This window comes from Paracoccus sp. J56 (assembly GCF_019633685.1).
GTDB lineage: Bacteria > Pseudomonadota > Alphaproteobacteria > Rhodobacterales > Rhodobacteraceae > Paracoccus > Paracoccus kondratievae.
The window spans coordinates 55992-168757 of record NZ_JAFL01000008.1; the positions used below are offsets into that span (position 1 = coordinate 55992).

Annotated in this window: 109 protein-coding genes and 6 tRNA genes (1 of these 115 only partly in view); 56 read left to right on the plus strand and 59 right to left on the minus strand. The window is 62.7% G+C overall.

Features of this window, described 5'->3' with window-relative positions:
- Positions 1-459: the 5' portion of a MarR family winged helix-turn-helix transcriptional regulator gene (locus M511_RS07660; protein WP_240547564.1), read on the minus strand. 54 nt of this gene lie to the left of the window's left edge; the window shows 459 of its 513 coding nt (coding positions 1-459); its start codon is at positions 457-459; the stop codon falls past the left edge of the window.
- Between the two features lie 91 nt (positions 460-550).
- Positions 551-796: an FAD assembly factor SdhE gene (locus tag M511_RS07665; protein WP_010395989.1), complete on the minus strand. Its 246-nt coding sequence runs from the start codon at positions 794-796 to the stop codon at positions 551-553.
- A 106-nt stretch (positions 797-902) separates the two neighbouring features.
- Here M511_RS07665 and M511_RS07670 point away from each other — a divergent pair, with 106 nt between their 5' ends.
- Positions 903-2105 carry a pyridoxal phosphate-dependent aminotransferase gene (locus M511_RS07670; protein ID WP_085501843.1) on the plus strand — a complete coding sequence of 401 codons (1203 nt, stop codon included), beginning with the start codon at positions 903-905 and terminating at the stop codon, positions 2103-2105.
- Positions 2106-2150: 45 nt separating this feature from the next.
- On the opposite strand, the gene aspA is transcribed toward M511_RS07670, so the two are convergent.
- The 3 genes from aspA to M511_RS07685 form a co-directional block, all read right to left on the minus strand.
- Positions 2151-3557, minus strand: a complete 1407-nt coding sequence (gene aspA / locus M511_RS07675) for an aspartate ammonia-lyase (RefSeq protein WP_085501899.1) — start codon at positions 3555-3557, stop codon at positions 2151-2153.
- A 155-nt stretch (positions 3558-3712) separates the two neighbouring features.
- Entirely contained in the window at positions 3713-4609 is an 897-nt protein-coding gene (locus M511_RS07680; RefSeq protein ID WP_085501844.1) for a LysR family transcriptional regulator, read from the minus strand.
- 75 nt (positions 4610-4684) lie between these two features.
- On the minus strand, positions 4685-5149 hold the full coding sequence (locus tag M511_RS07685) for an Lrp/AsnC family transcriptional regulator (RefSeq protein ID WP_010395998.1): 465 nt from the start codon (positions 5147-5149) through the stop codon (positions 4685-4687).
- Between the two features lie 110 nt (positions 5150-5259).
- Between M511_RS07685 and putA the strand changes: the two genes are divergently transcribed.
- Positions 5260-8685: a bifunctional proline dehydrogenase/L-glutamate gamma-semialdehyde dehydrogenase PutA gene (gene putA, locus M511_RS07690; protein ID WP_176224525.1), complete on the plus strand. Its 3426-nt coding sequence runs from the start codon at positions 5260-5262 to the stop codon at positions 8683-8685.
- A 35-nt stretch (positions 8686-8720) separates the two neighbouring features.
- On the opposite strand, the gene M511_RS07695 is transcribed toward putA, so the two are convergent.
- The 5 genes from M511_RS07695 to pdxR (M511_RS07715) all read right to left on the minus strand — a co-directional run bounded on the left by M511_RS07695 (position 8721) and on the right by pdxR (M511_RS07715) (position 13838).
- Positions 8721-9554 carry an alpha/beta fold hydrolase gene (locus M511_RS07695; RefSeq protein ID WP_085501845.1) on the minus strand — a complete coding sequence of 278 codons (834 nt, stop codon included), beginning with the start codon at positions 9552-9554 and terminating at the stop codon, positions 8721-8723.
- Positions 9554-10342, minus strand: coding sequence for an enoyl-ACP reductase FabI (locus M511_RS07700; RefSeq protein ID WP_085501846.1), 789 nt, complete (start codon positions 10340-10342; stop codon positions 9554-9556). The genes M511_RS07695 and M511_RS07700 overlap by 1 nt, the downstream gene beginning before the upstream one ends.
- A 19-nt stretch (positions 10343-10361) precedes the next feature.
- On the minus strand, positions 10362-11591 hold the full coding sequence (fabB, locus tag M511_RS07705; protein WP_010396005.1) for a beta-ketoacyl-ACP synthase I: 1230 nt from the start codon (positions 11589-11591) through the stop codon (positions 10362-10364).
- A gap of 21 nt (positions 11592-11612) precedes the next feature.
- Positions 11613-12122, minus strand: a complete 510-nt coding sequence (gene fabA, locus M511_RS07710) for a bifunctional 3-hydroxydecanoyl-ACP dehydratase/trans-2-decenoyl-ACP isomerase (protein ID WP_010396008.1) — start codon at positions 12120-12122, stop codon at positions 11613-11615.
- Positions 12123-12353: 231 nt separating this feature from the next.
- Positions 12354-13838: a MocR-like pyridoxine biosynthesis transcription factor PdxR gene (gene pdxR, locus M511_RS07715; RefSeq protein WP_085501847.1), complete on the minus strand. Its 1485-nt coding sequence runs from the start codon at positions 13836-13838 to the stop codon at positions 12354-12356.
- 167 nt (positions 13839-14005) lie between these two features.
- Here pdxR (M511_RS07715) and tauA point away from each other — a divergent pair, with 167 nt between their 5' ends.
- From tauA to pta, 8 genes are all read left to right on the plus strand, one after another.
- A complete protein-coding gene (gene tauA, locus M511_RS07720; RefSeq protein ID WP_085501901.1) occupies positions 14006-15025 on the plus strand; it encodes a taurine ABC transporter substrate-binding protein in 1020 nt (339 codons plus the stop codon).
- Positions 15026-15088: 63 nt separating this feature from the next.
- Positions 15089-15898, plus strand: coding sequence for a taurine ABC transporter ATP-binding protein (locus M511_RS07725; protein ID WP_085501848.1), 810 nt, complete (start codon positions 15089-15091; stop codon positions 15896-15898).
- On the plus strand, positions 15891-16718 hold the full coding sequence (locus tag M511_RS07730) for an ABC transporter permease subunit (protein ID WP_010396016.1): 828 nt from the start codon (positions 15891-15893) through the stop codon (positions 16716-16718). Before M511_RS07725 ends, M511_RS07730 begins: the two co-directional genes overlap by 8 nt.
- Before the next feature lie 88 nt (positions 16719-16806).
- Entirely contained in the window at positions 16807-17217 is a 411-nt protein-coding gene (locus M511_RS07735) for a nuclear transport factor 2 family protein (protein WP_010396017.1), read from the plus strand.
- An 8-nt stretch (positions 17218-17225) separates the two neighbouring features.
- On the plus strand, positions 17226-18617 hold the full coding sequence (locus M511_RS07740; RefSeq protein ID WP_085501849.1) for an NAD(P)/FAD-dependent oxidoreductase: 1392 nt from the start codon (positions 17226-17228) through the stop codon (positions 18615-18617).
- 12 nt (positions 18618-18629) lie between these two features.
- The gene (gene xsc / locus M511_RS07745) at positions 18630-20411 is read left to right on the plus strand and encodes a sulfoacetaldehyde acetyltransferase (protein WP_085501850.1); all 1782 of its coding nucleotides are present in this window, start codon (positions 18630-18632) and stop codon (positions 20409-20411) included.
- Between the two features lie 120 nt (positions 20412-20531).
- A complete protein-coding gene (locus M511_RS07750; RefSeq protein ID WP_029371998.1) occupies positions 20532-21548 on the plus strand; it encodes a YeiH family protein in 1017 nt (338 codons plus the stop codon).
- Positions 21549-21552: 4 nt separating this feature from the next.
- Complete coding sequence (gene pta / locus M511_RS07755) at positions 21553-22530, plus strand: phosphate acetyltransferase (RefSeq protein WP_085501851.1); 978 nt, start codon at positions 21553-21555, stop codon at positions 22528-22530.
- On the opposite strand, the gene pdxR (M511_RS07760) is transcribed toward pta, so the two are convergent.
- Together pdxR (M511_RS07760) and tpa are read right to left on the minus strand one after the other, a co-directional pair.
- Complete coding sequence (gene pdxR / locus M511_RS07760; protein ID WP_010396024.1) at positions 22527-23993, minus strand: MocR-like pyridoxine biosynthesis transcription factor PdxR; 1467 nt, start codon at positions 23991-23993, stop codon at positions 22527-22529. The genes pta and pdxR (M511_RS07760) overlap by 4 nt on opposite strands.
- Before the next feature lie 63 nt (positions 23994-24056).
- A complete protein-coding gene (gene tpa, locus M511_RS07765; protein ID WP_010396025.1) occupies positions 24057-25436 on the minus strand; it encodes a hypotaurine--pyruvate aminotransferase Tpa in 1380 nt (459 codons plus the stop codon).
- Between the two features lie 331 nt (positions 25437-25767).
- Here tpa and M511_RS07770 point away from each other — a divergent pair, with 331 nt between their 5' ends.
- The 8 genes from M511_RS07770 to M511_RS07805 all read left to right on the plus strand — a co-directional run bounded on the left by M511_RS07770 (position 25768) and on the right by M511_RS07805 (position 33878).
- A complete protein-coding gene (locus M511_RS07770) occupies positions 25768-26979 on the plus strand; it encodes an ABC transporter substrate-binding protein (protein WP_139824556.1) in 1212 nt (403 codons plus the stop codon).
- 64 nt (positions 26980-27043) lie between these two features.
- On the plus strand, positions 27044-27898 hold the full coding sequence (locus M511_RS07775; protein ID WP_085501852.1) for a branched-chain amino acid ABC transporter permease: 855 nt from the start codon (positions 27044-27046) through the stop codon (positions 27896-27898).
- Between the two features lie 2 nt (positions 27899-27900).
- On the plus strand, positions 27901-28878 hold the full coding sequence (locus M511_RS07780; RefSeq protein WP_085501853.1) for a branched-chain amino acid ABC transporter permease: 978 nt from the start codon (positions 27901-27903) through the stop codon (positions 28876-28878).
- Between the two features lies 1 nt (position 28879).
- Entirely contained in the window at positions 28880-29647 is a 768-nt protein-coding gene (locus tag M511_RS07785; RefSeq protein ID WP_085501854.1) for an ABC transporter ATP-binding protein, read from the plus strand.
- On the plus strand, positions 29644-30348 hold the full coding sequence (locus tag M511_RS07790) for an ABC transporter ATP-binding protein (protein ID WP_085501855.1): 705 nt from the start codon (positions 29644-29646) through the stop codon (positions 30346-30348). The genes M511_RS07785 and M511_RS07790 overlap by 4 nt, the downstream gene beginning before the upstream one ends.
- Before the next feature lie 10 nt (positions 30349-30358).
- On the plus strand, positions 30359-31618 hold the full coding sequence (locus M511_RS07795; RefSeq protein ID WP_085501856.1) for a Zn-dependent hydrolase: 1260 nt from the start codon (positions 30359-30361) through the stop codon (positions 31616-31618).
- Positions 31615-33099 (plus strand): M81 family metallopeptidase, encoded by a 1485-nt coding sequence (locus M511_RS07800; protein WP_085501857.1) that lies wholly within the window; start codon positions 31615-31617, stop codon positions 33097-33099. The genes M511_RS07795 and M511_RS07800 overlap by 4 nt, the downstream gene beginning before the upstream one ends.
- A gap of 8 nt (positions 33100-33107) precedes the next feature.
- Positions 33108-33878, plus strand: a complete 771-nt coding sequence (locus tag M511_RS07805; protein ID WP_010396040.1) for a FadR/GntR family transcriptional regulator — start codon at positions 33108-33110, stop codon at positions 33876-33878.
- Between the two features lie 36 nt (positions 33879-33914).
- On the opposite strand, the gene ssb is transcribed toward M511_RS07805, so the two are convergent.
- Positions 33915-34406, minus strand: coding sequence for a single-stranded DNA-binding protein (ssb, locus tag M511_RS07810; protein WP_010396041.1), 492 nt, complete (start codon positions 34404-34406; stop codon positions 33915-33917).
- A gap of 211 nt (positions 34407-34617) precedes the next feature.
- Between ssb and M511_RS07815 the strand changes: the two genes are divergently transcribed.
- Positions 34618-35265, plus strand: a complete 648-nt coding sequence (locus M511_RS07815; protein ID WP_010396043.1) for a lytic transglycosylase domain-containing protein — start codon at positions 34618-34620, stop codon at positions 35263-35265.
- Between the two features lie 56 nt (positions 35266-35321).
- Here M511_RS07815 and M511_RS07820 read toward each other — a convergent pair whose 3' ends face one another.
- Positions 35322-35876 carry a lipid-binding SYLF domain-containing protein gene (locus M511_RS07820; protein WP_010396045.1) on the minus strand — a complete coding sequence of 185 codons (555 nt, stop codon included), beginning with the start codon at positions 35874-35876 and terminating at the stop codon, positions 35322-35324.
- An 89-nt stretch (positions 35877-35965) separates the two neighbouring features.
- Positions 35966-36964 (minus strand): porphobilinogen synthase, encoded by a 999-nt coding sequence (gene hemB, locus M511_RS07825; RefSeq protein WP_010396047.1) that lies wholly within the window; start codon positions 36962-36964, stop codon positions 35966-35968.
- 154 nt (positions 36965-37118) lie between these two features.
- Here hemB and M511_RS07830 point away from each other — a divergent pair, with 154 nt between their 5' ends.
- Together M511_RS07830 and mfd are read left to right on the plus strand one after the other, a co-directional pair.
- Positions 37119-37685, plus strand: coding sequence for a hypothetical protein (locus M511_RS07830; protein ID WP_085501858.1), 567 nt, complete (start codon positions 37119-37121; stop codon positions 37683-37685).
- Positions 37686-37727: 42 nt separating this feature from the next.
- On the plus strand, positions 37728-41192 hold the full coding sequence (gene mfd / locus M511_RS07835; protein ID WP_085501859.1) for a transcription-repair coupling factor: 3465 nt from the start codon (positions 37728-37730) through the stop codon (positions 41190-41192).
- Between the two features lie 413 nt (positions 41193-41605).
- Here the strand turns inward: mfd and clpA are convergent, their stop codons facing one another.
- Both clpA and gloB read right to left on the minus strand, forming a co-directional pair.
- Positions 41606-43927 (minus strand): ATP-dependent Clp protease ATP-binding subunit ClpA, encoded by a 2322-nt coding sequence (gene clpA / locus M511_RS07840; RefSeq protein ID WP_010396055.1) that lies wholly within the window; start codon positions 43925-43927, stop codon positions 41606-41608.
- Between the two features lie 261 nt (positions 43928-44188).
- Complete coding sequence (gloB, locus tag M511_RS07845; RefSeq protein WP_085501860.1) at positions 44189-44935, minus strand: hydroxyacylglutathione hydrolase; 747 nt, start codon at positions 44933-44935, stop codon at positions 44189-44191.
- Between the two features lie 51 nt (positions 44936-44986).
- Between gloB and M511_RS07850 the strand changes: the two genes are divergently transcribed.
- From M511_RS07850 to M511_RS07880, 7 genes are all read left to right on the plus strand, one after another.
- Entirely contained in the window at positions 44987-45775 is a 789-nt protein-coding gene (locus tag M511_RS07850) for a methyltransferase domain-containing protein (RefSeq protein WP_010396058.1), read from the plus strand.
- Positions 45776-46100: 325 nt separating this feature from the next.
- Positions 46101-46661 carry a F0F1 ATP synthase subunit delta gene (locus M511_RS07855; protein ID WP_176224526.1) on the plus strand — a complete coding sequence of 187 codons (561 nt, stop codon included), beginning with the start codon at positions 46101-46103 and terminating at the stop codon, positions 46659-46661.
- Positions 46661-48196: a F0F1 ATP synthase subunit alpha gene (gene atpA / locus M511_RS07860; RefSeq protein ID WP_085501861.1), complete on the plus strand. Its 1536-nt coding sequence runs from the start codon at positions 46661-46663 to the stop codon at positions 48194-48196. The genes M511_RS07855 and atpA overlap by 1 nt, the downstream gene beginning before the upstream one ends.
- 12 nt (positions 48197-48208) lie before the next feature.
- The gene (locus M511_RS07865; RefSeq protein WP_010396064.1) at positions 48209-49081 is read left to right on the plus strand and encodes a F0F1 ATP synthase subunit gamma; all 873 of its coding nucleotides are present in this window, start codon (positions 48209-48211) and stop codon (positions 49079-49081) included.
- Positions 49082-49099: 18 nt separating this feature from the next.
- Positions 49100-50524, plus strand: a complete 1425-nt coding sequence (atpD, locus tag M511_RS07870) for a F0F1 ATP synthase subunit beta (RefSeq protein ID WP_010396066.1) — start codon at positions 49100-49102, stop codon at positions 50522-50524.
- A gap of 9 nt (positions 50525-50533) precedes the next feature.
- Positions 50534-50980, plus strand: coding sequence for a F0F1 ATP synthase subunit epsilon (locus tag M511_RS07875; protein ID WP_010396070.1), 447 nt, complete (start codon positions 50534-50536; stop codon positions 50978-50980).
- A gap of 154 nt (positions 50981-51134) precedes the next feature.
- Entirely contained in the window at positions 51135-51434 is a 300-nt protein-coding gene (locus tag M511_RS07880) for an H-type lectin domain-containing protein (protein WP_050804186.1), read from the plus strand.
- A gap of 9 nt (positions 51435-51443) precedes the next feature.
- On the opposite strand, the gene M511_RS07885 is transcribed toward M511_RS07880, so the two are convergent.
- Both M511_RS07885 and M511_RS07890 read right to left on the minus strand, forming a co-directional pair.
- A complete protein-coding gene (locus M511_RS07885) occupies positions 51444-52148 on the minus strand; it encodes an alpha/beta fold hydrolase (RefSeq protein WP_240547566.1) in 705 nt (234 codons plus the stop codon).
- Between the two features lie 62 nt (positions 52149-52210).
- Entirely contained in the window at positions 52211-52810 is a 600-nt protein-coding gene (locus M511_RS07890; RefSeq protein WP_010396074.1) for a 2-hydroxychromene-2-carboxylate isomerase, read from the minus strand.
- 81 nt (positions 52811-52891) lie between these two features.
- Between M511_RS07890 and M511_RS07895 the strand changes: the two genes are divergently transcribed.
- The gene (locus tag M511_RS07895) at positions 52892-53911 is read left to right on the plus strand and encodes a ribose-phosphate pyrophosphokinase (RefSeq protein ID WP_010396076.1); all 1020 of its coding nucleotides are present in this window, start codon (positions 52892-52894) and stop codon (positions 53909-53911) included.
- Positions 53912-53980: 69 nt separating this feature from the next.
- Here M511_RS07895 and M511_RS07900 read toward each other — a convergent pair whose 3' ends face one another.
- From M511_RS07900 to rlmB, 3 genes are all read right to left on the minus strand, one after another.
- A complete protein-coding gene (locus tag M511_RS07900) occupies positions 53981-54433 on the minus strand; it encodes a CoA-binding protein (RefSeq protein ID WP_085501862.1) in 453 nt (150 codons plus the stop codon).
- Positions 54434-54620: 187 nt separating this feature from the next.
- Positions 54621-55034: a YHS domain-containing (seleno)protein gene (locus M511_RS07905; protein WP_085501863.1), complete on the minus strand. Its 414-nt coding sequence runs from the start codon at positions 55032-55034 to the stop codon at positions 54621-54623.
- Positions 55035-55132: 98 nt separating this feature from the next.
- Positions 55133-55930, minus strand: a complete 798-nt coding sequence (gene rlmB, locus M511_RS07910) for a 23S rRNA (guanosine(2251)-2'-O)-methyltransferase RlmB (protein WP_085501864.1) — start codon at positions 55928-55930, stop codon at positions 55133-55135.
- A gap of 167 nt (positions 55931-56097) precedes the next feature.
- On the opposite strand from rlmB, the gene M511_RS07915 reads away from it, so the two are divergent.
- The 4 genes from M511_RS07915 to M511_RS07930 all read left to right on the plus strand — a co-directional run bounded on the left by M511_RS07915 (position 56098) and on the right by M511_RS07930 (position 57317).
- Positions 56098-56181 (plus strand) — tRNA-Tyr (locus M511_RS07915).
- Positions 56182-56483: 302 nt separating this feature from the next.
- A complete protein-coding gene (locus tag M511_RS19150) occupies positions 56484-56912 on the plus strand; it encodes a hypothetical protein (RefSeq protein ID WP_240547567.1) in 429 nt (142 codons plus the stop codon).
- Positions 56875-57096, plus strand: a complete 222-nt coding sequence (locus M511_RS07925; RefSeq protein ID WP_085501865.1) for a hypothetical protein — start codon at positions 56875-56877, stop codon at positions 57094-57096. Before M511_RS19150 ends, M511_RS07925 begins: the two co-directional genes overlap by 38 nt.
- The gene (locus M511_RS07930; RefSeq protein ID WP_085501866.1) at positions 57096-57317 is read left to right on the plus strand and encodes a hypothetical protein; all 222 of its coding nucleotides are present in this window, start codon (positions 57096-57098) and stop codon (positions 57315-57317) included. Before M511_RS07925 ends, M511_RS07930 begins: the two co-directional genes overlap by 1 nt.
- A 556-nt stretch (positions 57318-57873) precedes the next feature.
- Here the strand turns inward: M511_RS07930 and M511_RS07935 are convergent.
- The 14 genes from M511_RS07935 to M511_RS08000 form a co-directional block, all read right to left on the minus strand.
- Positions 57874-57949: transfer RNA gene (locus M511_RS07935), tRNA-Phe, on the minus strand.
- A 77-nt stretch (positions 57950-58026) separates the two neighbouring features.
- Positions 58027-58176: a DNA gyrase inhibitor YacG gene (locus M511_RS07940; protein ID WP_010397450.1), complete on the minus strand. Its 150-nt coding sequence runs from the start codon at positions 58174-58176 to the stop codon at positions 58027-58029.
- On the minus strand, positions 58173-59234 hold the full coding sequence (locus tag M511_RS07945) for a ribonuclease E/G (protein WP_085501867.1): 1062 nt from the start codon (positions 59232-59234) through the stop codon (positions 58173-58175). The genes M511_RS07940 and M511_RS07945 overlap by 4 nt, the downstream gene beginning before the upstream one ends.
- Positions 59231-59818 (minus strand): Maf family protein, encoded by a 588-nt coding sequence (locus tag M511_RS07950; protein WP_085501903.1) that lies wholly within the window; start codon positions 59816-59818, stop codon positions 59231-59233. Before M511_RS07950 ends, M511_RS07945 begins: the two co-directional genes overlap by 4 nt.
- A 97-nt stretch (positions 59819-59915) precedes the next feature.
- The gene (gene infA / locus M511_RS07955) at positions 59916-60134 is read right to left on the minus strand and encodes a translation initiation factor IF-1 (RefSeq protein WP_010397442.1); all 219 of its coding nucleotides are present in this window, start codon (positions 60132-60134) and stop codon (positions 59916-59918) included.
- Positions 60135-60315: 181 nt separating this feature from the next.
- Positions 60316-61422, minus strand: coding sequence for a FliM/FliN family flagellar motor switch protein (locus tag M511_RS07960; RefSeq protein ID WP_085501868.1), 1107 nt, complete (start codon positions 61420-61422; stop codon positions 60316-60318).
- 128 nt (positions 61423-61550) lie between these two features.
- Complete coding sequence (locus M511_RS07965) at positions 61551-64208, minus strand: ATP-binding protein (protein ID WP_085501869.1); 2658 nt, start codon at positions 64206-64208, stop codon at positions 61551-61553.
- A complete protein-coding gene (locus tag M511_RS07970; protein WP_010397428.1) occupies positions 64198-64440 on the minus strand; it encodes a hypothetical protein in 243 nt (80 codons plus the stop codon). The genes M511_RS07965 and M511_RS07970 overlap by 11 nt, the downstream gene beginning before the upstream one ends.
- A gap of 8 nt (positions 64441-64448) precedes the next feature.
- Complete coding sequence (locus M511_RS07975) at positions 64449-64805, minus strand: response regulator transcription factor (protein WP_010397426.1); 357 nt, start codon at positions 64803-64805, stop codon at positions 64449-64451.
- A 58-nt stretch (positions 64806-64863) separates the two neighbouring features.
- Entirely contained in the window at positions 64864-66150 is a 1287-nt protein-coding gene (locus M511_RS07980) for a helix-turn-helix transcriptional regulator (protein ID WP_010397424.1), read from the minus strand.
- A 3-nt stretch (positions 66151-66153) separates the two neighbouring features.
- The gene (locus M511_RS07985) at positions 66154-66834 is read right to left on the minus strand and encodes a response regulator transcription factor (protein WP_010397422.1); all 681 of its coding nucleotides are present in this window, start codon (positions 66832-66834) and stop codon (positions 66154-66156) included.
- Positions 66834-68240: a LapD/MoxY N-terminal periplasmic domain-containing protein gene (locus M511_RS07990; RefSeq protein WP_085501870.1), complete on the minus strand. Its 1407-nt coding sequence runs from the start codon at positions 68238-68240 to the stop codon at positions 66834-66836. Before M511_RS07990 ends, M511_RS07985 begins: the two co-directional genes overlap by 1 nt.
- A gap of 121 nt (positions 68241-68361) precedes the next feature.
- On the minus strand, positions 68362-71484 hold the full coding sequence (locus tag M511_RS07995) for an efflux RND transporter permease subunit (protein WP_085501871.1): 3123 nt from the start codon (positions 71482-71484) through the stop codon (positions 68362-68364).
- A gap of 37 nt (positions 71485-71521) precedes the next feature.
- Positions 71522-72811: an efflux RND transporter periplasmic adaptor subunit gene (locus tag M511_RS08000; RefSeq protein WP_085501872.1), complete on the minus strand. Its 1290-nt coding sequence runs from the start codon at positions 72809-72811 to the stop codon at positions 71522-71524.
- Positions 72812-73063: 252 nt separating this feature from the next.
- On the opposite strand from M511_RS08000, the gene M511_RS08005 reads away from it, so the two are divergent.
- Positions 73064-73137: transfer RNA gene (locus M511_RS08005), tRNA-Gly, on the plus strand.
- Between the two features lie 29 nt (positions 73138-73166).
- Here the strand turns inward: M511_RS08005 and M511_RS08010 are convergent.
- Complete coding sequence (locus M511_RS08010) at positions 73167-73589, minus strand: DUF1489 family protein (RefSeq protein ID WP_085501873.1); 423 nt, start codon at positions 73587-73589, stop codon at positions 73167-73169.
- 106 nt (positions 73590-73695) lie between these two features.
- On the opposite strand from M511_RS08010, the gene M511_RS08015 reads away from it, so the two are divergent.
- Both M511_RS08015 and M511_RS08020 read left to right on the plus strand, forming a co-directional pair.
- The gene (locus M511_RS08015; protein ID WP_085501874.1) at positions 73696-74910 is read left to right on the plus strand and encodes a multidrug effflux MFS transporter; all 1215 of its coding nucleotides are present in this window, start codon (positions 73696-73698) and stop codon (positions 74908-74910) included.
- A gap of 80 nt (positions 74911-74990) precedes the next feature.
- Positions 74991-75065 (plus strand) — tRNA-Glu (locus M511_RS08020).
- Between the two features lie 362 nt (positions 75066-75427).
- Here the strand turns inward: M511_RS08020 and M511_RS19645 are convergent.
- The 3 genes from M511_RS19645 to M511_RS08030 all read right to left on the minus strand — a co-directional run bounded on the left by M511_RS19645 (position 75428) and on the right by M511_RS08030 (position 76871).
- Positions 75428-75709 (minus strand): DUF6538 domain-containing protein, encoded by a 282-nt coding sequence (locus M511_RS19645; protein WP_369596700.1) that lies wholly within the window; start codon positions 75707-75709, stop codon positions 75428-75430.
- Between the two features lie 119 nt (positions 75710-75828).
- Positions 75829-75903 (minus strand) — tRNA-Asn (locus M511_RS08025).
- A gap of 101 nt (positions 75904-76004) precedes the next feature.
- The gene (locus tag M511_RS08030) at positions 76005-76871 is read right to left on the minus strand and encodes an MBL fold metallo-hydrolase (RefSeq protein WP_085501876.1); all 867 of its coding nucleotides are present in this window, start codon (positions 76869-76871) and stop codon (positions 76005-76007) included.
- A gap of 58 nt (positions 76872-76929) precedes the next feature.
- Here M511_RS08030 and M511_RS08035 point away from each other — a divergent pair, with 58 nt between their 5' ends.
- The 4 genes from M511_RS08035 (at position 76930) to M511_RS08050 (ending at position 80468) form a co-directional block, all read left to right on the plus strand.
- Complete coding sequence (locus M511_RS08035; protein WP_085501877.1) at positions 76930-78267, plus strand: ATP-binding protein; 1338 nt, start codon at positions 76930-76932, stop codon at positions 78265-78267.
- Between the two features lie 72 nt (positions 78268-78339).
- Positions 78340-79266 (plus strand): ACP S-malonyltransferase, encoded by a 927-nt coding sequence (gene fabD, locus M511_RS08040; RefSeq protein ID WP_085501878.1) that lies wholly within the window; start codon positions 78340-78342, stop codon positions 79264-79266.
- Positions 79267-79360: 94 nt separating this feature from the next.
- Positions 79361-80098 carry a 3-oxoacyl-ACP reductase FabG gene (fabG, locus tag M511_RS08045; protein WP_010397401.1) on the plus strand — a complete coding sequence of 246 codons (738 nt, stop codon included), beginning with the start codon at positions 79361-79363 and terminating at the stop codon, positions 80096-80098.
- A 136-nt stretch (positions 80099-80234) separates the two neighbouring features.
- Complete coding sequence (locus tag M511_RS08050) at positions 80235-80468, plus strand: acyl carrier protein (protein WP_010397399.1); 234 nt, start codon at positions 80235-80237, stop codon at positions 80466-80468.
- A 142-nt stretch (positions 80469-80610) separates the two neighbouring features.
- Here the strand turns inward: M511_RS08050 and M511_RS08055 are convergent, their stop codons facing one another.
- From M511_RS08055 to M511_RS08070, 4 genes are read right to left on the minus strand one after another with little or no spacing between them, the layout of a single operon-like run.
- Positions 80611-81687 carry a BMP family ABC transporter substrate-binding protein gene (locus M511_RS08055; RefSeq protein WP_085501879.1) on the minus strand — a complete coding sequence of 359 codons (1077 nt, stop codon included), beginning with the start codon at positions 81685-81687 and terminating at the stop codon, positions 80611-80613.
- 24 nt (positions 81688-81711) lie between these two features.
- A complete protein-coding gene (locus M511_RS08060; protein WP_029372235.1) occupies positions 81712-82602 on the minus strand; it encodes an ABC transporter permease in 891 nt (296 codons plus the stop codon).
- Positions 82599-83669 carry an ABC transporter permease gene (locus M511_RS08065; protein ID WP_010397392.1) on the minus strand — a complete coding sequence of 357 codons (1071 nt, stop codon included), beginning with the start codon at positions 83667-83669 and terminating at the stop codon, positions 82599-82601. Before M511_RS08065 ends, M511_RS08060 begins: the two co-directional genes overlap by 4 nt.
- Complete coding sequence (locus tag M511_RS08070; RefSeq protein WP_085501880.1) at positions 83656-85170, minus strand: ABC transporter ATP-binding protein; 1515 nt, start codon at positions 85168-85170, stop codon at positions 83656-83658. The genes M511_RS08065 and M511_RS08070 overlap by 14 nt, the downstream gene beginning before the upstream one ends.
- 93 nt (positions 85171-85263) lie before the next feature.
- On the opposite strand from M511_RS08070, the gene dnaE reads away from it, so the two are divergent.
- The 3 genes from dnaE (at position 85264) to M511_RS08080 (ending at position 89857) form a co-directional block, all read left to right on the plus strand.
- Positions 85264-88734, plus strand: coding sequence for a DNA polymerase III subunit alpha (dnaE, locus tag M511_RS08075; protein ID WP_085501881.1), 3471 nt, complete (start codon positions 85264-85266; stop codon positions 88732-88734).
- 62 nt (positions 88735-88796) lie between these two features.
- Positions 88797-89066 carry a hypothetical protein gene (locus M511_RS19155; RefSeq protein ID WP_240547568.1) on the plus strand — a complete coding sequence of 90 codons (270 nt, stop codon included), beginning with the start codon at positions 88797-88799 and terminating at the stop codon, positions 89064-89066.
- A complete protein-coding gene (locus M511_RS08080; protein WP_240547569.1) occupies positions 89063-89857 on the plus strand; it encodes a hypothetical protein in 795 nt (264 codons plus the stop codon). The genes M511_RS19155 and M511_RS08080 overlap by 4 nt, the downstream gene beginning before the upstream one ends.
- Positions 89858-89914: 57 nt before the next feature.
- Here M511_RS08080 and ilvC read toward each other — a convergent pair whose 3' ends face one another.
- Positions 89915-90937 (minus strand): ketol-acid reductoisomerase, encoded by a 1023-nt coding sequence (gene ilvC / locus M511_RS08085; protein ID WP_085501882.1) that lies wholly within the window; start codon positions 90935-90937, stop codon positions 89915-89917.
- Between the two features lie 126 nt (positions 90938-91063).
- Here ilvC and M511_RS08090 point away from each other — a divergent pair, with 126 nt between their 5' ends.
- The gene (locus M511_RS08090) at positions 91064-91519 is read left to right on the plus strand and encodes an Lrp/AsnC family transcriptional regulator (RefSeq protein ID WP_010397381.1); all 456 of its coding nucleotides are present in this window, start codon (positions 91064-91066) and stop codon (positions 91517-91519) included.
- Positions 91516-91974: an Lrp/AsnC family transcriptional regulator gene (locus M511_RS08095; protein ID WP_085501883.1), complete on the plus strand. Its 459-nt coding sequence runs from the start codon at positions 91516-91518 to the stop codon at positions 91972-91974. The genes M511_RS08090 and M511_RS08095 overlap by 4 nt, the downstream gene beginning before the upstream one ends.
- A 206-nt stretch (positions 91975-92180) precedes the next feature.
- On the opposite strand, the gene M511_RS08100 is transcribed toward M511_RS08095, so the two are convergent.
- Positions 92181-93758 (minus strand): D-alanyl-D-alanine carboxypeptidase family protein, encoded by a 1578-nt coding sequence (locus M511_RS08100; RefSeq protein ID WP_085501884.1) that lies wholly within the window; start codon positions 93756-93758, stop codon positions 92181-92183.
- 346 nt (positions 93759-94104) lie between these two features.
- Here M511_RS08100 and clpS point away from each other — a divergent pair, with 346 nt between their 5' ends.
- From clpS to M511_RS08115, 3 genes are all read left to right on the plus strand, one after another.
- Positions 94105-94422: an ATP-dependent Clp protease adapter ClpS gene (clpS, locus tag M511_RS08105; RefSeq protein WP_028712279.1), complete on the plus strand. Its 318-nt coding sequence runs from the start codon at positions 94105-94107 to the stop codon at positions 94420-94422.
- 61 nt (positions 94423-94483) lie between these two features.
- Positions 94484-95446, plus strand: coding sequence for a class I SAM-dependent methyltransferase (locus M511_RS08110; protein ID WP_227493496.1), 963 nt, complete (start codon positions 94484-94486; stop codon positions 95444-95446).
- Complete coding sequence (locus M511_RS08115) at positions 95443-96252, plus strand: SDR family NAD(P)-dependent oxidoreductase (protein ID WP_010397371.1); 810 nt, start codon at positions 95443-95445, stop codon at positions 96250-96252. The genes M511_RS08110 and M511_RS08115 overlap by 4 nt, the downstream gene beginning before the upstream one ends.
- Here the strand turns inward: M511_RS08115 and M511_RS08120 are convergent.
- Positions 96249-96665 carry a hypothetical protein gene (locus M511_RS08120; protein WP_010397369.1) on the minus strand — a complete coding sequence of 139 codons (417 nt, stop codon included), beginning with the start codon at positions 96663-96665 and terminating at the stop codon, positions 96249-96251. The two genes, M511_RS08115 and M511_RS08120, sit on opposite strands and share 4 nt — an antisense overlap.
- A gap of 81 nt (positions 96666-96746) precedes the next feature.
- Here M511_RS08120 and hemF point away from each other — a divergent pair, with 81 nt between their 5' ends.
- Together hemF and M511_RS08130 are read left to right on the plus strand one after the other, a co-directional pair.
- The gene (gene hemF, locus M511_RS08125) at positions 96747-97607 is read left to right on the plus strand and encodes an oxygen-dependent coproporphyrinogen oxidase (protein ID WP_010397367.1); all 861 of its coding nucleotides are present in this window, start codon (positions 96747-96749) and stop codon (positions 97605-97607) included.
- Positions 97607-98167: a histidine phosphatase family protein gene (locus M511_RS08130; protein WP_176224527.1), complete on the plus strand. Its 561-nt coding sequence runs from the start codon at positions 97607-97609 to the stop codon at positions 98165-98167. Before hemF ends, M511_RS08130 begins: the two co-directional genes overlap by 1 nt.
- A gap of 10 nt (positions 98168-98177) precedes the next feature.
- Here the strand turns inward: M511_RS08130 and M511_RS08135 are convergent, their stop codons facing one another.
- The 4 genes from M511_RS08135 to M511_RS08150 form a co-directional block, all read right to left on the minus strand.
- Complete coding sequence (locus tag M511_RS08135) at positions 98178-98726, minus strand: sugar O-acetyltransferase (RefSeq protein WP_010397363.1); 549 nt, start codon at positions 98724-98726, stop codon at positions 98178-98180.
- Positions 98723-99082: an SUF system Fe-S cluster assembly protein gene (locus M511_RS08140; RefSeq protein ID WP_010397361.1), complete on the minus strand. Its 360-nt coding sequence runs from the start codon at positions 99080-99082 to the stop codon at positions 98723-98725. The genes M511_RS08135 and M511_RS08140 overlap by 4 nt, the downstream gene beginning before the upstream one ends.
- A 64-nt stretch (positions 99083-99146) precedes the next feature.
- Complete coding sequence (locus M511_RS08145; protein ID WP_010397359.1) at positions 99147-99884, minus strand: MipA/OmpV family protein; 738 nt, start codon at positions 99882-99884, stop codon at positions 99147-99149.
- Between the two features lie 99 nt (positions 99885-99983).
- Positions 99984-101831: an ABC-F family ATP-binding cassette domain-containing protein gene (locus M511_RS08150; RefSeq protein ID WP_085501886.1), complete on the minus strand. Its 1848-nt coding sequence runs from the start codon at positions 101829-101831 to the stop codon at positions 99984-99986.
- Positions 101832-101961: 130 nt separating this feature from the next.
- Here M511_RS08150 and ndk point away from each other — a divergent pair, with 130 nt between their 5' ends.
- Positions 101962-102384: a nucleoside-diphosphate kinase gene (gene ndk, locus M511_RS08155; RefSeq protein WP_085501887.1), complete on the plus strand. Its 423-nt coding sequence runs from the start codon at positions 101962-101964 to the stop codon at positions 102382-102384.
- Positions 102385-102444: 60 nt separating this feature from the next.
- Here the strand turns inward: ndk and M511_RS08160 are convergent, their stop codons facing one another.
- From M511_RS08160 to M511_RS08180, 5 genes are all read right to left on the minus strand, one after another.
- Entirely contained in the window at positions 102445-103653 is a 1209-nt protein-coding gene (locus M511_RS08160; protein ID WP_085501888.1) for a cytochrome b/b6 domain-containing protein, read from the minus strand.
- Positions 103653-104228, minus strand: coding sequence for a thymidine kinase (locus M511_RS08165; protein ID WP_085501889.1), 576 nt, complete (start codon positions 104226-104228; stop codon positions 103653-103655). Before M511_RS08165 ends, M511_RS08160 begins: the two co-directional genes overlap by 1 nt.
- A gap of 73 nt (positions 104229-104301) precedes the next feature.
- Entirely contained in the window at positions 104302-105747 is a 1446-nt protein-coding gene (locus M511_RS08170) for a DEAD/DEAH box helicase (protein WP_085501890.1), read from the minus strand.
- Positions 105748-105930: 183 nt separating this feature from the next.
- Positions 105931-106380 carry a D-aminoacyl-tRNA deacylase gene (gene dtd / locus M511_RS08175; protein WP_085501891.1) on the minus strand — a complete coding sequence of 150 codons (450 nt, stop codon included), beginning with the start codon at positions 106378-106380 and terminating at the stop codon, positions 105931-105933.
- Position 106381: 1 nt separating this feature from the next.
- Entirely contained in the window at positions 106382-106609 is a 228-nt protein-coding gene (locus M511_RS08180; RefSeq protein ID WP_010397343.1) for a hypothetical protein, read from the minus strand.
- Between the two features lie 93 nt (positions 106610-106702).
- On the opposite strand from M511_RS08180, the gene M511_RS08185 reads away from it, so the two are divergent.
- Positions 106703-106954: a DUF2312 domain-containing protein gene (locus M511_RS08185; protein WP_010397340.1), complete on the plus strand. Its 252-nt coding sequence runs from the start codon at positions 106703-106705 to the stop codon at positions 106952-106954.
- A gap of 40 nt (positions 106955-106994) precedes the next feature.
- Here M511_RS08185 and M511_RS08190 read toward each other — a convergent pair whose 3' ends face one another.
- On the minus strand, positions 106995-107870 hold the full coding sequence (locus tag M511_RS08190) for a hypothetical protein (protein WP_085501892.1): 876 nt from the start codon (positions 107868-107870) through the stop codon (positions 106995-106997).
- Positions 107871-108164: 294 nt separating this feature from the next.
- Here M511_RS08190 and M511_RS08195 point away from each other — a divergent pair, with 294 nt between their 5' ends.
- Positions 108165-109049 (plus strand): helix-turn-helix transcriptional regulator, encoded by an 885-nt coding sequence (locus tag M511_RS08195; RefSeq protein WP_085501893.1) that lies wholly within the window; start codon positions 108165-108167, stop codon positions 109047-109049.
- 79 nt (positions 109050-109128) lie between these two features.
- On the opposite strand, the gene tsf is transcribed toward M511_RS08195, so the two are convergent.
- Together tsf and rpsB are read right to left on the minus strand one after the other, a co-directional pair.
- Positions 109129-110019 carry a translation elongation factor Ts gene (tsf, locus tag M511_RS08200; RefSeq protein ID WP_085501894.1) on the minus strand — a complete coding sequence of 297 codons (891 nt, stop codon included), beginning with the start codon at positions 110017-110019 and terminating at the stop codon, positions 109129-109131.
- Positions 110020-110130: 111 nt separating this feature from the next.
- Entirely contained in the window at positions 110131-110916 is a 786-nt protein-coding gene (gene rpsB / locus M511_RS08205) for a 30S ribosomal protein S2 (protein ID WP_085501895.1), read from the minus strand.
- Positions 110917-111375: 459 nt separating this feature from the next.
- Between rpsB and M511_RS08210 the strand changes: the two genes are divergently transcribed.
- The 3 genes from M511_RS08210 to M511_RS08220 all read left to right on the plus strand — a co-directional run.
- Positions 111376-111451, plus strand: a tRNA-Thr gene (locus M511_RS08210).
- 476 nt (positions 111452-111927) lie between these two features.
- Entirely contained in the window at positions 111928-112206 is a 279-nt protein-coding gene (locus M511_RS08215) for a hypothetical protein (protein WP_139824559.1), read from the plus strand.
- A 270-nt stretch (positions 112207-112476) separates the two neighbouring features.
- The coding region (locus M511_RS08220; RefSeq protein ID WP_139824560.1) for a transposase at positions 112477-112766 on the plus strand (290 nt) is incomplete at its 3' end.

A 112766-nucleotide genomic window follows, 5' to 3' on the forward strand; every position in this document is an offset into this window, starting at 1 on the left:
CAGGTTCACCGCCTCAAGCGGCGGGTCATCAAGCACGCCGGACATCTCCAGTCCCTCAGCGTGGCGCATAAAGAGCTGTGCCACGCAATCGTGCACCTCTTGCCCCGCCGGGGTCAGGCGGATCCGGACTGATCGGCGGTCCATCTCACAACGCTCGTGGTGCAGATACCCCAGCTCGACCAGCTTCTTGAGATTATAGGATACGTTTGAGCCCTGATACATGCCGCGCGACCGCAACTCGCCCGCCGTCACCTCGGCCGTACCAAGATTATAGATCAGCAATGCCTGCACCGGCGTCAGTTCTGACCGGCCCAACCGCTCGAACTCATCCTTGATGAGGTCGAGCAAAAGCCGGTGCAGTCGTTCCAGCACCTGCAGGCTTTCCAGATAAGCCTCGATCCGGCCATTCCGCGGCGGGGCCTGCGGGGCGGGGACCATTCGGGCAGATCTGTGTTGCATGGGCGATTTCCGTTCATGGCCTTGTTTGGGCCAAGATGGCGCAGATTTGCCAATCTTCGGTTAACCGCCGGCAGGTTCGCTAAAATTGCCGCTATTTCTTTACCAGCCGCTCTGCGGCAAAGCGCGCCACGCGGTTCAGCATCGGCACCAGCGCCTCGGGCCCGGCCTGCCGGCCCGAGAGTCGCGCCGTGATCCAGGGGTAAAGATCCTGGTCATTTTCATCGAGCAGCGTTTCGTAGAGATCAAGCTCGGGGTCGTTCATCCCCTCAAGCTCGCTGTCCGAAAAGGGGCCAAGGATCAGATCCATCTCTTTGGTGCCCCGCCGCCAGCTGCGCATCCGCAGCCTTTTCAGCCTTGTCTGTCTGTCGTCCACGCTCGCCCCCGGCTTGCCTGTCTGCGGGGGCGGGCCTATGACAGGACAGCCCAGCCGCAGGATGAGTTCGATGAGCCTTTTGTCCCAGACGCTTGCCCGCGTCAAACCCTCGCCCACTATTGCCATCACGGGCCGCGCGCGCGAACTTGCCGCCGAAGGCCGTGATATCATCAGCCTCTCTGCAGGCGAACCTGATTTCGACACCCCGGCCCATATTCGCGAGGCAGCCAAGGCCGCGATCGACGCCGGCCACACTCGCTATACCGCAGTCGATGGTATCCCCGAACTGAAGCGTGCGATCTGTGACAAGTTCGCGCGGGAAAACGGGCTTGATTACAAGCCCTCGCAGGTCACCGTTGGCACCGGCGGCAAGCAGATCCTATATAACGCCCTGATGGCGACGCTGAACCCGGGGGATGAGGTTATCATCCCCGCGCCCTATTGGGTCAGCTATCCAGATATGGTGCTGTTGGCCGGGGGGACGCCGGTCGTTATCGAGGGGGCGATGCAGAACGGCTATCGCATCACCCCCGAGCAGCTTGAGGCGGCGATCACACCGCGGACGAAATGGGTGATTCTGAATTCGCCTTCGAACCCGACCGGTGCGGGCTATGGCAAAGATCACCTGCGCGGCCTTGCCGATGTCCTGATGCGCCACCCGCATGTCTGGATACTGTCGGACGATATTTATGAGCATCTGGTCTTTGACGACTTCCGCTTTGTCACGCCTGCACAGGTCGAGCCGGGGCTGAAGTCGCGCACGTTGACCATGAACGGCGTTTCAAAAGCCTATGCGATGACCGGCTGGCGCATCGGTTATGGTGCGGGACCCGAAGAGCTGATCCGCGCCATGGCCAAGCTGCAGTCGCAATCGACGTCGAACCCCTGTTCGATCAGCCAGTATGCGGCACTGGCCGCGTTGGAGGGGCCACAGGATTACATCAACGAAAGTCGCGCCGTCTTTCAGCGCCGCCGCGATCTGGTCGTCGCGGGGCTGAATGCCTGCCCCGGCATTGATTGCCCGGTGCCGCAGGGGGCATTCTATGTCTACCCCTCGATTGCGGCATTGATCGGCAAGACCTCGGCCGCTGGTACGGTGATCGTGGATGATGAGGCTTTTGCCACGGCGCTGCTGGATGAGACCGGGGTTGCGGTCGTCTTTGGCGCGGCCTTTGGGCTGTCGCCGCATTTCCGTATCTCTTACGCGACCTCGGATGAGTTGCTGGCAGACGCCTGCGCGCGTATCAAGCGTTTCTGCGAAGGCTTGCGCTGAAAACGGCGGCGGGGCAGGAACCCCGCCGCCCTGTCACAAGACCGGTCAGGCCACGAAAAGCTGGGGTTTCGTCAGGCTTTCGGGGCGCAGGATCGCGTCCAGTCGCTCTTTGGGCAACAGACCCTTTTCCAATACCAGCTCATAAACGCCGCGGCCGGTCAGATGCGCCTCGGTTGCGACCTCGGTTGCGGCGGCATAGCCGATATAGGGGTTCAGTGCCGTGACAATCCCGATCGAGCGGCGCACGGTTTCCTTGAGCACGTCGCGATTGGCGGTGATGCCGCGGACGCAGTTATGTTCCAGCGTCTGACAGGCCGCGATCAGATGGCTGACCGAACGGAACATGCTGTAGGCGATCACCGGCTCAAAGGCATTCAGCTGCAATTGCCCGCCCTCGGCCGCCATGGTGATGGTCATGTCATTGCCGATCACCTCGAAACAGACCTGATTGACGACCTCGGGGATGACCGGGTTCACCTTGCCGGGCATGATCGATGAGCCGGCCTGTTTCGCAGGCAGGTTGATTTCGTTGAACCCGGCGCGCGGCCCGGATGAGAGCAGCCGCAGGTCGTTGCAGATCTTGCTGAGCTTGACCGCCACGCGTTTCAGCACACCGGATACCTGTACAAAAGCGCCGCAATCCTGCGTTGCCTCGACCAGATCGGGGGCGGTGACCACTGGGATCACGGTGATTTCCGCCAGCCGTGCCCTTACCCGTTCGGCATATTCGGGGTGAGTGGTGATGCCGGTTCCGATGGCCGTAGCGCCAAGGTTGATCTCGCAAACGAGGCTTGCTGCTTCGGCAAGGCGGGCCTCATCCTCTCCGATGGTGATGGCAAAGGCGTTGAATTCCTGCCCCAGTGTCATTGGCACCGCCTCTTGTAGCTGGGTGCGGCCCATCTTGAGGATATCAGAGAACTCGGCGCCTTTTTCGGCAAAGGCCCCACGCAACGAGGCCAAAGCCGCGATTACATTTTGCAACCCACGCCACGAGGCCAGCCGCAATGCCGTCGGATAGACGTCATTGGTGGACTGGCTCATGTTCACATGTTCGTTCGGGTGCAGATATTGGTATTCGCCCTTGGCATGGCCCATGATTTCAAGGGCGCGGTTGGCGATCACTTCATTGGCATTCATATTGGTCGAGGTCCCGGCCCCGCCCTGAATCTGATCGACCACGAACTGATCGTGCAGCTTGCCGGCGCGGATTTCTTCGCAGGCTGCGACGATGGCGTCGCGGCGCTCGGGCGAAAGCAGACCCAGATCGGCATTGGCCAGCGCCGCCGCTTGCTTGATCGCGGCAAGGGCCCGGATCAGCTCGGGAATTTCACCGATCGGCCTGCCCGAGATCGGGAAGTTCTCGACGGCGCGCAAGGTGTGGACGCCCCAATAGGCCTCGGCAGGCACCTCGCGATCGCCAAGCAGGTCGTGTTCGATGCGGGTTTTTTTCATGTTCACCTCGGGCGCAGGCACCCGGCCCGCCAAGGCGGTTCCGGCGCGATGCGCATTTCTGTCGGATATGTTGCTATGACAGGGCGTGACGCGCCCCTGTGTGTTCAAGATTTAGGCAGGATCAACAGCGTTTTCCAATGCCAAGTCGCGCTGGGTTATTCTGTTTCTGCATAACCCTCGCCAAGCTCACGCGCGGCCTGCCACACCCGGCCGGTAATCCCGCGCCCGCGGGCGGCATTGCGGTAAAGGCGGATCTCCATCGGCAGTTCGGGGGCGACGACTTCCAGGCGGCTGGTCTCGATTTCGCTTTCGACCAGCCGGCGGGGCAGCCAGACCACGCCGTGACCAGCGACGGCCATGCTTTTCATCGCCTCGGCCATGCTCGCTTCATCGGTATGGGCGACATAGACTTTGGGCGCGCCGGGTTGGGTCAGCGCGATCCGGGCCATGGCGTTCAGAAACGAGCCGCGCGAATATTTCAGCATCGGCATGCCCTCGGTCAGCCATTCCTCGGGCCAGCCGGGGCGGGCGACGGCGACAAGGCTGTCCTGACCGACGACCAGATGCGGAAAGCCCTCTGGGTCCAGCGGGATGTTCACCTGTGGGTGGGCATAGGTCAGGAAAAAATCATAACCGCCCTCGGTCAGGGCCTCGATGCAGCGGTCAAAGTTTTCGGGCTTGACGCGGCTGGTCATCTGGCCGGCCGCTGCCTTTAGCCGCATCAGCCAGCTGGGCAGAAAGGTCACGGTCAGACTGTGCAGCGCCACAAATGAAATCTCTCTGCCATGACTGCGGGTGTGATCCCGAAACTCGGCGCGGCGGGCGTTGATCATGCGCACGGCCTCTTCGGCGGTTTCGCGAAACAGCACACCTTCCGGGGTCAGGGTCACCGGATAGCTTTCGCGTGACAAAAGGTCCGTTCCCAGCCATTCCTCAAGTGCACGGATGCGGCGGCTAAAGGCGCTTTGCGTCACCCCGCGCAACTCGGCCGAGCGCGAGAAGCTGTGCGTTTCGGCCAGAACCAGAAAATCCTCAAGCCATTTGAAATCCATGCGCCCCCCTTTTGCCCGCTTTAGCCGAGCCCTCGCCAGCGCGCCACGACAAAGGCGGCTGCGGGTGCTGCGGGGTCAGATCTCGGTCCAGTTCTGCTCGACCACCGCCTCCATCGAAACATAGCTGTTCGTTGCGTGCAGATGCGGCAGGGTCGAGATGTGCTGGGCAAGGATCCGGCGATAATCGGTCATATCGCGCGAACGGACCTTGATCAGATAATCAAAGCCTCCGGCGATCATGTAGCACTCTTCGACCTCAGGGATGGCGCGGACGGCGGCGTTGAAGCGCTCCAGCGCCGGCTGCCGGGTATCGGACAACCGTACCTCGACATAGGTGACGTGCGTGAGGCCCAGCTTGAGCGGAGAGAGGATGGCGCGATAGCCCGTGATCAGCCCCATTTCCTCAAGCTGGCGGATGCGCAGCGCCACCGGTGTCTTGCTAAGCCCGACCTTGCGCGCCAGCTCGGTGATGGGAATACGGGCATTTGCCACCAGCTCTTGCAGGATCTTGCGATTGGTGGCGTCGAGCGCTTCTTCCATGGTCCAGATATGGCCTGATCTTCGTGACGATTGGCTATGAAGATGGCATAATATGGTCACATGGTCTAGCTCATTGCCGCTATCAGGGCCTTGTCTTGCAGGAGAATGCCATGCCCGTTCCGTCCCGTTCCGCTGATCTGCCCCTTTCTGCCCTAGACCTTGAGGCAAAGTTCCAGCCCGAGGCCGCGCTTTTGCAGCGCCTCAGTGCCGAGGCGGCGCTTTCGGATGCTCAACGTGCCGCGATCACGGCCCGGGCTGCTGATCTGGTGCGCCGGATCCGGTCCGAGGCGAAACCGACTCTGATGGAGCATTTTCTGGCCGAATACGGCCTTTCGACGCGTGAAGGCGTGGCGCTGATGTGTCTGGCCGAGGCGATGCTGCGCGTCCCGGACCGCCAGACCATCGACGCGCTGATCGAGGACAAGATCGCGCCCTCGGACTGGGGCAAACATCTGGGCGAGGCGTCCTCATCGCTGGTCAATGCCTCGACCTGGGCGCTGATGCTGACGGGCAAGGTGCTGGACGACGATCAGGGCGGCATCGCTGGCACTTTGCGTGGGGCCATCCGCAGGCTGGGCGAACCGGTGATCCGCGCCGCCGTCGGCCGGGCGATGAAAGAGATGGGGCGGCAGTTCGTGCTGGGTCAGACCATCGAGGCGGCGCTTGAACGTGCCGCGCAGCGCGAGGCGCAGGGCTTTACCTACAGCTATGACATGCTGGGCGAGGCGGCGATGACCGGTGCGGATGCGGCGCGCTATGCCCGGGACTATTCCGATGCCATCGCGGCGATTGCCAAGGCCTGCACCAAAGGGTCGGTGCAGATGAACCCCGGCATCTCGATCAAGCTGTCGGCGCTGCATCCACGTTACGAGGTTGCGCAAGAGGCCCGGGTCATGGCCGAACTGGTGCCGGTGGTGCTGTCACTTGCCCGGCAGGCCAAGGCTGCTGGCATGGGCATGAACATCGACGCCGAAGAGCAGGACCGGCTGGTCCTGTCCCTGAAAGTGATCGAGGCGGTGCTGTCCGACCCCTCGCTTGCCGGCTGGGACGGGTTCGGCGTCGTGGTTCAGGCCTATGGCAAACGCGCCGGTCAGGTGATCGACTGGCTGCATGCTTTGGCTGAAAGGCTGGATCGCCGCATCATGGTCCGGCTGGTCAAGGGCGCATACTGGGACAGCGAGATCAAGCGCGCTCAGGTCGAGGGGCTGCCGGGCTTTCCGCTGTTCACCACCAAGGTTGCAACCGATGTCAGCTATATCGCCAATGCCCGTAAGCTGATCGGCTATGCCGACCGCATCTATCCGCAATTCGCCACCCATAACGCCCATACCGTGGCCGCGATCCTTGAAATGGTCGGCGATATCGAATTTGAGTTCCAGCGCCTGCATGGCATGGGTGAACGTCTGCATGACATTGTTTTGCGCGATCACAACGGTCGTTGCCGTATCTATGCGCCGGTCGGGGCGCATCGCGACCTGTTGGCCTATCTGGTCCGCCGCCTGCTGGAGAATGGCGCCAACAGCAGCTTTGTGCATCAGATCGTGGATGAGGCGGTTACGCCCGAAGAGGTCGCGCGTGATCCGCTTGAGGCATTGGCCTCGGCGCAGCCTCCTGCCGGGCTGGTGGCACCTGATGCACTGTTTGGCGCGACGCGTCCCAACTCGCAGGGGTTTGACCTTAGCGATGAAACAACGCTCGCCCGGATCGAGGCCGCTCGGCAGGGCTCGCTGCCTGACGCTGCGCCGCTGACCGTCTCGCCCTCCTCGGGGCAGCGGGCAGAGGTCCTGAACCCCGCAAGTGGTGAGGTCGTTGGCCATGTGACCGAGGCGGATGCCGAAACCGTTGCGCGCGCCATCGAGGATGCCCGGATCTGGGACGCATCCGCCCCTTTCCGTGCTGAGGCTCTGCGCCGTGCCGCTGATCTTTACGAAGCGAATTTCGGCCCGATCTTTGCGGTTCTTGCGCGCGAGGCGGGCAAGACCCTGCCCGATTGTGTGGGTGAACTGCGCGAGGCGGTGGATTTCCTGCGATATTATGCCGCCGAGGGCGAGGCCCAGACCGGACGTCCGCGCGGCGTGATCGCGGCGATCAGCCCGTGGAACTTTCCGCTGGCCATTTTTACCGGCCAGATCGCGGCGGCTTTGATGGCTGGCAATGCAGTGCTGGCGAAACCGGCCGAGCAGACGCCGCTGATCGCTGCCATTGCCGTGCGCCTGCTGCATGAGGCAGGGGTGCCCAAATCTGCGCTGCAACTTCTGCCCGGTCAGGGCGGGACGGTCGGTGCGGCGCTGACCTCGGACCAGCGTATCAATGGCGTGGTCTTTACCGGCTCGACCGAGACGGCGCAGATCATCGCGCGCGCCATGGCCGAGCATATGGCCCCCGGCACACCATTGATTGCCGAGACCGGGGGACTGAACGCGATGATCGTCGATTCGACTGCCCTGCCTGAACAGGCGGTGCGCGATATCGTCGCCTCAAGCTTCCGTTCGGCGGGGCAACGTTGCTCGGCGCTGCGCTGCCTTTACGTGCAAGAGGATATCGCACCGCATCTGATCGCCATGATCAAAGGCGCCATGGATGAGCTGCGCATCGGCGATCCGTGGCGGCTTGCGACCGATGTCGGGCCGGTGATCGACGCCGAGGCACAGGCAAATATCGAGCAATATCTTGAAAGCCGCGCGAATCTCGTCCTGCATCGGGTCTGGGCGCCGAAACAGGGGCATTTTGTGGCGCCGGTGCTGCTTGGTGTCAAAGGTATCGACGATCTTGACCGTGAAATCTTTGGTCCCGTCCTGCATGTCGCAACCTTCCGCGCGGGAGAGCTGGATCAGGTGATCGCGGATATCAACCGGCGTGGTTTTGGCCTGACCTTTGGCCTGCACACCCGGATCGATTCGCGGGTGCAGGAGGTATCGGACGCGATCCATGCCGGCAATATTTACGTCAACCGTAACCAGATCGGCGCGGTGGTCGGCAGTCAGCCCTTTGGGGGCGAGGGGCTGTCGGGCACCGGCCCGAAGGCGGGCGGGCCGCTTTATCTGGGACGCTTCTTTGCGCCCGAGACCGTGAGCGCCACAGATGCGGGGCAGGGCGGAACGGCGGATCTTGGTACGCTAAGCGCCGCTTTGCGTACGGCCGGCGCAGCCCGGATCGACGAGCGGCTGATGCCCGGCCCGACCGGAGAGCTGAACCGTCTCGTTCTTCATGCCCGTGCGCCGCTGATCTGCCTTGGGCCGGGGCGCGAGGCGGTCGCGGCGCAGGTGGCGGCGGTCAGTGCACTTGGCGGTCATGCCGTGCCGGTCCATGGACATCTGCCCCCCGAGGCGCTGGAGGCGCTGCAAGGTTTCTCGGCGGTACTGTGGTGGGGCGATGCCGCCCAGGGGCGCGCCTATGCCCGTGTGCTGGCAGCGCGTAAAGGACCGATCCTGCCGTTGATTACCTCTGCACCTGATCTGGCCCATGTCGCGCATGAGCGTCATCTGTGCGTCGATACCACTGCTGCGGGCGGTAATGCCGCATTGCTGGCGGGTTAAACACGCATAGCTCCGGCCCGCGTCGGGCGGGCCGGTCAGTCCCTGCGCATTGCCTCAAGCCAGGCATGGATCGCGGTCAAAGCCTCGGGTTCATCAAGAAAGGGGATATGCGCGCGGTCGGGGACCTCGGCCCGGATCATGTCCGGACGGCGACGCTGCATTTCGTTGGCAGTATCTCTTGCCAAAAGGTCCGAATTCGCCCCCCGGATCAGTGCCAGAGGCAACCCCTGCGCCGTGTCGAACATCGGCCAAAGATCGACCTCGGGTCCCTCAAAGGCTGCCATGAACGCCTGCCGCAGTGCGGGATCGTAGTTGATGCGCAGGCCAGCGGGCGTTTCAAGATAATGGCGCTGTGCCTCTTCCAGCCAGCGGCTTGCGGGGACATTGGCAAAGCCGGGCATATTCGCGGGCAGACGCTGCGCCAGATCCTCCAGGGTTTTGGCGGCAGGGTTGCGGCCCAGATAGTCGAAAATACGGACCAGCCCTTCACGTTGCAGGACCGGACCGACATCGTTCAGACACAGGCCCAACAGCCGGTCATGCGCGGTCGCGGCCAGAAACATGCCGATGATCCCGCCCCGCGAGGTGCCGAGCACCGCCGCCCGCTCAATCCCCAGGTGATCCAGAAGGGCCAGCGCATCCCGTGCCTCTTGCAGGACGGTATAGCTGTCGCCGCCGGTCCAGTCGGAATCGCCTCGGCCCCGGTAGTCGGGCCGGATCAGCCGTACCCCGGACAGATGCGGGGCAAGATAGTCAAAGTCGCGCCCCGTCCGGGTCAGACCGGCCAGTGCCAGAACCGGCAGCCCTTCGCCTTCATCGCGATAGGCAAGCTTTGCGCCGTCCTCGGCCCGGAAAAAGCGCGGGCTCATTACAGGTTTTCCGATTGCGGCATTCCCAGAACGTGATAGCCGCCATCGACCAGCACGATTTCCCCTGTGGTGCAGGCACCCCAGTCCGAACACAGCCAGACCGCCGTGCCGCCGATCGCCTCAAGCGTCGCATTGGCGCGCAGTGGGGCGTTGGCCTCGGTGTGGCGATAGGTCTTGCGCGCGCCGCCGATCGCTGCGCCGGCCAGCGTTTTCATCGGGCCGGGGCTGATCGCGTTGACGCGGATCCCCTCGGGGCCAAGGTCATTGGCCAGATAGCGGACCGAGGATTCCAGCGCCGCCTTGGCCACCCCCATGACGTTATAGAACGGCGTGACCCGGTTCGAGCCGGCATAGGTCAGCGTGATGATCGAACCGCCGTCCTTCATCAGCGGCTGCGCGCGGCGGGCCAGATCAATCAGCGAATAACAGGAAATCGTCAGCGAGTTCTTAAAGTTGTCGCGGGTCGTATTGATAAAACGGCCAGTCAGTTCAGTCTTGTCGGAGTAGGCGATGGCGTGGATCAGAAAGTCGAGCCCACCCCAGCGCGTCTCGATCTGTCCAAAAGCGCAGTCGAGCGATTCGTCATCCAGCACGTCCACATCCATCAGGAAATCAGAACCAAGCGACTGCGCCAGCGGCTCGACCCGCTTGCCAAAGGCTTCGCCCTGATAGGTAAAGGCCAGTCCGGCACCCTCGTCAGCCAGAGCTCGCGCAATCCCCCAAGCGATAGAACGGTCATTCGCGACCCCCATGACAAGGCCGCGTTTCCCTTTCATCAATTCGCCCATGGTTTAACCTTTTCCTGATTCATTCACGATATTTGGACAACACCAGCGTGGCGTTGGTGCCGCCAAAGCCGAAACTGTTGGAAAGGACGCTGTCAAAATCGACATTGTCCATCCGTTCACGCACGACCTCGGCGGGTTGGATTTCGGGGTCGAGTTCGGTGATATTGGCCGAGGCGGCGATAAAGCCGTTCTGCATCATCAGCAGCGAATAAATCGCCTCATGCGCGCCGGTCGCGCCCAGCGAATGCCCGGTCAGGGATTTGGTAGATGAGATGGGCGGTACAGCGCCCTCGCCAAAGACGCGGCGCAGCGCCTTGACCTCGCCGACATCACCCACCGGGGTCGAGGTGCCATGCGCATTGACATAGCTGACCTGCCGCCCCTCGGGCAGGGTAGACAGTGCCAGCCGCATCGACCGCTCTCCGCCCTCGCCAGAGGGGGCAACCATGTCATAGCCGTCGCTGGTCGCGCCATAGCCCGTGACTTCGGCATAGATCTTGGCACCGCGCGCCAGCGCGTGACCCAGTTCCTCAAGCACGACGACGCCGGCGCCACCGGCAATGACAAAACCGTCGCGGGTAACGTCAAAGGGCCGGGATGCGCTTTGTGGCGTGTCGTTATATTTCGACGACATCGCCCCCATGGCGTCAAAAAGGCAGGACAGCGTCCAGTCCAGCTCTTCGCCACCACCCGCAAAGACGATGTCCTGCTTACCCATCTGGATCAACTCGGTACCATTGCCGATGCAATGGGCCGAGGTCGAGCAGGCCGAGGTGATCGAATAGTTCACACCCTTGATGCGGAACGGCGTCGCCAGACAGGCCGAATTGGTCGAGGACATGCAGCGCGTGACCATAAAGGGTCCCATACGCTTGGGCGCACCCTTTTCCAGCACGATGCGATGCGCGTCGAACAGATTCGCGGTCGACGGCCCGCCAGACCCCATGACCAGGCCGGTGCGTTCGTTCGAGACATCCTCGGGCGCAAGGCCCGCGTCCTCGATCGCCTGTTCCATGGCGATGAAGTTATAGGCGGCACCCATGCCCATAAAGCGCAGGTTGCGCTTGTCGATGTAATCCTCGACCGCGATTTGTGGCATGCCGTGGACCTGGCTGCGAAAGCCGTGCTCGGCATATTCCGGGGCAAAGACGATCCCCGACCGGCCGGTCCGCAAGCTTTCGGTGACTTCGGCGGCATTATTGCCGATGGGAGAGACGATGCCCAACCCGGTGATGACGACACGGCGCATGGCGTGCTCCTGGTTCCTGGGTCAGGCGGCCGACAGGGCCACCTTCATATCCTTGACCTCGTAGATCGTTTCACCGTCGGCCTCGACGCGGCCGTCGGCAACGCCCATGGTCAGTCGGCGGGTCTGGATCGCCTTGGTAAAGTCGACGAAATAACGCAAAAGCTTGCGGTCGGGGCGTACCATGCCGGTCAGCTTGACCTCGCCCACACCCAGCGCATAGCCGCGCCCCTGCCAGCCGCGCCAGCCAAGGTTAAAGCCGGTCAGCTGCCACAGCCCGTCAAGACCCAGACAGCCGGGCATGATGGGGTTGCCGGGGAAATGGCACGGAAAGAACCAAAGCTCGGGGTGAATATCGAATTCGGCGACAACATGGCCTTTGCCGTGCAGGCCACCCTCGGCCGAGATATCGGTAATGCGGTCCATCATCAGCATCGGCGGTTCGGGCAATTGGGCATTTCCGGGGCCGAACAGCTCGCCACGGGCGCAGGCCAGCAAATCTTCCTTGTCAAAGCTGGTCCGTGTCATCGTCATGCGCGTCTGTTCTCCTCGATCCGGCATTGCGTTGCTCATGCTGTCCGTGCTGCTGTCGCCGGGCAACGCCCTGCACGAAACCTGACCTTCGATCTATCATTCCGTCGCGGCAAGGCGCAAGGGCGCAGGGGGTGTTGATGATCGGGCCCTCTGTCGCACCCACCTGTATATTGGAAAGCCCCCGCCGGTTTCTTCTTTCGTGTAAAAATATCCATTAATAACAGTGCATCGTCAGGCCGCGTGTTCTGCCAATTCACCGGCTCGCCGCGCGATCAGGCCGATCCCAGCCGCAATATCACCGTCGCGGATCGAGGAATAACCCAGACGAAAGAACGGGCAGGGGACCGGCGGGGTCTCGAAAAATACCTCTCCCGGCTCGATCAGAACGCTGTCGTCAAGCAGCCGCGCGGCCAATGCGCCGCTATCGATCCCCACTGGTCCTTCAATCCACAGGCTTGAGCCGCCCGAACGTGCTGCCCCGGCAATGCGCAGGGGTGTGGCAGCCAATGCGTCTTCCATCAACGCGCGACGACGCTTCAGCGCGCCGCGCAGCCGCACGATATGGGCGTCGTAATGCCCTAGCGCGAGAAAATAGGCAGTGATCCGTTGCAGGTGGTTCGGAGGGTGACGCAACATGATCGCCCGTAGCGCCCGCGCCCGCGCAATGAATGGCTTGGGGGCAACCATGTAGCCGATGCGCAGTCCCGGAAACAGCGACTTTGAGAAGCTGCCGATATAGATCACCCGCCCGCTGTGATCGAGCGATTTCAGCGCCGGGGCCGGTGGGGCAAGATAGGACATCTCGAAATCGTAATCATCCTCGATGATCAGAAAATCCTGCGTGGCGGCGCGGGCCAGCAGGTCGCGGCGGCGCGGCAGCGGCATGGTCGCGCCGGTAGGGATATTGTGACTGGGGGTGACGATCACCAGCCGCGTGTCCTGGGGCAAAAGCTCGGGGTTCAGCCCGCCCTCATCGACGGTCAGAAAGGTCGTGGGACTGTTCGCGCGGCGCAACGTTTCGGCGAAATCGGGGTAGCCGGGATCCTCGGTCACCGCCAGCCGGTCACCCCGGGCAAGCAGTTCAATGGCAATGAAAAGCGCGTTTTGCGCCCCAAGCGTCACCAATACCTCATCTGGCTCGGCCTGAATCCCGCGCCGGGGCAGTGAGTGCGAGCAGATATAGTCGATCAACATCGGATCGTCGGCGCCGTAAAGATCCGAAGCAAGTTCGCCAAAGTCCCGCGTCCCCCAGGCCCGTCGTGCGCAGTCGCGCCAGGCGTTGTGGTCAAACAGCGCCGCATCGCTTTGCCCATAGATGAAGGGATAGCGAAAATCCTGCCAGTTTGAGGGCTTGCGGATCACCCGCTGACGCGGCACCTCGCCTGCAAGCCAGCGGTCCCAGTCAAGAGCGGTCTGGCCGGGCAAGGATCTGGCGGCCCTCAGCCGGCGATGGGGGACGGTTGCGGCGACCATGACGCCGGAACGCGGCCGGGTCTCCAGATAACCCTGGCTGATCAGCTCCTGATAGACCAGCGTGACGGTCATCCGTGACAGGCCCAGCGATTCGGCCAGCCCCCGGGTTGAGGGCAGCCGTGTGCCCGGCCGCGCCCGTGTCTCAAGGATCGCCCGTACGATGGCGGCTGCCAGCCGCGCCTGCAACGTCCCTGCCTCGCTGTCGCGCAGGAAGTACATCTCGACGGGGATTCGGTCGCTCATCTGGACTTATCTTTCCTTTTAACTGGACATATCGTTACGCTCCGTCACCTGCAACATTTTGCCGCATAAGCAGCCGCTGAGAGCTGTCCCGTGTCAGGGAGATTTGTCCGGGCGAAAAGCCCGGTCACGTCGCAGGACCAACAACGCAAAGACAGGGAGTCATGACAATGACCAGCATGGACCGGGCCGGAACGTTTCTGGCCGCGATCGCGCTTGCCGCAGGGCTGGGCCTTGCAGGGCCGGCCGGGGCCGAAACCACGGTGGTGGTGGGCTATCAGCAGATCGTCGGCCCCTTTATCGCCGCCATTGCCGATGGGCGGCTGGACGCCGCTGCCGAAAAGGCGGGCTACAAGATCGACTGGCGGCAGTTCTCATCGGGCGGGGATATCTCGACCGCGCTTGCCTCGGGCAATGTGCCGGTGGGGGTGCTGGGCTCGACCGGGATCGCCGCTGCCACCACGCGCGGGGTTGAGTTCGAGCTGTTCTGGATCCTAGACAATATCGGCAAGGCCGAGGCGCTGGTCGCCCGCAAAGGCTCGGGCATCGAAAGCACTGCCGACCTGACTGGCAAGAATGTCGCGGTGCCTTTTGTCTCGACCTCGCATTTCCATCTGCTGGTCGGCATGGACCAGGTGTGGAAGATCGACCCGCGCGGTGTGAACATCCTGAACATGAAACCGCCGCAGATCCTTGCGGCCTGGCAGCGCGGCGATATCGACGCGGCCTATGTCTGGCCTCCGGTGCTGACCGAACTGATGAAAGAGGGCAAGGTCATCGCCGATAGTGAGGTGATCGGCGCGGCAAGTGTCCCGATCTTTGACGGGCTGGTCGCGGATAAGGATTTTGCCGCCAGGAACCCTGCATTCATGGAGGCGTTCACCAGCACGCTGGCCGAGGCTTATGCCGATTACAACGCCAATAAAGCGGCATGGACGGCGGATTCCCCGCAGGTCGCGGGTATCGTCAAGATGATCGGCGGCGACCCCGCCGGCACAGTCGAGGCGCTGAATATGCTGACCTTTCCCGACGCGGCCGAACAAGCATCTGAAAGATGGCTGACCGGCGGTGCGGAACGGGCACTGGGCGAAAGCGCGCGATTCCTTGCTGAGCAAAAGCAGATCGACCGCTCGCTCGACGATTATGCCCCCTTTGTGAACGCAAGCTACGCCAGTGCCGCTGCGCAATAGCCGTCCCGATCCCATCCGCAGAAAATTCCGCGCTGCAAACCCTCGTTCTGAAGGATCGCCGAGATGCAGACACTGAAAGTTTCAAACGTCAGCCTGATCTATCCGGGCCATCACCAGGGCGCGCCGATCACCGCGCTCAAGGGTGTCGACCTTGAAGTCAAAAGCGGCGATTTCGTCGTCGCCCTGGGGGCTTCGGGTTGTGGCAAGACCACGCTGCTGAACCTGATGGCGGGGTTCATGGCCCCCTCGTCGGGACAGATCACGCTGGGCGACCGCCCTGTCACCGGGCCCGGCGCTGACCGGGGTGTCGTGTTCCAGAAACATGCGCTGCTGCCCTGGCTGAACGTGATCGACAATGTGGAATTCGGTCTCAAGCTGCAGGGCGTGGACGCCAGGACCCGGCGAGAGCGTGCGGTCAGGAACCTTGCTTTGGTTGGCTTGCAGGATTTCCACAACCAGATGATCTATCACCTGTCGGGCGGCATGCAGCAGCGTGTCGGCATCGCCCGCGCGCTGACCTGCGATCCGGCCATGCTGCTGATGGACGAGCCGATGGCGGCGCTGGACGCGCTGACCCGCGAGACGGTGCAAGAGCTGTTGCTGCAGATCTGGCAACAGACCGACAAGATGTATTTCTTTATCACCCACAGTGTCGAAGAGGCGCTGTTTCTCGGCTCGCGGCTGATCGTCATGTCACCGCGTCCGGGGCGCATCACCCATACCTATGAGCTGGACTTCAACCGCCGCTTTCTGGCCGGGGGCAATGCCCGCGCCATCAAGTCCAGCCCTGACTTCATCGAAATGAGGGAGCAGATCCTTGGCATCATCTATGGTGACGAACGTGCCGCCGCGCGGGAGAAGGTCCATGCTTGAGCGGTTGACAAGGGCGCGCCCGGCCCGGCCCGGTGTCTCTTACGGGGCGCCCGGGGATGGCTCCAGCGCGATTATCAGCCTGGCCACGGCGCTGGTACTGATTGCGCTGTGGTTTCTGATCACCGGCATGGGCTGGGTCCGGCCGCTGTTTCTGCCCTCACCCGGGGCGGTCTGGGACAAATTTGTGCTGGCCGTGACCGAGGGCGTATCGAACTCGACCCTTGTACAGCATACTCTGGCCAGCCTTGGCCGGGTGCTGGGGGCCTTTTTCCTGGCGCTTGTCATCGCGGTGCCGGTTGGCATTCTGATGGGGGTGAACCGGGTGGTGCGGGGTCTGCTTGACCCGGTGATCGAGTTCTATCGCCCGCTGCCGCCGCTGGCCTATCTGCCCCTTATCATCATCTGGTTGGGCATCGGCGAGTTTCCCAAGATATTCCTGATCTTCCTTGCCATCTTTGCACCCATGGCGATTGCTGCGCGTTCGGGCGTGCGCTCTGTCTCGACCGAGCAGATCCACGCCGCCTATGCGATGGGGGCCAGCAGGCTGCAGGTGATCCGGCATGTGATCCTCAAGGCTGCGCTGCCTGAAATCTTTACCGGCATGCGTATCGGTATCGGGGTCGGCTGGACCACGCTGGTCGCGGCCGAGATGGTGGCAGCGCATCGAGGCCTGGGCTTCATGGTTCTGAACTCGGCCGAATATCTGGCAAGCGATGCTGTGATCATGGGGATCATCGTCATCGGCGTGCTGGCCTTTGCCTTTGACCTGCTTATCCGCCGCATCGAACGGGCACTGATCCCGTGGAAGGGCAAGATCTGACCGTCCCGACCTGAGAACCGGAAATTTTTACCAGAACTGTCCCGGAGGTGCGCCCGCGTGCCGCCGACCGGGGAAGGAGTATCCAGAAATGACCCGTAAGCTGACTGCTGATGATCTGAAGGCCACTTTCGACGCCTTTAACCGCCATGACATCGACGGGGTGATGACCCATTTTGCCCCGGACTGCGTGTTCTACACCGTGGGTGGTGAGTACGAATACGGCAACCGGATCGAGGGTAAGGCGGCCATCGCCAGTGCTTTTCAGGCGGTCTGGACGACAATGCCGGACGTGCAATGGGCCGATCACACGCATTTTCTGTCCGGGGATGGAACGCGCGGGGTCAGTCAGTGGACCTTTCGCGCCACCAACCCCGACGGCACCCGGATCGAGGTGCAGGGCGTGGATCTGTTCCGCATCCGCGACGGGCTGATCGTTGAAAAACAGGCGCTGCGCAAGCAACGCCCGGCGATCCCGGCCATGGTCTCTGCCACGAAATGAGGGCCGCCATGCAGGCTATCGAAAAACGTGCGGGCTCGGTCCCATTCGACCCGTTCTATGACCCGATGACGACGCGGGGGTTGGGACCGCGCAGTGACTACGCGCCGACCTACTGGATCGGAACCGCAGGTCCTCCGCCCGCAGATGACGGGCCGGTCACGCGTGACATGGATGTCGATGTGGCGGTGATCGGTTCGGGCTATACGGGCCTTTCCTGCGCCATTCATCTGGCACGGATGCATGGCATCAAGGCCACCGTGCTTGAGGCGAACGGCGTTGCCTATGGCTGCTCGACCCGCAACGGCGGGCAGGCGCAGATCAGTGCCGGCCGGCTTAAGCGCAGCCAGTGGATCGAACGCTGGGGCCTTGATACAGCCCGCCGCCTTCATGCCGAAATCTGCGAGGCTTTTGCCCTGTTCCGGAACCTGATCAGCGATCCGCTGATCGACTGCGACCCACAGGATGGAGGGCATTATTATATCGCCCACAAGGCCTCGGCCATTCCGGCGCTGGAACGCGAGGCCGCTCTTTTGCGCGATACCTTCGGCTATGACGCCCGGATGATCTCACGCGATGAGCTGCACCGCTCGGTCGTGCGCGACATGGAGGCGCATGGCGCCATGTGGGAGGCAGACGGCGTCGGCATCCATGCCGCGAAACTGGCCTTTGGCTATCTGCGGCTGGCGCGCGAACTGGGTGCAACCGTGCATACCGACAGCCCGGTTCAGGGGTGGGAATACAAGGGCGGCGTGCATTACCTGCGCACCCCTGGCGGGGTGGTGCGGGCGCGTCGGGTGGCGGTGGCGACGGCGGCCTATGCGCCGCGCGGTCTGCATCTGCGGCTTAAGGACCGGCTGATGCCGATCATGTCGAACAGCATCGTCACCCGGGTCCTGACCGGGGATGAGTTGCAGGTGGCCGGCATCCGCAAACTGTCGCCGCTGACCGATACGCGCACGCTGCGCCATTATTACCGGCTTTTGCCTGACAACCGGCTGCAAATCGGATCGCGTGCTGCAATCACGGGGCGCGATGCGGCGAATCCCGCCCATCTGCATGCACTGCAAGAGGGGATGTATCGCAAGTTCCCCGCCCTGCGCGGGATCGAGCTTGATTACAGCTGGTGGGGCTGGGTGGACGTCAGCCACGACATGATGCCGCGCATTACCGGCATGCCCGATCTGCCGGGGGCGTTCTATGCGCTCGGCTATGGCGGTAATGGCGTGATGTATTCGGCCATGGCCGGGCGGCGCATGGCGCAGCTCGTGGCCGGAGAAAGCCTGCCCGACCTGCCCATCTTTAACAGCGAGTTGCCGCATGAGGGCTGGAGGACGCCGTTCCGGCGCCTCGGCCAATGGGGCCTCTACAAGATCTATCACTTCCGCGACGAGCGTAGATAAGGAGCCATCGCCATGCGCATGACGACAGAGGAATCGTTTATCAAGGTTTTGCAACTTCACGGGATCGAGCATGCCTTCGGGATCATTGGTTCGGCGATGATGCCCGTCTCGGACCTGTTCCCGCGCGCCGGGATCCAGTTCTGGGACTGCGCGCATGAAACGAACGCCGGGATGATGGCGGATGGGTTCACGCGCTCGACCGGCAAGATGTCGATGGCGATCGCGCAGAACGGCCCCGGCGTGACGGGCTTTGTGACCGCGGTCAAGACTGCCTACTGGAACCACACGCCGCTGTTGCTGGTGACGCCGCAGGCTGCGAACCGCACCATAGGGCAGGGCGGTTTCCAGGAGATGGAGCAGATGCGTCTGTTTGCCGATTGCGTCTGTTATCAGGAAGAGGTCCGCGACCCCGCCCGTATCCCCGAGGTGCTGAACCGGGTGATCATGCGTGCCTGGCGCAGCTCGGCCCCGGCACAGATCAACATCCCGCGCGATTTCTGGACGCAGGTGATCGACGTTGAACTGCCTCAGGTGGTTGAGTTCGAGCGTCCGGCGGGCGGCGAACAAGCAGTGGCCGAGGCGGCGCAGCTGCTTTCCGAGGCGCGCTTTCCGGTGATCCTGTCGGGCGCGGGTGTGGTTCTGTCGGGGGCGATCCCTGATCTTGTGCGGCTGGCTGAGCGTCTGGATGCGCCGGTCTGCTCGAACTACCAGCACAATGACAGCTTCCCGGGCAGCCATCCACTGGCCATGGGGCCTTTGGGCTACAATGGCTCAAAGGCGGCGATGGAGACCATTGCCCGCGCCGATGTGGTGCTGGCGCTTGGCACCCGGCTTAACCCGTTTTCGACGCTGCCGGGCTATGGCATCGACTACTGGCCGAAAGGGGCCCGGGTGATCCAGGTCGATATCAATGCCGACCGCATCGGGTTGACGCGTCCGGTTTCGGTCGGGATCCAGGGCGATGCGGCCAAGGTGGCGCGCGGCATCCTTGACCGGCTTGCCCCCGGGGCGGGCGATGCCGGACGGGCCGAGCGGCGGGCGCTGGTTGCTCAGACCCGCTCTCGCTGGGCGCAGGAACTGTCGAGCCTTGATCACGAAGAGGACGATCCGGGCACCGAATGGAACGCGCAGGCGCGTCAGCGCGATGCCGGACTGATGAGCCCGCGTCAGGCGTGGCGGGCGATCATGCAGGCGGTGCCGAAGGATGCGATCATCAGCTCGGACATTGGCAATAACTGCGCAATTGGCAACGCTTACCCCAGTTTCGAGGCGGGCCGGAAATATCTTGCTCCGGGCCTGTTCGGACCTTGCGGCTATGGTTTCCCGGCGATCCTCGGGGCCAAGATCGGCAATCCCGATGTGCCGGTCATCGGCTTTGCCGGGGACGGCGCCTTTGGGATCTCGATGAACGAGATGACGGCCTGTGGGCGCGAGGACTGGCCCGCGATCACCATGGTCATCTTTCGCAACTACCAATGGGGTGCGGAAAAACGCAACACGACCCTGTGGTATGACAACAACTTTGTCGGGACCGAGCTGAACCGCGAGGCCTCCTATGCGCGCATCGCCGAGGCCTGCGGGCTGGTCGGTGTTCAGGTCACCGGCACCGAGGCGCTGACAGCCGCGCTGCACGAAGCGATAGAGCGGCAGATGCAAAAGGGCGAAACGACCTTCATCGAGGTGCTGCTTAACCAGGAACTGGGCGAGCCTTTCCGCCGCGATGCGATGAAAAAGCCGGTGGTCGTGGCGGGCATAGATCCTGCCGACATGCGGCCCCAGCAGGGCGCTGTCTAAGGCGCCCGGACGCGCCCGGGCCCGAATGCGGCAGGCGCCGCCGGGCCCGGTTTCCCCATATCAAACTTTCCGGCGCGACACGCTTCGCGCGGGTCCCGGCCCTGCATTGTGGTGATGACGATGATGACCTCCATGTTCCCTTCGCGCAGCCTTCTGGCTGAGGTTTTTCCGGGCTTTGCGGTCTCGGCGCTGGTCGCTGCCACAGCGCAGTTTCTGTCGGATCATTACGGAGCGCCAGCGATGCTGCTCGCGCTGCTTTTGGGTCTGGCGCTGAACTTTCTGGCCGAAGATGGCACCCGCACCGCACCCGGCATTGCCTTTACCGCCCGCACGGTGCTGCGGCTGGGGGTGGCGCTGCTTGGGGCGCGGATCTCGGTCGATATGCTGACGGCACTTGGGCCGCGCTCGATCGCGCTGGTGGTGGCCGGGGTGGTGCTGACGATCCTGTTTGCGCTGGTGGTCGGCCGCCTTGCCGGGCGTGGCTGGCGCTTTGCGCTATTGACCGGTGGTTCGGTCGCGATCTGCGGGGCCTCGGCCGCTATGGCCATTGCCGCCGTCCTGCCGCGCCATGAAAAATCTGAACGTGACCTGGTCTTTACAGTCCTGTCCGTCACCGTCCTTTCGACCGTGGCAATGGTGATCTATCCGATGCTTTCGAACGCCTTTGGTTTCACCGCGCGCGATTCTGGCGTGTTTCTGGGTGGGACCATCCATGACGTTGCGCAGGTGGTCGGTGCTGGTTTTTCAATCGGTCCCGAGACCGGAGAGACCGCGACGCTTGTCAAGTTGATCCGAGTCTCGATGCTTGCGCCGGTGGTGCTGTGCATATCACTGGCGATCCGGGCACGCGGGCTGGCCGCGCGCGATGAGGGCAAGGCGCCACCGCTGCTGCCCGGCTTTGTCATTGGTTTTCTGGCGCTCGCAGCGATGAACAGCGTGGGGATGATCCCGCAGACGGTATCTCAGGCGGCGGGGCAGCTGTCGCGCTGGGCGCTGCTGATTTCCATTGCGGCGGTCGGGATCAAGACCTCGCTTGGCAGGATGCTGGAGGTCGGGACGGGCGCCATCGCGCTGATCGTGGCCGAGACCGTTTTTCTGGGCGCTTTCGTGGTCGCCGGCCTGCATTTTCTGGGATGATAAGATGAAACCGCTTGATCGTATCCGTGAAACCGCCCGTGCCCAGAACCGGCATATCATCCTGTCCGAAGGCGATGATCCCCGCGTGGCCGAGGCCGCCCTCCAACTGACAGATCAGGGGCTGGCCCGCGTTACCCTGATGGGCGGGCCTGATATCCCCGGCCTGCACCGCATCGACCCGGTCTCGGCGCCGGATCTGGCCGAACTGGCCGATCATTGGCATCGGTTGCGTGCGCCCAAGGGCATGACCGCCGCCCGGGCGCTGGATGAGATGCGCGACCCGGTCCGCCAAGCAGCCATGCGTGTGCGGCTGGGGCAGGCTGACGGGACAGTTGGTGGCGCGGTCGCGACCACCGCCGATACGGTGCGCGCTGCCTTGCAGATCATCGGCCGGGCCCCCGACGCGGGTATCGTGTCGAGCTTTTTCCTGATGCTCTCATGCGGCCCGGGCGCACCGATCAAGGGCGGCATGATCTTTGCCGATTGCGGTCTGGTTATTCAGCCCGACGCCGAAGAGCTGGCCTCGATCACGTTATCCGCCGCGGCCAGTTGCCGGCAATTGCTGAAGGAAGAGCCCAGAGTCGCGCTTTTGTCCTTTTCCACCGCTGGTTCCGCCGACCATCCCAGCCTTGAGCGCCTGCGTGAGGCTTTGGCGCTGATCCGCGGCAAAGCCCCAGGTCTTGAGGTCGATGGCGAGATGCAGTTTGACGCCGCGCTTGACGATGCGATCCGGGCGAGAAAGGCGCCGGGATCCCGGCTGACCGGACGGCCGAATGTCTTTATCTTTCCAGATCTTGCCTCGGGGAATATCGGCTACAAGATCGCCCAGAGACTGGGTGGGCTGACGGCTATCGGTCCGATCCTGCAAGGTCTTGCCCGACCGGCAAATGACCTTTCGCGCGGTTGTTCGGTTCAGGACATCGTTGACGCCTGCGCTGTGACCGCCGTGCAGGCCGGGGCGGCAGCAAAGGTGCCTGCCTAGCCGGTCAGTTCACGCAGGGTATCGGCGATGCGGCGCATCCCTTCGGGAATGCGCTCGGACGAGATCGAAGAATAAGCCAGACGGAAAAAGCCCCGCCCTTGGCCCGGGACAGCAAAGAAAGGCGCCCCCGGTTCGATCAGCACCTCGCGCTTTTTAAGGAGCCCGGCAAGTGCGGCGGAATCGACGCCTTCGGGCGTGGCCAGCCAAAAGCTTGACCCGCCCGTCGCCTCGGGCGAGGCAAGGCGCAGCCCCTCTTGCGCGATGGCCGCCAGCATCACCTCGCGCCGCCGGGCAAAGGCGCGGCGCATCCGGTTCGCCTGTGCGTCGTAATGCCCAAGCGACAGGAAATGCGCCAGCGTACGCTGCATATGGCCGGGTGGGTGGCGCAGCATCATGCCGCGCAGCGCCCGCGCCTCGGCGATGAAGCGCGGGTCGGCGACCAGATAGCCCAGCCGCACACCCGGAAAGACTGATTTCGAGAATGAGCCGATATAGATCACCGCGCCCGCCCGGTCGATGGCCTTCAGCGCGGGCGAGGGGGCGCCGGCAAAGGACATCTCGAATTCGTAATCATCCTCGACCACCGCAAAACCCTGTGCCTGCGCCCGTGCAAGCAGCGCCTTGCGACGGGACAGGGGCATGGTCGAATTGGTCGGGCATTGATGGCTGGCGGTGGTAAAGACCGCCGCCACTCCGGGCGGGATCGCATCGGGCGGCAGGCCGTGGCGGTCAACGGGCACTGGCAGGATACGGGCGCGGCTGGCAAGCAGGATCTCGCGCTGGCCGGGGTAGGATGGGTCTTCGATCGCGCAAGAGGCCCCGGGTCGCAAAAGCACCTGCGTGACCAGCCACAGCGCGTTCTGCGCTCCCATGGTCAGCAAGATCTCGTCACGCCCGGCACTGATGCCGCGCCGGGGCAGGATCTGGCGGGCGATGTGGTCGATCAGTTCGGGGTCATCGGCGTCATAAAGGTCGCCGGTCAGGCTGTCGAATTCGCGCCGGCCAAGCGCTCGCATGGCGCAGTCCCGCCAGGCGGCATGATCAACCAGCGCCGGATCGGCCTGACCATAGACAAAGGGAAAGGCGTAGCGGTGCCATTCCCGTTCACGGTCACGGCGGGCAGCGCGGGCAAAGCGCCCTTCCAGCTTGTCGTCCCAGTCAAAGCGCGGTGTTGATGCGGCCAGAGGTTCGGCCTCAATCCGCCGCTCGATACTGTCCGAGATGTAATGCCCCGAACGGTCGCGGCTGGTCAGGTAATCGGTTGAAACCAGCTCGGCGAATGCCTGCGCCACCGTCACCCGTGCAACGCCCAGATGACGGGCCAGTGCGCGGGTCGAGGGCAGTTTCTCGCCAGCGCGGAAATGTCCGGCTGTCACGGCGGCGATGATCTGGCGGCGCAGCTGGACCTGCAGGGGCAGGCCAGCGGCGTGGTCCAGAAAAAAAGCGTCGGGAGGAATCGTCATGGGGTGATCCGCGGCGGCTGACGGGGTCCATCAGTTCCCCGAATGCCGTCGCGGATCAAGTGCTCAGCCAAGGACCTTGGTCAGCGCGTGGTCGATGGTGTCAGTAATGCGGTCGATGTCATCGGCGGTGGCGATCAGCGCAGGCGACAGGCACAGGGTATTGTTCAGCCCGGGCAGTGAGCGGTTGGTCGCGCCGATGATGACGCCCTGCGCCAGACATTCGGCGACCACGGCCTGCACGCGTTTTTCGTCCATCGGCTCTTTCGAGGCGCGGTCCGAGACCAGCTCGGCCCCGCAGAACAGCCCCTTGCCGCGCACATCGCCGATCACGGCATGTTTTTCCATCAGCCCATGCAGATTGGTCATCACCCGCTCACCCATACGGGTGCAGTTGTCGAGCAGCCCTTCGTCCTCGATGATGCGCATATTCTCGATCGCGGCCACAGGCCCGGCGGTGCAGCCGCCGAAGGTCGAGATGTCACGGAAATAGCTCATCCCGTCCTCGGGCGCGTCTTTGAACATCTCAAAAACGCGCTCGGTCGTGACGGTGCAGGAAATCGCCGCATAGCCCGAGGCGACGCCCTTGGCCATGGTGACGAAATCGGGTTCGATCCCGTATTGCTGATAGCCGAACCAGGTGCCGGTCCGCCCGAGCCCGCAGACCACCTCATCAATATGCAGCAGGATGTCGTATTTGCGGCAAATCTCTTGCACGCGCTGCCAATAGCCTTCGGGCGGGGTGATGACGCCGCCACCTGCGGTCACCGGTTCAAGCACGATGGCGCCGACGGTGTCCGGACCTTCGCGCAGGATCACCTCTTCGATGGCATCGGCGGCGCGCTCACCATAATTCTCGACGTCCCACTGCTTGCGGTATTCAAGGCAATGGGGCACGCGCACGAAACCGTCGGGGTAGGGGCCGTATTGCATTGCCCGCTGATCCTGACCCGAGGTCGCCAGCGTCCCGATGGTCGTGCCGTGATAGTCGCGGTCACGGTAAAGGATCTTCCACTTTCTGCCGCCATGATGACGCGCTGCGATCTGGCGCACCATCTTGTAGACCTTTTCATTCGCCTCGGACCCCGAGTTCGAATAATAGACCCGGCTCATTCCCGGCATCTTTTCGATCAGTTTCCGGGCAAAGACGGCGCCCGGTACCGTGCCTGCCGCGCCCGCGTAATAGTTCAGCTTGATCAACTGGTCGCGGATCGCATTCGCGATGCTTTCACGGCCATAACCGACGTTCACCGTCCAGACGCCGCCCGACACCGCGTCAAGGAATTCACGGCCGGTCGCATCCCACAGCCGCATGCCCTTGCCTTCGACAAAGACGCGCGGGTCGATGGTCTCATACTGCTTGTGCTGGCTTAGGTGGTGCCAGACATGGCTGCGGTCGGCGGCGACCACGTGGGACATGTCATTGGGGTTCAGATCAAGCGTCATGGCCGGATTCCTGCGATGAAGGGTTTATTCCTGACTGCGCCCGAATGCGGCAAAGAGATAGAGCCAGTTTAGGGCGATGTATGGGGCCAGTTTGCTGCGACGGGGGTCGAATCAGATGACATCCTCTGCGTCAGACGTGGATTTCACGACTGCTGTTTCTGCGGGCGCAAAGGGTCACGCTGCGCCGCAAAAGCAGTCAGACAATTGTTTTTCATGGAAAATTTATGCTGCTCCGGGTCAAACCATTTATAGACAGATAATCCTATCTATACGTATAGTTTTGAAAGTTGCCTCCCCAAGAACCAATGCAACGCCAACAACAGGGTATCCCATGATTAACCGTCGTCGTTTCCTGACCACGTCCACTCTGGCCGCGGCCTCGCTGGCTGCGCCGGGTCTTGTCTCCCGCGCCCTTGCCCAAAGCGAGGCATTGAAGATCGGCGTGCCGGTGCCGATTTCGGGCGCTTTTGCCGCCAATGGAAAGTTTGCCACGATCGGTGCGGTTCTTGCTGCCGAAGAGGTGGCGGCCGCCCATGGTATCGAGGTCTCGACCCTTGATCTTGACACCGAGGGGAAACCCGCAACCGCCGTGCGCAAGGTTCAGGACGCGCTGGCGCAAGACGGGGTCAAGCTGTTCGCCGGTGGCATCCTGTCCTCGGAATCGCTGGCCATGGGCAAGGAGGTCGAGCGCGGTGGCGGGGCCTTTATGACCACTGCCGGCGCGGATGAGATTACCGGCGTCGATTGCAACAAGGCCACCTTCCGCTGGTCGGTGCCGACCTATGGTGCGATCAACGAAACCGTGCGCCCGATTATCGACGCGCTGCCCGATGCCAGGAAGTGGTACACGATCACGCCGCAATATGTCTTTGGTGACGGGCTGTTGAATGCCGCCAAGGCGGTGTTTGAGGAAAAGGGCATCGAACATGTCGGCAACAGCTATCACTCGCTGACGGACAAGGAATTCTCGGGCTATCTGACCAATGCGATTGCCGCGCAGCCGGATGTGCTGCTGGTGCTGAACTTTGGCGCGCAAAGTTCGGACACGCTGCGGCAAGCGGTCAGCTTTGGCCTTAAGCAGCGTATGACCATCGTGGTGGCATGGGCCTCGGGGCTTGAGCAGTTCGAGGCGCTGGGGCCTGATATCTGCGAGGGCGTCTATTTCGGTGCGCAATACTGGCATGGCGCCGACACCGAGCTGAACCGCCAGCTGGTGGCCAAAGTCCAGGAAAAGCACGGCTTCAATCCCAACTACTCATTTGCCGGCAGCTACATCCTCAGCAAGCTGCTGCTTGAGGCAGCGGTCAAGGCGGGCTCGCCCGACGGGGCAGGGGTCGCCGAGGTGCTGAGGGGGCTGAAATACCAAGGCCTGACTGGCGAAGAGGAAATCCGCGCTGCCGATCATCAGGTGATCAAGGATTACTACCTGCTCAAGGGCAAGGCCAGGGCCGATATGGCCGACAAAGACGACTATGCCGAGATCATCAGCTCTGGCAAATCCTTCCTCTCGCCCGAGGAAGCCGGCTGCAAGATGCCCGCCTGAACCCCCGCCTGCCCGCGCGATCCTGGTCGCGCGGGGCCTTTCCGCCCGGTTTCAGGAGAAGCCCGTGATCTACCTTTTTCAGGTTCTGAACGGCATCGGTCTGGGGATGCTGTACTTCCTGCTCGCCGTTGGTCTCAGCGTCATCTTCGGCCTGCTGCAATTCGTGAACTTTGCCCATGGCGCTTTTTACCTGCTTGGCGCCTATCTGACCTATGATCTGACCATGCGTGGTTTCAGTTTCTGGCTGGCCATGCCGCTGGCCACGCTGGCTGTCGCCGGTATCGCCGCGCTGATCGAGGCGGTGCTTTTGCATCGCATCTACAAGCTGCCGCATACTTTCCACATTCTGGTGACCGTGGGCCTTGCGCTGATCGTGCAGGAGCTGGTCATCATCGCCTGGGGGCCCTTGGGCGGCTCGGTCCCGGCGCCTGCCGGGTTGCAGGGCGTCTTTATCATGGGCGATTTCATCTATCCGCAATACCGGCTGTTCACCATCGCCTTTACCGCCGTTCTGGCCGGGCTTTTGTGGTGGCTGCTTGAGGGGACGCGGCTTGGGGCCATCGTGCGGGGCGGCTCCGAGTCGCCCGCGAATATGGCGCTGCTTGGCTATAACACGCTGCGTATCAACACCGCCGTCTTTGGCTTTGGTGCCGGGCTTGCCGGGCTGGCCGGGGCGCTTGCCGCGCCGATCCGGGGGGTTGAGCCGTTCATGGGCGTCGAGGCGCTGTCGGTCGCTTTCGTCGTCGTCGTGATCGGGGGCATGGGCAGCTATACCGGTGCGCTGGTCGCGGGCCTGCTGGTCGGCGTCGTGCAAAGCGTCATGACCACGCTGTGGCCCGAAGGGGCACGGCTGATGATCTATGTCGGCATGGCACTGGTCATTGCGCTGATGCCGCGCGGCCTGCTGGGGAGGGCATGAGCATGAACCCGCTCGATAAACCTCCTGTTCAGCTGGGGCTGGCGCTGCTGACCGTGCTGGTCCTGCCGCTGGTGCTGAAATCCGGCATCCTTGCGACCGAGATCCTGATCTTTGCCATGGTCGTCGCGGCGTGCAACCTGCTGCTGGGCTATACCGGTCTTCTGTCCTTTGGTCAGGGCATCTTTTTCGGAATCGGGACCTATGCGGCGGGGATCTGTCTGACGCGCTGGTCGATCCCGGTGCCTGTGGTGCTGGGCGGCGCGGCGCTGCTCGGTGCGCTGACGGCCACGCTGGTCGGCTGGCTGTCGATCCGCCGGCAGGGCGTATATTTCGTCATGCTGACGCTGGCTTTTTCGCAGCTGTTCTATTTCGTCGCCTATACCTTCAGCGACCTGACCGGCGGCGATAACGGCCTTTTGGGCGTCCCTCGTCCCTCGGTCGGGGGCACGGCGCTGAATACACCTTGGGCCTATTACACCTTTGTCGCGGTCTGCTTTGTCGCGGTCTTTGCCTTGCTGGTGATGGTCACTCAATCGACCTTTGGCCGCACTCTGATCGCCATTCGTGAGAATGAGGGCCGCGCCGCCGCCATCGGCTTTCCGACCCGGCTGTTCAAGATCGAGGCCTTTGCTATCTCGGGTGCGGTCACCGCCTTTAGCGGCGCGTTGCATGCCATGCTGATCGGCGTCGCACCCCTGTCGAACATTGAATATCACACGAGTGAGCTGATCCTGATCATGACCATCATCGGCGGCAGTTCCAGCCTGTTTGGCTCGGTTCTTGGGGCGGGGTTCTATCTGCTGCTGGCGGATGCGCTTTCGACCGTCTGGCCGCGCTGGCTGCTGCTGCTGGGTCTGGTGCTGGTTACCGTGGCGCTGTTCTTGCAACGCGGGCTCTGGGGTCTGGTCGAGCGCGGCTACGACCTGATCTTCCGCCGCGGCCGCAGCATCGACAGCGAAACCCCGGCCAAGGAGCATTGAGATGACCGGCATCGCCTTGCAAACCCATGGTCTTGGGGTCAAATACGGGACCTTTCATGCGCTGGCGGATGTGGATTTGCGGATCCGCCGCAACTCGGTCCATTCGATCATCGGTCCGAACGGAGCGGGCAAGACCACGCTGTTTCATGCCCTGACCGGGCGGGTGCGCGCCTCATCGGGCCGGATCGAACTGGACGGCCGCGACATCACCAATACTTCGGATGATGACCGGGTGCGGCTGGGGATCGCGCGTTCCTTTCAGGTCACGAGCCTGTTTCCGAACCTTTCCCTGCGCGAGAACCTGCGCCTTGCCGCACAGGGGCGCACGCCGTGGCAGGCGCTTGCCCCATGGCGGCGGGCCGAAAGCAACCGCGAGGCGCTGGCGACCGCAGATGAGGTCATCGGCCGGCTGGCCCTTGGCGCGGTTGCCAACCGGCTTGCGGGCGAGCTGTCGCATGGTCAGCAGCGCCGGCTGGAGGTCGGCATGGCCATGGCATCGCGCCCCCGGGTCATCCTGCTTGATGAGCCGACATCGGGTATGGGCATCGACGATATCGAGGCGATGAAGCAGCTGATCCGCGACCTTGGCCGCGATCATACCGTGCTGTTCATCGAACATAACATGGGCATCGTCATGAACATCTCGGACATGGTCACGGTGATGCGGCTGGGACGCAAGCTGGTCGAGGGCACTCCGGCCGAGGTTCGCGAAGACCCCGAGGTGCAGCGCGCCTATCTGGGCAATATGATCACGGGGGATATCGCATGAGCGCCGCGCTGCGACTGACCGATCTGCACAGTTATTACGGTAAAAGCCACATCCTGCAGGGTGTCTCGCTGGAGGTGGGACAGGGCGAGATCGTGACCCTGCTTGGCCGCAACGGCGCGGGCAAAAGCACGACGCTGAAATCGGCTGTCGGCCTTATTACCCCACGTCAGGGCCGGATCGAGCTGGATGGCCGCGACATCACCGGCCAGCCCGCCCATCGCATTGCCGCCGCTGGCCTGTCGCTTGTCCCCGAAGATCGCGGCATCTTTCAGCTGCTGACGGTGGAAGAGAACCTGCGCATCGCCGAAAGGCGTGGCTCGCCCTGGTCTCTGGCCGATATCTATCGCATCTTTCCCCGCCTGCATGAACGGCGCCGGAATGGCGGTGGCCAGTTGTCGGGGGGTGAGCAGCAGATGCTTTCCATCGCGCGGGCACTGCTCAACGGTCCCAAGGTGCTGATGCTTGACGAGCCGGTCGAGGGGCTGGCCCCGATCATCGTCGAAGAGATTGTCGCCCAGATCCGGCTGATCCGTGAGGCGGGGGTGCCGATCCTGCTGGTCGAGCAGAACCTTGCTGTTTGCAGCCAACTGGCCGACCGGCACTACATTCTGGAGCTTGGCCGTATCGTGCATTGTGCCAATGCCAACGAGTTCCGCAACGATCCCGATACGATTGATCGCTATCTGGGCGTGAAGGCATAAGGAAAACACCATGTCCAACCTGACAATCGATGCCGAAAGGCTGTGGGGCAGCCTGATGGAGACTGCACAGATCGGGGGTACCCCCGATGGTGGCATCGCCCGGCTGACGCTGTCCGACGAGGATCGCCGCGTGCGCGACTGGCTGCGTGCGGAATGTGATGCGCTGGGGTTAAGCCTGACCGTGGACGAGGTGGGCAATATGTTCGCCACCCGTGCCGGTACCCGCACCGATCTGCCCGCCATCGCCATGGGCAGCCATCTGGACACTCAGCCGACCGGGGGCAAGTTCGACGGTGTGCTGGGCGTGCTGGCGGGGCTTGAGGTGCTGCGCACGCTTGATGCGGCGGGTTATCAGACCGAAGCGCCGCTGATGCTGGTCAACTGGACGAACGAAGAGGGCTCGCGCTTTTCTCCGGCCATGCTTGGCTCGGGCATCTGGGCGGGGGTCTATAGCCGTGAATATGGTGACGGCCGCACCGATCCGACCGGCGACAGCTTTGGCGCAAGCCTTGACCGCATCGGTTATCGTGGCAAGGCCAGGGCCGGCTCGGTCAGCTTTGGCGCGATGTTTGAACTGCATATCGAACAGGGCCCGATCCTGGAGGCCGAAGGGGTCAGGATCGGCGTGGTGCAGGGCATTCAGGGTATGCGCTGGTTTGACCTGACACTGACCGGGACGGCGGCACATACCGGCTCGACCCCGATGAACATGCGCCGAAACGCATTACTTGGCATGGCGCAGGTGATCGAGGGGATCGACCGTATTGCCAAAGCGCATGAGAACGCTGTCGGCACCATCGGCTTTCTGGACATCATCCCCAATTCGCACAACGTCATTCCCGGAGAGGTGCGGGCAACCATCGACCTGCGCCACCCCTCTGATGAAGTGTTGGACCGCATGCAGGCAGAGGTCGAGGTGCTGGTGCGCAAAGCCGCCCAAGCGGTTGGGCTGGAGTACCGGTTTGAACAGATCTCGCGCACCGCACCGGTGATCTTTGATCCGGAATGCATCGCCTCGGTGCGGGCAGGGGCAAAGGCTGCGGGATATGACACGCGCGACCTGATCTCGGGCGCGGGTCATGACGCGGCCCATGCAGCGGCCAAGGTCCCGACGACGATGATCTTTGTGCCCTGCAAAGGCGGGCTTAGCCATAACCCCGCCGAGTCCACCTTGCCCGGGGAATGCGCCGCCGGTGCTCAGGTCCTGCTGGAGGCGGTGCTGGATTATGACCGCCGCATGGCCGAGGCCCGCAAGGAGGTGGCTGCATGACCCGCCTCGTGCTTGCCCGACTGAACCACGAAACGAACAGCTTTTCCCCCGTCAGGACGCCGCTTGCGGCCTTTGCCCCGAAATGGGGTGCTGAGGCGCTGGCGGCGGCGGACGGCTATTCCGCCGCCATCGGTGCCTTTCACGCCTTTGCCCGCCGCATCGGAGCCGATATCGAGGTGCCCCTGGTCGCCCATGCCATGCCCTCGGGCCCGGTCGAGGATGACGCTTTCGAGGCCATGGCCCAGGCGATCCTGACTGCGGTCGAAAAGGGCTGCGACGGTATCTTGCTGGATCTGCATGGCGCCATGGTCACGCGCAGCCATGATGATGGCGAGGGTGAGCTGTTGCGCCGTGTCCGTGCCGCCGCGCCCAAGGTGCCGATCGGCGTGGCGCTGGACCTGCATGGCAATATCACGCCAGCAATGCTTGAACATTGCGACGTGATCGTCGGTTTCAAGACCTATCCCCATGTCGATATGGTCGAGACCGGCGAACACGTCGTGCGTCTGTTCGAGCCTTTGCTTGCCGGTGCGCCGCGTCCGGCGATGGCGCTGTGTCATCCGCCGATGCTGGCCGCGACCCTGTGCATGAACACCGCCACCGACTGCGCCATGACCGATCTGGTCGCCTTGGCGCGGCAGGCCGAAACGCGCCCCGGTGTGCAGGCGGTGACGGTTTTTGGCGGTTTCCCCATCGCTGACCTGGCTGAAACCGGGCTGTCCATCGTTGCTGTGGCTGACAGCCCCGGACTTGCCCATCAAGTCGCGCAAGAGCTTGGCCGCGAAGCATGGCGGCGGCGCGCGGAATATGTCTATTCCGAAGAGCCCTTGCCCCAATCTGTCGCCCGCGCCGCTGCGCTGGCAGATGGCTTGGCGCCGGTGCTGCTGCTGGATCATGGCGACAATTGCATGTCGGGCGGCAGTTGCGACGTGATGGACGTGCTTGAGGAACTGCTGGCGGCCGGACAACAGGGTATCTTGGTCGGCCCTGTCGCTGATCCGGAAACCGTGGCCAAACTGTTTGAGGCGGGGGAAGGGGCCGAGGTAGAGATTGCGCTTGGTAACAAGACCCCGGCCGAGGGGCTGCCCGCGCCGCGTCCTCCCCTGCGGCTAAGTGGTCGGGTGCTGGCGCTTTCTGACGGGCGCTACCGGGTCAGCGGCCCGATCTATCATGGCCAGGTGCTGTCGATGGGGCGCACCGCCGCCTTTGACACCGGCAAGGCACGCATTATCATCTGCGAAGACCCGCATGAACCGCTGGATCTGGGCTGTTTTGCCTGCGTCGGTCTTGATGTGTCCGGCGCGCGCTTCCTGCATCTGAAATCGCGCATGTATTGCCGCCCGGTGTTTGAGCCGCTGGCAAGCGCGGTGGTAGAATGCGCGAGTTCCGGGGTAACTGCTTCGGATTACGATCTCTTTGCTTTCAAAAAGCTCAGCCGGCCCATATATCCGCTGGACCCTGAGACAAACTGGTTAGGTTAAGAGGTCGCATGGATCAGGACGCGCCGGCAGGCAGGGAACGCAGGCTGACCCGCATCAAACTGTCGGATCAGGTGGCCGAGGATATCCGCCGCCGCATCGCCCGCGACGGATTGCGTCCCGGAGACCGCCTGCCGCATGAGCGCGCGCTGATGGAGCATTACGGCTGCTCGAAAGGCACCATTCGTGAGGCGCTGAAGGCACTTGAGGTCGAGGGGCTGGTGCGCATGCTCTCGGGTCCGAATGGCGGGCCCGAAATCCAGCCCGCCTCGATCGACATCGTGACCCAGCAACTGCGGCAATATCTGCATTTCCAAAAGATCGACTTTGCACAGGTCTACGAGCTGCGCCGCTCACTTGAGGTCAGCCTTGCGCGCAATGTCATCGGCAAGCTGAGCGAGGCGCAGTTTCGCCAGCTGGAAGAGAACGTCCGCATCTGCGAAGAGGCGAATGCTGCGCAAGACCGCGCCGTCGTCCGTCGCGCCGAGACCGAGTTTCACGATATTCTGTGCGAGGCCTCGGATAACGTCATTCTGGTTTTCATGTGCCGGTTTCTGAACAGCATGCTGCGCGATCTGGTCAGCTATCGCAGTGAGAGCATGCATGAGCATGAAATCTTTGGCGAGGCGAATATCGACAGCCATAAACAGTTGCTTGTCGCCCTGCGCGCCGAGGATGGCGATGCCGCCGCGCGGATCATGCACGAACATATGTGCTGCGCGGAAAGCTATATGCGGCGGCTGGATGCCTCGTTCCGCTCGGACCTGCTCAGCCGGTTCTGAAAGGAAAATCCCGGCCGCGAGGGGCCGGGATCGGGATCAGAACGGGATGTCGTCGTCGAAATCGGGCTTGCTTTGAGGGGGCTGGCCGCCGCCTGACGAGGCTCCGCCACCGTAGCTGCCACCCCCGCCATAGCTGCCGCCACCATAGCCGCCCTCATCGCGGCCACCACCGGCGCCGCGGCTGTCGAGCATATGCAGCTCACTGCGGAAGGGGCGCAGGGCGACTTCGGTCGAATAGCGGTCATTGCCGCTTTGATCCTGCCATTTGCGGGTCTCAAGCTGGCCTTCCACATAGACCTTGGCCCCTTTTTTCAGGAACTGCTCGACGACACGGATCAGCGGTTCGGAATAGATCACCACGGTGTGCCATTCGGTGCGCTCGCGCCGTTCGCCGGTATTGCGGTCTTTCCAGCTTTCCGAGGTCGCGATCCGCAGGTTGGCGACCTTGCCGCCGTTCTGGAAGCTGCGGATTTCCGGGTCCTGACCCAGATTGCCGACCAGGATCACCTTGTTCACGCTGCCAGCCATTTGCGGGTCCTTTTCCTTGGGTGTTGTTCTGCGCGGGTGTAGCGCGGCGGTCCTTGTTACGGTAGCACAGCGATACGGGAAAGAGGATATAGGCAAAAATCCGCCGAAGAATCGATGGATGCACGGATAACGAAATCCTCTTGCGGCGCTTGGCTGGCTTTGCGCTATAGTGCAGCCCAAAAAAGAGCATGTTGTGCATGAGGGACCAGTGATGCTTTCAGGCGATCGGGCAATGCTGCGTCAGCTGGGACGGGCTGCGCTTGCCCTGACGATCTCGGTCGGGCTGGCTGTGCCCGCGGCGGCAGATGGTCTGCGGCTGCAGGTGAAAAGCGGCAAATCTCGTCTGGCGCAGTTCGAACGTCAGACCCGGCTGATGGATACGCGGCTGGCGACACAATATCAGCGTTCGGCGCGGCTGCGGCCTGGCGGCACCTCGACCAAGAGCGTCGTCGATCTGGACCTGCCTACCGCCATTCCCACGTATAAAGGCAGCCGGCGCAGCCAATATCTGCCACATGCCCGGGCGATGGCACGCAAACATGGCGTACCTGAGGATCTGTTCCTGCGCCTGGTGCAGCAGGAATCGGGCTGGAACCCCTCGGCGCGTTCGCACAAGGGTGCGCGGGGGCTGGCGCAGCTTATGCCCGGGACCGCTGCCAAACTTGGTGTAGACCCGAACGATCCGATCCAGAATCTTGAAGGTGGCGCGCGGTATCTGCGCATGATGTACAACACCTTTGGCAGCTGGCGGCTGGCGCTTGCAGCCTATAATGCCGGGCCGGCGGCAGTGGCGAAATACGGCGGCGTGCCGCCCTATCGTGAGACGCGTAACTACGTACGCATCATTCACGGCGGCTGAAACGAAAAAGGCCGGGTTGAACGCCCGGCCTTTTCGATTCTGTTCCCGAAAGAGTGTCAGAACGCCGAGGGGATAACCCGGGTGTATTTCGTCCCGGCGATCGAGGCCCCGGCCATCAGCCCGGATTGGCCAAAGATCATCGCCACCACCGGCTGTTGTGCGGTGATCGTGTCGGTGCCCATGGCAACCCCACCGGCGGGCAGGGCGTAATAGGCCCCGGCCTCGGCCACCCAGCCCGGAGCCCGGCGGAAGTCGGCAAGCGCGGCATCGGTCTGGAAGATCAGCACATGGGCATATTGCTGGGCGCCGATCTGAAAGCCGACACTGGCCTGTGCGGCCGAATAGTAATCGACCGTCACGTCGTTGATGCGCAGCGCACCTTGGCCATAGGCGCCGCCGACGCCAAAGCCCGCCTCGGTCATCAGCGGCATATAAAGCACGCCCTTGGCGTTTTGCACCATGGGTGCGACGCTGGGATAGGTGCGCAGCAAAAAGTCCCGCGTAGCATCGACGCGCGCGTCGAGCCGTGCAGAAGCGTTCTGTCCGACCGCGTTCGAGCAGCCTGCAAGCCCCAGGGCCGCCCCGCCCAGCAGCACAAGGCGCCGGCTCATCCGCTTGGAATCCGTCATTTTTCGCCCTCGTTCCGTGATCGGCGGCTGGCCCGCCTGTCAGGGCCGCGATGATAGATGAGCCTGCGGCCTCATGCCAGCCTTTCGGCTACCTGCGGCGCATAATAGGTCAAAATGCCGTCACAACCCGCCCTGCGAAAGGCGATGAGGCTTTCCAGAACCACGTCGCGCGACAGCCAGCCATTGCGGATCGCGCCCTCGATCATCGCGTATTCACCGCTGACCTGATAGGCAAAGGTCGGGGCGGCGAACTGGTCTTTTACCATGCGGCAGATATCCAGATAGGGCATCCCCGGCTTGACCATGACCATATCTGCGCCTTCGGCCAGATCGCGGGCGACGCAGCGCATCGCCTCTTCGCGGTTGGCAGGGTTGACCTGATAGGTCTTTTTATCGCCGACGAGCCGGCCCGACGCGCCCACCGCGTCGCGGAAAGGTCCATAAAAGCCGCTGGCGAATTTCGCCGCATAGGACAGGATCGCCACATCCTTGTGGCCATTCGTCTCAAGCAGGGTGCGCAGCGCACCGATACGCCCGTCCATCATGTCCGATGGACCAAGGATATCCGCCCCGGCCTCGGCCTGTGCGAGTGCCATCCGGCCAAGCGCCTCGACCGTCTCGTCATTCAGGATGATCCCGTCACGCACCAGCCCGTCGTGGCCGTTGGCGTTATAGGGGTCCAGCGCGATATCGGTCATCACCGCCAGATCCGGGGCCACCTCTTTGATGGCGCGGATGGCACGGTTGCCGATATTGTCGGGGTCCCAGGCGCGTTCGCAGGTCTCGGTCTTCAGGTCGGGATCAGAGTGGGGAAAGATGCAGATCGCCGGAATGCCAAGCTGCATGGCGGTTTCGGCGGCGCGGCGCGCACCGTCCAGTGTCAGCCGCTCGACGCCGGGCATCGAGGGGATCTCGCCCGCGCCGCCCTCGATCTCGGTCACAAAGACCGGCCAGATCAGATTGGCGGGGGTCAGGTTCACCTCTGTCACCATTGCGCGCAAGGCGGGGGTGCGGCGCAGCCGGCGCAGGCGGGCAGCGGGGAAGGGGGCGAGGATCGGGGTCGGGGACATGGCGGGCCTGTGACTTGCGGTGGCGGGTGCGTCCCTGAAACTGCACCCCGGACGCGCAGGGTGCAACCCCCAGGCATCGGGAAGGGATTTTCCCGGTTTTCCTTTGCAGCAGGCGCGGTTAGTTTGCATGTCGCAACCGACGCAAGGAGAAGACGTGCCCCGACCTGAGGGAATCCTCGCCCTGCTGGACAGCCGGTCCTTCAGCTCGATCTGGTTCTGGGTGATCCTGACTTTGGCCTGGACCATGGCAGGGCGGCGCGTCCTTGGCGTGCCGTGGGATGTGGTCGCCGGCGCAGGCCGCATCACGTCCGGTCCAAAGGACGATCCGGCCGCGATCAACCTGCTTGACTGGCTGTCCCTGACCCTGCCGCGCTGGCGCATAGATTCGCGTGAGGGGGCGATATTGCTTGGCATGGGGTCGTTTCTGCTGACCACGCTTGCCACCCTTGGCTTTGTCTACGGGCTTGAGATGGCACAGGCGCTGGTCCTGCTGATCCTGCCCTTTGCATTGCTCTTCGCGCTGGATCTGCGGCTTGCGCGCCGCCTGCGGCAGGTCCTGGCGCAGGCAGAGGTGGGCCAGCCCGTGAATGAGGCGGGGGCCGAGGCCGCGCGCCTGATGCGCCGCCATCGGGTGCTGATCCTTGGGCTGTCGATCTTTTCGGTTGCGGTCGCGGCGTTTTATGGCGCGATCTGGATGATCACGCATCCCTTTGGCTTTTGAACCGGCCTTGACTTCGGCTGTACCGGGTTTACCTCACCGTCCATGTCCGCTCATCCCGAACACCTGATCCTTTCCGGCGCGCCCGAAGGCATGGATGCCGCGCTGCTCGCGCGCGAGCTGGCCCGTGGCAACCCGGTCATCCATATCGCCCGCGACGACCGGCGCATGGCCGCGATGCGCGCGGCGCTGGCCTTTTTCGCCCCCGGCGCGGTGGTGCTTGAGTTTCCTGCCTGGGACACGACCCCCTATGACCGGGTCTCACCCGCGCCCGGCGTGATGGCTGCGCGGATGGCGGTGCTGACGGCGCTGGCTCATGGTGCGCTGAAAGGCCCGTTGATCCTGCTGACGACGCTGTCCGCCGCCATGCAGCGCGTACCTGCGCGCGAGGTGCTGCGCGATGCGGGCTTTTCTGCCGCGGTGGGTGACCGGATGGATGAGGCGGGCCTGCGCGCCTTTTTGTCGCGCATGGGCTTTTCGCAGGCCCCGACCGTGACTGAGCCCGGCGATTTTGCCGTTCGGGGCGGGATCATCGACATCTATCCTCCGGGCGAATCGGGGCCGATCCGGCTGGATATGTTCGGCGATGTGCTGGATGGCGCGCGGCGTTTCGACCCCGAGACGCAACGCTCGATCGAAAAGCTGGACCGGATCGAGCTTGCGCCCATGTCCGAGGTGATTCTGGATGAGGCTGCAATTACCCGTTTTCGCCAGAACTACCGTGCCGAATATGGCGGCGGGGCGAATGATCCGCTGTATGAGGGGATAAGCGCCGGCCGCAAGATGGCGGGGATGGAACATTGGTTGCCCTGGTTCCATGCGCGGCTGGAAAGTCTGTTTGACTATCTGCCCGGCGCCTCGGTGATGACGGACGATCATCTTGATCAGGTCCGCGATGCGCGCTGGCATACGATTACCGAGCAATTCGAGGCCCGGCGCGAGGCGCTGGCTCGCAAGGGCGGCTCGGACACGGTCTATCGCCCGGTCCCCCCTGCCGAGATGTTCCCCGATGAGGCCGAATGGTCGCGCTGGCTGGCGGCGCATCGCGTGCTGCGCCTTTCGGTCCTGCCGCAGCCGCCCGGTCCGGGCATTCTGGACGCAGGGGGTCGGATCGGGCGTAACTTCGCACCCGAGCGTCAGGCCGAAAAGGGTAATCTTTTTACCGCACTGGCCGACCATCTGCGCAAGCTGCAATCGACGCATAGGGTGGTGATCGCCAGCTTTTCCGAAGGCGCGCGCGAGCGGCTGGCCGGCCTGATCGCCGATGAAGGCGTGCAGGGTGCAAAACCCATCACCGATCTGCGCGACCTGCCCGAGCAACCCGGCGCGCTGGGGTTGGCGGTCTGGCCACTGGAAGAAGGCTTTGTCTCGGATGGTTCGGCCACCGGGCGGCTGGCCGTAATCTCGGAACAGGATGTGCTGGGCGACCGGCTGATCCGGGGCGCGAAAAAGCGTCGCAAGGCCGAAAATTTCCTGCGCGATACCACTACGCTTTCCCCCGGCGATCTGGTCGTTCATGTCGAACATGGCATCGGGCGCTATACCGGGCTTGAGACCGTCATGGCTCTTGGCGTGCCGCATGACTGCGTGGCGCTGGAGTATGCGGGCGGAGACCGGCTGTATCTGCCGGTCGAGAATATCGAACTGCTGAGCCGTTACGGGCATGAAGAAGGGCTGCTCGATAAGCTGGGCGGCGGCGCATGGCAGGCCCGCAAGGCCCGGCTGAAAGAGCGGATCAAGCTGATCGCCGACCGGCTGATGCGGGTGGCCGCCGAACGTCTGCTGCGTCCTGCGCCCGTGCTTGAGCCCGAACATCATGAGATGGAAAGCTTTGCTGCACGCTTTCCCTATGCCGAAACCGAGGATCAGGCGGCCGCCATCGTTGACGTGACCGAGGATCTGGCCGCCGGGCGGCCAATGGATCGGCTGGTGGTCGGCGATGTCGGTTTTGGCAAAACCGAGGTCGCCATGCGCGCGGCCTTCATTGCTGCCTCACAGGGTGGGCAGGTTGCGGTGGTTGCGCCGACGACGCTGCTTGCGCGGCAACATTTCCGCACCTTTGCCGAACGTTTCCGCGGCACCGCGATCAATGTCCGGCCGCTGTCGCGCTTTGTCTCGGCCAAGGATGCGGCCGAAACCCGCAAGGGGCTGGCCGAGGGTACGGTTGATATCGTCGTCGGCACCCATGCGGTGCTGTCGAAACAGGTGCGCTTCAAGAACCTGACCCTGCTGATCGTGGACGAAGAACAGCATTTTGGTGTCGCCCATAAAGAGCGGCTGAAAGAGCTGCGCAGCGACATCCATGTTCTGACCCTGACTGCGACGCCAATCCCTCGCACGCTGCAACTGTCGTTGACCGGGGTGCGTGATCTGTCGATCATCGGCACTCCGCCGGTCGATCGGCTGTCGATCCGTACTTATGTCAGCGAATTCGACGGGGTAACCATCCGTGAGGCGCTGCTGCGAGAGAAATACCGTGGTGGACAGAGCTTCTTTGTCGTGCCGCGCCTGGCCGATCTGCCCGAGGTCGAGGAGTGGCTCAAGGAGCATGTGCCCGAGGTCAACTATATCGTCGCCCATGGCCAGTTGGCGGCAGGCGATCTGGATCAGCGGATGAACGCCTTTTACGACCGTGGGGCGGATGTGCTTCTGGCAACCACTATTGTCGAATCGGGACTGGATATCCCGACCGCCAATACCATGGTGGTCTGGCGTGCCGATATGTTCGGCCTTGCTCAGCTCTACCAGATCCGTGGGCGGGTCGGCCGCTCGAAAACCCGGGCTTACTGCTATCTGACAACCAAGCCGCGTGTGCCGCTGACGCCGCAAGCGATCCGGCGGCTCAAGTTCCTGGGCGCCATCGACAGTCTTGGGGCGGGCTTCAACCTTGCCTCGCAGGACCTTGATCTGCGCGGCGCAGGCAACCTTTTGGGTGAGGAGCAGTCTGGCCATATCAAGGAGGTGGGCTTTGAGCTGTACCAGCAGATGCTGGAAGAGACGATCGCCAAGCTGAAATCCGGCGAAATCGAAGGCACGCCCGAGGACGAATGGGCCCCGCAACTGAACCTTGGGGTGCCGGTTACGATCCCCGAAAGCTATGTGCCGGATCTGGATGTACGGTTGGGCCTTTATCGCCGGTTGGCCGAGCTGACCACCAAGGTCGAGCTTGAGGGTTTTGCGGCCGAGCTTATTGACCGGTTTGGCCCCCTGCCGCGTGAGGTGAACACGCTGCTGCTGGTCATTCGCATCAAGGCAATGGCCAAGCGTGCCAATATTGCCAAGCTGGATGCTGGTCCGAAAGGGGCGACCATTCAGTTCCACGGCGACAAGTTTCCGAACCCTGCCGGGCTGGTGGAGTTCATTCACGACCAGCGCGGGCAGGCAAAGATCACTGATAACCGGATCGTGCTTTTGCGCGATTGGGCGACGGAAGCCGACCGTATCAAGGGCAGCTTTGCCATCGCCAAGGAACTGGCGGCCAGGATCAAGGAAGGCAAAACCAAAGCATAACCAGAATGACGGTTATGATGTTTGCACCTCCGGAGGCAAAGCCGCCGGAGGTGTGATGGATATTTAGACACGAAAGAAGCCGAGGTGGCGGTTGAGGTGTCATCGGAGGTTTGATTGGGTGGCGGTTTTTCTTGCCGAGGCGATGGTTGCGCGGGGGCGCCGGGCTTAGCTGTTTCCAGCGTGCCTCGTGCCTTGGGGGTGGGCCGCGTGTGGTGTCCTCAGAAATCTGCGACGTCTGCGGCACCCGTTCAGACATTGGCGTAGCGCGGCCTCTCAGCGTCACAGGGATTTTCCGGGACCTGTGCCCAACGGTCTCGCAAGGCCAGCCAGATTTCGCTTTGAAACTCTGGTTGGTGATCCGATCCCAGAATAGGTGAAGGGCGGCACGATTGTGCCGCCCTTTTGAGTTTCGGTTAGTCAGCTGTCAGAAGGGGTGGCCGGGTATTGCTGATCCGGGGCGTTTCGGGACCAGTGATGTCGAAGACAGGTTTGTCGTCTTCGATCCGGACCCGGACCACGCCGCCTTTGGTCAGGCGGCCGAACAGCAGTTCTTCGGCCAGGGGCTTTTTAATCCATTCCTGAATCACCCGGCCAAGAGGGCGGGCGCCCATCTGTTCGTCATATCCACGCTCGGCCAGCCAGTCGGCCGCCTCTGAGCTGAGTTCGATATGGACGCCGCGGTCGATGAGCTGGGCTTCAAGCTGCAGCACGAATTTCTCGACCACTTGTACGATGATTTCGCGCGCGAGCGGCGCGAAGCTGATGACGGCATCCAGCCGGTTGCGGAATTCTGGCGTGAAGGTCCGTTCGATGGCGGCGGTATCCTCGCCCTCGCGGCGTTCGCGCCCGAAACCGAAAGCAGCCTTGGCCTGATCGGCGGCGCCCGCGTTCGAGGTCATGATCAGGATCACGTTGCGGAAGTCCACCTGACGACCATTGTGATCGGTCAGTTTGCCGTGGTCCATGACCTGAAGCAGGATGTTGTAGACATCAGGATGGGCCTTTTCGATCTCGTCGAGCAGCAGCACGCAATGCGGATGCTGGTCCACACCATCGGTCAGAAGCCCGCCCTGATCGAAGCCGACATAGCCCGGAGGCGCGCCGATCAACCGGCTGACGGCATGTTTCTCCATATACTCGGACATGTCAAAGCGCAGCAGTTCGACCCCGAGGGTCGAGGCGAGCTGCTTGGCGACCTCTGTCTTACCGACGCCAGTGGGGCCGGCAAAGAGATAGTTACCGATCGGTTTTTCCGGCTCACGCAGGCCAGCCCGTGCCAGTTTGATCGAAGAGGCCAGTGCCTCGATCGCTGCATCCTGACCAAAGACCAGACGTTTCAGCGTCGCCTCGAGATCCTTCAGCACTGCCGCATCGTCCTTGGAGACGTTCTTGGGCGGGATGCGGGCAATTTTGGCCACGACTGCCTCGATCTCTTTCGGGCCAATCGTCTTACGGCGCTTGCTTTCCGCGACCAGATGCTGGGCCGCTCCGGCCTCGTCGATCACATCGATGGCCTTGTCGGGCAGCTTACGGTCGTGGATGTAGCGAGCCGAAAGCTCGACAGCGGTGCGGATCGCGTCATTGGTGTAACGCAGATCGTGGTGCTTTTCGAAGCTCGGTTTCAGCCCCATGAGGATCTTGATCGTGTCGGGCACGGTCGGCTCGTTCACGTCAATCTTTTGGAAGCGCCGCGACAAGGCGCGGTCCTTTTCGAAATGCTGGCGGAACTCTTTGTAGGTGGTCGAGCCCATGCAGCGCAGCTTGCCGCCGGCGAGCGCCGGCTTGAGCAGGTTCGAGGCATCCATTGCACCACCTGAGGTTGCGCCCGCGCCGATCACGGTATGGATCTCATCGATGAAGAGGATGGCGTCAGGATGCTCTTCCAGTTCCTTGACCACGGCTTTCAGCCGTTCCTCGAAGTCGCCGCGATAGCGGGTACCGGCCAGAAGGGCGCCCATATCGAGCGAGAAAATGGTCGAGCCCGCCAGCACCTCGGGCGTTTCGCCACGAGTGATCTTGAGCGCCAGCCCCTCGGCGATCGCAGTCTTGCCGACACCGGGATCGCCCACCAAAAGCGGGTTGTTCTTGCGGCGGCGGCAGAGGACCTGAATGCAACGCTCAACCTCGTCGGCGCGGCCGATCAGCGGATCAACATCGCCTTTGGAGGCTTTCTTGTTCAGGTTGACACAGTATTTTGCCAGCGCGGATTCGTCCTTACCCTGCCCCTGTTCGGTCTGGGCTTGCTCGGCTTGCTGTTCAGCGCCCTGAATCGTGCGGTTTTCCGAGAAGGACGGGTTTTTTGCCACGCCATGGGCGATGAAATTCACCGCGTCATAGCGCGTCATATCCAGCTCTTGCAGGAAGAAGGCGGCGTTCGATTCCCGCTCGGCGAAGATGGCGACAAGGACGTTCGCCCCGGTCACCTCGGTCCGGCCCGAGCTTTGGACATGAATCGCGGCGCGCTGGATTACGCGCTGGAAAGCGGCGGTGGGGACGGCCTCGGAACCCTCTACATCGGTGATAAGGGTCGAGAGATCATCTTCGATGAACTCGACCAGCATGCGGCGCAGCTCGTCCAGATCGACATTGCATGCCCGCATTACCTTTACGGCGTCGGGTTCCTCCGTCAGCGCGAGCAACAGATGCTCTAGCGTGGCAAGCTCATGGCGATGTTCGTTGGCCAGCGCGAGCGCAGCATGGATGGCCTGTTCCAGGGAGGTCGAAAAGGACGGCACTTCAAGCTCCTGTCAGTCGGCTGGCGGTTTGGGCCGCCAGATTTAGCGGTCCACCTGACCAGACTGTCACGATACAGTTAAGAATTGGTGGATTTTCGCGCAATTCAAGCGGTATTTGCTTCCGCTCATGCGGATTTTTCCGCCGTTGAGGCAGATGTGATATCCGGCTGGCCGGATTTCAAGCATCTGGCCGGTGGGAAATCCGGTTAACGGAATATCTGCGGGGCGGAGGCGAATTTTCTTGCCGTGTCACAAATAGGGTCAGAATCGGTCCTTCATCGCCCGCAGCTCGGCAAAGACTTTGGCGTCCGCGGCACCGGCAAGGCCCAGCGAGGCCGCCAGTTCGCGTACGCGCAGGAAGGGATTTGTTGCCCGTTCCTCGGCCAGGGTCGAGGGGGCGCAAGGGCGTGCGCCTGTCGTGGTTTCGGTCAGCCGCTGTTGCAGCGCGGCGTTATCAGGATCGACCGACAGGGCAAAGGCGCCGTTGCCGCGGCAGTAGTCGTGCCCCGAGCAGACCAGTGTTTCGGCGGGCAGCGCGTTCAGGCGTGAGAGCGAGGCCCACATCGTGTCGGCATCGCCTTCGAACAGGCGGCCGCAGCCAAGCGCCATCAGGCTGTCGGCGGTAAAAACCATCGCCGATCCGGGCAGGTGAAAGGCGACATGACCGATGGTGTGGCCGGGAACGTCAATGACCCCGGCCGTTTCTCCGCAAAGATCAAATTTCTCACCGGGCCGCACGGCCTGATCTAACGCTGGCAGACGCGTGGCATCGTCGGCATTGCCGATTACTACGGCGCCGGTTGCGGCTACAAGTTCAGGCACCGCCTGAATATGATCGTCATGGTGATGGGTCAGCGCGATCTGGCTCAATGACCAGCCACGTGCACGAAGTTCGTGTAGAATCGGCTCTGCTTCCGGGGCGTCTATCAATGCGGTCTGTCCGTTGCCGTGCACAAGCCAGGCATAGTTGTCGGTCAGACAGCGGACAGGGACGAGTTCCAGCGGCATTGGCAAATTCCTTTCTTTGCCGCACTCTGGCGCTGCGAAGCCGGAGGCGCAATGCATCACGATGTATTCGAGCTACGTAAGTTCTACTATACCCGTGCGCTGGGGCGGGTGGTGCAGCGCATATTGCGCGACCGTCTGACAGACCTGTGGCCCCCCGATCAGGCGCAGGGCATGACCGTGGCGGGATATGGCTTTGCTGCACCGCTGATGCGGCCTTATCTGGGGCGTGCGCGGCGGGTGATCTCGTTGATGCCGGGTCCGCAGGGGGTGATGGCCTGGCCGGTCGGCCTGCCCAATTGCTCGGTCCTGTGCGAAGAAACAGCCTGGCCGCTGGATACCGGCAGTGTGGATCGGCTGGTGCTTTTGCATGCGCTAGAGACCGCCGATCATCCGTCGGTGGTGATGGACGAGGCGTGGCGGGTCCTGGGCCCCGGCGGTCGGCTGATGGTGATGGTGCCCAACCGGGCCGGGCTGTGGGCGCGTTCCGAGACGACGCCGTTCGGCTTTGGGCGCAGCTATACTGCCGGTCAGCTTGAGGTGCAGGCGCGGGCGGCGGGTTTCGTCACCGAGCGCACCGGAGCCGCGCTTTATATCCCGCCCTCGGATCGGCGGTTCTGGCTTAAAAGCGCCCAGATGTGGGAGCGGGCAGGCCTGCGTATCAGTCAGGTGCTGGTCGCGGGACTGGTTCTGACCGAGTTCAGCAAGCAGGTGCCTGCTCCGGTCGGGCGGGGCAGGGGGGTCAGCGTTCCGAGCCCGCTTGACGTGCTGGAGGGGATCGCACGACCCCGGCCCGCCGGGCAGGGCGCCGGTCGCATCGCCCGCGATCCGGGACCGGGCTGAACGCCCCCCTTGCGAAGGCGAATCCTCACGCCGGTCGCCGGTCGCTTTGGGCGAATCTTTGCCAGTGGGCGTTGGGGTAACAGGGCCACAGTGACGGACTGTTTGCGCAATCGGTCGTAGCGGCGCTCCACCAAGGGTCGCAAACCCTCATATTTCCGTGTTCAAGGCGGTTGCGGCAGCGAAAATCACCTGCTAGAGACGCCGCAGATTTTCGGGAAGGCTCCAGCCGGATTGTGCCAGAGCCGCCCCTTGGACCCGCGCTCCGCGACAGACCGGCCCTTCAGCCGGCCCGCCTGCGGAGCTTGCGCTAACCGGAAGGATGACCGTGGCCAATTCCGCTTCGATTTCCGCTGATATCGCCGGGCGTTATGCGCAGGCCCTGTTCGATCTGGTCAGGGATGCGGGCGGTATCGACGCCCTGTCTGCCCAGATCGACGATCTGGCCTCGGCCTATGACGCCAGCAAGGACCTGCGCGATCTGACCCTCTCGCCCATTTATGACCGGCAGCAGCAGGAGGTTGCGGTTACGGCTTTGGCCGGGCGCATGGGCCTGTCGGCTGAACTGGCCAATACGCTGCGGCTGATGGCCCGCAACCGCCGGCTGTTTGCACTGCCGCAATTCGTTGCCCGGCTGCGCACGCTGATCGCCGACGCCAAGGGCGAGGTGACGGCTGATGTGGTCAGCGCCCAGGCGCTGAGCGACGAACAGAGGACCCGTCTGGCGGAAACACTGGCCGCCAAATCGGGCAAGAAGGTGAAACTGAACGCGCGCGTCGATGAAAGCCTCATCGGCGGCATGATCGTCAAACTGGGCTCGCAGATGATCGACAGCTCGATCCGCTCGAAGCTCGCCTCCCTCCAGAATGCTATGAAAGAGGTCGGATAATGGGAATCCAGGCAGCCGAAATCTCGGCCATCCTCAAGGATCAGATCAAGAATTTCGGTCAGGACGCCGAGGTGGCCGAGGTCGGGCAGGTGCTGTCCGTCGGTGACGGTATCGCCCGCGTCTATGGCCTGGACAAGGTTCAGGCCGGTGAGATGGTCGAATTCCCGGGCGGCATCCGCGGGATGACCCTGAACCTTGAAGCCGACAACGTCGGTATCGTGATTTTCGGCGATGACCGCGACATCAAGGAAGGTGACACCGTCAAACGGACCGGCACCATCGTGGAAGTCCCGGCCGGCAAAGAACTGCTTGGCCGCGTCGTTGACGCGCTTGGTAACCCGATCGACGGCAAAGGCCCGCTGAACGCCTCGGAGCGCCGCATCGCCGACGTCAAGGCGCCGGGCATCATGCCGCGCAAATCGGTGCACGAGCCGATGGCCACCGGCCTCAAGTCGGTCGACGCCATGATCCCGATCGGCCGCGGCCAGCGCGAGCTGATCATCGGCGACCGTCAGACCGGCAAAACCGCCATCGCTCTGGACACCATCCTGAACCAGGCGAACTACAACGGCCGCGAAGCTGACGGCATGAAGACCCTGCACTGCATCTATGTCGCAGTGGGTCAAAAGCGTTCGACCGTCGCCCAGCTGGTAAAAAAGCTCGAAGAAACGGGCGCCATGGCCTACACGACCGTCGTGGCCGCGACCGCTTCGGACCCCGCACCGATGCAGTATCTGGCGCCCTATTCGGCGACCGCCATGGGCGAATATTTCCGCGACAATGGCATGGATGCGCTGATCATCTATGACGACCTGTCGAAACAGGCTGTCGCCTATCGCCAGATGTCGCTGCTGCTGCGCCGTCCGCCGGGGCGTGAAGCCTATCCGGGTGACGTTTTCTACCTGCATTCGCGTCTGCTTGAGCGTTCGGCCAAGCTGAACGACGCCAATGGCGCCGGCTCGCTGACCGCGCTGCCGATCATCGAAACCCAGGCGGGCGACGTGTCGGCCTATATCCCGACCAACGTGATCTCGATCACTGACGGCCAGATCTTCCTGGAAACCGAGTTGTTCTTCCAGGGTATCCGCCCGGCCGTGAACACCGGTCTGTCGGTGTCGCGCGTTGGTTCGGCCGCCCAGACCAAAGCGATGAAATCGGTCGCCGGCCCGGTGAAGCTGGAACTGGCGCAGTACCGCGAAATGGCTGCCTTTGCCCAGTTTGGTTCGGACCTCGACGCGGCGACGCAAAAGCTGCTGAACCGTGGTGCGCGCCTGACCGAGCTGATGAAACAGCCGCAGTACTCGCCGCTGACCAACGCCGAAATCGTGATCGTCATCTATGCCGGCACGAAAGGCTATCTGGACAGCATCCCGGTCAGGGACGTGACCAAGTGGGAGCGCGGCCTGATCCAGTACCTGCGCAACCAGAAGGCTGATCTGCTTGAGGACATGACCAAGAACGACCGCAAGGTTGCGGGCGAGCTTGAGGATGCGATCAAGGCAGCGCTGGACGGCTACGCCAAGACCTACGCCTGAGAGGAGGGATAGATGCCCAGCCTCAAGGACCTCAAGAACCGGATCGGCAGCGTCAAGAACACGCGCAAGATCACCAAGGCGATGCAGATGGTCGCCGCCGCGAAACTGCGCCGTGCGCAGGAAGCGGCCGAGGCCGCGCGCCCCTATGCCGACCGGATGTCGGCGGTGATCGCTGGCCTGACCGCCGCTGCGGCTGGTTCGGCCGCGGCACCGCGCCTGCTGGCCGGCACCGGCGAAGATCGTCGCCACCTTCTGGTCGTGATGACCTCCGAGCGCGGGCTTGCGGGCGGATTCAACTCGTCCATCGTCAAGCTCGCCCGGCTGCGCCTGCAAGAGCTGCAGGCGCAGGGCAAGCAGGTGTCGATCCTGACCGTCGGCAAAAAGGGCCGCGAACAGCTCAAGCGCGAATACGGCGCCCTCTTTGTCCATCACGTCGACATGAGCGAGGTCAAACGTATCGGCTATGAGAATGCGCGCGACATTGCGGACGAAATCCTCGCCCGCTTTGACGCTGGCGAGTTCGACGTGGCGACGCTGTTCTTCAACCGCTTCGAATCGGTGATCAGCCAGGTGCCGACGGCCCTGCAGGTCATCCCGGCGGTAGTCGAGGAAGGCGAGGCCGCGGCCTCGGCGCTTTACGACTATGAACCGGACGAAGGCGCGATCCTGAACGACCTGCTGCCGCGTGCGGTGGCCACGCAGGTCTTTGCCGCGCTGCTGGAAAACGCGGCTTCGGAACAGGGTGCGCGGATGACCGCCATGGACAACGCGACCCGCAACGCCGGTGACATGATCGACAGGCTGACGACGGAATATAACCGCTCGCGTCAGGCCGCGATCACCAAAGAACTGATTGAAATCATCTCGGGCGCAGAGGCGCTCTGACACGTAGGGGTTAAACACATGGCAGAGGCCAAGGGAAAAATCACGCAGGTGATCGGCGCCGTCGTCGATGTGCAGTTCGACGGCCCGCTTCCGGCGATTCTGAACGCACTCGAGACTGAAAACAACGGCAAGCGTCTGGTGCTGGAAGTGGCTCAGCACCTGGGTGAGAACACCGTCCGCACCATCGCGATGGACGCGACCGAAGGTCTGGTCCGTGGTCTGGCCGTGCGCGACACCGGCGGCCCGATCACCGTGCCGGTTGGTGACGCGACTCTGGGCCGGATCCTGAACGTGGTTGGTGAGCCGGTGGACGAAGGCGGTCCGGTTGACGCAAGCCAGACCCGCGCCATCCACCAGCCGGCTCCGGACTTCGCCGCTCAGGCGACCGCGTCCGAGATCCTGGTTACCGGTATCAAGGTTATCGACCTGCTCGCGCCCTACTCCAAGGGTGGTAAGATCGGCCTGTTCGGCGGCGCCGGCGTTGGTAAGACGGTTCTGATCATGGAACTGATCAACAACATCGCCAAAGTGCACTCGGGCTACTCGGTGTTCGCCGGTGTGGGCGAGCGTACCCGCGAAGGTAACGACCTGTACCATGAGATGGTGGAATCGGGCGTTATCAAGCCTGACAACCTGTCGGAATCGCAGGTGGCTCTGGTCTATGGCCAGATGAACGAGCCTCCGGGTGCGCGTATGCGCGTGGCGCTGACCGGTCTGACCCTGGCCGAGCAGTTCCGCGACCAGTCGGGCACCGACGTTCTGTTCTTTGTCGACAACATCTTCCGCTTTACGCAGGCGGGTTCCGAGGTGTCGGCGCTTCTGGGCCGTATTCCCTCGGCCGTGGGTTATCAGCCGACGCTGGCGACCGACATGGGCGCCCTGCAAGAGCGGATCACCTCGACCAAGAGCGGCTCGATCACCTCGGTGCAGGCCATCTACGTTCCGGCCGACGACCTTACCGACCCGGCTCCGGCGACCTCGTTTGCCCACCTCGACGCCACCACGGTTCTGTCGCGCGCCATCTCCGAGCTTGGTATCTACCCGGCTGTGGACCCGCTCGACTCGACCTCGCGGATCCTTGATCCGGCGATCGTTGGCGAAGAGCACTATCAGGTTGCGCGCGACGTTCAGGGTATCCTGCAGAAATACAAGTCGCTGCAGGACATCATCGCCATTCTCGGCATGGACGAACTGTCGGAAGAGGACAAGCTGACCGTGGCCCGCGCCCGGAAGATCCAGCGCTTCCTGTCGCAGCCCTTCGACGTGGCGAAAGTCTTCACCGGCTCGGACGGTGTGCAGGTGCCGCTTGAGGACACGATCAAGTCTTTCAAAGCGGTGGTTGCCGGCGAATACGACCACCTGCCGGAAGCGGCCTTCTACATGGTCGGCGGCATCGAGGACGTGAAAGCCAAGGCGCAGCGCCTCGCCGCTGACGCGGCGTAAGGGGGCGATATGGCCGATACGATGCAGTTCGACCTCGTCTCGCCGGAACGGAACCTGCTTTCCGTTGCGGCGCGCGAGGTGCGCCTGCCCGGCGCCGAAGGCGATCTGACGGCGATGCCCGGCCATGCTCCGGCCATCGTCAATCTGCGCCCCGGTCTGGTGACTGTGGTTGCGGCCGACGGGACCGAGACGGAATTTGCTGTGACCGGCGGTTTCGCCGAGATCAACGGTGAATCCGTCAGCCTGCTGGCCGAACGCGGACATCCGCGCGCCGAGATGACGCAAGAGGTCTTTAACGAAATGATGGCTCAGGCCCGTCGTCGCGTTGAGACCGCCAAGGAACGCGAATCCGCCGGAGAAGAGCTGGTCGCCGCCGCGGTCAAGCTGCTGGCCGATATGGAGGCGCTTGGCACGCACATCGGGCTGGACCCCAATCAGGCCAATTTCCCGCACTGACGGGGAATTGACGCCAACAGCGGCAGGCCCCATAGTAAGCCCCGGTTTTTCCGGGGCTTTATTCTTTTTCGCAATCACCTTTCATGAAAGATTGGGGGGACTCCTGAGATATTTTGGCCAGTTTGCCGTTGGGGTCGCTCAGGGCACGACCGAGATGTTCTCGGCATTCGAGAGTGGCGGCCCGATGTGGACCGGAGAGGGGCCTCGGGTCGAGGCCCAGCAGGTCCAGTTTGATGAGCCTTTTATTGAGCCACCGGTAGTCCATGTTTCACTGACGATGTGGGATATTGATTGCGGCGCCAACCAGCGCGCCGATATCCGCGCGGCGAACGTGACCGAGACAGGATTCGAGCTGCAATTCCGGACCTGGGGCGACACGCGTGTTGCGCGGGTGCGGGCCAGTTGGATGGCCATTGGCCCGCTGCGCCACCATGACGATTGGGAGGTCGGCTGAACGCCGGCCTCAGGCCCGTTCGAGGTTCAGCGCGATCAGCTCGGCCACCTGGCGTGGATGGGTGATCGGCAGCATATGGCTTGCTCCGGGTACGCGGGCGCGACCGACATCAGGCATCCGCGCAGCCAGAGCATCCGCAATCGCGGGAATGACGGGCGGGGACTCTTCACCCATGATGATCAGTACCGGTGCGTCGATAGCCTCTAGCCCGTCAGGACGCAGGATATTGGCCGCGTCATGGCGCAGCGCCTCGTTGCTGGCGTGAACAAGGTGAATTTGCCGCGCAAGCCGCGCCCGGCCCGCAGGCGTCTGTGCATCCCAGTCCAGCCCGCCCCAGCAGGCAAGAAAGGCTCGTGCCGCCTCGGCATCTTCGCCTGCTTTCAGCTTGGCCTCGACCTCGGCCATCAATGCGTCGTTATGAGCGTCGGGCGCGGCGGCAAAGAGCACTGGCTCGATCAGGGTCAGGCTTCGTACGGCCTCGGGCGCGGCGACGGCGATGCGCAGGGCGACGGTCGCCCCCATGCTGTGACCGATCAGATCCAGCGGCCGGTCGATCAGCGCGGCAACGGTGCGCGTGGTAAAGGTGTGGTAGTCAGGCGTCCCGCCATCCCAATCCGGGCTTTGCCCGTGGCCGGGCAGGTCAGGCGCGCTGATCCGCACATGATCACGCAGAGTCTCGGCAATCGGACCCCAATAGACGCCATTGCCCATCATGCAATGCAGCGCCAGTGCCGGGCGATCCTGGTTCCCCGGCCATTGCCTTAGATGCAGCACGCTCACAGTGAGGCCAGATGCCGGTCAAGAAAGTCCAGCCGGTCCTGACCCCAGAACCGCTCACCCGTTTCGCGCACGATGTAGAAGGGGGCGCCAAAGACGCCGTCCTCGACCGCTTGCTCAAGGTTGCGTGCAAAGGTCTCGGCACCGATGAACAGGCCTTTGTTGGCAAGTTCGGGGTCAAAACCTGCCGCAGAGAGTTTGTCACGGATCACCGCGTCATCGGCGATGTCGGCCTCTTCTGCCCAGACCCCGCGCAGGAAACTTTGCACCAGGCCAGCCAGATCGCCGCCGCCGGCCTCTTGCGCGGCAATGATCGCATAGGACGAGGGCGCGGGGTTCACGGGCCAGAAGGCGGGCCTCAGGTTCAGCGGCTGACCCAGATGTCCGGACCAGCGGCGCAGCTCTTGTGCGCGGTACTCCATGCGCGAGGGATGGCGGTTCGCCGGGCGGATGCCGCCGGTGCGGTCAAAGAGCTGTAGCAGATCGACAGGCTTGTAGGTGATCGTTGCGCCGTGCCGGGCGGCGATTTCCTCCAGCCGGTTTCCGGCGAGATAGGCCCAGGGGCTGGGTGTGCCGAAGTAATAGTCGATATGCGCCATGGTTTTATCCTCGGGGTTTGCGAGCAGGCTAGCCCGGTGCTAAGCGGGGTGCAATCGCACGAATCCAGACAGGACACGCCCATGCCGGCCATGACCGAACCCAAGCTCATCGCGGGAAATGCGAACCGGCCTCTGGCCACCGCGATCGCCCGCCGCATGTCGATGCATCGCGGGATGAATGTCGCCCCGATCGAGGCGCGGGTCGAACGCTTCAACGATCAGGAAATCTTTGTCGAGGTCTATGAGAACGTCCGCGGCGAGGACATGTTCATCATCCAGCCGACCTCGAACCCGGCCAACGACAACCTGATGGAGCTGCTGATCATGACCGATGCGCTGCGGCGCTCGTCTGCGGCACGTATCACGGCGGTCATCCCCTATTTCGGCTATGCCCGGCAGGACCGCCGCGCCAAGGCCCGCACGCCTATCAGCGCCAAACTGGTTGCGAACCTGCTGACCGAGGCAGGCGTTGACCGGGTTCTGACGCTGGACCTGCATGCCGCCCAGATTCAGGGCTTTTTCGATATTCCGGTGGACAACCTTTATGCTGCCCCGGTCTTTGCACTGGATATCAAACATCACTTCCGTGACCGCATGTCGGACCTGATGGTGATTTCGCCTGACGTTGGCGGTGTTGCCCGGGCACGTGAACTTGCACAAAGGATCGGCGCACCGCTCGCCATCGTGGACAAGCGCCGCGAAAAGCCGGGCGAAGTCGCCGAGATGACGGTGATCGGTGATGTGACCGGCAAGACCTGCATCATCGTTGACGATATCTGCGACACCGCTGGTACCTTGTGCAAGGCTGCACAGGTGCTGACCGAGCATGGCGCGACCGAGGTTCATGCCTATATCACCCATGGTGTGCTTAGCGGCCCGGCGGTCGAGCGGGTTCAGAATTCGGTGATGAAATCGCTGGTCATCACAGATTCGATCGAGCCGGGCGCCAAGGTGAAATCGGCCACGAACATCCGCATCGTACCCACGGCGCCGATGTTTGCTCAGGCGATTCTGAACATCTGGAACGGCACCTCGGTCAGCTCGCTGTTCGAGGTGGGGACGCTGGGCCCGATCTACGAAGGGCTTTATTCGGGCTTCTGATCGTCCGGAAATCAATCAGGGCCACGGATCGCGGGCAGGGGCTGTTTCGCGATCCGTGGTCCTGTTCATTCAAAGAAAGCGCGGGAATTCGATCTTGGGGCAGCGATCCTCGATCACCGTCAGGCCACGGGCGCGCGCCCGGGCGGTGGCCTGCGGATGGCTGATGCCAAGCTGCATCCAGATCGTGCGCAGCTTCGGCAGATGAGCGATGGCCTCATCGACTATGGCGGGCACTGCGTCGACGCGGCGGAAGATATCCACCATGTCGACCTCGATTTCGGGCGGGATCGAACGCAGGTCAGGATAGACATGCTCATCCAGAATCGTGCTGCCAGCATGCGTCGGGTTGACCGGCACGATTCGATAGCCCTGAGATTTCAGATAGCGCGCAACGCCCCATGACGGACGCACCTCGTTCGGCGACAGGCCGACGATGGCAATGCAGCGGGCGGTGCGCGCGATCCGCGCTATGTCGTCATCAACCGGCGAACTGCCTGTGTCGCGAAGTATGGCCAGATTCATTCTGATCCTCCCCCAAAGATCTCAACCGAAAGTGGCATGGAAAAAGCGCCCGGTCCAGAGTGCTGGCCGGGCGCAAGTCGCGGAACGAGGGACAGTGATCTGAACATGACCGTTCCGAGGTCATGTCCAATAAATAAATGGGAACTGTGGCGAAATGGTTCCATCGTTATCACGAGAAAGTGAATTTTTAGGGATTAAGTCGCACCCAAACGGCTTTTGCGCGCATCAGAATGCCCTGTGGGTCGGCTAAAAGCCGCTCGCGTGCCCGTTCAGAGCGCACCAGATAGGTTCGCTGGCCAATGACCACGAAATAGCGCGGATTGCCGGGCTCTGAGCGCCCTTCGGACAGGGCGACGACGCAAAGTCCGCCCAACCCCGGCGCATAGGCCTTGGGGTTTGCTTCGAAAAGGTTGCGGTTATGCTCGCTGGCAAAATGCCAGGCCTGACCGCGCCAGACGGTGACCAGATCGTTACGCCCCGGAACGGCCGCATTCTCCATCCCGTATGAGACCGGGTCCATACCGTCGAGCGCCCAATCCTCTGCCATCGTCGCATTGGCGGGCAGGAAAAGGAACAGGCTGGCGAGAATCGGTCGAATCATGGCTGCGCATAGGCTGAGGGTTGCCTATGGATCTGGCAAATCGCCTTGCGATTCTCAACCGAGACGGGCGCTTTCTAGCGCCGTTGTGATGGCACCGCTCAGCTCTGTGAAGCGGCGTAAAGCGCCACGGCCGCCGCGTTCGAGACGTTGAGCGAGCCGAAATCGGCTGCAAACGGGATACGCAGGATATGATCGCAGGTTTCGCGTGTGCGTTCGCGCAGCCCCGGTCCCTCGGCGCCAAGCACGAGGCAGATCGCACGACCCGAGAGGGCGCGCAGAGTTTCGGGCAGGGTTTCTTGCCCGGTCCCGTCGAGCCCAAGGACGGTATAGCCCATGGCCTTCAGCTCGATCAGCGCATCGGCAAGGTTGGTGACGCGCAGATAGGGCTGGCGTTCCAGCGCGCCCGAGGCGGTCTTGGCCAGTGCCCCGGTTTCGGGAGCGGAATGGCGGGCCGGGGCGATAACTGCCCGTGCGCCAAAGACCTCGGCCGAGCGCAGGATTGCGCCTACGTTATGCGGATCGGTCACGCGGTCCAGCGCCACCATCAACGGGCGCCCCGGTCCGGACAGCGCCAGATCCTCAAGCTTGCCCCAGGCAAGCGGCCTGACCTCCAGTGCGGCGCCCTGATGGACGCTGTCGGGTGCCAATGGTACGGCCTTGTCAAAGGTCCGGGCATCGGTGATTTCTGGTTCGGTCCCCTCTGGCAGAGGGCCCAGACGATCAAGCGCATTGCGACTGACGACCAGGCGCAGCTTTTCGCGGCGGGGGTTAGCCAGCGCATCGCGCACCGCATGCAGGCCGAATAGCCACAGCGTTTCGGCTGCGGCGGCGCGGCGGGCGCGTTCTTTGTCGATGACCCAGGCGGGTTTTTTGGTTTTCTGCGGTTTCTCGGCCATATCCTGTCCCCGGCTGTCGTTTCGACTGCGCAGAAAATGCGGGAAATTGCAAGTTCTGCTGCGGGATGGTCGAAACAGATGGCTGGCCACAACTTTTCCCCTGATCCCTGCTTGACGCCCTGCGCCGGGCGGGATAATCACCCCTCCACACGCCGAAAGCGTTCGGCGGGCGACGTGCTGCAAGGTGCGGCAGCGGACTGTAACTCCGCCGGGGAGACCCATGCCTGGTTCGATTCCAGGGTCGCCCACCACTTCTTCTGAAAAGTGAGTAAAATCAACGAAGTGGTGCCCCGTATTCGTGCAATGCGGCACCATGCAAATCAATGGGTTATAACGCAGGTGTTCCGCAGTTTTGCGGCCTGACCTCTGCGCAAAAGAAAACCGCCGGAGGAGCTGGCACTCCATCCGACGGCACTGTCAAAGGTCTTCTGACAAAAGAATATGTCACAGCTTTTCGCCGCGTAACCCCGTGGGGAGGTGCGGCATAAGCTGGAAGGTTGCGAATCTGTGTGCCGGGAGGCGCTTCGGCAGTCCGGTCCGAAACCAGATCATCATGTTTCTGGCCGACAAGGCGAGTGATGACGGGTCTGGCATCTGGTGCTCCAAGGGAACGATCCAGCGCCACACCGAGCTTGGCGAAACCACCGTCAAGCGCACCATCAATGAATTTCTAAACGAAGGCATCCTGATCGAGACCGGCCGCCGTGCCTGCAAGAACGGTTTTACCGTCGTCTATCGCATTTCCCTTGCCGCCGTCCGCACCCTGGCCTATCTCGAAACTCTTGTGCTGTGGATCGCCTGCGACCGTGCGACTTTCCCGGAGTGGTATGACGCGGGGGGCTTGCTGCACTGTGCCTTCCGGGTCTGCCCACGCCCCGCAGCACCATCGCGCAGAAAGCGGGCCGCGAGGACTGGAAGCGCCCTCCGCCCGAGGTCGCAGGGTTTTGTTCCACGTCTCAAGCCTGCCTGCGCGGGCCTTTGATGCGCTGATTGCTCGCATCCTCGACCTGCCAGAGCTTGAAGCCGAAACCGATGAACTGTTCGCCCTGCCGGTGTCGCCAGCACCCGAGCCGCTGCCCGGCTGCCTGCCTGCGGGTGTGGCGTTGCCGAACGTCGAGGACGCCGCCAAGATGCTGGTCAAACTCAAGCTGATAAGAGGAAATTGATGGCGGCGGAAAAGGATGATGCCTGCAAATGGTTTACGGCTGGCGAAGCCGCTAAATTGGCCGAAATCCATCAGGTTCTTGGAGTGCCGGCGACCCGCTGGGGCATGCCGAAACAGCTCAAGGGCGATGATGGCGCAGGCCCGCCGTCGGAACTGTGTCGAAAGCGGGAGGGCCAAAGGGGCGGCGGTGCGCTTGAATACCACTGGACAGCCTTTGACTAGGCGTTGTGGGAGTATCTGGACGCAGAGGTAGACGTCGCGCTTCCGGAATATTGCAGGTCAGAGGCGACGACTCCGAATGGTTCACCGCAGAGGAAATTGTCGCAGTGGCGCATGTCCATGAATTGGATGGCGTGCCGCGCTTCAAGACTTACATAACCAGATGGATTGCCGAGCGCAGCGCGCGCCGTTCCAAGACGTTCGGCATGCAGCTAAAGCGTCTGCGCCGCGGGGTCTGGCCTTCGCCGGAATGCCGGTTTCACTTGGAGCTGTTCAAGTTCAACCGGCCTCTGTATGTTGCGCTTCAACAATGTGCGCGGCTGGATCGCGACTGTTAGCCGAAAGAACAATTTCCTGATCCTGACAGTTGCGCCGCGCCCTGCGGAATTTTTTTGTCCGCAACCTAATGCGCGTTTGTGCCAAAGCTAGTCCCTCGCGACAGCGGCAACAGCTCGGCAGGCGTGGGAGAAAGAAAATGAACGGAACGAGACCAGAACAGCAACCTGATATCATGGGTGATACCTTCGGCTTGGTCGCAAATGCTAAGTTATTGAAAAAATGGTGCCCGGAGGCGGATTCGAACCACCGACACGCGGATTTTCAATCCGCTGCTCTACCAACTGAGCTATCCGGGCCCGCAGCTTTCTGCTTTGGACAGGCGCGTTGTTAGGGCAGTGCCGCGCCGGTGTCCAGTGCCAAAAAGCGAAATTTTTCACTCTTCCTTGTCAGGATCAACAACCGGCTCGCCCGGGATGCGATAGTCGCCCCGCAGCCAGCGTGCCAGATCGACATCGGCGCAGCGGCGCGAACAAAAAGGGCGATAACGCTCTGAGGCGGGCTTGCCGCAGATCGGGCATTTCATGCCTTGTCCTCCGCTCTGGCCAGCCGCGTCAGCGGGATACGGTCACGCTTGCGGCTGATCTCGTAAAGTCCCATCGCGGTCCAGCCGATCAGCACCGTCTCGGTCGTTTCCGAACGGAAGGCCGCGCGCAGGACCTGGTCCAGCGTCCCGCGATCCCGCTTGGGCATCGGGGCAAAGTCGACGACGATCTGGCCACCCAGGCCGCGCAGACGCAATTGACGGGGCAGGTCCCGCGCCAGGGCGATATTGGCCTTAAGCCCGGCAGCAGGCGAATGGTCACTGCCAGTGTTCACGTCGATCGCAACCAGCGCCCGCAGGGCCTCGATCTCGGCCCAGGCGCCGCCACCCAGATCCACGCGCGGACGCAGCATTTGCTGGACCATCGCCTCGGCCCCGGTAATTTCGAAGGCGTCGGGGCCGTCCTCGACACTGTCCGGGGCGGGATCAGCCCAATCCAGCCAGGCCAGCTCAGCCGGCGCAGGTGCATCGAGCAGCAGTTCGGGCTGCCCCTCCCGGTCGGCTAGAATAGCAGCTGCAAGTTCAAGAATCTCAGCCAGTTCAGTGCTGATCTCATCTTCGGCCGCCTCTGCCGTAATTGAGCGAAAGACAATGCCGGGCGGGTCGGTGATTTCTGTTAATGCGGCTTTGCCCAGACTGACAAGGTTTTCGCGCAGCTCATCATCACGGATGCGGCGCGAGACATTCACGCCCGGCGCGCCCGGGGTCACGATGACATGGCGGCCACGAAAATTCAGCCGGGTTGAGACGGGAATCGCCTTGCCCTCTTCGGCGCTGCCGCTGACCTGCACAAGCAATGATTGCCCCTCGCGCAAACCGCTGCGGTCACGCAGAAAGCCGCGCGCATCGTCAGGCAGGCGCAAAAACACGCCGCCTTGTCCCTTGACCAGCCGATCAACCTTGGCGCGGCAGATCGCACCGGGGGCAAGCGGCATCGCATCGCCAAGGTCGATCAGCAGATCCTCAAGCCGGCCGTCCAGCATCAGCGCGGCCGCTTCGCGACCAAAGACCTGTCCCAGAACGATCTGGCGCCCCTTCATGCCATCTTTCCCTGAATTCCGATTGCAGCGAGCAGGCTGGCCGTTTCCGCCAGCGGTAGCCCGACCACGCTTGTGTAAGAGCCTCGCATCCACAATGCAAAGGCAGACGCGCGGCCCTGAATGGCATAGCCGCCCGCCTTGCCCTGCCATTCGCCGCTGTCAAGATATTCGTCGATCGTCCCGGCGGTCAGAGGGCGGAAACGGATAACCGTTTCGACCAGCCTTTCGCGCAGCCGCCCGTCATGGGCAAGGGTGACAGCAGTCAGAACCCGATGCCGGCGACCCGAGAGAAGCTGCAGATAGCACCGCGCCTTTGCCAAATCGGTGGGTTTGCCCAGGATTCGACGGCCCGCGACCACGACTGTGTCGGCGCATAAGACAGCGCCATTGGTCGAGCCGATCAGCGCCTCTGCCTTTTCGCGGGCCATGCGGCGGACGTAATCGCGCGGTAACTCACCACGACGAGGTGTCTCGTCGATATCGGCGGGTTGGATATGGGCAGGAGTAACGCCGATCCGCGCCAGAAGCTCAAGCCGGCGCGGGCTGGCCGACCCCAGGACCAAGGCAGGTGCCGGACGCTGCATTTTTACAGCAGGCGACTGGGCATCATGCGCCTCGCGGGCGGTCGCATCTTCTGACGCGCCCGCTGCAATCAACTCGCGTGCGAGAGCGTCTGTGCCCTTACTTGAAGCGGTAATTGATCCGCCCCTTGGTGAGGTCATAGGTGTTCATTTCCACCTGAACCTTGTCGCCAGCGAGGACGCGGATGCGGTTCTTGCGCATCTTACCTGCCATATGTGCGATAATCTCATGGCCGTTTTCTAGCTCGACCCGGAATGTCGCATTAGGCAGGAGTTCCTTCACGACGCCGGGAAATTCGAGCATTTCTTCCTTGGCCATGTTGTCTCCTGTAGGGGTGCCCCGCCCGGTGGCGGGCGCATGCTACATGCGTCCTGAGGGGTAATTTTTCAAGGGGAATCTGGTCTTGCCGGGGGATTCCATACTGTGTGATGGTATTAGAACGGCCAATTTTGCCTGAATGTGGCCCTATTGTGACGAAAAGGCATGAACGGCATCGCGATTAACCGACCTTGGTCAGGGGCGTGGTTGGACGGAACGGATCCTCCAGGTCCGCGTCAGCCAGCATGGATACATCCTCTGCCTGCCGCGCAGAAGTGCCCAACGATGCCGTCACCGCCTGTGTAAAGCTGTTGTCATCGGAACGGCCAGGGATATCCGTAGCGATGGGGGACCCATCTTTGTCACCAGCCTGCAGCCGGATGGCGTGGAGGCCATCTTTCTCGCCCAGTTTTCCTTGCAAGATCAATTGTCCGTAGGGGGATTCGATCCTTGCCTCATTCAGTGAGTTCCGCGGCAGGGACAGCAATGCGCCCGGAGTGAGTGCACGCAGCTCGTTCAGGCTGATCTTGCGACGGCAAAGGACGCTGACAAGCGGTAGCGGAGTCTCCTGCACGATCCCCGCCAATGTGCTGGCTGTTTTTATAACCTCGCGTGCTTCGGCAAGCGGCGGGGACGCGATTGGTTCTATGTGCTGCAGAGCTATGTGGTCGGGCAGAGTCTGGCGCGTGTCGGCGGGGGCGGGCAGGGCAAGCAGCAGGCTGCCCTGACGCTGCTTTTCCGGGCCGATGTGAAATTGCAGACTTAGCCGGGTCATCCTGCCCTCTTCCAGCATCAGGGCCAGCAGGCGCGGTTCGTCTATATGGGTCAGATAGCGAAATGCGCCGAAATCTGGGCTATCAGGATGGGTGCCGCATTGGCGAGAAAGCTCGGTCAACAGCGTCTCAGCAAAATCTGCGGCAATCGTTGCATCCGTGCGGGTCGGCCTGCGCGGTGATATTGGGCGTGCCGTCACCCGGCCGATCGCCTGCATCTCGATAAGCGAGCCCAGCAGCGACGGACAGATTGCCACCACACCAAGCATGTCCTGCCGCCCCTCGACCACCGATAGAATCGCGCGTTCGGGTAGCAGTTCTTGCAGCTCTGCCGGGGTGGTTTGCGCCAGTTCAGCCTTTTCGACCAGCACGGCCAGCCGCGCCTGCTTTTCAGCAGCGCGGGCGAATGCGGTCGCAACCGCGCTTTCAAGCTGCAGTTCGGCAACCTGATACCCAGAGGTTCCGGCATCTGATCGCATCCGGTCGCGCTGAGTGATCCAATGACGCAAGACCATGGCGGATCCGCCCGTTTGCCCCGCTGTCCGCCCCGGATCGCCTGATTGTTCCTGTGCCGTATTGTTCATGCCTGACCGAATCGATGCCGCCTTGGGGGCAGATTGGCACAGACTGGTTGCGAAAAGGTTTAACCCGTCAAATCGTCAGGACTTTCCGGACGTCGTGGAGGCCGAGACGGCAGAGAGAGGCGAAAACAGGCGCCGCCCTGACCGGGCAGGTAGCTGATCGAACCTCCAAGGAAACCCATGATTTCCTTGCAGATTGCCAGTCCCAGCCCCGCGCCCCCAGCCCGCGCGGGATCGTCCAGCCGCGCAAATTTCTCAAAGATCAGCGCCCGGCTTTCCGGATCAATCCCCGAGCCGTTGTCGTGAATGTCGATTTCGGTCCAGCCTTTTGGGGTGCGGCGGGTCTCGATCCGGATCACAGGTTCTGCCGCGTCGCAATATTTGCGTGCATTCGAGACGACGTTGATCAGCACCTGCAGCAGCCGGTCGGGGTCAGTGATCACCGGCAAATGCTCGGCAATCGGATTGCGACGGATTGAAAAATCACGCTCGGCGGCCACAGCCCCAGCGGCTGCCAACGCCCGGTCGATCAGATCGTGAAGGTTGATCACTCCGGGCTTGAGCTGTGCGCGACCCGATTCCAGCACCGACAGATCCAGCAGATCGTCAAGCAGCCGCGTCATGCGCACCGCCTCGTCCTGAATGATTCCAGCAAAGCGGGCGCGGTCTTCGGCGGGCAGCTCGGGCTCCATAAGAATTTCGGAAAAGGCGCGGATCGAGGTCATGGGCGTGCGCAGCTCATGGCTGATCTGGCCCAGAAATGCGTCCTTTTGCGCGGAAAGCGCTGTCAGCTTCTCGTTGCTTTCGCGCAGCATCGCGGCTGTGCGGGCAAGTTCGGCCGAGGTGAGCTCAAGGCGGCGGTTATCCTCGCGCGCGCGGCTGGCCTCGCCTGCGACCTCCATGAGATCGGCGACGGTTACGCCGCCACGACCACCGACGCGGGTCATCAGAGCCGCTGCGGTCGCCGCGCCGACGGTGCCGGCGAGGTGGCGTTCAAACTCGGTCAGGAAGCGCGGCGTCAGATCGGGCAGATAACCGGATTTTCCCTGTTTTTCCGAGGCTTTGTGAAAAACGTCAAGCGCGTGTTCATTACCCCAGATCCGCCCGGCGAGGGTCAGCAGTGCCTCGGCCTGTGCAGCGGGCGCGCTGTCACTTGCGGCGGGATCGGGTGCGATGGCGTGAACGAAAGACAGAGATTGCAGCCGCTCAGCCGGTTGGGGAAAGTCCAGCAGCGATATCAGGATCAGCAGCGACAGGTTCACCGCCAGCGCAAGCAGCACCGCCCCTGCAAAGGGGTCGATGCCGGCTGGCATGGCGGGATGGTCGAAAAGACCAAGCGAAGGCAGAAAGACCGTGCCAGCCCAGATCAGCGTGCCGGCGACGATCCCGGCGATGGCTCCGCGCCGGGTTGCGCCGCGCCAGATCAGCCCGGCAATCATCGCAGGCAGCACCTGCGCCATACCCGAGAATGCGACCGTGCCCATAGCGGCCAGTGCCGTCGTGCCACCAGTCATGTGATGATACAGCCACCCCGCCCCGATGACCGAGACGATGGCCAGCCTGCGCGCGTTCAGCATCAACGCGCCGAGATCCTCACGCGATTGGGGCGGCTCGGACAGCGCCGCCTGTCGCAGCCAAAGCCACAGGGGCACAAGCCAGTGGTTTGCCATCATCGTCGACAGGGCGATGGCGCTGACCACAACCATCGACATGGCCGAAGAAAAGCCGCCAAGGAATACCAGCGCCGCCAGCGTCTCGCGCCCCTGCGAAAGCGGCAGGGCGAGAACATAAAGATCGGGATTCGAGCCTTTGGGCAGCAGGTCCGCGCCAACGACGGCGATGGGCAGGACCAGAAAAGACATTGCAGCAAGATAGGCCGGAAAGGCCCAGCCGGCCTGCCGCAGGCGGTCTTCGTCGCTCGCCTCGACCACGATGACGTGGAACATGCGCGGCAGGACCATCACCGCCGCACCTGAAAGCAGGATCAGCGTGAACCAGCGGTCGGGGCGGATCTGCCAGCCTTTTCCTGCGGGTGAGTCCGCCATGTTGTCGATGCGTGCCAACACATCTGCGGGACCATCGGCGATGCCCCAAAGCACATAGGCCCCGACGGCAACAAATGCGGCGAGCTTGACCACAGCCTCGACAGCGATTGCGATGACGACGCCATGGTGCCGCTCATTTGCGGCAAGGTTGCGGGTGCCAAAAAGAATGGCAAAGGCGGCAAGCCCGACCGCCACCCATAATGTGACATTGCCGGGCAGAGGATGGCCGCTGGAGGCAAAGGCCGACAGGGCCATCGATACTGATTGCAGCTGCAGCGCGATATATGGCGTTGCCGCCAGCACCCCGATCAGCGTGACCAGCGCGGCGAGCCCGGCAGATTTACCAAAACGGCTTGAGATCAGATCGGCGATCGAGGTCACGCGATGCAGCCTTGCGATGCGGACGAGGCGCCTGAGGCCCCACCATGCCCCGGCAAAGACGATGCCAGGACCAAGGTATATCGTCAGAAACTCAAGCCCCGAGCGGGTGGCATAGCCGACCGCGCCGTAAAAGGTCCAAGCCGAGCAATAGACCGAAAGCGACAGGGTGTAGATCACTGGCCGGTCCATCCAGCGCCAGCGTCCGCGCGCAGCGGCGCGATCGGCGGCATGGGCCAGCAGGAACATCAGCGCCATATAGACGACCGAGGCTGCGCCAAGCGTTTCAGGCGTCATCCTCGTCCTCCGTCCGGCTGCGGGCGATGGCGCGGTGCAATCCGGCGGTCACGGCAATGGTCAGCGCCCAGCCTGCCGCCAGCCAGACCGCGCCGCGCGCAAAGCTGAAGTATTGCGGCAGCCACATCGGTGGCAGCAGCGTCAGCAGTGCGAAAAGCACGGGCAGCACCCGGGTCGCATCGCCAAGCCGGCGCTTGCGATAGGCGCTGCGGCCAAGAAACAGGCGGCGCATACGCAAGGTCACCCCAGCAACTCGCGCACCGCAGCGCGCAGATCATCATTGGCAAAGGGCTTGACCAGTATGCGGTCGGCGCCCTGGGGCAGATTGGCCAAGCCCCGCGCGCTGAGCAGCAGGACGGGCAATCCCTTCAGGGCGTGATCAGCGCGCAGATCGGCAAGCACCTCGGCCCCGCTGCGGCCCGGCAGCATCAGATCAAGGATGACCAGACGTGGCGCAAGCGCGCGGATACGTTGCAACGCGCCATTGCCTTCGGGCCATTGCTCGCAACGCCAGCCCTCGCGCGACAGGATGAAGCGGACCGCTTCGGCAATGCTGGGCTCGTCCTCGATCAGCAGCACATCGACGGTCGCGGTCACGGGCGGCTCTCCTGAAATTTTGCGGCGATCATGGCGACGCGGGCGGGCGTTGTCAAAATCACACTGGGCCGAGGATCGACGGCTCGTGCCGCGCAGGGCAGCCCGGGCGCGGGCAGATGCGGCAGGCAGGGCCGACGCCCAGAACCGGGCGGGTGTCACGGCCCGCCGAGGGACGAAAGAGCATCTGCGCGCGGCTGAGCGCCGGTGCGCCGATACCCATGGGCAAAAGACGCTCGGCCACCGCCCAGGCGGCGAAACGGTTGCCAGCAGTCGTCTCGATCAGCCGCGCGACGGGCAGCTGCGGCTGGGCCAGTGCCTCGAACAGCGGCCATAGCGCGCAGCCTTCGCCGGGGCGTGGCAGCTCGAACCCCGGTGCCGAGTGGCGAAACAGTGCCGCGCCCGAGCCGTCACAGACGATTAGCCCCGCCTGCGCCCAGGGGCCGGGACGCAGCGTGCCAAGGCGGCGCAGCACCAGTTCCAGCGGCCTGCCTAGCCGCGCGGCGATATGGGCCGGGTCATCGGCTGTGTCCCCGGCCTCGGCCACCACGGCTGAAAGGGCGGAATCGGGCAGGGCGGCCCGGTCACGTTCCTGCGCGGCCAGCAGATCCTGAGCCATTACCCGCGCCGCATCCGAGGCAAGCTCGGCCGCCTCAGCAATAGATGGCTGGCCTGCGGCGATCCATGCCTCGACCTCTTCTTGCGGGGACATCGGTACTGCCTCATCCTCGAAACTGTCGAGATAGGCGACAAGCGCCTGCGCAGTCCGCGACAGGCGTTGGCTGTCACTGTCAAGATTGGCATGGAAGCGGTCGCGCCACTCAGGCTCGATCTCGGGGGTTTCGGCAAGGATCGAGGCGGTCGAGCGCAGCGCGGTCACCGCCGATTGCACTTCATGCAGTGTTTCCAAAAGATAGGGGTCGCGGGTCATGCGGTCCGACAGCGCGACAAGCCGCCGCTCCAGCGCATCGGCGCGGCGTGTTGCCCCGGCCAGCGCCGAAGCCCAGCCCGGGAAGCGCGCCGCGAATTCCGAGATCTGGTCCAGCTCGACCGTGATCCCCCGTTGATCAGCCGCGCGGGCAGCCGCCTCGCGCAGCGCGCCGACCAGTGCCTCTTCGTGGTCCGAGGCCAGTTCGGTCGCGTCGATATCCAGGGCTTCGGCCAGCCGCGACAGCAGCCCGGCCCCGACAGGGCGGCGATTATGCTCGATGAGATTCAGGTAGGCGGCCGAAATCTCGGCCCGCTGCGCCACCTCGGTCTGGCGCCGACCCAGAGACAGCCGGCGCTCGCGGATGCGGGTTCCGATGAGGGGACGCGCGACCGGGGGACGCGGAGAGGAACGTGTCATGCCTCAGATCCCGTCGCGGGTTTCCTCCAGATAGCGGATCGCCTTGACGACGAGATCGGCAAAACTTTGCGCCCCGAGCTTGTCCTTGAGCGTCTGGCTGACATTCGACACCGTCTTGTAGCTGATATTGGCGCGTTCGGCGATCTCACGGTAGCTAAGCCCCTCGGCGATGGCACGCAGGATGTCCGTCTCACGCGGGGTCAGGCGCGGGCGGGCGGGGGTTGCGCCGGGCCGATCCATCAGCGCGATGCGGCGGGCAAGGTCCGCGGGCACGTAATCACCGCCACGTGCCACCTCGCGCAGAGCCTCGCAGATCTCATCCGAGGGCGAATCCTTCATGATGATGCCATTGCATCCGGCCTGAAGCGCGCGCCGTGCGATGATCGGGCTGCGGTGCATGGTAAAGACGAGGATCGGCTGCGTCGCGCCCGCCGTGCGCAGCCGCTCGATCAGGCGCACACCCGCAAGTTTTGCCTCCCCCATGGTCAGATCGACGACGATCACATCCGGGTCCTGCTGTCGCCATGCCCGCCAGCCCTGCGAAGGGGTCGCCGCACCGATCACCTCGCATTCCAGACGTCCGCGTGTGATCCATTCCCAGCCTTCGGCGACGACCGGGTGATCATCGACGACCAGCACGCGCAGCGGTGGGGCAGGCGGAGAGATCGGGGCAGTCGCAGTCATCAGGCAGGTCCTTGGTCGGGCGGGCAGGGCAGGTGAAATTCGGTCAGCGTCCAATCTCTGTCCCGTCGGGGCGGCACGTAGCGACCGCCAAGCGCGCTGGCGCGGTCGCGCATTCCGGTCTGGCCAAGCCCGGTGCGGTCCGGCGCGGCGGGGCCGCTGCCGTCATCGCTGACGCTGGCAAAGATGCCCCGCTCGGCCCCGGTCAACCGGACGCGGATCGTTGAGGGTGAGGCGTGACGTAACGCGTTCAGCACGCTTTCGCGGATAAAGCGGTAAAGCGCGATCCGCCCGGCCTCGCCCGGTTCGGCCAGATCGGACGGGCAGTCGAAGGTGATATCGACCTGTGGCGCTGCATCGGCAAATTCGATCAGCTGCTCTTTCACCATTTCGGCCAGACTCGCGCCTTTGGCCGGGGCCATGCGCAGATCGTCGATTGCGGCGCGGGCGCTTTGGCGGATCGCCGCTGCGTGGCGCGAGACGGCGGCCAGCGTTTCGGAAAGCGTGGGGTCGGTTGCGGCTTCGGTGGCTCGACCAGCCTGACCGACGGCCGCTTGCAGGGCGAAAAGCTGCGGGCCGATGCTGTCGTGCAAGTCGCTGGCGATGCGGGCGCGCTCGGCCTCGGCCAGTGTCAGCATCCGGCCTTGCAGGCGGCGATTTTTGGCCTGTTCGGCCGCCAGATGCTCGGCCAGTGCATTGACCCCGTCGCTGAGTGTGGCCAGTTCCCTAAGTCCGGTCTGCGGTGCGCGCTGTCCCGGCTCGCCTGCACGCATCCGGTCCAGCGCCGCGCCAAGAAGGCCCAGCCGACGCAGCACCAGCCCGGTGATCGACATGGTGATTGCGATGGCCGCCAGTGCCATTGCAGCCAAAAGCGGCAGGATCAGGCGGAAATTCTGCCATGCCTCGGCGATCTCATCCCGAGGATCGGTACGTATCTCGATCACGCCAAGCACATTGGGATATTGGGCAATGGGGATGAGTTCGCGCAGCGGTTCGGGCCGGATCAGCGCAGCAAACCATTCGGGAACCTCTGCGGGCGGCAGGCGCGGTGGTAGCGCCAGCGCCACGGCGCGTCCGGCTGCATCACGCAATTCCGCCGAAAGATGCCTCTGCGCTTCAATCTCGGCCGCGATACGCGCGGCATCGGCCATCACGTCCCGACGCTCGAATGCGGTAGGCAGATGCAGTGTGGCAAAGGCGTTGGCAAGACGAAAGGCCGAGCCCGCCTCATCCTCGACCGCACGGCGGGCGTTCAGGATCAGCACCGATGCCACGATAGCAAAAATCGCGACCCATGCCAGAACCGAGCCGGCAAGCGCCAGCAGCCGCAGCGACACACCATGCGAGGATGCGCGCCGGGCTGATGTCCTGTCCTTTGCCGCAGCCGCGATGTGGCTGGTTGCCTCCATGCATCTCCCCGCCGCCTGCCGGTGACCCCCTGTGTCAGACTAGGACGCGGATCAGGGCGCGGCAAGCCGGTTTGCGTGGCGGTGAAAGGCAGTCCGGGGGCGGCCCGCCGACCCCGGATTATCAGGCCTTGGCGCTGGCGGGCTGGCGCTGGTCGGGCCGGCCAAGGGCGCGGCGCACCAGCACAAAGAACAGCGGCACGAACAATACGCCCAGCACGGTGGCAGAAATTGTCCCGCCCAGCACCGTTGCACCGATGGTGTTGCGCCCGTTGGCGCCCGCGCCGGTTGAAAGCACCAGCGGCAGCACACCCAGCGAGAAGGCGACCGAGGTCATGATAATCGGGCGGAAACGCTGGCGCGCCGCCTCGACCACCGCTTCGTAAAGCGGTTTGCCGGCCTCGGCCTGTTCGCGGGCGAACTCGACGATCAGGATGGCGTTCTTGCCGGTCAGACCGATCACCGTCAGCAGGCCGACCTGGAAGAAGACACCGTTGTCAAAGCCGCCAAGCCATGCGCCGATCAGCGCCCCCAACACCCCGATCGGCATGGCAAGCATGACCGCAAAGGGGATCGACCAGCTTTCATAAAGCGCAGCAAGGCACAGGAACACGACGGCCAGCGACAGGCTATAAAGCAGCAAGGTCTGGTTACCTGCCTGCTGCTCCTCCAGCGACAGGCCGGTCCATGCGACGTTGAAGCCGGCGGGTAGCTGGGCGGCCAGCTCTTCGATGGCAGCCATGGCCTGACCGCTGGAAACCCCCGGCCCCGGGCTGCCCTGAATCTGCATGGCGGGCACGCCGTTGTAGCGGTCAAGGCCCTGCGGACCATAGCTCCATCGTCCCTCGGCGAAGTTCGAGAAGGGCACGAGCCCGCCCGAATTGTTCCGCACCCGCCACTTGTCGATATCGGTCGGCAGCGAACGCGAATCGGAATCGCCCTGAACATAGACGCGCTTGATCCGGCCACGGTCGATGAAGTCGTTCACATAACGTCCGGCCCAGGCCACGGACAGCAAGCTGCCCACATCGGTCGCCGTCACGCCCATCGCTCCGGCTTTCCGCCAGTCGATATCGAGGTGATATTGCGCCGCATCCTCAAGCCCGTTCGGCCGGGCTTGCGCTATACGCCCATCCTGGCCCGACATGCCAAGAAGCTGGTTGCGCGCATCAAGCAGCTGCTCATGCGTCTGGCCGCCCCGTGCCTGCAGGTAGAAGTCAAAGCCCGAGACGTTGCCAAGCTCGATCACCGAGGGGGGCACGATCGGGAAGACCAGTGCATCCCGGATACCCATCAGCGCCGGGAAAGCCCGCTGCGCGATGGCCTGCACCGATTGGCCGGGATCGGGCCGCTCTTCCCAGTCCTTCAGCCGCAGGAAGGCGATCCCCATGTTCTGACCCGACCCGGCGAAGCTGAAGCCCGAGACGCCAAAGAAGGAATCGATGTTTTCGGATTCGTTGCTGGCGAAATAGTTCTGGACCTGGTCGATCACCGCATCGGTGCGTTCGATCGTGGCTCCGGTTGGTCCCTGGATCAGCACGAACATGATGCCCTGATCTTCGTCAGGCAGAAAGCCCGTGGGGGTGCGCAGGAACAGCATCACCATGGCCGCACCGATGCACAGATAGATCACCATCATCCGCAGCGGACGGCGGATCAGCCAGCTGACCGACTGGCCGTATCCGTTCATGGTGCGGTCGAAATTGCGATTGAAGAGGCCAAAGATACCGCGGCTTTTGTGACCATGCTCATTGCGCAGCAGCGTGGCGCAAAGCGCGGGTGTCAGGGTCAGCGCGACCACCACTGACAGACCCATGGCCGAGGCGATGGTAATGGCGAACTGTTTGTAGATCACCCCGGTCGAACCGCCAAAGAAGGCCATGGGCACGAATACGGCCGACAGAACCAGCGCGATGCCGATCAGGGCGCCGGTGATCTGTCCCATGCTTTTCCTGGTGGCCTCACGCGGTTCAAGCCCCTCTTCCTCCATGATGCGTTCGACGTTCTCGACCACGACGATAGCGTCGTCGACCAGCAGGCCGATGGCCAGCACCATGGCAAGCATGGTCAGCGTGTTGATTGTAAAGCCAAGCGCCGCCAGTACGCCGAAAGTGCCCAGAAGCACGACCGGCACCGCCAGAGTCGGGATCAGCGTCGCGCGCCAGTTCTGCAAAAACAGCAGCATGACGAAGAACACGAGGATGATCGCCTCGACCAGCGTCTTGACCACCTCTTCGATCGAGATCAGCACGAAGGGCGTGGTGTCGAAGGGGATGACGTATTCCATGCCTTCGGGGAAAAAGCGGGAAAATTCCTCCATCCGCTCCTTGACCCGTTCGGCGGTGTCGAGCGCGTTTGCGCCCGAGGCAAGGCTGATCGCAAGGCCCGAGGCCGGCTGGCCGTTGTAGCGGGCGTTGGTCATATAGTCCTCGGCCCCGATCTCGACCCGCGCTACGTCCTTGAGCAGGATCAGCCCGCCGTCCGCCTCGGCGCGCAGGACGATCTGTTCGAAATCCTCGGGCGTCGACAGCAGCGATTGCGCGGTGATGGTCGCGTTCAGCATCTGCCCCCTGGGCGAAGGCTGGCTGCCAAACGAGCCTGCCGAGATCTGTGCGTTTTCAGCCGAGACCGCAGCAACCACGTCCGAAGGCGTCAGTTCATAGGCCGCAAGCTTTGACGGATCCAGCCAGATCCGCATTGCATATTGCGCACCAAAGACCTGCACCGAACCCACGCCCTCGACCCTGCTGAGGTCGTTGACGAGGTTCGAGATCAGATAGTCCGCAAGGTCCACCTGTTCATAACGGTCATCCGAAGAAGTCAGACCGATGACCATGAGGAATCCCGATGCCGATTTTTCGACCGTGATCCCCTGACGCTGCACCGGTTCAGGCAGCAGCGCCGTGGCTTGCGCCAGCTTGTTTTGTACCTGCACCTGAGCGATGTCGGGATCGGTCCCGGTCTCAAAGGTCAGGGTTGTAGTCGAAGTTCCGGCCGAGGACGAACTTGACGAGAAATAGCGCAACCCATCCAGTCCGGTCATCTGCTGTTCGATGATCTGGGTGACGGTGTTTGCGACCGTATCGGCCGAGGCGCCCGGATAGGTGGCGCGGATGGTAACCGAAGGCGGTGCGATCTGGGGATATTGCGCCACCGGCAGGTTGATGATCGACAGCAGCCCCAGCCCCATGATCAGGATCGAGATCACCCAGGCAAAGACCGGACGGTCGATAAAGAAGCGGGCCATGTGCGGTTCCCTGTGCTGTTCTCTCGCGGGGCCGGGTTCAGTTCGCCGGCTGAGCCTCAGCGGCCTGTGCGTCCGCGTTTCCTGCTTCGGTTTCGGTGGGGGCATCTGCCTCGGCGGGGGCATTTTCGCCCTCGCCACCCTGCGGCGTGGCGGCATTTCCGGCGGTGGCCGGGGCGGCTTCACCCTCGGCGGCGGGGGGCTGACGCTCTTCCGGCGTGACGGTCATACCGGGGCCGATCTTTTGCAGCCCTTCGACCACGATGCGGTCACCGTCATTCAGCCCTTTGCTGACGACCCATTTGTTGCCCATATCCTGCAGGATGGTCAGTTGGCGCTGCTCGACAACATTGTCTGCATTGACCACAAGGGCGATGGGCTGGCCGCGCCGGTCGCGGGCGACACCTTCTTGCGGAGCCAGAACGACATTGCGCGCCGTCGCCTGCTGCACCACCGCCTGAACATACATGCCGGGCAGCAGGATGCTTTCGGGGTTGGCAAAAGACAGCCGCAGCGTGACCACGCCGGTCGTCTCGTTCACATAGGGCTCGGCTGCGGTCAGCGTGCCCTGATGGGCGTATTCGGTGCCATCGGCAAGGCGGAGCGTCACCTTGCGCTCGGCCATATGCTCGGCTCCCTGCGCGGCCATTTCGCGGCGGAAGCGGATCAGCTCGGCTGCCGATTGCGTCACATCGACATGCACCGGGTCCAGCTTGCGGATCACTGCCAGCGGCGTCGGCTGGCTGGCGGTCACCAGCGCCCCCTGACTGGTCTGGGCAAGGCCGATCTCGCCATCCAGCTCGGCGCGGATGGTGGTGCGCTCAAGCTCGATACGGGCGGTTTGCAGCTGCGCCTCGGCGACCTTGACCGCGGCCTCGGCTGAATCGCGGGCGGCAATGGCGTTGTCGGTCGAGCTTTCGCTGGCGACACGGCGGTCACGCAGCGCACCGACACGTTCGGCCTCGCGACGGGCTGCATCGGCCTGCGCGCGCGCCTGGGCAACGGCGGCTTCGGCCTGCGCCACGGCAGCCTGATAGGTGGTCGCGTCTATACGGAACAGCGGATCGCCGACCTTGACGCGGCTGCCTTCCTCAAACAGGCGCTCGGTGACGATGCCGTTGACCTGCGGCCGGACCTCGGCCTCGGCCGAGGCGGTGACGCGGCCCGGCAGTGTGGTGGTCAGAGGCACGTCCTCGGCACGCAGAGTTACCACCGTCACCGGCGGTGGCGGCATCTGCGAGGGGTCCTGTGCGAGAGTGGATACAGGGACGAGCCCCGTTCCAAGCGAAAGGATCACGGAAATCGCCACGCGGCGCGACAGCGCGAACATCATCTTGCTCCGGACATGTGCAGACGCCAGCATAACGAACAGGTTAACGATCGATGATCAATCCCAAAATCGTCGTGCGGGCGTCCTGAGCCTTGCTTTGGGGAAGGTCGAAAGAGGGGTCATTCTTACCGCCCATCTGGATTCAGGCAACCCAGAAACTGCATAGCATTTGTCGTTAATTGTTGTCGGCGGGTCTGCGGTGCAGATTGGTCTTGCGGCGGGTGTGCTGAGACAGTAATCAGGCGGGGCCTCGCGGGTGTAGCTCAATGGTAGAGCCGCAGCTTCCCAAGCTGAAGACGAGGGTTCGATTCCCTTCACCCGCTCCAACCGCCCTCCATTGTCTGGATACGCGTCGCTAGCGCAGGCCCATTTCGGCAAGCGCGCGGGCGATGTCGGGCGGTAGATTCGGCTCATCCTCACGGCCAGCTGGCAGGTCGGGCGGGGCGTCGCTGCCGGGCAGGTATCGCCAGCCCTGGAAAGGGCGACGCGGCACCGAGGCGACCCGGACCAGCACCGGATCAAGCACGAGGGCGCAGCGGCGGATGCCGTCGTCGCCCTGAATCTCCTGCAGCTCAAGGATGCGCTGGCGGGCCTGCATGACACCCTTGAACACCCAATAGATCGAGCCGCCATTCAAAAGTTCGGCCTCGCGCTTGGGCCACATGCGGGTGACATGGCGGGCCGGGCCGCCGCCGTAGCGGTGCTTTTGCCAGGCGGCCAGCTCGGCTGGATCATCGCAGCCGACGCAGAGTTTCATCAGGTTCAGGGATGCGCTCATGCGTCAGATATATCCCGCCGGCGGGCGGGCGCAACCAGAGGACGGCAGGTCTTGATCCACACGGCCCCCGGCGGTACGCCCGGGTGTCCAATATTTGGAATGCCCCATGTCTCATCCCTCCGCACGACCGGCCGCCGGGCAATCCCAGCCGGAGTTCATCGCGATGCTGGCGCTGATCTTTGCCGTCATCGCATTTTCGATTGATTCGATGCTGCCTGCACTGCCCGAGATCGCTGCGGCGCTGACGCCTCAGGATGTGAACCGGGCCCAACTGGTCCTGACCGCATTTGTGGGTGGTATGGGGCTGGGGCTGCTTGTCGGCGGGCCGCTGTCCGACGCCTTTGGGCGTAAGCCGGTGATCACGGCGGGTTTTGCGCTTTATGCCCTGGCCGCCATTGCTGCGATCTTTGCCGATTCGCTGACGCTGCTGCTTGCTGCGCGCTTTGTTCAGGGGCTTGGCGCCGCCGCCCCGCGCATCGTTGCAGTGGCTATGGTGCGCGATCTTTATCAGGGTCGTGAGATGGCGCGGATCACCAGCTTTGTCATGATGATCTTTATCCTCATCCCTGCGGTCGCGCCCTCTGTCGGCGCGGTGGTGATCTATTTTGTCGGCTGGCGCGGGGTCTTTGGCTCTTTCGTGGTACTGGCGCTGATCGGCAGCCTGTGGATGAACCTGCGTCGCCCCGAGACCCTGCCGGTCGAGGCGCGCCGTCCCCTGAACCTGCGCAACCTTATCGATGCGGCGCGCGAGGTTCTGGGGAATGGTCAGGTGCAACTGGTCACGCTGGTGATGACGCTGGGCTTTGGCCAGATGTTTGCGCTGCTAAGCTCAGCCCAGCAGCTTTTCGTGAACACATATGGCACTGGGGATCGTTTCCCGCTGTGGTTTGCCGCCATGGCGCTGCTTTCAGGCAGCGGGACGGTCCTGAACGCGCGCTATGTTGTGCGGCTGGGAATGCGGCGGATCGTGCGTATGGCCTATCAGATGCAGGTCGTGGTGTCAGCGGTAATGGTGGTGCTGATCTTTGGGGATCTTTTGCCCGAGGCATTGCGGTTTCCGGCATTCTTTTTCTGGGCGGTCAGCGTGTTCTTTATGGCCGGCGTGACCTTTGGCAACCTTAACGCCATGGCCTTGCAGCGTATGGGGCATGTCGCGGGGATGGCGGCCTCGGTCGTGGGGGCGGTCTCGACGCTGGGGGCGGTGGTGATCGCGGCTCCGATCGGGCTGCTCTATGACGGGACGGCGCGGCCGATCGTTCTGGCGACGCTGATCTGTTCGTCTCTGGCGCTGGTCCTGATGCGGCGGGTTCGCGACAGCTAAGCGGAGAAGTTGTCCACAGAAGAATACGCCAATACCTCTTGCGGCGCGGCGCGTGCTGTCCTAAAGAGCAGCCCGGCTGCGGCCCGTTCGTCTATCGGTTAGGACGTCAGGTTTTCAACCTGAAAAGAGGGGTTCGACTCCCCTACGGGCTGCCATTTTATCTTATCTCTCCCGACCAGCCTGTCGAATTCAGAGCCTTCCGTGAGGCTGGCTTTGGTCGTGCTTTTGCAGGTCTGCAATGCATTGCGTAAGCGACCCGAGCGGCAACCCGGTAAATGGGGGTGGATCAAGCTGACGCAGCGCGGCCACGAACTGCGCGATAGGGGCTTGTTTCATCTGCCGAATGTCTCGAATGCCCGTAATCTCACTGAATAGGACATAAACCTTGGTCATTTGGCCGACTTGAGCCTATGACATGCCTTGCGCCTGTTTTTGATCCATCAAGCGCCTGACAAGGGCCTTAATTGAGGGGCCGTAGGATCGGCCTTACGTGGGGCGGGGATAGGCTCAGCACGGGCTATCGCAGGCTTTGGGGCCATTTCTGCGGGCAAATCCATGCCCTCACGGCGGATGACCATCTGTAGATGGGCCAAACGGCCTCGTAATCCGCCTTTCCGGCGGCGAAATCATCGAAGGCGCGGTTGCTCTCGGCTGTCACCAGAGGGCCAAGCCTACGGGCGCGGGCAGGGTCACTTGTGCGAAGGCTTATCAGCAGAACTTTTGCACCAAGCGCCGCAGGCAGTCTGCGCCGCCAACAATAGGTTGCAGCGCGTCGAACGAGGTGGGCGGCAAGGGTCAAGAACGTCTCCGTTTAAGAGCCGTTCGCGATGCGCATCAAAGACTTACGTGCATCATGCCTGTATATCAAACCCGCCCGAGGGGGCAGTTTAATCAAGGCTTCAGCAGCTTAAGGATAAATGGCTCCGGCGGTAGGGATCGAACCTACGACCAATTGATTAACAGTCAACTGCTCTACCGCTGAGCTACGCCGGAACACGGGGCGGTGTATAGCCTTGCTTTTTGAGGTCGTCCAGAGGGTTTGCGCATTTTTTTAACTGCGCGAGAAATTCTTTGCGGCTCGGACGGAAATTGGATTAACGCGCTGAAAATATTGCGTCCGAAGCGATCAGCCCCGGGGTTGAGACCGCACCCAGTTCGTGCAGCGCAATCAGATGCGCCAGCACGTTGCGCGTCGCGGCGGGCAGCAGGGCCGGGGGAATCTCATAAATCTGCTGCGCGAGATTTTCGGCCGTGGCGGGGGAGCGGCTCAGGGCCGCAAGGATTTGTGCCGTGCGCTCACGCCGATGGGCGGCAAGCTCGGCCAGCCGGGCGGCAGGATCGTGGATTGCCTCGCCATGCGCGGGCAGCAATTGCGAAGCACCGGCCGAAGCAAGGCGTGCGAGCGTGCGGAAGTAGTCCGCCAGATCCCCGTCCGGAGGGGAAATGATGGTCGAGGACCAGCCCATTACCACATCGCCGCAAAATATGGTTTCGTCATGACGAAAGGCCAGATGGCCGGCGAAATGGCCCGGGGTGTGGATTGCGGTAAGGCGCCATTCATCGGTCTCGATCACTGCGCCGTCGGCCAGCGGGATATCGGGGACGAAATCGCGGTCCAGCCCTTCGCCTCCGTCGATTGCGCCTTCGCGTGCCAGCCGCTCCATTACTGCCGAACGACCGGATTCGGCAGGGCCAAAGCCCAGAATCGGGGCGCCTGTGGTCTGTGCCAACGCACGGGCCCCTTCGGAATGATCAAGATGGGCATGGGTGACGAGGATATGGCTGATACGGCCGGCGCCAGCAGCGGCCAGAATTGCCTCGCGATGTTCGGGCAGATCGGGGCCGGGGTCGATCACGGCGATTCGCTCATGCCCCAGCAGAAAGGTGTTGGTGCCCGGTCCGGTCAGGGGCGAGGGATTGTTGGCGGTTATTACCCGCAGGGCTTTCTCGACGCTGGTCATGGAGGTAATCTAGCCGCCACAGCACCCGGATTCCAAGGGTGCGGGAAGGCAGGAGGCGATGAATTTCGACTGGCTGAAGCGGACGATGCCGCGCGGTCTTTACGGGCGGGCGGCGCTGATCCTGTTCCTGCCGGTCGTAGTGGTGACGGTTGTGGTCACCGTCATGTTCCTGCAGCGCCATTTCGAAGATGTGACGCGGCAGATGACCTCTGGCATGGCGCATGAGGTGGCGCTGGTCGCATCGCGCATCGAGGCCGCGCCCGATGAGGCGGCGGCGCGTGTGGCGGGGCGCGAGATCGCGGCACCTCTGGGGCTGGAGCTCGTTCTGCCAGCAGAGCCGGGGACCGAGTGGCGGGCGCTTTATGACCTTTCGGGTCGGGTGGTGATCGCCGAGCTGCATGAGCGGGTGCCAGATGTGCGCAGCGTCGATCTGAGCCACCGGCGCGAGGTGCGCGTTACCCTGCAGGGTCGTTGGGGCTATTATCAGCTGGCTTTCCCGCGATTGCGGGTCAGTGCCTCGAACCCGCATCAGCTGCTGGTGCTGATGACCGGCACCTCGCTGCTGATGACCGCGATTGCGACGGTGTTTCTGCGCAATCAGCTGCGCCCGATCCGTCGGCTGGCCCGCGCGGCCGAGGAATATGGCAAGGGACGCATCATCCCCTATCGGCCTGCAGGCGCTACCGAAATTCGCAGCGCGGGCACCGCATTTCTTGAGATGCGCGCCCGGATAGAACGCCAGAATGAGCAGCGCAAACAGATGCTCTCGGGCGTGAGCCACGACCTGAGAACTCCGCTGACCCGGTTGCGGCTGGGACTGTCGATGCTGAGCCCTGATTACCCGCCCGAGCCGGACGAGATCGCGGCGCTGGAAAGCGATGTCGCGGCTATGGGCACCATGGTTGACGCCTTTCTGGATCACGCGCGCGACGCGGCGCAAGACGCGCCGCCCGAGCCGGTACCGGCACTGGACTTTGTTCGTGGCATCGTCGCTGACGCACAGCGCGGTGGGCAGGATGTCGTCCTGCACTCGGCGGCTGGCGATCAGTCCGGGCGGGCGACCTTTCGTCGCGACAGTCTGCGCCGAGCGGTCGAGAACCTGATCGGCAATGCCGTGCGTTATGGTGACCGCGCCGAGGTCGAGGCAGCTTTGGGGCCCAGCTATTTCCGCATCTCGATCGAGGATGACGGACCCGGCATCCCTCCTGAACGGCGGGAAGAGGCGCTGCGCCCCTTTACGCGCCTTGACCCAGCCCGCAACCAGAATCGTGGTCAGGGCGTAGGATTGGGTCTGTCGATTGCCGCCGATATTGCCCGAGCCCATGGCGGGCAGTTGCGGTTGGGGCAGGGCGAGCGGCTGGGCGGCCTGCGAGCCGAGATTGTGATTCCGCGCTAAGCGGCGCAGTTGCGAGGCAACCCCGCGCAAGTTAAGGCTGTTGGAAAGACATAAGACAGAAGGAAAACCGCAATGCGGGCATTCGTATTTCCGGGGCAGGGTGCACAGGTCATTGGCATGGGGCGCGAACTGGCCGAGGCCTATCCGGCAGCGAGCGAGGTCTTTGCCGAGGTGGATGAGGCATTGGGTGAAAGCCTCTCGGACCTGATCTGGAATGGCGATATCGAGACGCTGACCCTGACGCGGAACGCCCAGCCGGCGTTGATGGCAACCTCGATCGCGGCCTTTCGCGCGCTTGAGGCCGAGGGCTTTGGCATTTCGGACGCGGATTTCGTCGCAGGACATTCCTTGGGCGAATATTCGGCGCTGTGCGCGGCAGGCGCGCTGAGCCTTGCCGATACGGCGCGTCTGTTGCGCCTGCGTGGTCAGGCGATGCAAGAGGCCGTGCCGGTCGGTCAAGGCGCAATGGCAGCGATCCTTGGGCTTGATTTTGCCGCTGTGGACCAGATCGCGCGCGACGCGGCCGAGGGCGAGGTTTGTCAGGCGGCCAATGATAATGATCCCGCGCAGGTGGTGATCTCGGGCCATAAAGAGGCGGTCGAGCGTGCGGCGGCCTTGGCGAAAGAGCGGGGTGCCAAGCGCGCGCTGATGCTGCCTGTTTCTGCGCCTTTTCACTCGGCCTTGATGCAGCCGGCTGCGGCGGCGATGGCCGAGGCGTTGGCGGCGGTCGAGATTGCCGCCCCGGCTGTGCCCCTGGTCGCCAATGTCCGTGCCGAGCCGGTGACCGAGCCGGGCGCGATCCGGCGACTGCTGGTCGAACAGGTGACCGGCGCGGTGCGCTGGCGTGAGTCGATTGAATTCCTTGCCGGGGCTGGTGTGACCGAGTTTTGGGAGATTGGCGCTGGTAAGGCGCTGTCTGGGATGATCAAGCGTATCTCGAAGGAAGCGGTGACCCGCAATGTCGGGACGCCTGCGGATATCGCTGCGCTGAAGGAATAAGAGCGGGGGCTCTGCCCCCCGCCTGACCGGCCCCCTGATGGGGCCGGTCAGGCGTTCCCCCGGGATATTTGAACACGGAAGAAGAGGCTTTGGGATGTTTGATCTGACGGGCAAGAACGCCCTTGTGACCGGCGCGTCGGGCGGAATTGGCAGTGCTGTTGCCGAAGCGCTGCATGCTGCCGGGGCGACGGTGGCGCTGTCGGGCACCCGCGAGGCGCCGTTGCGGGAGCTGGCTGAAAAGCTGGGTGAGCGGACACATGTCGTCACCGCCAACCTTGCTGACGCTGCCGCGGTTGAGGCCCTGCCCAGGGCGGCAGCCGAGGCCATGGGATCGGTCGATATTCTGGTCAACAATGCCGGCATCACCCGCGACAACCTTTTCATGCGCATGTCCGACGAGGAATGGGCGCAGGTGCTTGAGGTCAATCTGACGTCGAGTTTCCGGCTCTGCCGGGCTGTGCTGCGCGGCATGATGAAGGCGCGCTGGGGCCGGATCGTGAGTATCGGCTCGGTCGTGGGGAGTACTGGTAATCCCGGGCAGGGCAATTACGCTGCTGCCAAGGCGGGGCTTGTCGGCATGTCAAAGAGCCTTGCCTATGAGGTCGCCTCGCGCGGGATCACGGTGAACTGTGTTGCGCCGGGCTTTATCGAGACCGCGATGACCGACAAGCTGAACGATGAGCAAAAGGGCCGGATCCTTGGGCAGATTCCTGCCGGTCGCATGGGCTCTGCCCAGGAAATCGCCGCCGCTGTGCTATATCTGGCCAGCCCCGGGGCAGGCTATGTCACGGGCGCCACGCTGCATGTCAACGGCGGCATGGCGATGATCTGAAGGTGGTTTATGCGGGTTGCAAGATCACGTTCGCGTGCTATATCCCGCAAGCAAGCCTGCAGGGGAACCGCCCTGGGCTATGACCGGCAATCGCTGGAACATCTGGGCGGACTGCCCGCGAAAACGAGGAAGAGATATGAGCGATATCGCTGATCGCGTGAAGAAAATTGTCGTCGAGCACCTGGGTGTCGATGAGGACAAGGTGACGGAAACCGCCTCGTTCATCGACGATCTCGGCGCCGATTCGCTGGATACCGTCGAACTGGTCATGGCGTTCGAAGAAGAGTTCGGGATCGAGATCCCGGATGATGCCGCCGAAACCATCCAGACCTTTGGCGACGCGGTGAAGTTCATCCAGGGCGCGGTCTGATCCAGCCTTGAGAGATTTTCGGGGCGGTGCTTCCAGCACGGAAGCGCCGCCCTTTTCATATCCGGGCAGAAGGCTGTGCGGCCTTTGGGTGCCGTCAAAGAAAAAAGGGCCGGGGCTTTGACCCGGCCCTTGGTTTCTGTCCTTACTTGGGCATCGGGGCGGTGATGCCCTCGACGTAGAAATTGAGGCTTGCCAGTTCTTCATCACTTGCGGTCTGACCTTCGGCCAACCAGGCAGAGCCATCCTGCTTGTTCAGCGGGCCGGTGAAGGGGTGGTACTCGCCCGAGGCAATCTTGTCGCGCAGGGCCAGCGCCTCTTCCTTCACCTCGGGCGGGACCGCCTCGGTAATGTCGCCGATCACCACTTCGCCATCACCGATGCCCAGCCAGACGCCGTGCGATTTCCAGGTCCCGTCCAAAGCCTCTCCGACGCGCTTGATGTAATAGGGCGACCAGTTGTCGATGATCGAGGCGACGCGAGGCTTGGGCGCGAAATTGGCCATGTCCGACGCCTGACCAAATCCGAATGCCCCCGCCTCTTGCGCCTTGGCAAGCGGCGCAGTCGAATCGGTGTGCTGCATAAAGACGTCCACGCCCTCGGCAATCAGGGCTGCGGCTGCGTCGGCCTCTTTCGCGGGGTCGAACCAAGTGTAGGCCCAGACCACCTTCATCTCGACATCGGGGTTGACCTTCTTGGCGTGGATATAGGCCGAGTTGATGCCCTGAATGACCTCGGGGATCGGGAAAGAGCCGATATAGCCGATCTTGTTCGACTTGGTCATGCGCCCGGCAATGGTGCCAAGTACCGCACGCCCTTCGTAGAAGCGGGCGTCATAGGTGGCCACGTTCTCGGCGCGCTTGTAGCCGGTGGCGTGCTCGAACTTCACGTCCGGGAATTTCTTGGCGACGTTGATCACCGCGTCCATAAAGCCAAAGCTGGTGGCAAAGATCAGCTTGTTGCCGGCCAGCGCAAGCTGGGTCAGGGCGCGTTCGGCATCTGCCCCTTCGGGCACCGATTCGATGTAGGTGGTCTCGATCCGGTCGCCATATTCCTTTTCGATCGCCTGCCGGGCCAGATCGTGCTGATAGGTCCAGCCGCCATCGCCCACCGGGCCGACATAGATGAAGCCTACCTTCAGCTTTTCCTCCTGCGCGAAGGCGGGCAGGGCCGAACTGGCCATCAGCGCCGCGGCGCTGCCAAGAAGGGTTCTGCGTTTCATGTCATGCTCCTTGCGGGTTGGTCTTTATTTCAGGGCGTGGAAGGGCCGGCCCAGGCTTGCGGGGGCAGCCCCCGTGCCCGAGCGGCCGAACTTCTGCCGGGCCGAGATCAGCACCAGCACGATGATCGTGGCGAGATAAGGCGCCATCGACAGCAGTTGTACGGGCACCGCGACACCCGCCGCCTGCAGGCGCAGTTGCAGCACCGTCACGCCGCCAAAGAGCCATGCGCCGGCAAGCACCCCCCAAGGGTTCCACTGCGCAAAGACCACGATGGCAAGCGCGATCCAGCCCGCACCGGCGGTCATGCCCTCGGTCCACTGCAAAACCGTAGCGATCGAGATATAGGCCCCGCCCATTCCGGCAAGCGCGCCGCCAAAGCCGATGGCGAGGATGCGCACCAGCCGCACCGGATAGCCCAGGGCATGGGCTGCGTCGTGGTTTTCGCCAACCGCACGCAGGATCAGGCCGGGTCGGGTTCGGGTAAGAAACCACCAGATCAGCGGCACCAGCGCCATGCCAAGCCAGATCATCCAGTTCAGCCCAAGGGGACCGGGCATGATTGCTGGGGCCTTCACGCCCTCATAGGGTTTGCCGAACAGTGCTGTCAGGCCCAGTCCGAAAAGTGTCAGCGCCAGCCCGGTCGCCACCTGATTGGAAAGCAGGAACTGTGTCAGCGCCGCGAATGTCATCGAGACTGCCATGCCAGCAATGGCGGCGGCAACAAAACCAAGCGCCGGGCTATCGCTGGCATGGGCGGCGGCAAAGCCTGCCAGCGCGCCAGTGATCATCATGCCCTCGACGCCAAGGTTCAGCACGCCCGCACGCTCGACCACCAATTCGCCAAGCGCGGCGAAAAGGATGGGGGTTGCCGCGCCAAGCAGCAGGATAAAAACGGAAAGCGGGTCGATCATCATGCGCGCCTCCGGATGCGGTAGCGGGTCAGGATGTCAAACCCCAGCAGGAAAAAGAGCAGCATTCCCTGAAACACCTGTACCGTGGCGGCGGGCAGGTTCAGCATCATCTGCGCCAGCTCTCCGCCGATATAGGTCAGGGCCAGCAACAGCCCTGCCAACAGGATTCCCAAGGGATGCAGCCGGCCAAGAAAGGCGACGATGATCGCGGTGAACCCGTAGCCTGAGCCAAAGCTTTCGGTGATCTGTCCGCCCGGGCCTGCGACCTCGAACAGCCCGGCAAGCCCGGCAAGCGCGCCCGAGACGCCAAGGCACAGCGCCACCAGCCGTTCCGGCCTGACACCGGCAAAGCGCGCAGCGCGCGGAGCTGCACCAGCAGTGCGGATGTGAAAGCCCAGGATGTGGCGCGACATGATGAACCAGGTCGCCGCCAGGGCCAGCACGGCAGCTACGCCGCCCCAGTGCAGGCCGGAATTGGCGATCAGCTCTGGGTTCGAGGCGGATTCGTATTGCTGAAGGTTACGCGAGCCGGGAAAATTAAAGCCTTCGGGGTTTTTCATCGGGCCAAAGGCCATCCATGCCGCGATACGCTGCGCGACATAGACGAGCATCAGCGAAACGAGGATCTCTGATGCGCCGAACCAGTTGCGCAGCATGGCCGGGATCATACCCCAGGCCCAGCCCCCCGCCGCACCTGCGAGGATCATGGCGGGAAAGATCCAATGGGCCTCTAGCGGATAGGCAGCCAGCGCGACGGCCGCGCCGCTGATCGCGCCGATGATATACTGGCCCTCGGCGCCGATATTCCAGATCCCGGCGCGGAACCCCAGCGCCAGACCCGAGGCGATCAGGATCAGCGGCCCAGCCTTGACCAGCAGCTGCGGGCGCGAATAGCCCGAGGCGGGGCCGAACAGCGGGTCCCAAAAGATGGTGCGGATCGAGGCCACCGGGTCAAAGCCCATGGCGGCAAACAAGGCGCCTCCGACAATGATCGTCGCCAGCACCGCAAGAAGCGGTGTCACCACCTGCCAAAGCAGCGGGGCCGAGGCGCGGGGCTCAAGCCTGAACATGTGCGACCTCCATGCCGTGCGCGCCGCCAAGCATCAGCCCGATTTCGTCGATCGTCAGCCCGTCGGTCGGATGCGGGTTTGAAAGCCGTCCCTGATTCAGGGCGCAGAAACGGTCAGAGAGTTCCAGCAATTCATCCAGGTCCTGGCTGATGACGATCACCCCCGCGCCTTCGGCGGCAAGATCCAGCAGAGCCTGCCGGATCGAGGCCGCGGCCCCGGCATCCACGCCCCATGTCGGCTGGTTCACCACCAGCACGCGCGGGTGGCCCAGCACTTCGCGCCCGATGACGAATTTTTGCAGATTTCCGCCGGACAAAGCCCCTGCCGCTGTGGCAGGGCCGGGGGTGCGCACGTCAAAGCTTTGGATCACCTGCCGGGCGAAATCCGTCGCGGCCTTGCGGTCGATCAGACCATGGCGCGCAAGGCCCTGACGCGAGGTTCCGGTCAGCAGCGTGTTTTCGGTCAGACTGAATTCAGGTACCGCGGTATGACCCAGACGGTCCTCGGGCATGGCCAAAAGACCCGCGCGCCGCCGCAGTTCAGGACCCGCCCGGGACAGATCCTTGCCCTCAAGAGTGACGGTGCCCGGCGCGGTCGGTGCCTCACCCGAAAGGGCCGAGAGCAGTTCTTCCTGCCCGTTGCCGGCGACGCCGCCGATGCCAAGGATTTCGCCGCTGCGCAGGGTCAGGGCGACATCCTTTAGCGCCATGCCATCACCCGAGGGCAGGGAAAGGTTGCGTACCTCAAGCACTGGCGCACCTGGCTTGCGGCCCGACCTATCCACCACCCGCATTTCTGCACCGACCATCATCGCGGCCAGTTCGCGGGCAGAGTGGGCGCGGGGGTTAACCGTGCCCATCACCTTGCCCTGACGCAGAATGGTGGCGCGGTCGCAATGGCTGCGGATCTCTTCCAGCTTGTGGCTGATATACAGGATCGCCGTGCCTGCTTCGGCCAGTTGGCGCAGGGTGGCAAACAGGATCTCGGCCTCTTGCGGGGTCAGGACCGAGGTCGGCTCGTCCATGATCAGCAGGCGCGGGTTCTGCAAAAGGCAGCGCAGGATCTCGACCCGCTGACGCTCGCCCGCCGACAGGGCGGCGATGCGACGGGCCGGATTCAGCGGCAGGCCATAACCCTGCGACAGCTCGGCGATCCGGCGCGACAGTTCAGCGCGTGGCGGCGGGTTTTCCATCCCCAGCGCGATATTCTCGGCAACCGTCAGCGCCTCGAACAGCGAAAAATGCTGAAACACCATGGCAACCCCGGCGGCACGTGCAGCCTTTGGGTCATGCGGCGCATAGGGTGCGTCCAGCAGGAGCATCCGCCCCTCATCTGGCCGCACCAGCCCGTAGATCATTTTGACCAGCGTTGATTTGCCAGCGCCATTCTCGCCCAGCAGGGCGTGAATCTCGCCCGCCGAGACGGTGAAAGAGACATCATCATTGGCGCGCACGCCGGGATAGGTCTTGCCCAAGCCCTCTGCTTGGAAAACATTCGTCACTGTCGCGCGCCTCGCTGACCTTTTCCGCCAGATTAGCGGTTTTCCGCCGCCGGGCAATTGCACAGTTGGGCAGATCACCCTTAGATTGGCGCCATGCCGGAAAATTCGCCCCGATTCATTCACCTTCGCACGCATTCCGAACACTCGCTGCTGGAAGGCGCGGTGCCGGTCAAAAAACTTGCCGATCTGGCGGCACAGAACGGTATGCCTGCTGTGGCGCTGACCGATACGAACGCGCTTTTTGCGGCGCTGGAGTTTTCGGTCAAGGCGCAGGACGCGGGCGTGCAGCCGATCATCGGTTGCCAGGTGACGCTGCAGGCAGAGATGACCGGCCCGATTGTGCTATTGGCGCAGAATGAGGCAGGCTGGCTGAACCTGATGGATCTTTCGACCTGCCTTTATCTGCGGGACGACAATTCGCTGCCCCATGTCACTGTTGATGAGCTGGAAACCCGGGCCGAGGGGCTGATCTGCCTGACCGGTGGGGCGGGCGGGCCCCTGGGGCAGCTGGTGCTGCAAGGGCGCGAGGCAGAGGCCCGTGGGTTGGCCCAGCGGCTTGCCGCCGCATTCCCGACCCGGCTTTATGTCGAGCTGCAGCGCCATCATGACGCCGAAGGCCAGCCCGTTCCCGAAGAGGTGGGCTCGGAAGGTGGTATGGTTGACATCGCCTATGCGCTGGATCTGCCGCTGGTGGCGACGAATGATGTCTATTTCCCCAAGCCCGATCTTTATGCCGCCCACGATGCGCTGATCTGCATTTCCGAGCGTGCCTATGTCGATCAGACCGCGCCGCGCCGCCGGCTGACCCCGCAACATTACTTCAAGACCGCGGCCGAGATGGCGACGCTGTTTGCCGACCTGCCCGAAGCGATCGACAATACCGTCGAGATCGCCCGCCGCTGCGCCTATGCGGTCAGCAAGCGCAAGCCGATCCTGCCGAAATTCGCTGATGATGAGGTCGAAGAACTGCGTCGTCAGGCGTGGGAGGGGCTGCGCGCCCGGCTGGCGGTTATCCCGCATTCCGCCTCGGTCGAGGAATATGAAGAGCGGCTGCGGTTCGAGCTGGGCATCATCGAGCAGATGGGGTTCCCTGGCTATTTTCTGATCGTTGCCGATTTCATCAAATGGGCCAAGGAACATGGTATCCCGGTCGGGCCGGGCCGGGGGTCGGGGGCTGGCTCTCTCGTGGCCTATGCGCTGACGATTACCGACCTTGATCCAATGCGTTACAGCCTGCTCTTTGAGCGGTTTCTGAACCCCGAGCGGGTGTCGATGCCTGACTTTGACATCGACTTCTGCATGGATCGCCGCGAAGAGGTGATTCAATACGTTCAGGAGAAATATGGCCGCGACAAGGTCGGCCAGATCATTACCTTTGGTGCGCTGCTGTCAAAGGCGGCGGTGCGCGACGTCGGGCGGGTGCTGCAACTGCCCTTTGGTCAGGTGGATCGCCTGTCCAAGATGATCCCGGTCGAAGGCGTCAAACCCGTCAGCGTCACCAAGGCCTTGGCGGATGAACCGCGTCTGCGTGAGGCCGCCAAGGAAGAGGTCGTCAACCGCCTGCTTGATTACGCCTCAAAGATCGAGGGGCTGCTTCGGAACGCATCGACCCATGCTGCTGGCGTGGTGATCGGGGACCGACCGCTGCATCAGCTGGTGCCGCTTTACCGCGACCCGGCTTCGGACATGCCGGCAACACAGTTCAACATGAAATGGGTCGAACAGGCGGGTCTGGTCAAATTCGACTTCCTTGGCCTCAAGACCCTGACCGTGATCCAGAACGCGGTGGACCTGATCAACACCGGCGGGCGTCCCCTGCATGTCGCCGCCGATGGGCGCGAACTTTACCAGCCCGCAACGGGGGCCGAGAATCGCATCAACGCCATCCCGCTGGACGATAAGGCGACCTATGATCTGTTTGCCTCGGCCCGGACGGTGGCGGTGTTCCAGGTCGAAAGCTCGGGCATGATGGATGCGCTGCGGCGCATGAAGCCAACCTGCATCGAGGATATCGTCGCTCTGGTTGCGCTCTATCGCCCCGGCCCGATGGAAAACATCCCTACCTATTGCGAGGTCAAGAACGGGCTGAGGCCGCTTGAATCGATCCATCCCTCGATCGACCACATCCTTGCCGAGACGCAGGGCATCATCGTCTATCAGGAACAGGTGATGCAGATTGCGCAGGTCATGGCGGGCTATAGCCTTGGCGGCGCCGATCTCTTGCGCCGTGCCATGGGCAAGAAGATCGCCGAAGAAATGGCGAAGGAACGGCCCAAGTTCGTCGAGGGCTGCAAAGCACAGGGAATCGATGCGAAGAAGGCCGGGGAGGTCTTTGATCTTCTTGAGAAATTCGCAAATTACGGCTTTAATAAATCGCACGCTGCCGCCTATGCCGTAGTCAGCTATCAGACCGCATGGCTCAAGGCCAATCACCCGGTTGAATTCATGGCCGCGGTGATGAACTGCGATATCCACCTGACCGACAAGCTGGCCGTTTACAAGCGCGAAGCCGACCGCATGGGGATCGAGACGGTCCCGCCCTGCGTGAACCGCTCGGCCGCGACCTTCAGTGTGCGGGATGGCAAGATCGTTTATGCGCTTGGCGCGTTGAAAGGTGTCGGGGTCGAGGCGATGAACCTGATCGTGCAGGCGCGCGGCGACCGGCCTTTTGCCGATATGCACGATTTTGCCCGCCGCGTGGACATGCGCCGCGTCGGCAAACGCCCGCTTGAGATGCTGGCCCGGGCAGGGGCCTTTGATGCGCTTGACCCGAACCGGGCGCGGGTTCTGAAGTCGCTCGATGGTCTCGTCGCCTGGTCCTCTGCGGTGCAGGAGGCGGCATGTTCAAGCCAGTCGTCGCTTTTCGGTGGCGGAGAGGATCTGCCGCCTCCTCGTCCCGTTGCCGCATCTGTATGGATGCCTGCCGAAAAGCTGGCCGAGGAACATGCGGCCGTGGGTTTCTACCTGTCGGGCCATCCGCTGGATGACTACCTGCCAGCCCTGCGCCGCAAAGGGGTGCAGACACTGGCAGAGGTCACGCAGGCTGCGCAGGATGGTGCGCTGGTTGCCCAGCTTGCGGGGACTGTGGCCCATCGGCAGGAAAAAAAATCGGCGCGCGGTACCCGTTTTGCCTTTGTCGGCCTGTCTGATCCTACCGGCCTTTATGAGATCACGGTCTTTTCCGACACACTTGATGCCCATCGCCAGCATCTGGAGCCGGGCGAGAACGTCGTCCTGCAAGTGCAGGTCGAGCCTTCGGGGGATCAGGTCAAGCTGCTTGCCCGCTCGGTCATGCCGCTGGAGCAGGCTGTCGCGGATGCCGGTGCCAACCGCCTGGCGGTCGAGATTGCGGGGATCGAGGCGGTTCCCGGTATCGCCGAAGCACTGGCCCGCATCCAGGCCGAGGTCAACGCGCCGCCCCGCGCCCGTGGCCCGATCACGCTGCGGCTAAAAGACGGCGCAGATCTTGTCGATATCGAAATCACCGAGGATGCGCCCCTGACCACCCCCGCACGTCAGGCGCTGCGCGTCATCCCCGGCGTGCTTGAGGTAGTGGAAGAATAAGTCTTCACAAACAACGCCATGCCGTGTCAGATGCCACAGACGATTTAGTGCAGGAGTGATTGATGCTGTTTCCAACCATTGCCCAGGGTGTCGTCCCCAATGCTGACGGAGCAGTGACACGCTTTGTCTCGCCCGAGGTGCGGGGGAAATCCTGGTTTAACCCCGCAAAATCGGTCATTTTCGTTAACGGAATGCTGAATACGGGGATGGACCACAAGGCCAGCGCCGAAGCGTTGTCGTTGATGCTCGGCTGTCCGGTAATCGGTGTTTACAACAAAAAGACGGTTTCTGGCGCGACCTTTACCAGTGTGTCACGGACAAGGCGCAGATGACCGGTCTGCAAACCAGCAACGTCAGTCACAATACAGACTGGATCAAATTCTTTGATAGCGTCTGGCAGTCTATGCGCAAGACCCGCCCGACCGCCACGAAAGAGGATCTGATTTACGAACTGCTCAGCTCAAATGCCGCGGCGCAATCGCTGTTTGCGCTGCTGGTCGGAACTCCGGGCGGGATGCTTGGGACGCCGATCTACTGTCACAGTCAGGGCAACCTTGTGACCTCAAATGCTCTGGCGGGGGTGACGCTTGCCAGAGGCGCAGGCGCAGTCCGCGGGCTTGAGGTGCACAGCTACGGTTCGCCCGCCCGCGGCTGGCCCGCTGGCCTGAACAGAACCAATCAGGCTTATACCTTTGATCCTGTGAGCTTCCTTGATCTGCGCATGGACTGGTCCAGCTCGAAAGTCGGTTTCAAGGTCGCGCATGGCTTTCTTGAATACGTCAAACAGGACGGGGAATTCGTCGTCAATCGCTTCCGCACTGGCGGCTGGGGGATGACGGTTAATATGGATGAAAAGGGGCTTGCGAAATATTGCGTGAGCCTTGGTACCAATACGCGCCGCCTTCGTGCGATCTTTGATCGCCTGGAGAAAGCCCATTTCACCGACAGTGACGATGTGGCGCTTGAGTATGTGGCGCTGCTTTCGAACAGCCAGATCAGCGCGCTGCAAAGCACCGATCCGGTCCTTATCACCCAGTTGGTGCGCCTGCTGAAAGCGGGTATCTACACCACCGGCGAACGCCGCGCGGTTGAGCGGCTGGAAGCGGCCCAGAAGATCGCCTGATCCTTCGCACCATTGAAACAGGAAAGCCCCGCTTTTGCGGGGCTTTCCTGTGGCGTGTCAGTTGCGCTCTTTGTCGACCATCTTGCCCTTCGAGATCCAGGGCATCATGGCGCGCAGCTTTTCACCAACCTTCTCGATCTGGTGCTCGTCGTTGATGCGGCGGGTCGCCTTGAAGAAGGGCTGGCCGACAGCATTTTCCTGCATGAAGTCGCGCACGAATTTGCCAGTCTGGATGTCGGTCAGGACCTCTTTCATGCGGCGCTTGGTTTCCTCATAGGGCAGGATGCGCGGGCCGCTGACATACTCGCCATATTCGGCGGTGTTCGAGATCGAGTAGTTCATGTTCGCGATGCCGCCTTCGTAGATCAGATCCACGATCAGCTTTACCTCGTGCAGGCACTCGAAATAGGCCATTTCGGGTTCATAGCCAGCTTCGACCAGGGTCTCAAAGCCCATCCGGATCAGCTCGACAAGGCCGCCACACAGAACGGCCTGTTCGCCGAACAGGTCGGTCTCGCATTCCTGACGGAAGTTCGTCTCGATGATGCCTGAGCGGCCGCCGCCGATGGCCGAGCAATAGCTCAGCGCCAGATCCATGGCCTTGCCGGTCGCGTCCTGGTGTACGGCAACAAGGCAGGGCACGCCGCCGCCTTTGACGTATTCGCCGCGCACGGTGTGACCCGGGCCTTTCGGCGCCATCATGATGACATCGACGCCTTTCTTGGGCTCGATCAGCCCGAAATGCACGTTCAGGCCGTGAGCAAAGGCGATGGCTGCACCTTCGCGCAGGTTGTCATGGACATATTTGCGATAGGTTTCGGCCTGAAGCTCATCGGGCATGGTGAACATGATCAGGTCGGCCCAGGCAGCGGCCTCGGCGATGCCCATGACCTTCAGTCCTTCGGCTTCGGCTTTCTTGGCCGAGGCCGAGCCTTCGCGCAGCGCGACAACAACGTTTTTCGCGCCCGAATCACGCAGGTTCAGCGCATGGGCGTGGCCCTGGCTGCCGTAACCCAGCATGGCGATTTTTTTGTCCTTGATCAGGTTCACGTCGCAGTCGCGATCGTAATAGACACGCATCGGAATCTCCTGGCTATTGATGCCGGTGTTCTAGCAGCGATCAGGATTTGGTTCCGTGCAATCTTTGCGGTTTCTCTGGCTATACAGAGAAAACCATGCCATATTTGTGCCAAAGGTGAAATAATCATGCCTGATGTCACTGATCGCCGTATTTTGCGCCAGCTTTTGGCCGATCCCGGGATTGCGAATGCGGAACTTGCCGAGCGGGCAGGCGTGACGCCGGTCAGCCTGTGGCGGCGGCTGGAGCGGATGCGTGAAAATGGCGTGATCAGGGCTGTTGAGGCAAAGATAGACTGGCGTAAGCTTGGGTACGAGGTGCAGGTCAGTCTGCGCTTTACCCTTGATAAGACCCATCCGCGCGCTTTCGACGAATTCATCGCTGCCGCCCGGCAAGTGCCTGAAGTGACCGAGATTCAGACCTTTCTGGGTTCGGTGGATCTGCGGCTGTCGGTCATTGCGCGCGATATGGCGCATTGGCAGCAGCTTTATCGGGAAAGCATCCTGACTTTGCCGCATGTGGCGGATAGTGACGCGCTGATGCTCGTTTCGACCATCAAGGACGTGCAGGAGTTGCCGTTGTGAGCGTCCAGCCTGATGCGACTGATCTCGCCATCCTACGGCTTTTGGCCGAGGACGCAACGCGGGGCGCGGCAGAGATTGGCCGGATGCTTGGTTTAACCCAACCGGCGACTTGGCGCCGCATTCGCCGCCTGACCGAGACAGGGGTGATTGCTGGCCGTCGCATCGTCGTGAATGAGGCTGCGTTGGGTTTTGGGGTGACTGTTTTTTTGGGTATCCGGTTGGCGGTCAAAGGCCGCGTGAGCCTTGAGGACTTTGAACGTGCGGTGATGGCGATCCCCGAGGTGCAGGTCGTGCAGCATGTTCTGGGTCAGTTCGATTACCGGCTACGTATCCGCGCCCGCGACATTGCGGATTTTGAACGGATCCTGCGTCGCCGCATCATGACCCTGCCCGGAGTGGGGCAGGTCGAGGCGAACGTCATGCTTTCCGAAGAGCGTCGGCCGGGCCCGCTATAGACTGCGACCGAGGTTCATCGCTGAGAGCCCTAAAGGTTTTAGCGAAGCAATCAGCCTGCTTCCATCGACTCGAATGCACTCCCTGACTTCGGGAGGGTGTTTCTGGGAAAGCTTGGATGAGCCGGGATTTTTTGCGGGCAAGTCAATCAAGCCTGCCGGATTTCTGCGCCAGCTTCAAACAGAACTGGCGCAGAGAAGCGGTCGAATCACGGGCCGATGATGCGGCAGTCTTGTTGGCGAGCGGCAAGGCGGCCACAGGCCAGTTCTGCGGTGTCTTTTGTCATGCCAACAAAATTCGCCTCAAAGCCGCGTTTGGTACTGGCGACGCGGCTTAACGCGCTGCCAAGCGAGCTGTTTTCCTGCAAGGCCGTACGCAGCAAGGTCTGCTCGGCCTCACCCTGCGAGCGGAACAGGCCAAGCGAGATCCCCCACCGCTTTCCCTCGGAATTGCCGCTGCGCGATACGATTTCGGTCGCTTGCGGAGCATTATCCTCTTCGGGTTCCAGCGAGGCTAGGATAATGGTCTCCGACCGCTGAGCGGGGGCCGGGGTCTCCAGCAGCGCAATGCTTTCTGGTTGCGGCTCAGATGTCTGTACGAACAGAGAAGGAGAGCCCGCAGGCTGTTCGGCAGGCATCAGGCTTGCCGATTGACCGTCACGCGGTGCACGAACGGGGCGGTTGGCCTCGATCGGTTCACTGATGGGTTCCTGTGCATCGCCTTCCTCCGGTCGCGCTTCGGGACGTGCCGCGCGGGCAAGGACCTCGGGATCGACAGCGGCGTTTGCCACCGCTCCGGTGCCGGGCTTGCGCGCCGGTCGTGCGCTGGCGCGAAGTGTGCTGCCAGTGCTGGGCGCTGGGGCCGGAGCCGCTGCTTGCGCGCGTGAGACGGCGGCAGAGATGGCTGCCGGAGTAACCACGGCTACGGTTGAGGCCCGTGCGACCGGACGGTCCGAAACCGAGAGAGAGGCGCTGGCCTGCGCCTGGCGCGGCTCGACCCGTGCGACCTGCACGGTGCGGCGCACCTTTTTCTCGGCGACGAACTCTGGCGGCGCGGGCCTGACCTCACGCACACGGGTTGGGGCCTTTCCGAAACCGGCGTCGAGCAATTGCGCCATCACCGCATTGCGATGTGCGGTCGAGGTGCCGCCCAGAACGGTGGCAACCAGCCGTTTGGAGCCACGTTTTGCCGAAGCGGTCAGGTTGAAGCCTGCTGCCCGGGTATATCCCGTTTTGATGCCGTCCGCGCCTTCATAACCGTCAAGAAAGCGCCGGTTCGTGCTTGAAACGGTGGCAATCCCCGCATCCGCCGAACGGCGCGAGAAGATCGAATAATATTGCGGGAAGTCATAGAACAGCCGCCGGCCAAGAATGGTCATGTCGCGGGCGGTCGAATAATGCCCCTCGGCCGTAAGGCCATTGGCATTGCGGAAATTGGTATTGCGCATGCCCAAGGCGCGGGCGGTCTGGGTCATCTGGCGGGCGAATTTCTCTTCCGATCCGGCGAGACCTTCGCCGATCACCGTGGCTGCGTCATTGGCTGATTTCACTGCCGCGGCGCGGATCAGGTAACGCAACTCAATACGTTGACCGGGCTTCAGCCCCAGACGGGATGGCGGTTGCGAAGCGGCGTGGCTCGACACCAGGAACTTACTGTCCAGACGCACCTGCCCGCGTTCAATCGCGGCAAAGGCCAGATACAGCGTCATCATCTTGGTCAGCGAGGCCGGGTGCAGCCGCGTATCAGCGTTCTGCGCGTAAATCTCTTGCCCGGACCTTGCATCCATGACGAAGGCCGCGAATGGGGCTCCGGCTACCGCCATGGGGAGCGCCCATGCGAATAGGATCATAAGTCCCAAGCGGACGTTTCTGGCGAATCTGCTCACTATCCCGGTCTCTTCTGCCTCTGAGGGTCCGTTCATTATGCAGACCCTTCGTTAATGAAATGATAATAGCATGGCTTGCCGGGTTCGGAAACTGCAAGTTTGCGACCTTATGGCGCAATATGCCGAACCCCGCTCAACCTTTGTGCAGCCCTTTGGGCGGCGGGGCTTATCAAGCCGAGGCAAAGCCTTTATATTCAGTGGCACAACCATCCGTAATTCTTTTGCAAGCGTCGTGACCAATCCGCATATGACCAATCGACCCGGGGACCGCGAAGAGGTCGAGCTGGGGGTTAAGACCCGCCCCCGCACGCAACGGCCTCCGATGTACAAGGTGCTGCTGTTGAACGACGATTTCACACCGATGGAATTCGTCGTTCATGTGCTGGAGCGGCTTTTCAACATGAGTCATGCTCAGGCGATCGAGATCATGCTGACGGTCCATCGCAAGGGGGTGGCCGTCGTCGGCGTATTCTCGCACGAGATTGCCGAAACCAAGGTGGCGCAGGTCATGGAACTGGCCCGCCGCCAGCAGCATCCGCTGCAATGCACTATGGAAAAAGAGTAGAAATTTGGCTGGATCGAGGCTGGAACTCGCATTTGGTGGCACGCCACCTGAGGGACGTTTATTGCTGATTGGCGCCGGGGCTGCGACGGATCTTGCGCCGTTTGAACCGGATCGCCTGCAGATCGTGCAGGGTTTTTACCCGGATCATCGCGCGCTTGTGGCGCAGGGGTATGAGGTCGTGACCGAAGCTTCGGGCGATTTCGACGGGGCGGTCGTCTTTCTGCCCCGGGCCCGGGCCGAGGCGCGGGCGCGTATTGCCGAGGCGGTCTCATGGCTGGCGCCCGGTGCCTCGCTGTGGATCGACGGACAAAAAACAGACGGTATCGACGCTGTGATGAAAGAGATGCGCGGCCTTGCTCCTGTCGATGAGGTGCATTCGCGTGCGCATGGCAAGATATTTCGCGTGATCTTACCCGCCCCGGGCTGGCTGCCCGACGGGTGGGCGGCGGCCGATCACGAGGCCGCACCCGGTATGGTCACACGGCCCGGGGTCTTTTCGGCCGACGGTCCCGATCCTGCCTCTCAGGCGCTTTTGGCACATCTGCCCGAAAAGTTGCCGACCCGCATCGTCGATCTTGGCGCGGGTTGGGGCTGGCTTGCCGCCGGCATCCTTACCCATCCCGGCGTCGAGGTGCTGCATCTGGTCGAGGCGGATGCCACGGCGCTGGCTTGCGCGCGTCGCAATGTCTGTGATCCGCGGGCACAGTTTCACTGGGCCGATGCGCTGGATTTCCGCCTGCCCGAACCGGTGAACGGGGTGATCATGAACCCTCCCTTCCACGAAGGGCGCGCCGCCGATCCCAAGCTTGGCGCTGGCTTCATCCGCGCTGCGGCGGGGCTTTTGACCGGGGCGGGGCGGTTGTGGATGGTTGCGAACCGCCATCTGCCCTATGAGCAGGTGCTGAGGGAATGCTTTGCTGATGTTTCGGAACTCGGGGGCGATTCCCGGTTCAAGATACTGACTGCGACGGGCGCGCGCCGCCCGGGCAGCAAGCGCCCCCAACCGAAAGGCAGGAAAAGATGAACGTGTCCATTCAGGGCAAGACCGCGATCGTCACCGGCGCTGCGCGGGGCATCGGTCTGGCCATCGCCCGCCATTTCGAGGAAGTGGGGGCCAATGTCATGTTCGCCGACAGCGACGAGGCCGCGCTGATGAGCGAACTTGGCGAACAGGCCGAGGGTGAAGGCCCGGTTCGTGCCTTTGCCGGGGACCTGGGCCAAAAACTGACGCTTGCCAATCTGGTCTCGGCCACCATCGACGCATTTGACCGGGTGGATATCCTCGTTAACGCGCATCGCATGGTACAGGGCTGCGACCCGCTGACGGTGAACGAGGAGCAGCTGGCCGACATGTTGCGCCAGAACATGATTTCGGGGCTGCGCCTGTCGCAGATGGTCGCAAAGCGCATGATGGCGCAGGCCGAGGACGCAGATGACGACGTGTTGCAGCATGGCGCGATCGTCAATCTGACCTCACTGGCGGCCGACTGGCCGCAGCCGCAGATGCTGGCCTATTCGATTGCCAGCGCGGCACAGGCACAGGCGACGCGTTCGCTCGCCTCGGCACTGGCGCCCAAGCGGATTCGCGTGAATGGCGTCGCCTTTGCCAGCATCATGTCGAACAACGTACAGCTAAAGCTGCGCGAAGATCCCGGTCTGCGCGACCGTATGATTGCCGCCACGCCTCTGGGCCGGATCGCCGGAGCAGATGAGCTGGCCGCGACGGTGACCTTTCTGGCGAGCGAGGCCTCCAGCTTTGTCACCGGCCAGATCCTGCGCGTCGATGGTGGTCGCAGTCTGGGCGATCCGCTGGCGCCGGGGGTCTATTAAGACTTCTTTTCCTCGGGGTAAGCGGCTTTGCAGGCATCGACCGCAGCGCGGGCCGAGGGCATCAGCGCCTGCTTGCGCTGCAACAGGTTGTCGCGCTTGCGCGTCTCGGATGCGGGGTCGATGGGGACCCGATAACGTTCGGTATCCACAACATCGCGCAGACAGGGGCGATAGCCCAGACGGCGATTGCCATCTTTGTCGATCCAGACATGGCGGCATTCGTCCCATTCGGTGCGGGTCACCGTGCGTTCCTGCCAGGCATAACCGCGTGCCAGATTGCCCTCGACCTCGGTCAGCAGATTCGAGACGGTGCGATACTCGCGGGTATTGCGGCTGATGCACTGTTCTTGCGGTGTGCCGCAGGCCGCTACCATCAGGACGGGCATCAGGGCAAGCAGGATGTTGCGGGTCATGGCCGTGCGCTCTAGTTGTTTGCAGCGAAAGCATAAGCCCGCCGCCGGGGCGGGGCAATTCACGAATGCGGAGGCGCGCCCATGGAAATGCAGGATCAGCGACAACAGGCTGCGGTCTGGTTCCGTGAGTTGCGCGACCGCATCGTCGCCGCCTTTGAAGGGCTTGAGGACCGGGGGCCCGGCACCTCTTCGCCTGGCCGGTTCGAGGCCCGGGAAACCCGGCGTGGCGAGGGTGGCGGCGGCGGGCTGATGTCGGTCATGCGCGGCGGTCGCGTCTTTGAAAAGGTCGGCGTCAACTGGTCCGCTGTGCATGGCGAGTTGTCGTTGCCGGCCCAGCAGGCCATGGCTGCGCGGGGTGTGCCGGGGATCGAGGACGATCCCCGCTTCTGGGCCTCGGGCATCAGTCTGGTGGCGCATATGCAGAACCCCCATGCGCCCGCGGTGCATATGAATACGCGCATGTTCTGGACACCCGGGGCGTGGTGGTTCGGCGGCGGTGCCGATTTGAATCCCTGTCTGGAATATGCTGAGGATACGGCGCATTTCCATGGTAGGTTACGCGCCGCCTGTGCGGCCCATGGGGCGGACTACTATGACCGTTTCAAGGCATGGGCGGATGAGTATTTCTTTGTCCCGCATCGCGGTCGGGCACGGGGCGTTGGCGGCATCTTTTATGATGATCTGAACAGCGGCGACTGGCAGGCTGATTTTGCCTTTACCAAAGCAGTGGGCGAGGCTTTTCTGCCCGCCTTCCTGCCGCTGGCGGAAAAGCGCATGGGTCAAAGCTGGGGCGAGGCTGAAAAGGATGCGCAGCTGATCCATCGCGGCCTGTATGCGGAATACAATCTCGTTTATGACCGCGGGACCAAATTCGGTCTTGCGACCGGCCACGATCCCGAAGCGGTGCTGATGAGCCTGCCGCCCCTGGCGAAATGGGTCTGATGCCGGACTGGCCAGACCTTTACCTGATGCGTCATGGTCAGACGGTCTGGAACGCTGAGGGGCGGATGCAGGGTCATCTTGATTCGCCCCTGACCAAACTGGGAGAGGCGCAGGCCCGCCGGCAGGCGTGGCTGGTCAGCCCGCTGCGCGGCATGGCGCGTTATGCCAGCCCCGCCGGGCGCGCGCAGCAAACTGCACGGATCGTCTTTGGCGATCAGGACTTTATCAGCGACAGCAGATTGCTGGAAATCGACATCGGCGCATTCACTGGCCTGACGTGGAGCAAGCTTTGCGCCGAACACCCGGATATCTGCGGGCGCGGTGGGCTTGACTGGTACGATCGCGCGCCGGGTGGCGAGCATTTTTCGGGGTTAGAGGCGCGTGTGCGGGCTTTCCTAAGCGATCTGCCCGGCCCGGCGATGATTGTCACCCATGGCATTACCTTGCGGATGCTGCGGCTGGTGGCGATGGGTCTGCCGCTGGCGCGACTGGCCGAAATGCCGGTGTTGCAGGGCGCACTGCATTTGGTCAGTCGCGGTCAGCATCGGATGTTTTTTTAAAGCCAGCTCTTCAGGCTTTGGGTGGCAAAGGTCGGGCAGGGTTGCCGACCACCGTCGCGCCCGGTGCGACATCATGGGTCACAACAGCGCCCGCGCCGACGATGGCTCCGTCGCCAACGGTGATGCCAGGCAGAATGATCGCCCCCCCACCGACCCAGACGTCATCGCCGATGGTAATGGGCTTGCCCCATTCCATTCCGGTCGCACGGCGTTGGCGGTCGCGCGGCCGATCCTCGGTCAGCAGCTGTACTCCGGTCCCGAACTGGCAGCGGGCGCCGATGCGGATTTCGCAGATATCCATGAAAAAACAGCCGTAATTGACAAAGCAATCCGGCCCGAAATGGATGTGTTTTCCGTAATCGACGTGGAAGGGCGTGCGGATTACCGCCCCGTTCCAGGTGCCCAGAAGCTGCGTCAGCGTCCGGGCACGGGTTTTGTCGCCTATGATCGTGGCGTTATAGTCGCGCATCAGCCCCTGTGCGGCCTTGCGCATCGCCACCAACTCGCCGTCCCCCGGATTATAGGGCCGGCCGGCCAGCATGTCCTCGCGCGCGGTCAAATGAAACCAAGCTCCAGACGGGCTTCTTCGGACATCATGTCCATGCCCCATTGCGGCTGGAAGGTCATCTCGACATCGACCTGTTTGACGCCGGGCAGGGCCTCGATCGCATCGGCGACCCAGCCGGGCATCTCGCCCGCCACGGGACAGCCGGGGGCGGTCAGGGTCATGACAATGCGCACGACATTGTCGTCGCTGATCTGGATGGTATAGATCAGGCCAAGGTCAAAGATATTGACCGGAATTTCAGGGTCATAGACCGTCCTGCATGCCTCGACCACGCTGTCATATAGCGGGTGTCCGGTCGTAGACGGCGCGATCAGCGGATCGCCTTCCTTGAGGTTTTCGATGCTCATGTGGCGCGTCCTGTAAAATCTTGGCAATTATATAAGACTTACGCCAACCATGGTCCAGAGCCGCTCAGAACCGGAAATTCAGCCGTCGCGCGACGCCGATGCTGACCGAGGGTTGGCTGCGCGTCTCGACCAGAGGGGAATCGCCTGCATCGCCAAGCAGACGGCCATAGCTCAGCCTGCCCATGACAGCCGTATCGGGCATGAACTCGTAACGCGCCTCAAGGCTGACGCGGGCGATATAGGCGCCGCCATCCGGGTCATAGACGGTTTTGCCGCTGGAGGCCGATTCGGCCGCAGTCACGCCGAAATAGGTCGAGGTAAATTCGCTGTTGCCAAGCCCAAGCTCAGCCCCGGTCCAAAGCGTCAGCTTGTCGCTGGCCTTGATACGATATTTCGTCCCGAGTTCGCCAACCACCCCGTGGTGGCCACCGAAACCTTTGCGGATCGCGCCATAGCTGGTGAACTCGCCCGCGCGCCAGGACAGTTTCACGCCGATTTCACCGGCATGGCCGATATCGTCCATGCCGCGCAGATCGTCATAGTCACTGGCGTCGCGCTTGCCGACATAGTTCAACGACGGTGAGATCGAGACCCCGTCCTCCCGGTCGCCATCACTGTCGGCATTGCGCAGGATCAGCCAGGGCGAGGCGTCAAGATTGTCCGAGCCCATGAATTCGGGGCTGTATTTCACGCCCAGACCGGCATCGAACGACAGCCCTTGCCCCAATCCCAGCGATTGTGCCGCGGCGGGCGAGGTCAGGGCAGTGGCGGCAAGAAGCGCGAGCGAAGCAATCCGGTACATGACGAATCCTCGTAGAACTGGCCGGACCCTGCGTCGAAACACGGGACCGGGCAAGCAGACTCTGGCGGCGGGTGCCACATTAATCCGGCACTGTTGCGCTTAGGACCGCTCGGCTGCTTCCAGACGTTCCAGCGCCTCCATCCACAGCGATTCGGCGCGCTGCATGGCCTCGGTTGCCTCGGCATGTTTGCGGCCCCAGGTCTCGGCCTTTTGGGCATCGTCATAGGTGGCGGGATCGGCCATGATCGCATCCAGCTTTTCCAGCATCGCGGTCAGCTTTTCCACCCGCTCTTCGGCACGGCGGGCCTCGGCGCGCAGCTCAAGGATCTTTTCGCGCGAGGGGCGTTTGGGTGCTGGTCTGGCGGCCGATTTGCCCTCGGGCTTTTCGTCGCCGGAAATCAGCATCTTGCGGTAATCGTCCAGATCGCCCTGCCACGGGCTGACGCCGCCCTGATCGACCAGCCACAACCGGTCGGCGACCAGATTAAGCAGATGCATATCATGGCTGACCAGCACGACCGCGCCGGTATAATCGTTCAGCGCCTCGGTCAGTGCTTCGCGGCTTTCGATATCCAGATGGTTCGTCGGCTCGTCGAGAATCAGCAGATGCGGCGCGTCGATGGTGGCAAGCAACAGGGACAGCCGCGCCTTTTGTCCGCCAGAGAGCTGGCCGACGCGGGTTTCGGCCTGCGCCTCCATCAGACCAAAGCCTGCAAGCCGCGCGCGCAGTTTTGCCGGTGCCTCATCCGGGCGCAGCCGACGGACATGGTCAAGCGGGGTCTCGTCCAGCTCCAGCTCATCGACCTGATGCTGGGCGAAATAGCCGATGCGCAGCTTGCCCGAACGGGCGATCCGCCCCTCCATCGGCTCAAGCCGCTCGGCGAGCAGTTTTGACAGCGTCGATTTCCCCTGGCCGTTTCGGCCAAGCAGCGCGATGCGGTCGTCCTGATCAATACGCAGGTTCAGGCGGCGCAGCACCGCGCGCCCGTCATAGCCGACCGAAACCCCGTCGAGAGAGATGATCGGGGGCTGCAACTGGTCAGGCTGCGGAAAGCTGAAGCGGTGGAATTTTGCCTCTTCCGGGGCGCTGATCGGCTCCATCCGCTCAAGCATCTTGACGCGGGCCTGTGCCTGACGGGCCTTGGTGGCCTTGGCGCGGAAGCGATCGACAAAGCTTTGCAGATGGGCGCGACGGGCCTCCTGCTTCTTGGCCTCGGCGGCCTGCAATGCGCGCTTTTCGGCCCGGGTGCGGGCAAAGACATCATAGCCGCCGGAATATAGCACCAGCTTGCGATCTTCGAGATGCAGGATATGGCCGACGGCACGGTTTAACAGGTCGCGGTCGTGGCTGATGACGATGACCGTATGGGGGTAGCGCGCGAGATAGCTTTCCAGCCATAGCGCACCTTCCAGGTCCAGATAGTTGGTCGGTTCGTCGAGCAGCAGCAGATCCGGTTGCGAAAACAGCACGCCCGCCAGCGCGACACGCATCCGCCAGCCGCCGGAATAGTCGCTGGTTGGCCGCGCCTGATCCTCGGTTGAAAAGCCAAGGCCGCGCAGGATGGTCGAGGCGCGGGCCTCGGCTGACCAGGCGTCGATATCGGCCAGCCGGGTCTGGATTTCGGCGATGCGATGAGGGTCGGTCGCGCTTTCGGCCTCGGCCATCAGCCGGGCGCGTTCGGTATCGGCGGCAAGGACGGTATCAAGAACCGAAGTTGCGGTCCCCGGTGCCTCTTGCGCGACACCTCCGACACGGGCGCGGGGTGGCAGGGTGATTGCACCGCCGTCCAGCGACAGCTCGCCCCTGATCAGCCGGAACAGCGTCGTCTTGCCAGCGCCGTTCGGGCCGACAAGGCCGACCTTGTGCCCATCGGGGATAGTGGCCGATGCGTGCTCAAAGAGCGGTCGTCCGGCGATGGAAAACGAGATGTCATCAATACGCAGCATAAGGCCTCGCATGGCGCAAGCCGCCGTCCGCGTCAATGCCGCCCCCGGCTTTTCAAGCGCCGCCTGCCATGGTAACGGGGCGCGGATTTCCGGGCCATAGCGGCCGGAACAAGATAAAGGGACGACCAACATGGCCATCGAACGCACGCTTTCGATCATCAAACCCGACGCCACCAAACGTAACCTGACCGGCAAGATCAACGCCAAGTTCGAAGACGCAGGTCTGCGCATCGTCGCGCAGAAGCGCATCAAACTGTCGCCCGAACAGGCCGGCCAGTTCTACATCGTCCACAAGGACCGCCCCTTCTATGGCGAACTGGTCGAGTTCATGGCCTCGGGCCCGGTCGTGGTGCAGGTGCTTGAGGGCGAAAACGCCATCGCCAAAAACCGCGAAGTGATGGGTGCGACCAACCCGGCCAACGCCGACGAAGGCACCATCCGTAAAGAGTTCGCCCTGTCGGTGGGTGAGAACTCGGTCCACGGTTCGGACGCGCCGGAAACCGCAAAAGAAGAAATCGCCTTCTTCTTCTCGGGTCTCGAACTGGTCGGCTAAGTCCGGCTGCGAGTTTTGCGATTTCAGAAAGGCCGCCCGGTTGGGCGGCCTTTTTCATGCCTATTGGCGTTTTGCGGTCAGATCGAATGAGATGTTGACACCAAATCCCACGGTGCTTTCGTCGCCATAGCTGGTGCCGATGCCGAAATCGCGGCGATCGACTTGCAGGCTGCCCTTGGCCTGCGCCTCATCGCCGTTGACCGTCAGTTCAAAGGGCAGGTCGGTTTCCACTGCGTGCCCGGCGATGGTCAACCGGCCGCGGGCGATATGGGAAGGACCTGCGGAGGTGGCGGGCAGGATATCGGCCTCGAAAACCGCGTTCGGATGGGCGGCGGCGTTCAGAAAGTCCGGCCCTTTGGCCGTATCGCTGACCGCACCGAGCGTGAGCGAGGCGATATCGACATTGACCACCACCCGGCCGGTCTGGCTTTCAGGGTCATAGTCAATCACGGCCTGCCACTGGTCGAACCGGCCCGAAACTGTGCTGCCGGCTTGTGTAGCCTCAATGTTCAGCGTTCCCTGTTGTACCGCCCAGCCCGAGGTTGCGGCCGCCTGCGGAGCGCTGGCAGGAATGTTTTCCCCATCTTTGGTGGGCGCTGCTGCTATTGTCAGCGCCGCGCCAGCCCAGATTGCGATCCCCGCCAGCGCCGCAAGAAGATGCGGCAGCACGCCTGAAGTCGCTGTCGGAGGTTCTGGCGCGCGCTCGGGGTTGCCGGCCATGCGGCTTAGCGTGCCGTCGCGGTCAATGATGACATGCTTTAGCGCCCCAAGGATGTGCAGCAGGATCAGCCCGCCCAGCAGCAGCCAGCCCAGCTTGTGAAAGGCGGCAAAACGTTCGGCCAGTGCGGCGTCCTCGGGAACCATGGGCAGGCGCTGCCCCAATGGCCAAAGGATGCGGGCAAAGCCGCCCGGCGCCGCCGAATGCAGCAGCCAGCCAGAGATCGGCATAATGATCATGCCGATCCACAACCCCCAGTGCACGGTCTCGGCGACAAAACCTTCAAGCCTCCGCCCGGGGTGCAACGGGAGGGGTTTTTTCTGGGTCAGCGTCCACAGGATGCGCAGGACGGCAAGGGTCAGGGCCGTCACACCCACGGTCTTATGGACGGAATAGGTCTGAAATATCGCCTGAAGCTGCGCTTCGCCCCCTTTGGGCAGGCTGCCCGCGTAAAGTCCCAGGGCGATTGCAGCAAGGATCAGAGCGGCAACCGTCCAGTGGAAAAAGCGGGCGACCCAGCCATAGGCGCGGGCGGTATTGCTGGCATTCATCAATTTTCTCCCATCGCTTCGCGCCAATGGCGCCGGCAAAGCGAGACATAGGTTTCATTACCGCCAATCTGAACCTGCGCGCCATCACGTAACACGCGACCTTGATCGTCGTGGCGTACGACCATGGTGGCCTTGCGTCCGCAATGGCAGATGGTACGCACCTCGCGCAGATCGTCAGCCAGCGCCAGAAGTGCCGCCGAGCCGGGGAAAAGCTGGCCGCGGAAATCCACCCGCAGGCCGTAGCACATCACCGGCTGGCCCAGATCGTCGGCGATGCGGGCAAGTTGCCAGACCTGTGACTCGGTCAGGAACTGCGCCTCATCGACAAAGATGCAGGCGGCGTCGCGGCCTTCGGTCTGGATCAGCGCAAACAGATCTGCCTCGGGGGTGAAGCTCAACGCATTTTCGGCGATGCCGATGCGGCTGGCGATGCAGCCCGGACCGGCGCGGTTGTCGATCGCCGCGGTCAAAAGCAGCGTCTGCATCCCGCGTTCGCGGTAGTTGTAGGACGCTTGCAGCAAAAGCGTACTCTTGCCCGCGTTCATGGTGGAATAGTGGAAATACAGTTTGGCCATGGGCGCAGATAGACGCGCGGGCAGGGGGTGGACAAGCCGCTACAATATGCAGGCGGCCTGTCCCAGGGGCCGGTCAGGCCCGTTGAGCGGCTTTCGGCGCGCGCGAGGGCCGACGCGCGGGACGTTTGCGTGCCGCGCCAGCACCCTGAGGGCGTCCGGCCGGGCCGCCCCGTTCGCGAATCTTGGCGGCCTCAAAGGGCTCTTCACCACCCACAATGGCGATTTTGGCCTTCATTGCCCTTTCGATGGCCCGCAGTTCTCCGATCTCGGCAGGAGAGCAGAAGGCGATGGCGCGCCCGTCACGTCCGGCGCGGGCAGTGCGGCCGATGCGGTGCACATAGTTTTCAGGCACGTTCGGCAGGTCATAGTTATAGACATGCGCCACCTCGGGGATATCGAGGCCGCGTGCCGCCACATCGGTCGCCACCAGAACCTTGGTGTCACCGGCACGGAAGCTGGCCAAGGCGCGCTCGCGCTGACCCTGGCTTTTGTTGCCGTGGATGGCTGCGACCTTAAAGCCCCATTTCTCAAGCAGTTTCGACAGCTTTTCCGACCCGTGCTTGGTGCGGCCAAAGACAATGGCCAGCTCGTCGCGGTGCTTTGACAGATATTCTGCCAGCAGCGTCGCCTTGTCGCCCTGATTGACGAAATGCACGCCCTGTTCAATCTTTTCAGCGGCCTGACCGGGCGGGTTCACGGCAACGCGCACGGGATCGGTCAGATAGCTGTCGGCCAGCTCTTCCATCAGCTTAGGCATGGTGGCCGAGAAAAGCAGCGTCTGACGTTCGCGCGGCAGCATCTTGGCGATGCGACGCAGCGCGTGGATAAAGCCGATGTCCAGCATCTGGTCGGCCTCGTCCAGCACCAGATATCTGGTCTGCGACAGGTCAATGGCACCGCGGTCGATAAGGTCGATCAGGCGGCCCGGCGTTGCAATCAGCACATCGACGCCGCGTTCAAGGCGCTGGACCTGAACGTTGATCGAGGCGCCGCCCACGACGCGGTACTGCCGGATCGGGGTGCCGATGGCATAGTTGTCGATATTCTCGGCAATCTGCGTCGCAAGCTCACGCGTGGGCGCAAGGATCAGGGCGCGGCAGGTGCGCGGTTCGGGTTTGCGGCCGATGTTCAGCAGCCGGGTCAGCATCGGCAGGCCGAAAGCCGCCGTCTTGCCGGTGCCGGTCTGGGCAAGGCCCAAAAGGTCGCGACCCTCGACGATCGCAGGAATGGATTTTTCCTGAATGGGCGAAGGGTTTTCGATCCCCAGTCCCGACAGGTTGATCGCCACACGCGGATCGATCCCCATCCGGGTGAAGGGGGTGTCGATCTCGGGGATGGCGCGGCGGATGAACTTTTCTTCCGGCTCGCTTTGATGGCGGCGATGAGAGGCACCGGGTTTACCACCACGGAAATGCGGTTTGCCGGCGCGCGGGCCACGGGGGTTGGCCGGACGGTTCGTACGGAAGGATTCGTTAGTCATAACGTCTTTCAGCCAGGTCGCCCGCGTATCGGCGCGCATGGCAGGGGCCACGCAGATTGCGTGACAGGTTGCGAGGGGCGGGCGCGATACGGCAAAGCCCGCAAGCCTCCCCGCGTGAATGGGAAACCGGAGGATATGTTGCCGACCTGGCGCATAAGGCGCCGGCTGCTCACGCGGCAGCGGGCGGCAACGTTTCGCAAATGAGGGCTGACCCCACGAAAGTCAAGCGCGATCAGCCGAATCCATCCAGATCGTCACCGGACCGTCGTTGATCAGCGACACCTGCATATCCGCGCCGAATGAGCCTGTTTCAACCGGCAGACCAAGCGTACGCAGCGTCTCGGCAAAGCGCAGATACAGCGCCTCGCCCCGTTCGGGGACCTCGGCAGAGGAAAACCCGGGGCGGTTTCCGGTGCGGGTGTCCGCGGCAAGGGTGAACTGGCTGACGACCAGAACCGAGCCTCCGATATCCTGAACCGAGCGGTTCATCTTGCCGGCCTCGTCGCGAAAGATGCGCAGCCTGGCGATTCGCGAGGCCAGCTTTTCGGCGGCGTCATCCGGATCTCCGCGCATGGCGCAGACAAGGACCAACAGTCCATGGCCGATGCGGCCGATGGCTTCGCCCCCGACCTTTACCTCGGCTTCAAGCACGCGCTGGATCAGGGCGCGCATCTTAGCTGTCCAGCATGATGCCCAGAACGACGAGCATCAGTCCCAGAACCGAGGCGGCAAGCGCCGCCATGTTGACGGCTACGACCTTGCGCATGGCGGCCCGCATCTCGGCATCGTCCGTGATCCGCGCCTTGGCCCGTGCGGCGGTTATGATACACCATGCCAGCGCGATCAGCCCGACCACGGTCAATGCGGTTCCGCTCCAGATCAGCCCGTCCCAGATCGTCATGTTTTCGCCTCCGTCTGCCGGCGATGGCGTAGCGGCGATTGCACCCGCCCGCAAGACCGCCTAGACCCGCGCCAAAACCTCAAGGAGCGGAACATGCAGGACGACAACGCCTATGGCATCGCCGCCGGCGAACTGCGCCAGTTCATCGAGCAGTACGAGCAGCTCGAGGCGGAAAAGAAGGACGTGACCGAACAGCAAAAAGAGTTGATGGCCGAGGCCAAGGCCCGCGGTTACGACACCAAGGTGATGCGTAAGGTGATCGCGCTGCGCAAACGCGACAAGGACGACATCGCCGAAGAGGAAGCGATCCTGGAGATGTACAAAGCCGCGCTTGGCATGGTCTGAGCGCAGAGGGCAGGGCGCCGGATCTCCGGCGCCTTTTTCATTATGGCGTGATGAATTCGATACCGGGCAGGGCCGCGATTTCAGCGATGTCCTGATCATACGCGGCGGTGATGCGGTCCACCATCTCTTGCGTCCAGCCGGGCAGGCTCACCTCGACATGAATCTGATCGGGCAGGGCATGTTTTTCAAGCGCGGCGCTAAAGATGCGGCGGCGGCTTTCAACGGTCAGATCGGTTTCCTGAGCCAGTGCTTCTTTGACCATCCGGATGCCGTCAGCGTGCATGATATCGCCCAGGATCTGCAACCCGGCCCGCAGCGGCACATCTGCCGGCATGGTCGAAATACAGCGCACCACCTCGGGCCAGATCAGCGACGTATCCTCGTGGCACCAGACGACCAGTCGCCGCCCGCCAAGCTCGGCCTGAATGCGCTGAATGGCCGGAGCCCAACGCATCGCCTCGGGATCGATTCCATTCATCAGATCTGCGTAGGTGCTGCCTGGTTCCCGCGACAGGACAAAGGGAATCAGCGTCGCCGGGTTCTTGATTGCAATAAAGAATTCGACCTCGGCACTGGGGAACAGATTGGCCAGCGCCATCATCTTTTCCCCCGCTGATACATAAAGTCCCTGCGGGGAAAGCGCCCGGATCGCCTTGCCTAGAAAATGGGCGGTACTGAAGATGATCCGCTCTGGCTCATCTGATTCAAGCAAAGCATCCAGCATCACCTGTTCCATTTCAGGTGTCGCCGCCTGACCACGCAGCGAGAACAGGACATCCCTGAATACTTCACGATGCCTGTTCGGAGTTACCGGTTCGATTCCGTTGCGCAAAAGCCAATCACGGTTTTGTGAAAGTGTCTTGATCATGCGGTCGTGGTCTGTGCCGTGAACCCCGCAATGAAACGCGATCTGCATCTGCCTGGAACTCCTCAATCGTTTCGGAGCACAGTAGCCCCCAAAACTGCTGTGGAAAACCTCTGGTCGCAGGTTTCAGCCAGAGGATGAGAGCTTCCTGTAGCGCGGCGCGGTTTTCATGTGTGGTTAACGAAATACGCATCGCGTTCAATCTGAACTCATTGGTTTTACCCGCCGTCAATCTTTCCGGTTGTGCGTCATGCATTGAACAATGCGGGATTTTAGCAATACTATTTTAAACCATCCGCCTTGCTGCAATTTGTTCGAGAAGCTTTTCAGGAAGAACATCGCACGATGGAAATACTGCAAGATGTCGAGGAGATGCTCGAGGCCCGCTCAGCGCAAGTCGTCTGGGAATACTATGTCGCGCGCTTGACCGACCTGGGCTTTCCCAATGTCTTGTATTACGGGACGCGGATCCTCGACAGCACGTCCCGGCGGATGATCGACGACAGTGTCCTGCTGTCCAGTTATGACGGGTCCTTGCTGGAAGAACTGGTCGACCTTGGGCTGTTTGACAGTATGCCCATGTATCTATGGCTGGTTGAAAACCCGGGCTGCGATAGCTGGGACTGGATCCATCGGCGGCGGCTTGAGGGCTTGCTCAGCCCCCGGGAAGAGCGCGCGCTGGATCTTTTTGCGCGGCATGGCCATGTCGCAGGTTATGGCCTTGGTCTGGGCGATGGGGTCAAGCGCCGTCGCGGGGGCGTTCTTCTCAGCGGAAAGCCGGGGATGTCGCAGCATGAGCTGGATCAGCTCTGGACCCAGCGGGGCAGGCTGATCCAGGCGCTGACCGGGCTTGTCCATCTGCGCTTGTCGACGCTGCCTTATGCAGAACCCCAGGATGTCCTGACATTGCGCCAACGCGAGGTGCTTGAATGCATCTCGAGCGGGCGGACCACACAAGAAATCGCCGACTTGCTGGAGGTCGCCCCGGCCACGGTCGAAAAGCATTTGCGTCTGACACGCAAGGCGCTGGGTGCAAGAACAACTGCTCAGGCAGTTCTGCTGGCGATGCGGCGCAGGCAGATATTTTCAGAACGGCGCGAGCCCTGCATGACAAAAGGCAACGAAAAGGCAAAGGCCAGCAATGATGAGCCGGGCCAGTTACACCCGTGGAGCCTTTCCTCTCGCCTGCCGCCCATGCGGCTGACCCGGGCACCCAGCCGGGGTAACTAGAGGGGAAGGGGCGGGCTAAGAGATAGAAAAACGCCGGCCACAAGGGCCGGCGTTCCTTTTGGGTCTGGAAGGGGTGGGATCAGGCGCCAGCGCGGGTCTTGGCGACCTCGGCGGCGAAATCCTCTTCTTTCTTCTCGATGCCTTCGCCGACCACGACGCGGGCAAAACCGGTCACTTCCAGTCCGGCCTCTTTAGCGGCTTCAGCAACGGTCACGTCGGGGTTGATGACGAATTTCTGGCCGAGGAGGGTCACTTCCTCAAAGAATTTCTTCATCCGGCCTTCGATCATTTTCTCGATCACCGCTTCGGGCTTGCCCGATTCGCGAGCTTGCTCGGACAGGACGGCCTTTTCACGCTCGACCAGCGAGGCGTCCAGATCGGCCTCGGACAGCGAGGCCGGGTTGGTCGCCGCGATGTGCATCGCGATCTGTTTGCCGACTTCCTGCGCCTTGGCCTTGTCGCCTTTCAGCGCGACCAGCACGCCGATTTTACCCATGCCTTCGGCAGCAGCGTTATGAACATAGGACACGATGGTGTCGCCTTCCAGAACGTGCAGCCGGCGCAGGGTCATGTTCTCGCCGATGCGGGCGATGGCATCGGTCAGAACCTCTTCGACCGGGCGACCGTTCAGATGCGTGGCTTTCAACACCTCGACATCGGTCGCAGTGTCCAGAGCGACGTTGGCGATTTCGCGTACGAGTTGCTGGAACTCGGCGTTTTTGGCAACAAAGTCGGTTTCCGAGTTCAGCTCAACAGCGACACCGCGGCCGTCGCGAACGGCAACGCCAACCAGACCTTCGGCAGCGACGCGGCCCGATTTCTTGGCGGCTTTGGCCAGACCTTTGGTGCGCAGCCAGTCGACAGCGGCTTCCATGTCGCCATTGGTTTCGGTCAGCGCCTTCTTGGCGTCCATCATGCCCGCGCCGGTCGTTTCGCGCAGCTCTTTCACCATCGCAGCGGTGATAGCCATCGGGATGTCTCCTTGCTTTTTCAATGCGTCAGGCGGGGCTTATCCCCGCCTGATGAATGTTCCGTGAACCCCTTTCGGGGATTTCCGGCGGCCTGCCGCCGGGCGGGCCGATCAGGCTTCGGCAGCTTCCTCGGTGCTTTCGCCGGCCAGATCTTCTTCGATCGAGGCCTCCAGAGCGCCAAGGTCCACGCCCGCCGCACCCATCTGGGCGGTCATGCCGTCGAGAGCCGCGCGGCTCACCAGATCGCAGTACAGAGCGATAGCGCGCGAAGCGTCGTCGTTACCCGGGATGATATAGTCCACGCCAACGGGCGAGCAGTTGGTATCGACAACGGCAACGACCGGGATGCCCAGCTTTTTCGCTTCGGCGATGGCCAGGTCTTCCTTGTTCACGTCGATGACGAACAGCAGATCGGGCAGGCCGCCCATTTCGCGAATGCCGCCCAGCGAGGCTTGCAGCTTGGCCTGCTCGCGCTCCATCTGCAGACGCTCTTTCTTGGTCAGGCCTTCGGCGCCCGAGGACAGCGTCTCGTCCAGAGCTTTCAGGCGCTGGATCGACTGCGAGACGGTCTTCCAGTTGGTCAGGGTGCCGCCCAGCCAGCGGTGGTTCATATAGTATTGCGCCGATTTTTCGGCAGCTTCGGCAACGGCTTTCTGGGCCTGCCGCTTGGTCCCGACAAAGAGAACCCGGCCGCCTTTGGCGACGGTGTCGCGCACGACCTGCAGCGCCGCGTCCAGCATCGGGACGGTCTGGGTCAGGTCGATGATGTGAATACCGTTACGGTCCCCATAGATATAGGGGGCCATGCGGGGGTTCCACCGCTGAGTTTGGTGGCCGTAGTGAACGCCAGCTTCCAGCAGCTGACGCATGGAGAAATCGGGCAGCGCCATGTCCATGTCCTTTCCGGTTTGCGCCTTGGCGGGGTATCAAGGGTTTCCCCAACCGGTGGACCGCCAGGGGATGTCTCCCCCTGAGGCCCGACCCCGCCTGTGAAGTGCGCGCGAGATAGTCTGTTTGCGTTGCAAATGCAAGCCCCACGTGATGAGAAGACGGCGGGATGGATCAGAAAATCGGCGCTCGACCGAGCTTGTTAACCGAAAATTGGGATTTGCATGCGATATGTTTGCTGGTCAGAAATATGAGGGCTGTTGTGAACACGACTTTGCTGGACTGCGTTTGCGGCTGCGGAACGTTGGGTGATGTTTGTTACGAATAGTCTGGACTCGGCAGCTTTGGGTGTGAGCATGTGTGGAGGGTAGAGCGGCAGGTGAAGCGGGCGCGCGGGTTATAAAGACATGATATAGACAGGCATGCTTGCACCCGTGCTCGTCTGGCGCTATCTCGTCAGGCAGGATGCCGGTTTAGCTCAGCAGGTAGAGCAGCTGATTTGTAATCAGAAGGTCGCGGGTTCGATTCCTGCAACCGGCACCATAAAATCAATGGGTTGCGTGGAAATGTTGATGCCTCGGGAAAATGTTTCCCACAATCGATTCCCACAGTCATGTTCTGCCCCCGTTCCGTTCCATCGCTGCCCGTGACAGCTTCTTTCGATTGCCGCGCTTGCGATAATAGGCAGACGGTCTGCGCAGACTGGTTGGTGATCGCCTGAATTTCGGCGTCCGTGCATCCAGCCTCGGCCAGCCTGATGATTGATAGCTTGCGCTGTAGCGGGACACAAATTTTTGCAGTGTTTGACACGGATTTTGGCAGCAAATCAAATGGTGTTGCAGCGACCACAACCGCCGCAGCCGCCAGGGGGAGTCCGGTAGAACAGGAAAAATTTTCTCTGCCAAAGCTGACCCGCCGCCACAGTGTTTGATCTGCGGCGCGGTTATCCGATGTCCTGACCATTGATGCCCCCTTATCCCAAGATAACGCCTATATTTGTGGCATGATCGAGGGCAAGAATGGCTCCAGCGGATACACCAAGCCAGCGCCGTTTGTGGCATATATCGCCAATGATGCGCTCGCTGACATACGGACAGCCCAAGCAGAAAAAATTGCTTCAAGACGACCAGGCAAAGGCGGTATTACGGATATGCGAACAGAAAGAAGAGTTCTCTGCTTTGGTTGCAGATGGTGGAAAGGAGGTGTCGGAAGCCCTCCAGTCTTTGGCCGACATGCGCCTCTTCTGCTTGGCTGAAGTTGCAGGCGCGCGCGAAAAGCAGGAAGCAGCGCCTAGTTGATATTGGGCGGTACTCGGGTCCTGAACAGTCAGATGATCCGCAAGGGCGGCGGCCGTGCGGTTCCGCAAGCCAATCTGAATAGCCGCGGAGCCAGCCAAAGGAATCGCTTGAAAGTTCTACAAATGGTGGGCACGGATCTTCTGATGTTTAACTCGTTGTAATGTTATCAGAATACCGAACTCTCAAGTGCAACGCCGAACATTCGGCTAGGGCGTGTTGACAAAAGGGATTCACCGGGCGCGGTGATCGTGATTCAAGCTGGTATCTGCAATGGAGACCAGCGTGGCACGAAACCTGATGTCGAACGACGAGTGGGCGTTCTTTGAACGCTTCATCCTGGCTGTCCGTTCTCCGAACGGCCGCAAGCCCACGAACCATCGGCTTGTTCTGGATGGGATTTTCTGGATCGCCCGAACGGGGTCGCCCTGGCGCGACCTGCCGGAAGAGTTCGGCAAATGGTCGTCTGTCTATCGGCAGTTCCGGCGCTGGACGTTGGCGGGGCTGTGGGAACAGATCCTGGAGGCGCTGAACGAGAGCCGGATCGTGCCGGATGCGCTGCA

Bases quoted from the DNA above. Each gene is read 5' to 3' on its own strand.
- M511_RS07665 (WP_010395989.1), bottom strand. From the start codon at position 796: ATGCGCAGCTGGCGGCGGGGCACCAAAGAGATGGATCTGATCCTTGGC.
- M511_RS07670 (WP_085501843.1), top strand. From the start codon at position 903: ATGAGCCTTTTGTCCCAGACGCTTGCCCGCGTCAAACCCTCGCCCACT.
- aspA (WP_085501899.1), bottom strand. From the start codon at position 3,557: ATGAAAAAAACCCGCATCGAACACGACCTGCTTGGCGATCGCGAGGTG.
- M511_RS07680 (WP_085501844.1), bottom strand. From the start codon at position 4,609: ATGGATTTCAAATGGCTTGAGGATTTTCTGGTTCTGGCCGAAACGCAC.
- M511_RS07685 (WP_010395998.1), bottom strand. From the start codon at position 5,149: ATGGAAGAAGCGCTCGACGCCACCAATCGCAAGATCCTGCAAGAGCTG.
- putA (WP_176224525.1), top strand. From the start codon at position 5,260: ATGCCCGTTCCGTCCCGTTCCGCTGATCTGCCCCTTTCTGCCCTAGAC.
- M511_RS07695 (WP_085501845.1), bottom strand. From the start codon at position 9,554: ATGAGCCCGCGCTTTTTCCGGGCCGAGGACGGCGCAAAGCTTGCCTAT.
- M511_RS07700 (WP_085501846.1), bottom strand. From the start codon at position 10,342: ATGGGCGAATTGATGAAAGGGAAACGCGGCCTTGTCATGGGGGTCGCG.
- fabB (WP_010396005.1), bottom strand. From the start codon at position 11,591: ATGCGCCGTGTCGTCATCACCGGGTTGGGCATCGTCTCTCCCATCGGC.
- fabA (WP_010396008.1), bottom strand. From the start codon at position 12,122: ATGACGATGACACGGACCAGCTTTGACAAGGAAGATTTGCTGGCCTGC.
- pdxR (WP_085501847.1), bottom strand. From the start codon at position 13,838: ATGAGCGACCGAATCCCCGTCGAGATGTACTTCCTGCGCGACAGCGAG.
- tauA (WP_085501901.1), top strand. From the start codon at position 14,006: ATGACCAGCATGGACCGGGCCGGAACGTTTCTGGCCGCGATCGCGCTT.
- M511_RS07725 (WP_085501848.1), top strand. From the start codon at position 15,089: ATGCAGACACTGAAAGTTTCAAACGTCAGCCTGATCTATCCGGGCCAT.
- M511_RS07730 (WP_010396016.1), top strand. From the start codon at position 15,891: ATGCTTGAGCGGTTGACAAGGGCGCGCCCGGCCCGGCCCGGTGTCTCT.
- M511_RS07735 (WP_010396017.1), top strand. From the start codon at position 16,807: ATGACCCGTAAGCTGACTGCTGATGATCTGAAGGCCACTTTCGACGCC.
- M511_RS07740 (WP_085501849.1), top strand. From the start codon at position 17,226: ATGCAGGCTATCGAAAAACGTGCGGGCTCGGTCCCATTCGACCCGTTC.
- xsc (WP_085501850.1), top strand. From the start codon at position 18,630: ATGCGCATGACGACAGAGGAATCGTTTATCAAGGTTTTGCAACTTCAC.
- M511_RS07750 (WP_029371998.1), top strand. From the start codon at position 20,532: ATGATGACCTCCATGTTCCCTTCGCGCAGCCTTCTGGCTGAGGTTTTT.
- pta (WP_085501851.1), top strand. From the start codon at position 21,553: ATGAAACCGCTTGATCGTATCCGTGAAACCGCCCGTGCCCAGAACCGG.
- pdxR (WP_010396024.1), bottom strand. From the start codon at position 23,993: ATGACGATTCCTCCCGACGCTTTTTTTCTGGACCACGCCGCTGGCCTG.
- tpa (WP_010396025.1), bottom strand. From the start codon at position 25,436: ATGACGCTTGATCTGAACCCCAATGACATGTCCCACGTGGTCGCCGCC.
- M511_RS07770 (WP_139824556.1), top strand. From the start codon at position 25,768: ATGATTAACCGTCGTCGTTTCCTGACCACGTCCACTCTGGCCGCGGCC.
- M511_RS07780 (WP_085501853.1), top strand. From the start codon at position 27,901: ATGAACCCGCTCGATAAACCTCCTGTTCAGCTGGGGCTGGCGCTGCTG.
- M511_RS07785 (WP_085501854.1), top strand. From the start codon at position 28,880: ATGACCGGCATCGCCTTGCAAACCCATGGTCTTGGGGTCAAATACGGG.
- M511_RS07790 (WP_085501855.1), top strand. From the start codon at position 29,644: ATGAGCGCCGCGCTGCGACTGACCGATCTGCACAGTTATTACGGTAAA.
- M511_RS07795 (WP_085501856.1), top strand. From the start codon at position 30,359: ATGTCCAACCTGACAATCGATGCCGAAAGGCTGTGGGGCAGCCTGATG.
- M511_RS07800 (WP_085501857.1), top strand. From the start codon at position 31,615: ATGACCCGCCTCGTGCTTGCCCGACTGAACCACGAAACGAACAGCTTT.
- M511_RS07805 (WP_010396040.1), top strand. From the start codon at position 33,108: ATGGATCAGGACGCGCCGGCAGGCAGGGAACGCAGGCTGACCCGCATC.
- ssb (WP_010396041.1), bottom strand. From the start codon at position 34,406: ATGGCTGGCAGCGTGAACAAGGTGATCCTGGTCGGCAATCTGGGTCAG.
- M511_RS07815 (WP_010396043.1), top strand. From the start codon at position 34,618: ATGCTTTCAGGCGATCGGGCAATGCTGCGTCAGCTGGGACGGGCTGCG.
- M511_RS07820 (WP_010396045.1), bottom strand. From the start codon at position 35,876: ATGAGCCGGCGCCTTGTGCTGCTGGGCGGGGCGGCCCTGGGGCTTGCA.
- hemB (WP_010396047.1), bottom strand. From the start codon at position 36,964: ATGTCCCCGACCCCGATCCTCGCCCCCTTCCCCGCTGCCCGCCTGCGC.
- mfd (WP_085501859.1), top strand. From the start codon at position 37,728: ATGTCCGCTCATCCCGAACACCTGATCCTTTCCGGCGCGCCCGAAGGC.
- gloB (WP_085501860.1), bottom strand. From the start codon at position 44,935: ATGCCGCTGGAACTCGTCCCTGTCCGCTGTCTGACCGACAACTATGCC.
- M511_RS07850 (WP_010396058.1), top strand. From the start codon at position 44,987: ATGCATCACGATGTATTCGAGCTACGTAAGTTCTACTATACCCGTGCG.
- atpA (WP_085501861.1), top strand. From the start codon at position 46,661: ATGGGAATCCAGGCAGCCGAAATCTCGGCCATCCTCAAGGATCAGATC.
- M511_RS07865 (WP_010396064.1), top strand. From the start codon at position 48,209: ATGCCCAGCCTCAAGGACCTCAAGAACCGGATCGGCAGCGTCAAGAAC.
- atpD (WP_010396066.1), top strand. From the start codon at position 49,100: ATGGCAGAGGCCAAGGGAAAAATCACGCAGGTGATCGGCGCCGTCGTC.
- M511_RS07875 (WP_010396070.1), top strand. From the start codon at position 50,534: ATGGCCGATACGATGCAGTTCGACCTCGTCTCGCCGGAACGGAACCTG.
- M511_RS07880 (WP_050804186.1), top strand. From the start codon at position 51,135: ATGTTCTCGGCATTCGAGAGTGGCGGCCCGATGTGGACCGGAGAGGGG.
- M511_RS07885 (WP_240547566.1), bottom strand. From the start codon at position 52,148: ATGATGGGCAATGGCGTCTATTGGGGTCCGATTGCCGAGACTCTGCGT.
- M511_RS07890 (WP_010396074.1), bottom strand. From the start codon at position 52,810: ATGGCGCATATCGACTATTACTTCGGCACACCCAGCCCCTGGGCCTAT.
- M511_RS07895 (WP_010396076.1), top strand. From the start codon at position 52,892: ATGCCGGCCATGACCGAACCCAAGCTCATCGCGGGAAATGCGAACCGG.
- M511_RS07900 (WP_085501862.1), bottom strand. From the start codon at position 54,433: ATGAATCTGGCCATACTTCGCGACACAGGCAGTTCGCCGGTTGATGAC.
- M511_RS07905 (WP_085501863.1), bottom strand. From the start codon at position 55,034: ATGATTCGACCGATTCTCGCCAGCCTGTTCCTTTTCCTGCCCGCCAAT.
- rlmB (WP_085501864.1), bottom strand. From the start codon at position 55,930: ATGGCCGAGAAACCGCAGAAAACCAAAAAACCCGCCTGGGTCATCGAC.
- M511_RS19150 (WP_240547567.1), top strand. From the start codon at position 56,484: ATGTTTCTGGCCGACAAGGCGAGTGATGACGGGTCTGGCATCTGGTGC.
- M511_RS07930 (WP_085501866.1), top strand. From the start codon at position 57,096: ATGGCGGCGGAAAAGGATGATGCCTGCAAATGGTTTACGGCTGGCGAA.
- M511_RS07940 (WP_010397450.1), bottom strand. From the start codon at position 58,176: ATGAAATGCCCGATCTGCGGCAAGCCCGCCTCAGAGCGTTATCGCCCT.
- M511_RS07945 (WP_085501867.1), bottom strand. From the start codon at position 59,234: ATGAAGGGGCGCCAGATCGTTCTGGGACAGGTCTTTGGTCGCGAAGCG.
- M511_RS07950 (WP_085501903.1), bottom strand. From the start codon at position 59,818: ATGCAGCGTCCGGCACCTGCCTTGGTCCTGGGGTCGGCCAGCCCGCGC.
- infA (WP_010397442.1), bottom strand. From the start codon at position 60,134: ATGGCCAAGGAAGAAATGCTCGAATTTCCCGGCGTCGTGAAGGAACTC.
- M511_RS07960 (WP_085501868.1), bottom strand. From the start codon at position 61,422: ATGGTCTTGCGTCATTGGATCACTCAGCGCGACCGGATGCGATCAGAT.
- M511_RS07965 (WP_085501869.1), bottom strand. From the start codon at position 64,208: ATGACGCCTGAAACGCTTGGCGCAGCCTCGGTCGTCTATATGGCGCTG.
- M511_RS07970 (WP_010397428.1), bottom strand. From the start codon at position 64,440: ATGCGCCGCCTGTTTCTTGGCCGCAGCGCCTATCGCAAGCGCCGGCTT.
- M511_RS07980 (WP_010397424.1), bottom strand. From the start codon at position 66,150: ATGACACGTTCCTCTCCGCGTCCCCCGGTCGCGCGTCCCCTCATCGGA.
- M511_RS07985 (WP_010397422.1), bottom strand. From the start codon at position 66,834: ATGACTGCGACTGCCCCGATCTCTCCGCCTGCCCCACCGCTGCGCGTG.
- M511_RS07990 (WP_085501870.1), bottom strand. From the start codon at position 68,240: ATGGAGGCAACCAGCCACATCGCGGCTGCGGCAAAGGACAGGACATCA.
- M511_RS07995 (WP_085501871.1), bottom strand. From the start codon at position 71,484: ATGGCCCGCTTCTTTATCGACCGTCCGGTCTTTGCCTGGGTGATCTCG.
- M511_RS08000 (WP_085501872.1), bottom strand. From the start codon at position 72,811: ATGTTCGCGCTGTCGCGCCGCGTGGCGATTTCCGTGATCCTTTCGCTT.
- M511_RS08010 (WP_085501873.1), bottom strand. From the start codon at position 73,589: ATGAGCGCATCCCTGAACCTGATGAAACTCTGCGTCGGCTGCGATGAT.
- M511_RS08015 (WP_085501874.1), top strand. From the start codon at position 73,696: ATGTCTCATCCCTCCGCACGACCGGCCGCCGGGCAATCCCAGCCGGAG.
- M511_RS08030 (WP_085501876.1), bottom strand. From the start codon at position 76,871: ATGACCAGCGTCGAGAAAGCCCTGCGGGTAATAACCGCCAACAATCCC.
- M511_RS08035 (WP_085501877.1), top strand. From the start codon at position 76,930: ATGAATTTCGACTGGCTGAAGCGGACGATGCCGCGCGGTCTTTACGGG.
- fabD (WP_085501878.1), top strand. From the start codon at position 78,340: ATGCGGGCATTCGTATTTCCGGGGCAGGGTGCACAGGTCATTGGCATG.
- fabG (WP_010397401.1), top strand. From the start codon at position 79,361: ATGTTTGATCTGACGGGCAAGAACGCCCTTGTGACCGGCGCGTCGGGC.
- M511_RS08050 (WP_010397399.1), top strand. From the start codon at position 80,235: ATGAGCGATATCGCTGATCGCGTGAAGAAAATTGTCGTCGAGCACCTG.
- M511_RS08055 (WP_085501879.1), bottom strand. From the start codon at position 81,687: ATGAAACGCAGAACCCTTCTTGGCAGCGCCGCGGCGCTGATGGCCAGT.
- M511_RS08060 (WP_029372235.1), bottom strand. From the start codon at position 82,602: ATGATGATCGACCCGCTTTCCGTTTTTATCCTGCTGCTTGGCGCGGCA.
- M511_RS08065 (WP_010397392.1), bottom strand. From the start codon at position 83,669: ATGTTCAGGCTTGAGCCCCGCGCCTCGGCCCCGCTGCTTTGGCAGGTG.
- dnaE (WP_085501881.1), top strand. From the start codon at position 85,264: ATGCCGGAAAATTCGCCCCGATTCATTCACCTTCGCACGCATTCCGAA.
- M511_RS19155 (WP_240547568.1), top strand. From the start codon at position 88,797: ATGCTGTTTCCAACCATTGCCCAGGGTGTCGTCCCCAATGCTGACGGA.
- M511_RS08080 (WP_240547569.1), top strand. From the start codon at position 89,063: ATGACCGGTCTGCAAACCAGCAACGTCAGTCACAATACAGACTGGATC.
- ilvC (WP_085501882.1), bottom strand. From the start codon at position 90,937: ATGCGTGTCTATTACGATCGCGACTGCGACGTGAACCTGATCAAGGAC.
- M511_RS08090 (WP_010397381.1), top strand. From the start codon at position 91,064: ATGCCTGATGTCACTGATCGCCGTATTTTGCGCCAGCTTTTGGCCGAT.
- M511_RS08100 (WP_085501884.1), bottom strand. From the start codon at position 93,758: ATGGATGCAAGGTCCGGGCAAGAGATTTACGCGCAGAACGCTGATACG.
- clpS (WP_028712279.1), top strand. From the start codon at position 94,105: ATGACCAATCGACCCGGGGACCGCGAAGAGGTCGAGCTGGGGGTTAAG.
- M511_RS08115 (WP_010397371.1), top strand. From the start codon at position 95,443: ATGAACGTGTCCATTCAGGGCAAGACCGCGATCGTCACCGGCGCTGCG.
- M511_RS08120 (WP_010397369.1), bottom strand. From the start codon at position 96,665: ATGACCCGCAACATCCTGCTTGCCCTGATGCCCGTCCTGATGGTAGCG.
- hemF (WP_010397367.1), top strand. From the start codon at position 96,747: ATGGAAATGCAGGATCAGCGACAACAGGCTGCGGTCTGGTTCCGTGAG.
- M511_RS08130 (WP_176224527.1), top strand. From the start codon at position 97,607: ATGCCGGACTGGCCAGACCTTTACCTGATGCGTCATGGTCAGACGGTC.
- M511_RS08140 (WP_010397361.1), bottom strand. From the start codon at position 99,082: ATGAGCATCGAAAACCTCAAGGAAGGCGATCCGCTGATCGCGCCGTCT.
- M511_RS08145 (WP_010397359.1), bottom strand. From the start codon at position 99,884: ATGTACCGGATTGCTTCGCTCGCGCTTCTTGCCGCCACTGCCCTGACC.
- M511_RS08150 (WP_085501886.1), bottom strand. From the start codon at position 101,831: ATGCTGCGTATTGATGACATCTCGTTTTCCATCGCCGGACGACCGCTC.
- ndk (WP_085501887.1), top strand. From the start codon at position 101,962: ATGGCCATCGAACGCACGCTTTCGATCATCAAACCCGACGCCACCAAA.
- M511_RS08160 (WP_085501888.1), bottom strand. From the start codon at position 103,653: ATGAATGCCAGCAATACCGCCCGCGCCTATGGCTGGGTCGCCCGCTTT.
- M511_RS08165 (WP_085501889.1), bottom strand. From the start codon at position 104,228: ATGGCCAAACTGTATTTCCACTATTCCACCATGAACGCGGGCAAGAGT.
- M511_RS08170 (WP_085501890.1), bottom strand. From the start codon at position 105,747: ATGCGCGCCGATACGCGGGCGACCTGGCTGAAAGACGTTATGACTAAC.
- dtd (WP_085501891.1), bottom strand. From the start codon at position 106,380: ATGCGCGCCCTGATCCAGCGCGTGCTTGAAGCCGAGGTAAAGGTCGGG.
- M511_RS08180 (WP_010397343.1), bottom strand. From the start codon at position 106,609: ATGACGATCTGGGACGGGCTGATCTGGAGCGGAACCGCATTGACCGTG.
- M511_RS08185 (WP_010397340.1), top strand. From the start codon at position 106,703: ATGCAGGACGACAACGCCTATGGCATCGCCGCCGGCGAACTGCGCCAG.
- M511_RS08190 (WP_085501892.1), bottom strand. From the start codon at position 107,870: ATGCAGATCGCGTTTCATTGCGGGGTTCACGGCACAGACCACGACCGC.
- M511_RS08195 (WP_085501893.1), top strand. From the start codon at position 108,165: ATGGAAATACTGCAAGATGTCGAGGAGATGCTCGAGGCCCGCTCAGCG.
- tsf (WP_085501894.1), bottom strand. From the start codon at position 110,019: ATGGCTATCACCGCTGCGATGGTGAAAGAGCTGCGCGAAACGACCGGC.
- rpsB (WP_085501895.1), bottom strand. From the start codon at position 110,916: ATGGACATGGCGCTGCCCGATTTCTCCATGCGTCAGCTGCTGGAAGCT.
- M511_RS08215 (WP_139824559.1), top strand. From the start codon at position 111,928: ATGGCTCCAGCGGATACACCAAGCCAGCGCCGTTTGTGGCATATATCG.